The 113210-nt window shown below is 68.7% G+C and carries 108 protein-coding genes, 1 tRNA gene, 2 pseudogenes and 1 riboswitch (1 of these 112 only partly in view); of the genes and pseudogenes, 55 read left to right on the top strand and 56 right to left on the bottom strand.

The genetic code is table 11. The annotated features are described in order from the left end of the window. From AB0H42_RS20220 to AB0H42_RS20170, 11 genes are all read left to right on the top strand, one after another. A protein-coding gene (locus AB0H42_RS20220; RefSeq protein ID WP_357057845.1) for a helix-turn-helix transcriptional regulator crosses the window boundary here: on the top strand, positions 1 to 973 show its 3' portion. It extends 407 nt beyond the left edge of the window; only the last 973 of its 1380 coding nucleotides appear in the window; its start codon lies beyond the left edge, outside the window; its stop codon occupies positions 971 to 973. Between the two features lie 15 nt (positions 974 to 988). Continuing rightward, on the top strand, positions 989 to 1900 hold the full coding sequence (locus AB0H42_RS20215; protein ID WP_357057843.1) for an NAD-dependent epimerase/dehydratase family protein: 912 nt from the start codon (positions 989 to 991) through the stop codon (positions 1898 to 1900). Between the two features lie 370 nt (positions 1901 to 2270). Next, positions 2271 to 2729, top strand: a complete 459-nt coding sequence (locus AB0H42_RS20210) for a hypothetical protein (RefSeq protein WP_357057841.1) — start codon at positions 2271 to 2273, stop codon at positions 2727 to 2729. Then, positions 2729 to 3364 (top strand): DUF2637 domain-containing protein, encoded by a 636-nt coding sequence (locus AB0H42_RS20205; protein ID WP_357057839.1) that lies wholly within the window; start codon positions 2729 to 2731, stop codon positions 3362 to 3364. Before AB0H42_RS20210 ends, AB0H42_RS20205 begins: the two co-directional genes overlap by 1 nt. Then, positions 3364 to 4665 (top strand): FtsK/SpoIIIE domain-containing protein, encoded by a 1302-nt coding sequence (locus AB0H42_RS20200; protein WP_357057837.1) that lies wholly within the window; start codon positions 3364 to 3366, stop codon positions 4663 to 4665. Before AB0H42_RS20205 ends, AB0H42_RS20200 begins: the two co-directional genes overlap by 1 nt. A gap of 38 nt (positions 4666 to 4703) precedes the next feature. After that, positions 4704 to 4886: a hypothetical protein gene (locus AB0H42_RS20195; protein WP_357057836.1), complete on the top strand. Its 183-nt coding sequence runs from the start codon at positions 4704 to 4706 to the stop codon at positions 4884 to 4886. Then, complete coding sequence (locus AB0H42_RS20190; protein ID WP_357057834.1) at positions 4883 to 5044, top strand: hypothetical protein; 162 nt, start codon at positions 4883 to 4885, stop codon at positions 5042 to 5044. Before AB0H42_RS20195 ends, AB0H42_RS20190 begins: the two co-directional genes overlap by 4 nt. Then, a complete protein-coding gene (locus tag AB0H42_RS20185; RefSeq protein ID WP_357057832.1) occupies positions 5041 to 5715 on the top strand; it encodes a hypothetical protein in 675 nt (224 codons plus the stop codon). The genes AB0H42_RS20190 and AB0H42_RS20185 overlap by 4 nt, the downstream gene beginning before the upstream one ends. After that, on the top strand, positions 5715 to 7421 hold the full coding sequence (locus tag AB0H42_RS20180) for a replication initiator (protein ID WP_357057830.1): 1707 nt from the start codon (positions 5715 to 5717) through the stop codon (positions 7419 to 7421). The genes AB0H42_RS20185 and AB0H42_RS20180 overlap by 1 nt, the downstream gene beginning before the upstream one ends. 8 nt (positions 7422 to 7429) lie before the next feature. Then, positions 7430 to 7648, top strand: coding sequence for a helix-turn-helix domain-containing protein (locus AB0H42_RS20175; protein ID WP_357057828.1), 219 nt, complete (start codon positions 7430 to 7432; stop codon positions 7646 to 7648). Beyond that, positions 7603 to 8856 (top strand): site-specific integrase, encoded by a 1254-nt coding sequence (locus AB0H42_RS20170; protein ID WP_357057826.1) that lies wholly within the window; start codon positions 7603 to 7605, stop codon positions 8854 to 8856. Before AB0H42_RS20175 ends, AB0H42_RS20170 begins: the two co-directional genes overlap by 46 nt. 45 nt (positions 8857 to 8901) lie before the next feature. On the opposite strand, the gene AB0H42_RS20165 is transcribed toward AB0H42_RS20170, so the two are convergent. Then, positions 8902 to 8975 (bottom strand) — tRNA-Pro (locus tag AB0H42_RS20165). Positions 8976 to 9588: 613 nt separating this feature from the next. Beyond that, positions 9589 to 9819: riboswitch (cobalamin riboswitch) on the top strand. Between the two features lie 288 nt (positions 9820 to 10107). Between AB0H42_RS20165 and AB0H42_RS20160 the strand changes: the two genes are divergently transcribed. The 4 genes from AB0H42_RS20160 to AB0H42_RS20145 all read left to right on the top strand — a co-directional run bounded on the left by AB0H42_RS20160 (position 10108) and on the right by AB0H42_RS20145 (position 15882). Continuing rightward, positions 10108 to 11535: a short-chain fatty acyl-CoA regulator family protein gene (locus AB0H42_RS20160; RefSeq protein WP_357057825.1), complete on the top strand. Its 1428-nt coding sequence runs from the start codon at positions 10108 to 10110 to the stop codon at positions 11533 to 11535. 770 nt (positions 11536 to 12305) lie between these two features. Then, positions 12306 to 13808, top strand: a complete 1503-nt coding sequence (gene prpD, locus AB0H42_RS20155) for a 2-methylcitrate dehydratase PrpD (protein ID WP_357057823.1) — start codon at positions 12306 to 12308, stop codon at positions 13806 to 13808. Continuing rightward, the gene (prpB, locus tag AB0H42_RS20150) at positions 13808 to 14722 is read left to right on the top strand and encodes a methylisocitrate lyase (RefSeq protein WP_357057821.1); all 915 of its coding nucleotides are present in this window, start codon (positions 13808 to 13810) and stop codon (positions 14720 to 14722) included. The genes prpD and prpB overlap by 1 nt, the downstream gene beginning before the upstream one ends. Beyond that, positions 14722 to 15882 carry a bifunctional 2-methylcitrate synthase/citrate synthase gene (locus tag AB0H42_RS20145; RefSeq protein WP_357057819.1) on the top strand — a complete coding sequence of 387 codons (1161 nt, stop codon included), beginning with the start codon at positions 14722 to 14724 and terminating at the stop codon, positions 15880 to 15882. Before prpB ends, AB0H42_RS20145 begins: the two co-directional genes overlap by 1 nt. A 22-nt stretch (positions 15883 to 15904) precedes the next feature. Here AB0H42_RS20145 and AB0H42_RS20140 read toward each other — a convergent pair whose 3' ends face one another. Next, complete coding sequence (locus AB0H42_RS20140; RefSeq protein ID WP_357057817.1) at positions 15905 to 16375, bottom strand: DUF6194 family protein; 471 nt, start codon at positions 16373 to 16375, stop codon at positions 15905 to 15907. Positions 16376 to 16402: 27 nt separating this feature from the next. Between AB0H42_RS20140 and AB0H42_RS20135 the strand changes: the two genes are divergently transcribed. Next, entirely contained in the window at positions 16403 to 17179 is a 777-nt protein-coding gene (locus AB0H42_RS20135) for a MerR family transcriptional regulator (protein WP_357057815.1), read from the top strand. On the opposite strand, the gene AB0H42_RS20130 is transcribed toward AB0H42_RS20135, so the two are convergent. Next, positions 17166 to 18386, bottom strand: a complete 1221-nt coding sequence (locus AB0H42_RS20130; protein WP_357057813.1) for a globin domain-containing protein — start codon at positions 18384 to 18386, stop codon at positions 17166 to 17168. The two genes, AB0H42_RS20135 and AB0H42_RS20130, sit on opposite strands and share 14 nt — an antisense overlap. A 209-nt stretch (positions 18387 to 18595) precedes the next feature. Here AB0H42_RS20130 and AB0H42_RS20125 point away from each other — a divergent pair, with 209 nt between their 5' ends. The 6 genes from AB0H42_RS20125 to AB0H42_RS20100 all read left to right on the top strand — a co-directional run bounded on the left by AB0H42_RS20125 (position 18596) and on the right by AB0H42_RS20100 (position 26823). Further along, positions 18596 to 19204 (top strand): LysE family translocator, encoded by a 609-nt coding sequence (locus tag AB0H42_RS20125; RefSeq protein ID WP_357057811.1) that lies wholly within the window; start codon positions 18596 to 18598, stop codon positions 19202 to 19204. A gap of 216 nt (positions 19205 to 19420) precedes the next feature. Then, entirely contained in the window at positions 19421 to 21571 is a 2151-nt protein-coding gene (locus AB0H42_RS20120; protein ID WP_357057809.1) for a catalase, read from the top strand. A gap of 218 nt (positions 21572 to 21789) precedes the next feature. Beyond that, positions 21790 to 23814 (top strand): CocE/NonD family hydrolase, encoded by a 2025-nt coding sequence (locus tag AB0H42_RS20115; RefSeq protein ID WP_357057808.1) that lies wholly within the window; start codon positions 21790 to 21792, stop codon positions 23812 to 23814. 70 nt (positions 23815 to 23884) lie between these two features. After that, positions 23885 to 24100 (top strand): hypothetical protein, encoded by a 216-nt coding sequence (locus tag AB0H42_RS20110; protein WP_357057806.1) that lies wholly within the window; start codon positions 23885 to 23887, stop codon positions 24098 to 24100. Positions 24101 to 24169: 69 nt separating this feature from the next. Beyond that, positions 24170 to 25396 (top strand): hypothetical protein, encoded by a 1227-nt coding sequence (locus AB0H42_RS20105; protein ID WP_357057804.1) that lies wholly within the window; start codon positions 24170 to 24172, stop codon positions 25394 to 25396. An 89-nt stretch (positions 25397 to 25485) separates the two neighbouring features. Next, entirely contained in the window at positions 25486 to 26823 is a 1338-nt protein-coding gene (locus AB0H42_RS20100) for an NAD(P)/FAD-dependent oxidoreductase (RefSeq protein WP_357057802.1), read from the top strand. 209 nt (positions 26824 to 27032) lie between these two features. Here the strand turns inward: AB0H42_RS20100 and AB0H42_RS20095 are convergent, their stop codons facing one another. The 4 genes from AB0H42_RS20095 to AB0H42_RS20080 all read right to left on the bottom strand — a co-directional run bounded on the left by AB0H42_RS20095 (position 27033) and on the right by AB0H42_RS20080 (position 30633). Beyond that, the gene (locus AB0H42_RS20095) at positions 27033 to 28226 is read right to left on the bottom strand and encodes a lipid-transfer protein (protein ID WP_357057800.1); all 1194 of its coding nucleotides are present in this window, start codon (positions 28224 to 28226) and stop codon (positions 27033 to 27035) included. Between the two features lie 209 nt (positions 28227 to 28435). After that, positions 28436 to 28687, bottom strand: coding sequence for a hypothetical protein (locus AB0H42_RS20090; protein WP_357057798.1), 252 nt, complete (start codon positions 28685 to 28687; stop codon positions 28436 to 28438). Beyond that, a complete protein-coding gene (locus AB0H42_RS20085) occupies positions 28660 to 29601 on the bottom strand; it encodes an alpha/beta hydrolase (RefSeq protein WP_357057796.1) in 942 nt (313 codons plus the stop codon). The genes AB0H42_RS20090 and AB0H42_RS20085 overlap by 28 nt, the downstream gene beginning before the upstream one ends. Before the next feature lie 84 nt (positions 29602 to 29685). Beyond that, positions 29686 to 30633, bottom strand: a complete 948-nt coding sequence (locus AB0H42_RS20080) for a TIGR03564 family F420-dependent LLM class oxidoreductase (protein WP_357057794.1) — start codon at positions 30631 to 30633, stop codon at positions 29686 to 29688. A 62-nt stretch (positions 30634 to 30695) separates the two neighbouring features. On the opposite strand from AB0H42_RS20080, the gene AB0H42_RS20075 reads away from it, so the two are divergent. From AB0H42_RS20075 to AB0H42_RS20065, 3 genes are all read left to right on the top strand, one after another. Further along, positions 30696 to 31331, top strand: coding sequence for a TetR family transcriptional regulator (locus AB0H42_RS20075; RefSeq protein ID WP_357057792.1), 636 nt, complete (start codon positions 30696 to 30698; stop codon positions 31329 to 31331). Positions 31332 to 31596: 265 nt separating this feature from the next. Further along, positions 31597 to 32340, top strand: a complete 744-nt coding sequence (locus AB0H42_RS20070; protein ID WP_357057790.1) for a hypothetical protein — start codon at positions 31597 to 31599, stop codon at positions 32338 to 32340. Positions 32341 to 32392: 52 nt separating this feature from the next. Beyond that, positions 32393 to 33214 carry an SDR family oxidoreductase gene (locus tag AB0H42_RS20065; RefSeq protein WP_357057788.1) on the top strand — a complete coding sequence of 274 codons (822 nt, stop codon included), beginning with the start codon at positions 32393 to 32395 and terminating at the stop codon, positions 33212 to 33214. An 86-nt stretch (positions 33215 to 33300) separates the two neighbouring features. On the opposite strand, the gene AB0H42_RS20060 is transcribed toward AB0H42_RS20065, so the two are convergent. Then, complete coding sequence (locus tag AB0H42_RS20060) at positions 33301 to 34143, bottom strand: mycofactocin-coupled SDR family oxidoreductase (protein WP_357057786.1); 843 nt, start codon at positions 34141 to 34143, stop codon at positions 33301 to 33303. A gap of 271 nt (positions 34144 to 34414) precedes the next feature. Between AB0H42_RS20060 and AB0H42_RS20055 the strand changes: the two genes are divergently transcribed. Further along, the gene (locus AB0H42_RS20055; protein WP_357057784.1) at positions 34415 to 35035 is read left to right on the top strand and encodes a TetR family transcriptional regulator; all 621 of its coding nucleotides are present in this window, start codon (positions 34415 to 34417) and stop codon (positions 35033 to 35035) included. Here the strand turns inward: AB0H42_RS20055 and AB0H42_RS20050 are convergent. Further along, positions 35025 to 36689: a class I adenylate-forming enzyme family protein gene (locus tag AB0H42_RS20050; protein WP_357057782.1), complete on the bottom strand. Its 1665-nt coding sequence runs from the start codon at positions 36687 to 36689 to the stop codon at positions 35025 to 35027. The genes AB0H42_RS20055 and AB0H42_RS20050 overlap by 11 nt on opposite strands. Positions 36690 to 36829: 140 nt before the next feature. Between AB0H42_RS20050 and AB0H42_RS20045 the strand changes: the two are divergent. The 4 genes and pseudogenes from AB0H42_RS20045 to AB0H42_RS20030 all read left to right on the top strand — a co-directional run. Further along, positions 36830 to 37084, top strand: a pseudogene (locus AB0H42_RS20045) (SDR family oxidoreductase); the annotation flags it as partial. A gap of 192 nt (positions 37085 to 37276) precedes the next feature. Beyond that, positions 37277 to 38119 (top strand): IclR family transcriptional regulator, encoded by an 843-nt coding sequence (locus AB0H42_RS20040; RefSeq protein ID WP_357057780.1) that lies wholly within the window; start codon positions 37277 to 37279, stop codon positions 38117 to 38119. A gap of 165 nt (positions 38120 to 38284) precedes the next feature. Further along, entirely contained in the window at positions 38285 to 39463 is a 1179-nt protein-coding gene (locus AB0H42_RS20035) for a hydroxylase (RefSeq protein WP_357057778.1), read from the top strand. A 296-nt stretch (positions 39464 to 39759) separates the two neighbouring features. Further along, positions 39760 to 40347, top strand: coding sequence for a helix-turn-helix domain-containing protein (locus tag AB0H42_RS20030; RefSeq protein WP_357057776.1), 588 nt, complete (start codon positions 39760 to 39762; stop codon positions 40345 to 40347). 104 nt (positions 40348 to 40451) lie between these two features. Here AB0H42_RS20030 and AB0H42_RS20025 read toward each other — a convergent pair whose 3' ends face one another. Next, positions 40452 to 41273 (bottom strand): SigB/SigF/SigG family RNA polymerase sigma factor, encoded by an 822-nt coding sequence (locus AB0H42_RS20025; protein ID WP_357057774.1) that lies wholly within the window; start codon positions 41271 to 41273, stop codon positions 40452 to 40454. 464 nt (positions 41274 to 41737) lie between these two features. Between AB0H42_RS20025 and AB0H42_RS20020 the strand changes: the two genes are divergently transcribed. Together AB0H42_RS20020 and AB0H42_RS20015 are read left to right on the top strand one after the other, a co-directional pair. After that, a complete protein-coding gene (locus tag AB0H42_RS20020; protein ID WP_357057772.1) occupies positions 41738 to 42685 on the top strand; it encodes an AraC family transcriptional regulator in 948 nt (315 codons plus the stop codon). A gap of 117 nt (positions 42686 to 42802) precedes the next feature. Then, on the top strand, positions 42803 to 43210 hold the full coding sequence (locus AB0H42_RS20015; RefSeq protein ID WP_357057872.1) for a four-helix bundle copper-binding protein: 408 nt from the start codon (positions 42803 to 42805) through the stop codon (positions 43208 to 43210). 50 nt (positions 43211 to 43260) lie between these two features. On the opposite strand, the gene AB0H42_RS20010 is transcribed toward AB0H42_RS20015, so the two are convergent. Further along, positions 43261 to 44634 (bottom strand): cytochrome P450, encoded by a 1374-nt coding sequence (locus tag AB0H42_RS20010; protein ID WP_357057770.1) that lies wholly within the window; start codon positions 44632 to 44634, stop codon positions 43261 to 43263. A gap of 431 nt (positions 44635 to 45065) precedes the next feature. Between AB0H42_RS20010 and AB0H42_RS20005 the strand changes: the two genes are divergently transcribed. Continuing rightward, on the top strand, positions 45066 to 45419 hold the full coding sequence (locus AB0H42_RS20005; protein WP_357057869.1) for a UBP-type zinc finger domain-containing protein: 354 nt from the start codon (positions 45066 to 45068) through the stop codon (positions 45417 to 45419). A gap of 83 nt (positions 45420 to 45502) precedes the next feature. On the opposite strand, the gene AB0H42_RS20000 is transcribed toward AB0H42_RS20005, so the two are convergent. After that, positions 45503 to 46090, bottom strand: coding sequence for an ADP-ribosylglycohydrolase family protein (locus tag AB0H42_RS20000; RefSeq protein WP_357057868.1), 588 nt, complete (start codon positions 46088 to 46090; stop codon positions 45503 to 45505). Between the two features lie 113 nt (positions 46091 to 46203). Further along, a pseudogene (locus AB0H42_RS19995) lies at positions 46204 to 46377 on the bottom strand (ADP-ribosylglycohydrolase family protein); the annotation flags it as partial. A 142-nt stretch (positions 46378 to 46519) separates the two neighbouring features. Between AB0H42_RS19995 and AB0H42_RS19990 the strand changes: the two are divergent. Then, positions 46520 to 46894, top strand: coding sequence for a hypothetical protein (locus AB0H42_RS19990; RefSeq protein ID WP_357057768.1), 375 nt, complete (start codon positions 46520 to 46522; stop codon positions 46892 to 46894). Positions 46895 to 47184: 290 nt separating this feature from the next. Further along, entirely contained in the window at positions 47185 to 47511 is a 327-nt protein-coding gene (locus tag AB0H42_RS19985) for an Lsr2 family protein (RefSeq protein ID WP_357057766.1), read from the top strand. Positions 47512 to 47554: 43 nt separating this feature from the next. On the opposite strand, the gene AB0H42_RS19980 is transcribed toward AB0H42_RS19985, so the two are convergent. After that, positions 47555 to 48211, bottom strand: a complete 657-nt coding sequence (locus AB0H42_RS19980) for a hypothetical protein (protein ID WP_357057764.1) — start codon at positions 48209 to 48211, stop codon at positions 47555 to 47557. Positions 48212 to 48229: 18 nt separating this feature from the next. On the opposite strand from AB0H42_RS19980, the gene AB0H42_RS19975 reads away from it, so the two are divergent. Continuing rightward, positions 48230 to 48463, top strand: a complete 234-nt coding sequence (locus AB0H42_RS19975; protein WP_357057762.1) for a hypothetical protein — start codon at positions 48230 to 48232, stop codon at positions 48461 to 48463. Positions 48464 to 48482: 19 nt separating this feature from the next. Here AB0H42_RS19975 and AB0H42_RS19970 read toward each other — a convergent pair whose 3' ends face one another. From AB0H42_RS19970 to AB0H42_RS19890, 17 genes are all read right to left on the bottom strand, one after another. Next, positions 48483 to 49151, bottom strand: coding sequence for a hypothetical protein (locus tag AB0H42_RS19970; protein WP_357057760.1), 669 nt, complete (start codon positions 49149 to 49151; stop codon positions 48483 to 48485). 159 nt (positions 49152 to 49310) lie between these two features. Next, complete coding sequence (locus AB0H42_RS19965; RefSeq protein ID WP_357057759.1) at positions 49311 to 50714, bottom strand: MATE family efflux transporter; 1404 nt, start codon at positions 50712 to 50714, stop codon at positions 49311 to 49313. 7 nt (positions 50715 to 50721) lie between these two features. Continuing rightward, complete coding sequence (locus AB0H42_RS19960; protein WP_357057757.1) at positions 50722 to 51792, bottom strand: cysteine synthase family protein; 1071 nt, start codon at positions 51790 to 51792, stop codon at positions 50722 to 50724. Continuing rightward, a complete protein-coding gene (locus AB0H42_RS19955; protein ID WP_357057755.1) occupies positions 51789 to 53135 on the bottom strand; it encodes an alanine racemase in 1347 nt (448 codons plus the stop codon). Before AB0H42_RS19955 ends, AB0H42_RS19960 begins: the two co-directional genes overlap by 4 nt. Next, on the bottom strand, positions 53126 to 54103 hold the full coding sequence (locus tag AB0H42_RS19950; RefSeq protein WP_357057753.1) for an ornithine cyclodeaminase: 978 nt from the start codon (positions 54101 to 54103) through the stop codon (positions 53126 to 53128). Before AB0H42_RS19950 ends, AB0H42_RS19955 begins: the two co-directional genes overlap by 10 nt. Positions 54104 to 54932: 829 nt before the next feature. Continuing rightward, complete coding sequence (locus tag AB0H42_RS19945) at positions 54933 to 56060, bottom strand: glycosyltransferase (RefSeq protein ID WP_357057866.1); 1128 nt, start codon at positions 56058 to 56060, stop codon at positions 54933 to 54935. 86 nt (positions 56061 to 56146) lie between these two features. Then, positions 56147 to 57481, bottom strand: coding sequence for a glutamate-1-semialdehyde 2,1-aminomutase (locus AB0H42_RS19940; protein WP_357057751.1), 1335 nt, complete (start codon positions 57479 to 57481; stop codon positions 56147 to 56149). Positions 57482 to 57498: 17 nt separating this feature from the next. Then, on the bottom strand, positions 57499 to 58059 hold the full coding sequence (locus AB0H42_RS19935; RefSeq protein WP_357057749.1) for a YdcF family protein: 561 nt from the start codon (positions 58057 to 58059) through the stop codon (positions 57499 to 57501). Between the two features lies 1 nt (position 58060). Further along, a complete protein-coding gene (locus AB0H42_RS19930) occupies positions 58061 to 59440 on the bottom strand; it encodes a glycosyl hydrolase family 28-related protein (protein WP_357057747.1) in 1380 nt (459 codons plus the stop codon). Then, positions 59437 to 60906, bottom strand: coding sequence for a hypothetical protein (locus AB0H42_RS19925; protein ID WP_357057745.1), 1470 nt, complete (start codon positions 60904 to 60906; stop codon positions 59437 to 59439). Before AB0H42_RS19925 ends, AB0H42_RS19930 begins: the two co-directional genes overlap by 4 nt. After that, positions 60903 to 62324 carry a hypothetical protein gene (locus AB0H42_RS19920; protein WP_357057743.1) on the bottom strand — a complete coding sequence of 474 codons (1422 nt, stop codon included), beginning with the start codon at positions 62322 to 62324 and terminating at the stop codon, positions 60903 to 60905. Before AB0H42_RS19920 ends, AB0H42_RS19925 begins: the two co-directional genes overlap by 4 nt. Positions 62325 to 62348: 24 nt before the next feature. Beyond that, complete coding sequence (locus AB0H42_RS19915) at positions 62349 to 63353, bottom strand: glycosyltransferase (RefSeq protein WP_357057741.1); 1005 nt, start codon at positions 63351 to 63353, stop codon at positions 62349 to 62351. Further along, a complete protein-coding gene (locus AB0H42_RS19910) occupies positions 63350 to 64822 on the bottom strand; it encodes a lipopolysaccharide biosynthesis protein (RefSeq protein ID WP_357057739.1) in 1473 nt (490 codons plus the stop codon). Before AB0H42_RS19910 ends, AB0H42_RS19915 begins: the two co-directional genes overlap by 4 nt. Then, the gene (locus AB0H42_RS19905; protein ID WP_357057737.1) at positions 64819 to 65973 is read right to left on the bottom strand and encodes a glycosyltransferase family 4 protein; all 1155 of its coding nucleotides are present in this window, start codon (positions 65971 to 65973) and stop codon (positions 64819 to 64821) included. The genes AB0H42_RS19910 and AB0H42_RS19905 overlap by 4 nt, the downstream gene beginning before the upstream one ends. Then, on the bottom strand, positions 65970 to 67025 hold the full coding sequence (locus AB0H42_RS19900; RefSeq protein ID WP_357057864.1) for a glycosyltransferase family 4 protein: 1056 nt from the start codon (positions 67023 to 67025) through the stop codon (positions 65970 to 65972). Before AB0H42_RS19900 ends, AB0H42_RS19905 begins: the two co-directional genes overlap by 4 nt. A gap of 23 nt (positions 67026 to 67048) precedes the next feature. Continuing rightward, on the bottom strand, positions 67049 to 67885 hold the full coding sequence (locus AB0H42_RS19895) for a glycosyltransferase (protein ID WP_357057735.1): 837 nt from the start codon (positions 67883 to 67885) through the stop codon (positions 67049 to 67051). A 166-nt stretch (positions 67886 to 68051) separates the two neighbouring features. Then, positions 68052 to 69215, bottom strand: coding sequence for a class I SAM-dependent methyltransferase (locus tag AB0H42_RS19890; RefSeq protein ID WP_357057733.1), 1164 nt, complete (start codon positions 69213 to 69215; stop codon positions 68052 to 68054). A 14-nt stretch (positions 69216 to 69229) separates the two neighbouring features. Between AB0H42_RS19890 and rfbC the strand changes: the two genes are divergently transcribed. Beyond that, a complete protein-coding gene (gene rfbC, locus AB0H42_RS19885) occupies positions 69230 to 69793 on the top strand; it encodes a dTDP-4-dehydrorhamnose 3,5-epimerase (RefSeq protein WP_357057731.1) in 564 nt (187 codons plus the stop codon). On the opposite strand, the gene AB0H42_RS19880 is transcribed toward rfbC, so the two are convergent. From AB0H42_RS19880 to AB0H42_RS19865, 4 genes are read right to left on the bottom strand one after another with little or no spacing between them, the layout of a single operon-like run. Continuing rightward, positions 69777 to 70805 carry an SDR family oxidoreductase gene (locus AB0H42_RS19880; protein WP_357057729.1) on the bottom strand — a complete coding sequence of 343 codons (1029 nt, stop codon included), beginning with the start codon at positions 70803 to 70805 and terminating at the stop codon, positions 69777 to 69779. The genes rfbC and AB0H42_RS19880 overlap by 17 nt on opposite strands. A gap of 2 nt (positions 70806 to 70807) precedes the next feature. Continuing rightward, complete coding sequence (locus AB0H42_RS19875; RefSeq protein WP_357057727.1) at positions 70808 to 71458, bottom strand: PIG-L family deacetylase; 651 nt, start codon at positions 71456 to 71458, stop codon at positions 70808 to 70810. After that, positions 71455 to 72237: a glucose-1-phosphate cytidylyltransferase gene (locus AB0H42_RS19870; RefSeq protein WP_357057725.1), complete on the bottom strand. Its 783-nt coding sequence runs from the start codon at positions 72235 to 72237 to the stop codon at positions 71455 to 71457. Before AB0H42_RS19870 ends, AB0H42_RS19875 begins: the two co-directional genes overlap by 4 nt. Continuing rightward, positions 72234 to 73481: a class I SAM-dependent methyltransferase gene (locus tag AB0H42_RS19865; RefSeq protein WP_357057723.1), complete on the bottom strand. Its 1248-nt coding sequence runs from the start codon at positions 73479 to 73481 to the stop codon at positions 72234 to 72236. The genes AB0H42_RS19870 and AB0H42_RS19865 overlap by 4 nt, the downstream gene beginning before the upstream one ends. A 427-nt stretch (positions 73482 to 73908) precedes the next feature. Between AB0H42_RS19865 and AB0H42_RS19860 the strand changes: the two genes are divergently transcribed. Next, positions 73909 to 75399, top strand: a complete 1491-nt coding sequence (locus AB0H42_RS19860; RefSeq protein WP_357057721.1) for a sugar transferase — start codon at positions 73909 to 73911, stop codon at positions 75397 to 75399. 25 nt (positions 75400 to 75424) lie between these two features. On the opposite strand, the gene AB0H42_RS19855 is transcribed toward AB0H42_RS19860, so the two are convergent. Continuing rightward, positions 75425 to 75571, bottom strand: a complete 147-nt coding sequence (locus AB0H42_RS19855) for a hypothetical protein (protein ID WP_357057719.1) — start codon at positions 75569 to 75571, stop codon at positions 75425 to 75427. Positions 75572 to 75782: 211 nt separating this feature from the next. On the opposite strand from AB0H42_RS19855, the gene AB0H42_RS19850 reads away from it, so the two are divergent. The 4 genes from AB0H42_RS19850 (at position 75783) to AB0H42_RS19835 (ending at position 79447) form a co-directional block, all read left to right on the top strand. Beyond that, positions 75783 to 76244 (top strand): SRPBCC family protein, encoded by a 462-nt coding sequence (locus AB0H42_RS19850; RefSeq protein WP_357057717.1) that lies wholly within the window; start codon positions 75783 to 75785, stop codon positions 76242 to 76244. 474 nt (positions 76245 to 76718) lie between these two features. Further along, positions 76719 to 77039 (top strand): hypothetical protein, encoded by a 321-nt coding sequence (locus AB0H42_RS19845; RefSeq protein ID WP_357057715.1) that lies wholly within the window; start codon positions 76719 to 76721, stop codon positions 77037 to 77039. 134 nt (positions 77040 to 77173) lie between these two features. Next, positions 77174 to 78718 carry a long-chain-fatty-acid--CoA ligase gene (locus tag AB0H42_RS19840; RefSeq protein WP_357057713.1) on the top strand — a complete coding sequence of 515 codons (1545 nt, stop codon included), beginning with the start codon at positions 77174 to 77176 and terminating at the stop codon, positions 78716 to 78718. Between the two features lie 222 nt (positions 78719 to 78940). Next, positions 78941 to 79447: a GNAT family N-acetyltransferase gene (locus AB0H42_RS19835; protein WP_357057711.1), complete on the top strand. Its 507-nt coding sequence runs from the start codon at positions 78941 to 78943 to the stop codon at positions 79445 to 79447. A gap of 45 nt (positions 79448 to 79492) precedes the next feature. Here the strand turns inward: AB0H42_RS19835 and AB0H42_RS19830 are convergent, their stop codons facing one another. Continuing rightward, positions 79493 to 80044 carry a TetR/AcrR family transcriptional regulator gene (locus AB0H42_RS19830; protein ID WP_357057710.1) on the bottom strand — a complete coding sequence of 184 codons (552 nt, stop codon included), beginning with the start codon at positions 80042 to 80044 and terminating at the stop codon, positions 79493 to 79495. 36 nt (positions 80045 to 80080) lie between these two features. Here AB0H42_RS19830 and AB0H42_RS19825 point away from each other — a divergent pair, with 36 nt between their 5' ends. Then, the gene (locus AB0H42_RS19825) at positions 80081 to 80767 is read left to right on the top strand and encodes a lysophospholipid acyltransferase family protein (protein WP_357057708.1); all 687 of its coding nucleotides are present in this window, start codon (positions 80081 to 80083) and stop codon (positions 80765 to 80767) included. A gap of 37 nt (positions 80768 to 80804) precedes the next feature. On the opposite strand, the gene AB0H42_RS19820 is transcribed toward AB0H42_RS19825, so the two are convergent. After that, positions 80805 to 82475, bottom strand: coding sequence for an acyl-CoA synthetase (locus AB0H42_RS19820; RefSeq protein ID WP_357057706.1), 1671 nt, complete (start codon positions 82473 to 82475; stop codon positions 80805 to 80807). 222 nt (positions 82476 to 82697) lie between these two features. On the opposite strand from AB0H42_RS19820, the gene AB0H42_RS19815 reads away from it, so the two are divergent. Then, a complete protein-coding gene (locus tag AB0H42_RS19815; protein ID WP_357057704.1) occupies positions 82698 to 83552 on the top strand; it encodes an oxygenase MpaB family protein in 855 nt (284 codons plus the stop codon). 57 nt (positions 83553 to 83609) lie between these two features. Here the strand turns inward: AB0H42_RS19815 and AB0H42_RS19810 are convergent, their stop codons facing one another. From AB0H42_RS19810 to AB0H42_RS19800, 3 genes are all read right to left on the bottom strand, one after another. Continuing rightward, on the bottom strand, positions 83610 to 84281 hold the full coding sequence (locus AB0H42_RS19810) for an MspA family porin (protein WP_357057702.1): 672 nt from the start codon (positions 84279 to 84281) through the stop codon (positions 83610 to 83612). A gap of 151 nt (positions 84282 to 84432) precedes the next feature. Next, a complete protein-coding gene (locus tag AB0H42_RS19805) occupies positions 84433 to 85326 on the bottom strand; it encodes an SAM-dependent methyltransferase (protein ID WP_357057700.1) in 894 nt (297 codons plus the stop codon). 116 nt (positions 85327 to 85442) lie between these two features. Next, complete coding sequence (locus AB0H42_RS19800) at positions 85443 to 86939, bottom strand: aldehyde dehydrogenase family protein (RefSeq protein ID WP_357057698.1); 1497 nt, start codon at positions 86937 to 86939, stop codon at positions 85443 to 85445. Positions 86940 to 87206: 267 nt separating this feature from the next. On the opposite strand from AB0H42_RS19800, the gene AB0H42_RS19795 reads away from it, so the two are divergent. From AB0H42_RS19795 to AB0H42_RS19770, 6 genes are all read left to right on the top strand, one after another. Continuing rightward, positions 87207 to 88142 carry a TauD/TfdA family dioxygenase gene (locus AB0H42_RS19795; protein ID WP_357057696.1) on the top strand — a complete coding sequence of 312 codons (936 nt, stop codon included), beginning with the start codon at positions 87207 to 87209 and terminating at the stop codon, positions 88140 to 88142. Positions 88143 to 88535: 393 nt separating this feature from the next. Beyond that, positions 88536 to 89180 carry an ABC transporter permease subunit gene (locus AB0H42_RS19790; protein ID WP_357057694.1) on the top strand — a complete coding sequence of 215 codons (645 nt, stop codon included), beginning with the start codon at positions 88536 to 88538 and terminating at the stop codon, positions 89178 to 89180. 268 nt (positions 89181 to 89448) lie between these two features. Next, positions 89449 to 90735 (top strand): ATP-binding cassette domain-containing protein, encoded by a 1287-nt coding sequence (locus AB0H42_RS19785; RefSeq protein WP_357057692.1) that lies wholly within the window; start codon positions 89449 to 89451, stop codon positions 90733 to 90735. Beyond that, positions 90732 to 91469: an ABC transporter permease gene (locus AB0H42_RS19780; protein WP_357057690.1), complete on the top strand. Its 738-nt coding sequence runs from the start codon at positions 90732 to 90734 to the stop codon at positions 91467 to 91469. Before AB0H42_RS19785 ends, AB0H42_RS19780 begins: the two co-directional genes overlap by 4 nt. After that, on the top strand, positions 91466 to 92452 hold the full coding sequence (locus AB0H42_RS19775; RefSeq protein WP_357057688.1) for a glycine betaine ABC transporter substrate-binding protein: 987 nt from the start codon (positions 91466 to 91468) through the stop codon (positions 92450 to 92452). Before AB0H42_RS19780 ends, AB0H42_RS19775 begins: the two co-directional genes overlap by 4 nt. Positions 92453 to 92626: 174 nt before the next feature. Then, the gene (locus AB0H42_RS19770; RefSeq protein WP_357057686.1) at positions 92627 to 93670 is read left to right on the top strand and encodes an FAD-dependent monooxygenase; all 1044 of its coding nucleotides are present in this window, start codon (positions 92627 to 92629) and stop codon (positions 93668 to 93670) included. 53 nt (positions 93671 to 93723) lie between these two features. Here the strand turns inward: AB0H42_RS19770 and AB0H42_RS19765 are convergent, their stop codons facing one another. Continuing rightward, positions 93724 to 94203, bottom strand: coding sequence for an STAS domain-containing protein (locus tag AB0H42_RS19765; RefSeq protein ID WP_357057684.1), 480 nt, complete (start codon positions 94201 to 94203; stop codon positions 93724 to 93726). A gap of 287 nt (positions 94204 to 94490) precedes the next feature. Then, positions 94491 to 95705: a phospholipase D-like domain-containing protein gene (locus AB0H42_RS19760; RefSeq protein ID WP_357057682.1), complete on the bottom strand. Its 1215-nt coding sequence runs from the start codon at positions 95703 to 95705 to the stop codon at positions 94491 to 94493. Between the two features lie 284 nt (positions 95706 to 95989). Between AB0H42_RS19760 and AB0H42_RS19755 the strand changes: the two genes are divergently transcribed. Together AB0H42_RS19755 and AB0H42_RS19750 are read left to right on the top strand one after the other, a co-directional pair. Beyond that, positions 95990 to 96895: a phosphotransferase gene (locus AB0H42_RS19755; protein ID WP_357057680.1), complete on the top strand. Its 906-nt coding sequence runs from the start codon at positions 95990 to 95992 to the stop codon at positions 96893 to 96895. A 104-nt stretch (positions 96896 to 96999) separates the two neighbouring features. Continuing rightward, a complete protein-coding gene (locus AB0H42_RS19750; RefSeq protein ID WP_357057678.1) occupies positions 97000 to 97587 on the top strand; it encodes a DUF308 domain-containing protein in 588 nt (195 codons plus the stop codon). Positions 97588 to 97670: 83 nt separating this feature from the next. Here the strand turns inward: AB0H42_RS19750 and AB0H42_RS19745 are convergent, their stop codons facing one another. Together AB0H42_RS19745 and AB0H42_RS19740 are read right to left on the bottom strand one after the other, a co-directional pair. Beyond that, on the bottom strand, positions 97671 to 98147 hold the full coding sequence (locus tag AB0H42_RS19745; RefSeq protein WP_357057676.1) for a DUF5994 family protein: 477 nt from the start codon (positions 98145 to 98147) through the stop codon (positions 97671 to 97673). Beyond that, entirely contained in the window at positions 98144 to 98740 is a 597-nt protein-coding gene (locus AB0H42_RS19740) for a DUF5994 family protein (RefSeq protein ID WP_357057674.1), read from the bottom strand. Before AB0H42_RS19740 ends, AB0H42_RS19745 begins: the two co-directional genes overlap by 4 nt. Before the next feature lie 92 nt (positions 98741 to 98832). On the opposite strand from AB0H42_RS19740, the gene AB0H42_RS19735 reads away from it, so the two are divergent. Then, positions 98833 to 99378 (top strand): DUF5994 family protein, encoded by a 546-nt coding sequence (locus AB0H42_RS19735; protein ID WP_357057862.1) that lies wholly within the window; start codon positions 98833 to 98835, stop codon positions 99376 to 99378. Here the strand turns inward: AB0H42_RS19735 and AB0H42_RS19730 are convergent. From AB0H42_RS19730 to AB0H42_RS19715, 4 genes are all read right to left on the bottom strand, one after another. Beyond that, positions 99302 to 100762, bottom strand: a complete 1461-nt coding sequence (locus AB0H42_RS19730) for a DHA2 family efflux MFS transporter permease subunit (protein WP_357057672.1) — start codon at positions 100760 to 100762, stop codon at positions 99302 to 99304. The two genes, AB0H42_RS19735 and AB0H42_RS19730, sit on opposite strands and share 77 nt — an antisense overlap. A gap of 203 nt (positions 100763 to 100965) precedes the next feature. After that, a complete protein-coding gene (locus AB0H42_RS19725) occupies positions 100966 to 101847 on the bottom strand; it encodes an alpha/beta hydrolase (RefSeq protein WP_357057670.1) in 882 nt (293 codons plus the stop codon). Continuing rightward, the gene (locus tag AB0H42_RS19720; RefSeq protein ID WP_357057668.1) at positions 101844 to 102527 is read right to left on the bottom strand and encodes a TetR/AcrR family transcriptional regulator; all 684 of its coding nucleotides are present in this window, start codon (positions 102525 to 102527) and stop codon (positions 101844 to 101846) included. Before AB0H42_RS19720 ends, AB0H42_RS19725 begins: the two co-directional genes overlap by 4 nt. A gap of 354 nt (positions 102528 to 102881) precedes the next feature. Continuing rightward, the gene (locus tag AB0H42_RS19715; RefSeq protein ID WP_357057666.1) at positions 102882 to 103433 is read right to left on the bottom strand and encodes a helix-turn-helix domain-containing protein; all 552 of its coding nucleotides are present in this window, start codon (positions 103431 to 103433) and stop codon (positions 102882 to 102884) included. Positions 103434 to 103517: 84 nt separating this feature from the next. On the opposite strand from AB0H42_RS19715, the gene AB0H42_RS19710 reads away from it, so the two are divergent. Further along, positions 103518 to 104330 (top strand): SDR family NAD(P)-dependent oxidoreductase, encoded by an 813-nt coding sequence (locus AB0H42_RS19710; RefSeq protein ID WP_357057664.1) that lies wholly within the window; start codon positions 103518 to 103520, stop codon positions 104328 to 104330. A 76-nt stretch (positions 104331 to 104406) separates the two neighbouring features. Here the strand turns inward: AB0H42_RS19710 and AB0H42_RS19705 are convergent, their stop codons facing one another. Both AB0H42_RS19705 and AB0H42_RS19700 read right to left on the bottom strand, forming a co-directional pair. Next, positions 104407 to 105003 (bottom strand): TetR family transcriptional regulator, encoded by a 597-nt coding sequence (locus AB0H42_RS19705; RefSeq protein ID WP_357057662.1) that lies wholly within the window; start codon positions 105001 to 105003, stop codon positions 104407 to 104409. Next, positions 105000 to 106541 (bottom strand): MFS transporter, encoded by a 1542-nt coding sequence (locus AB0H42_RS19700; protein WP_357057660.1) that lies wholly within the window; start codon positions 106539 to 106541, stop codon positions 105000 to 105002. The genes AB0H42_RS19705 and AB0H42_RS19700 overlap by 4 nt, the downstream gene beginning before the upstream one ends. A 108-nt stretch (positions 106542 to 106649) precedes the next feature. On the opposite strand from AB0H42_RS19700, the gene AB0H42_RS19695 reads away from it, so the two are divergent. Next, on the top strand, positions 106650 to 107513 hold the full coding sequence (locus AB0H42_RS19695; RefSeq protein WP_357057658.1) for a MerR family transcriptional regulator: 864 nt from the start codon (positions 106650 to 106652) through the stop codon (positions 107511 to 107513). Positions 107514 to 107584: 71 nt separating this feature from the next. Here the strand turns inward: AB0H42_RS19695 and AB0H42_RS19690 are convergent, their stop codons facing one another. From AB0H42_RS19690 to AB0H42_RS19670, 5 genes are all read right to left on the bottom strand, one after another. Further along, a complete protein-coding gene (locus tag AB0H42_RS19690) occupies positions 107585 to 108115 on the bottom strand; it encodes a 2'-5' RNA ligase family protein (protein WP_357057656.1) in 531 nt (176 codons plus the stop codon). 98 nt (positions 108116 to 108213) lie between these two features. Beyond that, complete coding sequence (locus AB0H42_RS19685; protein WP_357057654.1) at positions 108214 to 108696, bottom strand: LOG family protein; 483 nt, start codon at positions 108694 to 108696, stop codon at positions 108214 to 108216. Between the two features lie 152 nt (positions 108697 to 108848). Further along, on the bottom strand, positions 108849 to 109286 hold the full coding sequence (locus tag AB0H42_RS19680; RefSeq protein WP_357057652.1) for a VOC family protein: 438 nt from the start codon (positions 109284 to 109286) through the stop codon (positions 108849 to 108851). A gap of 49 nt (positions 109287 to 109335) precedes the next feature. Next, the gene (locus AB0H42_RS19675; protein WP_357057650.1) at positions 109336 to 109833 is read right to left on the bottom strand and encodes a pyridoxamine 5'-phosphate oxidase family protein; all 498 of its coding nucleotides are present in this window, start codon (positions 109831 to 109833) and stop codon (positions 109336 to 109338) included. 368 nt (positions 109834 to 110201) lie between these two features. After that, positions 110202 to 113210, bottom strand: a 3009-nt coding sequence (locus AB0H42_RS19670; RefSeq protein ID WP_357057648.1) for an IPT/TIG domain-containing protein, incomplete at its 5' end; no start/stop codon positions are given.

Here is a 113210-nt window from a genome sequence, read left to right as displayed (position 1 = left end):
CTTGGACTCGATTGTTCTCGATTTTGATGGCGAGGCTGATCCGCCTGAAATCAACGGCGGTGAGGCCGAGTCGGATCCGTATCGCCCCATGCGGCCCAACGGTGAGAGGTTCGGCCGGTACAGTCAGGCGATTCGGGCCATCGCACAGCCGACGCTGTTCGAGAATCGAACGTCATATCGTCTGCTCGACGCGTCGTTCAGCGACACCACGCCTCGGATGTCGTTTGGGTTGACCACATACTTCGACATGGTGGACGTGTGCGAGGTCGTCGCGCACGAGACGGCGTCCGCCTGGGTTGCAGGACAAAGGGAACGCCTAGATCTTCAGGAGTTGCCGTTTCGTAGGCGGATCGGAGACTTGTTCGATCCTCGTCGTCGGCCGATCCTGCCCAGCATTAACACCCTGACGATTCGACGGGCGCCTGAAGGTGACACCTTCTTTCTCCACCGGCGTGGATCGACGATGGTGACACTCGCTGCCGGTCTCGCGCACATCATCCCGGCCGGGGTGTTCCAACCTGCGGCCATCGGACAGGCCAACATCGCGCGAGATTTCGATCTGTGGCGCAACATGCTGCGCGAATTCTCGGAGGAGTTCTTGGACTCTCCGGAGCACGACGGTAGTAGCGGAACGCCGGTCGACTACGACGATGAGCCGTTCCGTACGCTGACCGAGGGTCGACGTGCAGGAAAGTTGAAGGCTTGGTGCTTCGGAATGGGCATCGACCCTCTTGCACCGGCAGGCGAGATTCTGACCACGGTGGTCATAGATTCCGACGTATTCGACGCTGCTTTTCCGCGCCTGGCCCCGCGCAACGCCGAGGGCGAACTCTACCCCTCGGACATGGGCACAGTCGGGATTGGGTGGACCGATGTGAACGTGCGCCAAGCGCTTTTCCGCGAACCTCTGGCAGCAGCGGCGGCAGCATGCATCGCCCTGACGTGGCGGCACCGTGACCTCTTGTTGGAGTAATGACAAGATGGCGGTGTGCGGGTATTGGTGACGGGAGCGAACGGGTACGTCGGTCGCGCGGTGGTGGCATCATTGGCGCACCGTGGTCATGAACCGATCGCGATGGTACGCACACGGGGGAAAGAGATCGCGGGTGCCGAGAGGGTTCGAGTCGCGGATCTGCTCGATCACGAATCGTTGTGCCGGGCCGTTCAAGATGTGGATGCGGTGTGCCACCTCGCCGGGTTGACCAGGGCCCGCGAGTCGGTCGAGCATCCATTGCGCTACTTCCGCGTCAATACCGCGGGCACTCTCGGGTTGCTCGATGCAATGGCGCGCGGCGGAGTGCATCGGCTGGTTTTTGCATCAACCGGATCCATCTATGGAACGCCGGATCGGCAGCCGATGACGGAGGACCTTCCCGCCGCACCACCTCATCCGTATGCAGGTAGCAAACTGGCTGCGGAACTTGCAATCGAGGCGCAGTGTGGTGCGGGCGAACTGTCCGCACTCATTATTCGGATGCTGAACGTCGCCGGTGGAGACGACCCCGATCCAACTCGTCTCATACCTCGCGCCATCAGCGCGACTACGGGTGAGTCCGTCCTGGCGGTCAACGGGGATGGCTCGGCGGTTCGTGACTATCTGCATATCGCCGACGCGGCGGACGCTTTCGCTGCCGGTATCGACCATCTCCCAGCGCTGGGGCATTCGGCAACGTACAACGTCGGCAGCGGTGCGGGCAGCAGCGTCAACGATGTAATCGTGGCAGTGGAACGTGCTACAGGACAACGTGTCTCGGTGGAAAGCCGTCCGCCTGCCGCAGAGCCGGGCATCTTGATCAGCGACCCATCCAGGGCGATAGCGGAGCTCGAATGGTCGCCCGGTCGCTCAAGCATCGATGCCATCGTTCAGGACGCATGGTCGACGGTCAGCGCGTCACACTGAACCTCACTTTGAGGGCGGGTCTCGTCTAGTCGCGTCGGCGGTTTCCGAAGGCGACGGGCGCGCGGGGAGCGCATCCGTATCGCCAGCGAGCCAGTGTAAGAACTCGATCACGTGGGAGTTCATGTTCGACCCCACCTGTTGCACAGCGTCCTGAGCCCGCTTGTACAGCTCTGGGTCCGGCCGATAAACGCGTGCTGGGTGCTGATGCTTGCTCGGCATAGATACCAGCATGTCACGGTGGCTAGCCATTGGTCGACTAATGCTGTACCGTTCGAGGTGGCTAGCCACCCTGATCTGCTGTGACGCATCGTCACATTCCAGGGTTCGGAAGTCGCTCAAGCTGAAATCAGTCAACCAAGAGGAGTTCACGATGGCTATGAAGAATCTGTGGTTCACCCCGGCGTTCACCGACGCGTTCCCGATGGGTTTGTTCCTGCTCGGCGAGGTCGAGCCCATGACGGAGTTCAACTCCGACCGCAACGCCCCGAAGCGTCAGCGTCTGGACCTGGATGCGGAGGGCAACGGCTCCGGTAAGCGGCTGTGGAAGGCCACGGTCACCGATCCGGCCGCCCCGAACGCGAAGCAGGCGAGTTTCGATCTGGTGTTCGTGGCCGATCAGATGCCGGTTCCCTCGACTCCGGAACTTGCGCCGGGTATGCGGCCGATCGTGTTGGAGGGGTTGCAGGTCAAGCCGAAGATCGCTGGTCAGGGCGAGTTCAAGTCGATCGGCTGGAACATCCGGGCGACCGGGTTCGCCGGGGACAACTCCGGTGCCAAGCAGGCTCCGGCTGACCCGGGTGCTGCTCGGTCCAGCAATAAGGCGGCGTGATGCGGGCGGCGGATCAGTCGGTGGGCATGCGTCTTGCGCACGGGTCCGCCGCACTCATCATCCTCGGGGTAGGGGCGGCGGCGTTCCGGCTGTCGTTCTCCACCCTGGAAGACCTCGCCCGCCTGGCCCGGATGCCTGCCGATGATGCGTGGTTGTTCCCGCTGATCGTGGACGGAACCATCCTGCTGGCCACCTTCGGGCTGCTGGTCTGCGCCCGCCACAAGTCCGAACGCAATTTCTTCCTCGGTGTGCTGGTGGTCGGCTCCCTGGTGTCGGTCGCCGGGAACTCGGTCCACGCTGTCGCGGCCGGTCAACCGCTCCCGGGCTGGGCGGCGGCACTGGTGGCGGCGGTGGCTCCGATATCGCTGTTGGTCGATACCCACGGGCTGGCCCTGCTGTTCCGTGTCGCTGCCCGCCAGCGCGCCGAAGCCCATGCCGAACCCGTGGCCGAACCCGAATCTGCCTCGGTGACTTTGCCGGCCGAATCTGCTCCCGATCCCGAACCGGTTGCAGTGCCTGCGCCTGTTCTCACCCCGGTCCCGGCTCCGGCCCCGATTGCTTCGACTCCTCCTGTCCGTTCTCCGCGGCCGGTGCAAACGATGCTGCCGCTCGCTGTCCCTGTTGGGAGTGCCTGATGCTTTCCCCTGACCTATTCATCTTGGGCGGTTCCGCTGCTGCGACCGCCTACACCCTGTGGCGCTGGCGTCGCCTCGACGGTGTCACCGATCCCGCTTCGGCCGACGAAACCGCTGGTGTTCCGGTGGAACTGGGCCCTGCTGCCTCGATCGTCACCGATTCCGCACAGCTGGCCCTGATGTGGCCTGCCCTCGGCCTCGGCTCGTGGGAGAACGGCTACCCGACCATCACCGCGGCCACGTTGACCGATGCCGGGATGCTGGTGGAAGTCCAGATGCTGGGCGGTCAGTCATTGCAGCACTGGGCAAACGATGCCACCCGCGAGGCCCTGGCCGCCTACTTCGCCGTTCCCGAAGTCCGCGTGACCAGTCCGCATCCGGGGTTCGTGCACCTGGAACTGCGCACCGTGGACACCCTCGCCGACTCGGTACCGGTCACGAGCCTGCTGGCCTATGGGGTGGATCTGGAAGCTGTGCCGGTCGGGGTGACCGAAGAGCATGACGTGTGGCGGTTGCGGGTCATGTACTCCCACATCCTGATTGCTGGCGCGACCGGTTCGGGTAAAGGCAGCGTGTTGTGGTCGATCGTGAACGGCCTCGGCCCCGCGATCAAAGCCGGACTCGTCGACGTCCTGCTGGGTGACCCGAAAGGCGGCATGGAGTTCGGGGCCGGTGAGGACCGGTTGTTTACCGATTTCCAGTGGACCGCTGACGGCATCATCACCATGTTGACCACGGCCGTGGCCGACTTGGAGGAACGCAAGGCCCGGTTCAAAGCAGCCGGTATCCGCAAGTACACACCGAGTATCGACGAACCGCTGCAGGTCATCGTCATCGACGAATACGCGGCGTTGTCGGCGTTCGCGACCCGCGAGCAGGTCACCGAAGGGCTGCGGCTGCTCGGGCTGCTCCTCACTCAGGGCCGGGCGGTCGGTTACAGCGTGATCGTGGCGTTGCAGGACCCGTCCAAGGAGAACATGCCCAACCGGCAACTGTTCTCGACCCGGATCGGCCTGCGCTTCGACGAACCGTCCCAAACCAGCATGGTCCACGGCCAGGGCGCCAAGGACCGCGGTGCCCGCTGCCACGAGATCGCGGCCACCACACCCGGTGTCGCCTACGTCGGCCAGGACGGCAGCAACGAGTTCCGGCGGGTCCGCGCCTTCTGGGTCTCCGATACCGATATCGACCGCATCGTCGACACCTACTCCCCGGCCCCGCCCGACCTCACTCCGCAGGCCGATTACAGCGGATTCGACCCCGACGACCTCGGCGACGAACCGACCCCGATCGCGGCATAACCCGCGACCAGTCCACCACCGCGAACGGAGAAAACCTCATGACCCGCAACACGATCCCCGCCGACGTGATCGACCTGTCCGCCCACCGCCGCTGCGCCCTCGAACGCGCCGGACACGACCCCGTCTCGGTCGCCGTGGGCATGCTCGCCGACACCGGACAGCTGCCCGGCTGGGACTTCACCACCTATCACGACGACGACGGTTCCGGATGGGCGGCATGACCAGCACCCCGGCCACCGACCAGCCCAACGAACGCCCCCACCTCGTCGTGCAGGCCACCGACCACACACCCCGCGAACAGTCCCGCCGGGTTCATAAGAACCTGCACGAACCCTGCCCTGACCAACTCGCTTTGTTCGATCCGGAGAACCCGTCATGAACACCACGACCACGCTCACCACCGGGACCACTACGGCCACTGTCACCACCGGCCCTCAGAAGCGGCGTGATCTGTTCGACCTGCTCGGCCTCGCGGTCCTGAACACCGGCTGGTACCTGATCATCGGTGCCGGGGTCGCGGTCCACTGGGCGATCCTGTTCCCGGTCATCTCCGTCCCGTTCCTGCTCGCCGGTATCAGCGGGTATCTGTTCGGGTGGCCTGTCGGAGTCGCGGAAGCCGCGTACGCGGTGGTCGTGATCTTCGGGTTCCGGCGCCGCTTTCCCGACCTGTTCGCCCGCTGGGTCACCGACCGTGCCCGGACCCGGTTCCTGACCTGGTGGCGCTACCGCCGCAACTGGACGCGTCTGATGAAAGCCTGCCGCCTCACCACCACCACCGAAACCGGCACCGCCACACCGAAACTGCTCGCGGTCGGCATCGGTGACGGCACCGACCGGGTGCAGCTGCGGATGCTGGAAGGCCAGTCCCCGGCCGATTTCGAGATGCGCGCCGAGACCATCGCCCACGCCTTCAAAGCCGAGCAGTGCCACGCCAGCATCGTCGGCCCCGCCACCGTCGAACTGCGATTCCGCCACGGTGACGCCCTCGCCGACACCGTGCTGGCCCCGCGGGTGGATCAGTGGACCAAACCGGAAGGAGTCACCGCCTGATGGACATCACTACGGCCTCGACCGATAGCGGGGTCGTCCCGGTCCGGCAGACAGCGGCCCAGCGTCGTAGCCTGCCGGACTTCCGGGATGTCGCCCAGGAACTGGCGGAGAAGGAACACATCTGTGTGCGTCCGATTCCGATGCTGTCCTACGACTCCAAGACTCTGACCGAGCAGTACATCGGCGCCCCGTGCAAGTCCACGATCGCCTCGGTGTGCCCGGCCTGCGCCGACAAGGCCCGGTTCCTGCGCATCACCCAGTCCCGCGAAGGCTGGCACGTCGACTCCGAGCCGGAGAACGAGAAAATCCGCCCGACCGAGCAGCAGACGGCGTTGCTGGCGGCTCGTTCGGACCTGTTCGAGACCTTCCAGCAGGCCAAGGCCGAGGGTGACGCGGACATGATGTCCGGTATCCGGGAAGTCGTCGCCGACCTCGACACCGAGATGAAAGAGTCCGGGTTCCGGGGACGGCTGCCCGCCCTGGATCGGGAGCCGAAACCGCGTCGTGCTCGCTCCACTCGTCGACGGCAGGATGCCCCGAACCTGCCCCGGCTCAAGGTCGAAAAGACCACGGTCGGCCGCGAATACGCCGGGGGACACCGGCCCTCGATGTTCATCACCCTGACCATGCCCTCCTACGGGGCCATCAACCGCGACGGCGCGATCAACGACAAGGGCGAGGTTGTCGGTGACGGTTCACCCCGGCACCCGGACTCCTACGACTACGCACGCGCGGCCCGCGACATCGTGCACTTCTCCGCATTGTTCGACCGGTGGATTCAGAACCTGCGCCGGGCGGTGGGCTGGAACATCCAGTACTTCGCCACTGTCGAACCCCAGAAACGCGGCGCCCCGCACCTGCACATCCTGATCCGGGGCACCGTGTCCCGCGACCTCATCCGCCAGGTCACCGCCGCGACCTACCATCAGGTGTGGTGGCCCCCGCACGACCGGGGCAGCGAGGTCTACACCGGCGATATCGTCCCGGTCTGGGACCCGGCCCGGCTGACCTTCGTCGACCCGGCCACCGGTTCGCCGCTGCTGGCCTTCGATGACGTGCAAGATCTCCTCGACGATGTGGAGGATCTGGACCCGGCGCATGTGGTGCGGTTCGGGGATCAGATGGACCGCTCCGATATCCGGGGCTACGTTGCCGGCCGAAAAGCCGATCGCGCTGTCGGCTACGTAACCAAGTACCTGACCAAGTCGATCGCCGAAGTCCTGGACACCGACTCCGACCGGACCCGCCACCACTACAACCGGTTGCACGCCGAGCTCCAGCACACCCCGTGCTCGAAACGGTGCCCTGTCTGGCTGCGCTACGGCATCGTCCCCGAAGGCGCGTCCGAGAAGACCATCCCGGGGCGCTGCAAGGGCAAAGCGCATCGTCGGGACACTCTCGGCCTGCCCGGTCGCCGGGTCCTGGTCTCCCGGCAGTGGTCGAACAAGACCCTCCCGGATCACAAGGCCGACCGCGTCGAGTTCGTCCGGCAACTCCTCGCGTCGGTGGGGATCGTCAAACCCGACACCTCGCATTTGAAGCTGTCGATAGTGCGGCCCGGTGACCGTTCGGCCCCGCCCCGCGATCACCTGATCATGGCGTCGGTCGCTCAGCGCAAGGTCTGGCGGGCCGAGTACACCCGGGCACTGCTCGCGGCCGGTCCACCAGCACAGCAAGACGCTTCGGCATTCTCGGTAGCGGCATAGGAGGCAGGATGGAAACTCAACTGGTTGATGGTCGCTGGTACTCGACCGCGGAATTGGCTGTACTGCTGGGTATCGATCCGTCGAGCTTGCGGCGGTGGCGCACGGCCCGCCCTCCCTATGGGCCCGCCTTCGTCCGGGTCTCTGCTCGCGTCGTGAAGTATGCGGCTGAAGATATCGAGATGTGGCTTCGCGCGAAGCGAACCGACCCCGCCGAGCTGGTTGCGTGATGTCTGATCGCGTGAATATTCCTGTCGGCGTGCGTCTTTCGTCGGACATCGAGGAGCGCTCGGACTACGGTCGTCGGCCGTTCAAGGCTCGGGTTCGCTGGACCGATCCCGCGACCAAGAAACGGCCCTCACTTTCGGAACCGTTCGAATCCCGGGAAGAGGCAGAGGAGTGGATTGCTCGTCTCGTCCGGCTCGCTTCCCAGGGCGTAGACCCGAAGACGGCGACGATGACGCTGGCCGAATACGGTGCGGCGAATATGGATCTGGCGCTGCGGGGCTTGGAGAAGAAGAGCACTGATCCATATAGCGCGGGTTGGCGCAAGCGGGTGGTTCCGAGTTTGGGGCATTTGTCGGTCGCGATGCTGACCAACGGTGCGGTGGACCGTGCGGTCGTGAGCTGGATCGGCGACGGTGTCGGGAAATCGTCGGTGAAGAACAGCCTTGCTGTGCTGGTGCGCGTGATGGAACAAGCAGTACGGGACGGGCTTCGGGAGACCAATCCGGCTCGGGTACGTGGCTGGCAGAAGCTGTACCAGCAGATCGAGGACGAACTCGACGACCCGCGGGCCCTCGCGCTCCCGAACTGGACAGCCCTGACAACCCTTGCCGATGCTCTCGTTCAGCGCTCGGCAGATCGGTACCGCGGATGGGGTGACGTGGTGATCTTCGCCGCGTGCACGGCGTCCAGGATCGGCGAGGTCTCCGGCTGCCGTGTCGGCGATATCGACACCGATACATGGACATGGCGAGTGCGCCGTCAGACAACCCCCTCGCCGGGCGGCATGGAGGACAAAGGCACCAAGGGCAACCGTGCCCGGCCTGTCCCGCTGATCGAAGAAGTTCGGCAACTCGTCTCGGACCGGCTCGATGCGGTCGGACGGGACAAACCCGATGCGCGCCTGTTCTGCGGACCTCGGGGCGGGCGGATCGCTACCGGTGTTCTGCGGGATGCCACGCATTGGGATGAGGTCGTCACATCGCTGGGGTATGAGCATCTGCGCCGGCACGATCTCCGGCACACCGGTCTGACGTGGATGGCCGATGCCGGGGTGAGCTTGCACGTGCTTCAGAAGATTGCCGGCCACGCCGACAGCCGGACGACCGAGCGATATCTACACCCGGATCAACAGGAGATCACCGGCGCCGGAGACAAGCTCTCCAAGCACCTGCGGTCCCGTTCTGGTCCCGCTCTCCGGGTGGTCGGATGACAAAGAAAACCCCTCCTGAGCTGGTCAGGAGGGGTTTTCTAACTGTCGGGCTGACAGGATTTGAACCTGCGACCACTTGACCCCCAGTCAAGTGCGCTACCAAACTGCGCCACAGCCCGTTGCGCCGTGTGTTCCGGCGCCCGATGAGATTACCTCAGAGGTGTTCGAGACCGGAAATCGGCAGGTTGAGCGGGGTGTTGTCGGATTTCCGCGCGGTCTCTGCTCGTCCTCGGAACGTGTAAGGCGCGTGGGCGGCTCGGGGTAGTTCCGCACGGAGATCCGGGGCCTCGTCCTGTGCGCCGGAACCCGGGATGCTGTCCGGACCGGACGGCTGCCGCCTCCGGCGGTCGACAACCGCCGCATCCGGCCGGGGAGATCGGTTCCCCGTGCGATGGGATGCCTGGTGGCAGGCGTCACGTGCCCTGTGGAACAGCCTCCCGGTCGTCTCTGTTGAAACCCCTGTCGGCGTCCGGACAGTCGCGGGCCGCACCCTTTGTCGCTACGCGCGACCACTCGCCGAGAGGCGCTTGTTGGACGGCTTCCCGACCGGACGCCGCTGGGCTCATCGCCCGGCGGCGTTTCGCTGTCCCGTGTCCCATCTCGTCCGATCGCTGGATCAGTGCGCACCCCATGGCCGGTTGCGCCCACCGCCCCACTGGAGTGTGAGCTCGAGCTGGGCATATTCTGGCGGGCGCAGCTGGTTCATCCCGCGCTGTTTCGCTGTGCGTGGGATGTCGAAGCCTGTCGTCCGGTGTCGGTGACACCGTGGGACGGGTGAGAGGGAACCAGGTGGGAATCCGGGTCTGTCCCGCAGCGGTGAGCGGGAGCGACCGCCGTCACACGCACTGGGCCGGGGTCCGGGAAGCGACGGCGCGGTAGTAGCAGCCCGGGTGCGGACCCGGGTCGGCCGAGTGAGGTCGGTGCCCGCGAGTCCGAAGACCTGCCGGTTGTGCCGGGCGCGCCGTGTCCGGTGGCTGTCGCCTCGCGGATCGGGCGTTACGCCGGCGTCTACGCACCGGGCCGGGCCCGGGTGCGTCGGTCGCGCGCGTTCGCGGGTGGTGGTCGTTGGTGCTACCGATGGAGCGTGCGACGTGCCGGCCTCTTCGAAGCCGTCCAGCGCGAACATGAATGCGCCGCCGCGGCTCTCGCGCGGGCCGGTGCCGGCGGCCCGGTTCGCTGTCGTTTTCGTGCGGACCGCTGTATTGGGCGGTTCGATGTCTGTCAGTCGTCCTGCGAGGAAAGGTGCCGACGGTGGAGAAGATGTACGGCGGGGGCCGGTTGCGTGCGTTGCGGGAGCAGCGGGGGCTGTCCCAGTCGGGGCTGGCCAAGGCGCTCGGGTTGTCGGTGAGCTATGTGAACCAGCTGGAGAACGATCAGCGGCCGCTGACGGTGCCGGTCCTGATGCGCCTGACCTCCACCTTCGATCTGGAGGTGGGGTTCTTCGCGCCGGAGACCGATGCCCGGCTGCTCGCGGACCTGCAGCAGGTGTTCGCCGAGGATCCGGAGACGGCGGCGGTGACCGGTAGCGAACTCGACGATCTGCTGTCCCGGGCGCCGACGGCGGCGCGACTGCTGATCAGCCAGCATCGGCGGCTGCGCACGGCCGAGGGACAGCTGGACCAACTCACCGCCGGAATCGACGGTCCGGCGGCGGCCCCGCGAGCCGCGATGCCCTACGAGGACGTGCGGGATTACTTCTACGATCGGCGCAATCACATCGCGGCCCTGGACACCGCCGCGGAGGAACTGTTCACCCGGAGCGGGTTCGCGCTGGGCGGGTTGGATCTGCAGCTGGCGCGGCTGCTGCGCGACGAGTTCGGTGTGGTGGTGCGGATCCGTTCGGAGGATCCCGGCAGGCCGGGGCCCAAGCGGGTGTTCGATCCGCAGGCCCGCGTGCTCACTCTCGCGCGGCGCCTGACCGCGGGTCAGCGGGCGTTCCAGCTGGCCACGCAGCTGGCGTTTCTCACGCAGTCCGAGGTGCTCGACGAGCTGCTCGAAGAGACCGGGGTGCTACCGGCGGAGTCGCTGCGGCTGCTGCGTATCGGGTTGGCGAACTACTTTGCCGGCGCGCTGATCCTGCCCTACGGGCGGTTTCTGGATGCGGCCGAGCGGTTGCGCTACGACATCGACCTGCTCTCCGCGCAATTCGAGGTCGGGTTCGAGACGGTCTGCCATCGCCTGTCGACTCTGCAGCGGCGGGGGCAACGCGGTGTGCCGTTCTTCTTCGTCCGCACCGACCGGGCGGGAAATATCTCGAAACGGCAGTCCGCTACCGCTTTTCACTTTTCCCGGGTCGGGGGGAGTTGTCCGCTGTGGGTGGTGCACGACGCTTTCGCGACCCCGGGGCGGATCCGCACGCAGATCGCCGAGATGCCCGACGGACGCACCTATCTCTGGCTGGCCCGCACCACCGGGGAGAGCAACCCCGGATATTTGGCACCGGCACGTCATTTCGCTGTCGGTCTCGGGTGCGACCTCGCCTTCGCGGAGAAGCTCGTCTACTCGCGTGGGCTCCCCGTGCGCGATTCGGCGGTCGCTGTCCCGATCGGTGCCGGCTGCCGGGTCTGTGAACGCACCGCGTGCGCGCAGCGGGCGTTTCCGCAGATCGGCCGTCCGCTCGCGGCCGACGAGAACCGTCCGGCGAATACTCCCTACGCACCGGCGAGCAGGACTCGCTGACGCAACCCGTACCGGCTTCGGTCGAGGATTGATAGGGGAGTGCCAACTGTGCGGCGGTGGGCTCCAACGGCGATTCCGGGCGCTGAGACGCTTGCTTGCCGCTCCCGCCGCCCACTCCACGGTGCCGGCGCTGTGGCCGCGTGGCGGTGTCGGGGATTCGCCGTAGCGCGGCCATTGGCCGGGCGCCTCCGGCGGCGCGTTCGGCAGCAGCCGGCCGTGCGCGACACACATCGGCTCGCTGGCCGAGGCAAGACCGGAGACGATCCGGATGCGGCGGCAGGTCGGGGGAGGGCCCTGGCGGTGTGTGACTCCGGGTGGCGTGCCGTGGCCGGGCGGATCGCCGCCGGGTCCGGCCCGGCGACGTGCGTCTTTCGAGCCCACAATGCGTTCGCTGCCAGATTATCGGTGAAAATTCGGGGATTATTCCTTCCGATTTTGGATCACTACCGGTACCGATTCCGATGCATGCCGAAATCGGACACTCGAAATTCCGTGAACTGGTAATACCCATTATTTTCTGTTAACGGCCCGGTGCGCACCATTTATCGCGATGTGCGCGCGGGCGCCCCGCTGCGAGACCGGATCGTGTGCCCGGTTCGCCGCGGCCGGTGTCAGTGCAGGTCGGGGTGTTTGTCGTCCTTCCGCAACTTCCGCAAATTCGCAGAATTGACTCTGCAGAATTCGCCTTCTGCAACCCGTTTCCGCGGGCCTGGACTCTCGGTAGCGTGCGAATCGAGTGAATCCCACCGATCGCCTGGAGGTCCTGGACCGTGAAGAATCATCTCGTCCGCACCCACCGTTCGGCGCAATATTTCCCCCGTGAGGAGCACCTGGCGTGGCAGATCGCCGAGGTGGCGACCGATCCGGTGGAGGTCGCTCCGGAGACCGCGGAGATGATCGTCAACCGGATCATCGACAACGCGGCCGTCGCCGCGGCCGCATCGGGCCGGTGCCCGGTCGTCAATGCCCGGGCCCAGGCGCTGGCCCACCCCTATCGGCCGGGGGCGACGGTGTTCGGTGTCGAGGGCCGGTACTCGCCGGAGTGGGCGGCCTGGGCCAATGGTGTGGCGGTGCGCGAGCTCGATTTCCACGACACCTTCCTGGCCGCCGAATACTCCCACCCGGGCGACAACATCCCCTCGATTCTGGCGGTCGCCCAGCACGCCGGCCGCACCGGGCGTGACCTGCTCCGTGGCCTGGCGACCGGCTACGAGATCCAGATCGATCTGGTGCGGTCGATCTGCCTGCACGAGCACAAGATCGATCATGTGGCCCATCTCGGCTCGTCGGCCGCGGCCGGTATCGGCACGTTGCTCGGCCTCGACACCGAGACCGTCTATCAGGCCATCGGCCAGGCTCTGCACACCACCACCGCGACCCGCCAATCGCGCAAGGGCGAGATCTCGAGCTGGAAGGCCTACGCCCCGGCATTCGCCGGGAAGATGGCGGTGGAGGCCGTCGATCGCGCGCTGCGCGGGGAGGGGGCGCCCGCGCCGATCTGGGAGGGCGAGGACGGGGTGATCGCCTGGTTGCTCGGGGGCCCGGAGGCCGAGTACTCGGTGCCGCTTCCGGGGCCCGGGGAACCCAAGCGGGCGATCCTGGAGTCCTACACCAAGGAGCATTCCGCGGAGTATCAGAGTCAGGCACCGATCGACCTCGCCCGCCGGATGCGTGAGCAGATCGGGAACCTGGACCAGATCGCCTCCATCGTGCTGCACACCAGCCACCACACCCATGTGGTGATCGGCACCGGATCGAACGATCCGCAGAAATTCGACCCGCGGGCCTCGCGGGAAACGCTCGACCATTCGGTGCCCTATATCTTCGCCGTCGCCCTGCAGGACGGTACCTGGCACCACGAGCGGTCCTATGCGCCCGAGCGCGCGCAGCGCCCCGACACCGTGGAGCTGTGGCGCAAGATCTCCACCGCGGAGGATCCGGAGTGGACCCGGCGCTACCACTCCACCGATCCGCGCGAGCAAGCGTTCGGCGCCCGCGCCGAGGTCACCCTGAAGAGTGGGGAGGTGATCGTCGACGAACTCGCCGTCGCCGACGCCCACCCGCTCGGCGCGCGGCCCTTCGCCCGCGACCAGTACATCGCCAAATTCCGCGCACTCGCCGAGGGCGTGGTCGATCCGGCCGAGCAGGACCGCTTCCTCGAGGTGGCCCAGCGTGTGGGGGAGCTGTCCGCGGAGGAGCTGTCGCAGCTGAGTTTTATCGTCTCGCCGGATGTGCTCGCCCGCGCACCGCGCTCTCCGAAGGGACTGTTCTGATGACCGGGCTGCTCGCGGCGCCGACGCCCGCGGCGGACAAGCGTGCCGCGTTCCGTGCCGGCCTGGCCTCCGGGCGGATCCAGCGCTTCCCCGGTGCCTTCAACCCCCTGGTGGCGTCCCTGATCCAGGAGATCGGCTTCGACGGCGTGTACGTCTCGGGCGCGGTGCTCTCCGCCGAACTGGGACTGCCGGATATCGGCCTGACCACGCTCACCGAGGTATCGGGACGCGGGCAGCAGATCGCCCGGGTCACCGATCTGCCGGTGCTCATCGACGCCGATACCGGTTTCGGCGAGCCGATGAACGCCGCCCGGACGGTCACCGTCCTCGAAGACGCCGGCATCGCCGGCTGCCACCTCGAGGACCAGGTCAACCCGAAGCGCTGCGGACATCTCGACGGCAAGGCGGTCGTACCCACCGCGGAAATGGTTCGTCGGCTGCGGGCCGCCGTCTCCGCCCGCCGCGATCCGGACTTCGTGATCTGCGCGCGTACCGATGCCGCGGGAATCGAGGGAATCGACGCGGCGATCGAGCGGGCACAGGCCTATGCCGAGGCCGGCGCGGACCTGATCTTCACCGAGGCACTGCGCACGCCCGCGGCATTCGAGAAGTTCCGCGACGCGGTGAGCACGCCGCTGCTGGCGAATATGACCGAATTCGGTAGGTCGGAGCTGATCCCGGCCGCCACCCTCGAATCGATCGGATACAACGTGGTGATCTATCCGGTCTCCACCCTGCGGCTGGCGATGTACGCCGCGGAGGCGGGCCTGCGCGAGATCTACGCCGCGGGAACGCAATCCGGCCTGCTGGACCGTATGCAGTCCCGCAGCCGCCTGTACGAACTGCTGCGGTACGAGCGCTACAACGAATTCGATTCGGCCATATTCGATTTCACTCTGGGAAGGGACCAGTGATGAGCACAGCGTCGCTCGGCGAGCCGGTGCGGGGTAGGGCCGCGGCCGCGACACCGACCATCTGCAAAGGGCTGGCGGGTGTGGTCGTCGATACCACCGCGATCTCGAAGGTGGTGCCGGAAACCAATTCGCTCACCTACCGCGGGTACGCGGTGCAGGATCTGGCCGCCCACTGCTCCTTCGAGCAGGTGGCATATCTGCTCTGGTACGGCGAACTCCCGTCCCACGCCGAACTGGAGCGGTTCCAGCAGCGGGAACGGGCCTCGCGCCGCGCCGGCCGGTCGTTGCTGTCGCTGGTGGCGAAATTGCCGGAGAGCTGCCACCCCATGGACGTCGTCCGGACCGCCATCAGTTACCTCGGTGCCGAGGACCCCGCCGAGGAGGACAACTCGGCGCCGGCCAATCGCGCCAAGGCGCTGCGGATGTTCGCGGTGCTGCCGACGATCGTCGCGGCCGATCACCGCCGTCGCCACGACCTCGATCCCATCGCACCGCATTCCCACCTCGGCTACGCCGAGAACTTCCTGCACATGTGTTTCGGGACCATCCCCGCGCGGGATCTGGTGCAGGCGTTCGAGGTCTCGCTGATCCTCTACGCCGAGCACAGCTTCAACGCCTCCACCTTCGCCGCCCGCGTGGTCACCTCGACGCTGTCGGATATCTACAGCGCCGTCACCGCCGCCATCGGCGCGCTCAAGGGCCCGTTGCACGGCGGCGCCAACGAGGCCGTCATGCAGCACATGATCGAGATCGGTGACCCGGCGCTGGCCGGCCAGTGGCTGCGCGACAGGCTGGCCAGGAAGGAGAAGGTGATGGGCTTCGGCCACCGGGTCTACAAGAACGGTGACTCCCGGGTGCCCACCATGAAACAGGCCTTCCTGGATATCGCCGCGGCCACCGACGGACAGCGGTGGGTGCGAATGTACGAGGCCCTCGAGCGCGCCATGGACGAGGCCACCGGGATCGAGCCGAATCTCGATTTCCCGACGGGTCCCGCCTACCACCTGCTCGGCTTCGATATCGAGGTCTTCACGCCGATATTCGTCATGAGCCGGATCACCGGATGGACCGCCCACATCATCGAACAGGGTGAATCCAATGCGCTGATCCGGCCGCTGAGCGAATACGTGGGCGTCGCACAACGCCCGGTCGTGGCCTGAGGCCGGAGCCGGGCCGGGCAGGTCACCGCTTCCCGGACCGCCGGTGGCTACGTGTCCGGGCCCGGTCGTGGGCGACCGCCAGAAGTTCCCGCACGGTTTCGGCGGTGTTCGGGCCCGGCGCCACCACGGCCAGCCATCCGAGCTCGCCGTACACCGGGTGGGCGATCACGGTGTCGGTCACGGCGGGGTCCGTGCAGGCGGGTTCCGGGTCGCGGGGAGCGCGGCCGGTCCAGGTGGTGAACAGCTCCCTGCCGGCGTGAATGTTCACCCGGAAGACGCCGGGCCGGTCGAGCCGGGACCGCTCGTCGCCGGGGTAGTTCTTGGTGACGAGGGTGGCGAAGGGCTGGGTGTTGGCCGGGACCGCGCCGTCGGGCGCGTAGAAGAAGAACGCGTCACCCCACGCGATCTCGGGGGTGCCGTCGCCGGGGCGGGGTTGCTGGATCAGTACGCCGTCGCGGGCACCGAGGTATTCGATGATCTCGTCGAAAGTCATGTCTTCGAGCGTTACATTGAAGTGCTTATGGAGAGTTGTAGCGCGAACTGGCCGGAAACTGCGACCCGAAGTCGCAACTCCGCAGGTCTGCGGACCGCCGATATCGCCCGTGCAACCGGCTATTCGGTCCAGCAGATCCGCAACCTCGAACGTGACGGTGTGCTCCCGCCCGTGGCGCGTACACCCAGTGGGTACCGGGTGTACGGGGAAGCTCATCTGTGGGCGGTCCGGGCCTATCGCGCGCTGGCGGCCGGCGTCGGCCCGGTCGAAGCCAAGCGGATTCTGCGCGAGGCGCGGGAGCGGGGCCCGTCCCGGCTGTTCGCGCTGCTGGATCACGCACACGCCGAGCTGGACCGGGAACGCCGGGACCTCGCGTTCGCGCGGGAGGCGGCCCGGGCCATCGCCGGCGAGCCGCTCGACGATATCCGGCCGGCCGACGACATGAGTATCTCCGAACTGTCCCGTGCGCTCGGGATCCGGCCCTCGACGTTGCGGCACTGGGACGCCGAGGGGCTGGTCGTGCCGCAGCGTGCCGAGGGCGCGACCCGCCGGTACCTGCCCGGTGATGTCCGGATCGCGCGGCTGGTCCACCAACTCCGCCTCGCCGGGTACGGTATCTCCGCGCTGCGGGAACTGATTCCCTCGTTGCGGGGCGCCCACGGCTGGGACGAGATCGGCCGGGCCCTGGCGGCGCGGGACGCCGGGCTCGACGCCCGGTCCGCGGCCCTGTTCGAGGCCGGTGCCGCGCTGTACATGCTGCTGCGTACGGAGCGCGGCCGACGCCTCCGGGTCAGGCGGTGCTGACCCGCCAATCGGTGGGGCCGAACTGCTCGGTGCGGATCCGTCCGGCCGGGATACTTTGCTCCAGCAGCGTGCCGCGGACGGTGTGCAGAAAGGTGGTGGGGCCGCAGAGGAGGAACTCGGCGTCGCCGGGGAAGGCGGAGACATCGAGGTCGAACTTGTCGTGCGCGAGATCATCGGTGTGGTCTCTGTAGCGCCAGCGCAGGCCCAGCGCGGGGAGCCGGGTGGCCAGGGTGGACAGCCGGTTGGCCAGCGGCCGGGTGCCGGGGGCGCGGTCGGTGTGGTCCAGGTGCACCTGCCGGTCCGGGGCATGGGCGGCCAGGTATTCGAGAATGCCGATCATCGGCGTGATTCCGATACCGGCCGAGATCAGGATGAGCGGTGTCGTGGCGCCGGGGTCCACGGTGGCCTCGCCGAACGGCAGCGTAATCGTCAGGGTGTCACCGAGCCCGATCCGGTCGTACAACCGGGTCGAAACCTCTCCGGCGGGCCGCCCGGCCGCGCGATCGACGCGTTTCACCGCGAACACGAGACGTCCGTCCCCGGGCAGGCCGAGCAGGCTGTACTGCCGCAGCTGCCGGGCGCCGTCCGCCAGCGAGATGCCCACCGAGATGTACTGGCCCGGAGCGTATCCGGGGAAGGGCCGGACCGGATCGGCGGATTCGACGGTGAACACCGCGACGCCGGCGGGATCGTCTTCCCGGGCCGTCACCAGCGCCTCCCGGAAGACCGCGCCGGGTGCGACCCCGGACTCCGCATAGAGCCGGTTCTCCAGGGCGATGAGCGCGTCGGCCATCAGCCAGTACACGCGATCCCAGGCGGCGGCGATCGGCTCGGTGACCACCTCGGCACCGAGGACGGCGACGATGGCGGCGAAGAGGTGTTCGTGGACCACGTTGTACTGCTCGGCGGTGATCCCGAGGGAGGCGTGTTTGTGGCCGATCCGGGAGAGCATCGAATCCGGCTGCGGGGCAGTGGGATCGACGAGCCGGGCGGCGAAGCGGGCGATGGATGCCGCCAGCGCGCGCGGCTGGCTGCCCTGGGCCTGGTCGCCGCGGTTGAACAGGTCTCGGCCGAGCCGCGGATGCCGATCGAACAGGTCGCGGTAGAAGGTGGCGGTGATCGCGTCGAGATGCGCCTCGACCAATGGCAGCGTGGCACGGACGATTTCGGCGTGCCGGGTATCGAGACCGGGTGGCGTGGTGGTCATATCGGTGTCCTTCACTCCACCGCAGCGCTTGCCCGCGGCCTGCACCCGCAGTGGTTGTACTCAACGGATTATTCATTTACATAGTGACCTATACAACCAGCTAACTTGATTTAATTGGACAGAATTAACAGTTACTTGTTTGATTTGTTCGCGGTCGAGGGACCCCTGATGCACCGATTCGGCGTCCACCTACCGGGTAGTCGGGCGAGGTGACAGGGCACGAATATGTCGGCTACCTCGTGGTCGTGGTCCTCGTCGTGCTGGCGCCCGGGCCGGATACGGTGATCACCCTCCAGCACTCGGTACTGGGTGGACTCCGCGGCGGCGCCCGGGCGGTGGCGGGTATCTGCGCCGCCAGTCTCGTCCAGGGCAGTGCGGCGGCACTGGGTGTGGGAGCGCTGATCACCGGATCGCAACCGGTGTTCACGGCGTTGCGGTGGCTCGGCGCGGCCTATCTGTGCTTCCTCGGGGCGCGGGCGCTGTGGTCCGCCTGCCGCGGTGACGGTCCCGGCTGGACAGCCGACGGCGGCGGTGACCGCGCGTTCCGCGCCGGATTCCTCAGCAATATCACCAATCCGAAGATCCTGGCCCTGTATCTGTCGGTCCTCCCGCAGTTCCTGCACGCGGATTCCGGTGTCGCCCACGCATTGCTGCTGGCCTATACCGTGGCCGTGCTCGGTTCGCTGTGGTTGCTGTGCCTCGCGGCATTCGTCCATCGGGTCCGGCCCTGGTTGGCCCGCCGGGTGGTGCGACGGCTGCTGGACGCCGTGGCAGGGGCGGCGCTGGTGACCTTCGGCGCGCGCCTGGCGAGCGACTGACCCCGGCTCCCGGCCGGTGTGTGGCGTGCTGTCCGCACTCCTCCGGTACGGGACCCGGTCCCGGGCTCCGCCGCCGGGCCCTGGACCGGAGAACCGCGGGATTCGGGCGCTCACCGGGCACTGTTTAGCCCCGCGCCTGCGGGGAAGCCGCCCGACCAGGGCGAGTTGCGCCCGGATCGGGGACACCAGGTCATCCCGCCAGCGAGGAGGACACTTATGGACCGAACATCACAGCCGTCCGCCGACCCTGCCGCGTCCGATGGGCAGGAGCAGGTGCTCGGCGAAGGGCGCGGGGGCGAGGACCCGAAACAGCGGCAGCTCGATCCGTTACGGCAGGATCGGGAGAGCGGGTACCTCACCACCCAGCAGGGGGTGCGCGTCGACCACACCGACGACGCGCTGACCGTCGGCGAGCGCGGACCGACCCTCGTCGACGATTTCCACGCCCGGGAGAAGATCACCCATTTCGATCACGAACGCATTCCGGAGCGGGTGGTCCATGCCCGCGGCGCGGGCGCGTACGGATACTTCCGTCCGTACGACGATTCGCTGGCCGAGTACACGGTCGCGAAATTCCTGACCGACCCGCAGTTGCGCACGCCGGTGTTCGTCCGGTTCTCCACGGTCGCCGGGTCCCGGGGTTCCTCCGATACGGTCCGTGACGTGCGCGGCTTCGCCACCAAGTTCTATACCCCGCAGGGGAACTACGACCTGGTCGGCAATAACTTTCCGGTGTTCTTCATCCAGGACGGCATCAAATTCCCCGATTTCGTGCACGCGGTGAAGCCCGAACCGCACAACGAGATCCCGCAGGCCCAGTCGGCCCACGACACGCTCTGGGATTTCGTGGCCGCCCAGCCGGAAACCCTGCACGCCATCATGTGGCTCATGTCCGACCGGGCGCTGCCGCGGAGCTACCGGATGATGCAGGGTTTCGGTGTGCACACCTTCCGGCTGGTGAACGCCGAGGGGCGGGGAACTTTCGTGAAGTTCCACTGGAAGCCGAGTCTGGGCGTGCACTCACTGCTGTGGGACGAATGCCAGCAGGTGGCGGGCCGCGACCCCGATTACAACCGGCGCGATCTCTGGGACAATATCGAGGCCGGTAACTTCCCGCGCTGGGAGCTGGGCGTGCAGCTCGTTCCCGAGGAGCAGGAATTCGACTTCGATTTCGACCTGCTCGATGCCACCAAGATCATTCCGGAGGAGCAGGTGCCGGTGCGCCCGGTCGGCGAGCTGGTATTGGACCGCAACCCGGACAACTTCTTCGCCGAAACCGAGCAGATCGCCTTCCATACGGCCAATATCGTGCCCGGTATCGATTTCACCAACGACCCACTGCTGCAGCTGCGCAACTTCTCCTACCTGGACACCCAGCTGATCCGGTTGGGTGGGCCGAATTTCGCGCACCTGCCGGTGAACCGGCCGCTGGCCGATGTCCGTACCCATCAGCAGGACGGATACAGCCGCCACGATATCCCGCGCGGCCGGGCGTTCTACACCAAGAACACGCTCGGGGGCGGCTGCCCCGCGCTGGCCGACGAGGACGTCTATCACCACTACACCCGCCGGGTGGAGGGCGAGACGATCCGGGCCCGCAGCGAGAGTTTCAAGGAGTACTACCGGCAGCCGCGGATGTTCTGGCGCAGTATGACCGAGCCGGAGGCCACCCATATCGTCGAAGCGTTCGCCTTCGAACTCGGTAAATGCCGGGAGGTCGAGATCAGGACCCGGGTGCTGGACGAGCTGGTGCGCGTCGACCCGGATCTGTCCGACAGGGTGGCGCGGGAACTGGGCCTGCCGGCCCCGGCCGCGCAGGAGGTATCCGAGGTCGCGCCGTCACCCGCGCTGTCCCAGCTGAAGGATCCCCCGCAGACCATCGCCACCCGTCAGATCGCGATCCTGGCCACCGACGGCGTGGATACCGCGAGTGTGGAACAGTTGCGCAGCGCCCTCGCCGATCGCGGTGCCGTCACCGAGGTCCTCGCACCGCACGGCGGCGAGCTGCGCGGAACCGGCGGGAATGCCCTGGCAGTGGACCGAGCCCTGGCGACCATGGCCTCGGTCCTCTACGACGCCGTGGTGGTCGCCGGGGGCGACGAGTGCGCGCGCGCCCTCGCCGCGGCGGGCCCGGCGGTCCACTTCGTCACCGAGGCGTACAAACACGCGAAGCCGGTCGCCGCGCTGGGCGCGGGCACCGAGGTCCTGCGGGCGGGCGGTATCGCGGAGCCTCCGCAACCGAACACCCCCGCCGACGGGGTACTGCGCAGCGGTGACACGGTGTCCGACGGTTTCGCCGAAGCGTTCGCCACGCTGCTCGCGGGGCACCGGATCTGGGGACGGGACACCCACAGCATTCCGGCCTGAGGCCGTCGTACCGGTGCCGTCTCGTCCGGGACGACACCGGTACAGCGCACACCGCGCCGGCGCCTCGGTGTAGCCGCGGCGTGAGCGGGTAGGCGGTGTGCGGGTTCGACGAGAAGTGAAGATCCGCGCCGGCCACCGCACGGGACGTTGTCCGCGTGTGGTGGGTCGCCGTGCCCACGGCGCGGCCGGGCGGATCGTGAGCACGACGAGGAGGATCGATGCGGACAGTGACATCGCTGCCCCAGCAGATCACCGTGGACGAACACCTGTGGATCCCGATGTCGGACGGAACCAGATTGGCGGCCAAGGTGTGGCGGCCGGTCGCCGCCGACGACCGGCCGGTCCCCGGCATCCTGGAATACATCCCCTACCGGAAACGGGATCTGTCCGCGGTCCGGGATTCCATTCACCACCCCTACATGGCGGGCCACGGATATGCCTGCGTCCGAGTCGATCTGCGCGGCACCGGGGAGTCCGAGGGCGTACTCGTGGACGAATACCTCGACCAAGAGCACCGCGATGCCGAGGACGTCATGGCATGGATGGCCGCGCAGCCCTGGTGCGACGGCCGGATCGGGATGATGGGCATCTCCTGGGGTGGGTTCAACTCGCTGCAGATCGCGGCGCGCAAACCGCCGCACCTGCAGGCGATCGTCATCTCCTCGTTCACCGACGATCGCTATTCCGACGATATGCACTACATGGGCGGCGCATTGCTGTCGGACAATATCGCCGAATCCGCCACCATGTTCGCCTACAGCACCTTGCCGCCCGATCCGGCACTGGTCGGCGACCGATGGCGCGATATGTGGTTCGAGCGGCTGGAGAACTGCAGTCTGTGGGCGGCCAACTGGCTCGAGCACCAGCGGCGCGACGACTATTGGCGCCGGGCCTCGGTGTGTGAGGACTATGCCGCCGTCCAGGTGCCGGTCCTGGCCTCGAGCGGGTGGGCCGACGGCTATTCGAACGCGGTCGGCCGGCTGCTCGCCAACCTGGATGTCCCGCGGAAGGGACTGATCGGTCCCTGGTCGCACAAGTATCCGCATCTGGGCGAGCCCGGACCCGCCATCGGGTATCTCCAGGAAGTGGTGCGCTGGTGGGATCACTGGCTCAAGGATGTCGACAACGGCGTGCTGGACGGACCGGTTTTGCAGACCTGGATGCAGGAGAGCGTGCCACCGTCGACCGCCTACGAGGACCGGCCCGGCCGGTGGGTGGGGGAGCCGGAATGGCCCTCGCCGAATATCTCGTTCACCGAATACCCGCTGGGGCGGTACCGGATCGCCGAACCCGGCGAGGAGGTGGCGCAGGTGGCATTGCCGGTCGAATCGCCGCTGTCGGTGGGGCAGTTCGCCGGAAAGTGGGCGTCCTACAACGCCCCGCCCGATCTGCCCTACGACCAGCGCGAGGAGGACGGCGGCTCACTGGTGTTCGAGACCGGCGCGCTCGCCGAACGGTGCGAGATCCTGGGCGCGCCGACGGTGACTCTCGAGGTGTCGGCGGACAAACCGGTCGCCATGGTCGCGGCCAGGTTGTCCGATGTGGCGCCGGACGGCCGTGCGACACGAGTGACCTACGGCCTGCTCAATCTGACCCACCGGGACGGCCACGATGATCCCCGGCCCCTGGACCCCGGCGAGCGCTACCGCGTCAGCGTGCAGCTCAATGCCGTGGCGCAGGCGTTTCCGGCGGGCCACCGGATCCGGCTGTCGCTGTCGACGTCGTACTGGCCGCTGGCCTGGCCGCCACCGGAGCCTGCGCAGGTCACCGTGCACACGGCGGGGAGCAGTCTGCGGCTGCCGATCCGGCCGATGGCCGGGGCCGAGGAAGGATCGGTGCAGCCGTTCGGTGAGCCCGAGGGCGCGCAACCGATGGCGGTGACCCACATCAGTCCCGGTGATCAGAAATGGACGGTGTCCCGTGACCTGGTCGACTACCGGGCCGCCCTGGAGATCGTCAAGGACGCCGGCCTGGTCCGCTATGACGAACACGAGCTGGAAGTGGACCGGAAGGTCTGGGAACGCTACGGCTGGCAGGCCGACGACTTCTGCTCGGCCACTGCGGAGACCGCGTGGTCGATGAGTTTCGCCCGGGGCGAGTGGCGCACCAGGACCGAGACCCGTACCCGGGTCACCTGTACGCCCACCCATTTCCTGGTGCACGCCGAACTCGACGGTTTCGAGGGCGAGCAGCGCACCTTCTCGCGGAACTGGGACAAGAGGATCCCGCGTGACCACGTCTGAGGTGCGGCCGGCCGTTTCCCGGGAGTCCGCCGCGACCTCGCCCCGGAGAACCACCCCCGACACCCTCTCCATGGTGCTTGCCGCGCACGACACGGCCTTCGCCGGCACCGCGTCGCACGACACGGTGCTGATGGGGGATTCGGCCCGCCGATTCCGCGCGCGGTGTGCCGCTGAAGGCGTCGCACTCGAATATTTCGTGCCCCCGGCCGCTTCGTTTCCCGAACGGTTGCGGGGGCGCGATTTTCGTTCACCGGCCGAAGTGTTTGAGCCCGGCACATATGGCTAGCCGGTCTGCGTGAGGAAAAATATTTTTGTACCTGCTCTGACCGATTCCCAGCGCGATGAAATCTCGACCGTGGATGTTCCGGGTGGATTTTCTTCGTACGGCCTGCTCGATTACGACACCTTGATCACGGCCGACGAATTCGACTTCGACGAGCTGCTCGACCGGGCTCGGGCGGAGCTGCGTGCCTTCGACGGCCGGGTGGATGCGATCATCGCGCACTGGGATTTCCCGACCAGTGTGCTCGTGCCGATTCTGGCGGATGAATTCGGATTGCCTTCGCCCAGTTTGGAGAGCGTGCTGAAGAACGAGCACAAATACTGGAGCCGGGTATTGCAGCGGGAGTCCGTGCCGGAATGTGTACCGGATTTCTGTGCCTTCGATCCGTTCGACCCCGATGCGCTGGACAAGATCGATATTCCATTTCCCTTCTGGGTGAAACCGATCAAATCCCATTCCTCGCAATTGGGATTCGAGGTGACCGACGCCGAAATGTTCGCCACCGCCATCGCGCAGATCCGCGCCGAGATCGGCCGGATCGCCGATCCCTTCGACCGCGCGCTCGAGCGGGTGGACCTACCGGAGCACATCCGCGTGGCGGGGGGACGCACCTGCCTCGCCGAACAGGTGGTCACCGGCACCCAGGCCGCGCCGGAGGGCACGATGTTCCGCGGTGAATTCCATGTGCACGGCCTGTTCGATATGCGCAAGGACGCGGCCGGGCACAGTTTCGACCACCTGGACTATCCGGCGCGCACCGTCCCCGAGGACGTCCAGCAGCGGATGATCGATGTCACCGAGCGCTATCTGCGGCACACCGGATACGACAACGGGTGCTTCAACTCGGAGTTCATGTGGGATGCCGAGACCGGCAAACTGTGGTTGATCGAGGTCAATACGCGTATCTCGCAGTCGCACAGCGACCTGTTCGCGAAGGTCGACGGTAGCTCCAACCACGGTGTCGCCATCGATATCGCCCTGGGCGACCGGCCCCGCATGCCACATCGCAAGGGTGAATTCGCGGTCGCGGCGCAGTGCATGGTCCCCCGGTACGAGGACGGGATCGTGCGCGCGGTGCCCGGCGAGGCCGATATCGCGGCATTGCAACGCCGTTTCCCGGGCACACTGGTGCATATCGAGGTCCAGCCCGGAGACCGTCTCTCCGACCTGCCCAACCAGGACGCCTACCGGTACAAGCTCGCGACCCTCTATATCGGGGCGCCCGACGCGGACGAGCTGGAGCGGCGGTACCGCGACGCGATCGACGCCCTGCCGTTCGACTTCGCCGAGACCGACTGACGAGCGCTACCGCCCGGATCGCCGCCGCATGTTTCGGCGGCGATCTCGCGGGAACCGCCGAGGGAACCGAGACGAAGGAGGAGGTGGCCGTGCCGGACGTCGAGAGTTCTGTCGACCGCAGCGCCGGACCGCGGCGGGTGGTGATCGTGGGCAGCGGTTTCGCCGGGTTCACCTGTGCCCGTAACCTGTGCCGCCTGCTGGCGAAGCAGGAACGCGATACCGAGGTCGTGCTGGTCACACCCCACGACTACATGCTGTACACCCCGCTGCTGCCGGATGTGGCCGGCGGGCTCGTCGACCCGCGGTTCGTGGCGGTGTCGCTGGCCGACGCGCTGCCCCGGGTCCGGTTGGTCGTCGCCACGGCCGAATCCATCGATCTGGACAACAAGACGGTCACCGTGACCAGCGAGTACCACGCTCCGCGGGAATTGCCCTGGGATCGGCTCGTGCTGACCCCGGGGTCGGTGACCCGGCTCTTCGACATTCCCGGCCTCTCCGAGCACGGGCGCGGCCTCAAAACGGTCGCCGAAGCGCTGTACCTGCGAGAACAGTTGCTGCGGCAACTGGAATTGGCCGACCACGAGGAAGACCCGGAGCTGCGCCGGGCGCGCCGGACCGTGGTCGTGGTCGGTGCCTCCTACGCCGGCACCGAGCTCGTCGCACAGCTGCGGGCCCTCGCCGACACCTATGCGAAGCGCCGCGGATTCGACCCCGCCGCGGTCCGTTTCGTGCTGCTCGATATGGCGGACCGGGTGATGCCGGAGGTCGGCGAGAAGCTCAGCGACAAGGTGCTGACCGTGCTGCGCAACCGCGGTATCGATATCCGGCTCGGCATGTCGCTGAAGGAGCTCGCCGAGGACCATGTCGTGCTCACCGACGGCACCCGGATCGCGACCCACACCGTTGCCTGGGTGACGGGCGTGACCGGCGCGCCCCTGCTCGGCACCCTGGGGCTGCCGATGGAACGTGGGCGGCTGAGCGTCGACGCCGATCTGCGAGTGCCCGGCCACCCGGACGTTTTCGCCGGCGGGGATGCGGCCGCCGTCCCGGACCTGACGAAACCGGGCAAGGTCACCCCGCCGACCGCGCAGCACGCCACCCGGCAGGGCAAGATCCTCGCCCGCAATGTGGCCGCCAGTATGGGGATCGGCACGCAGGCTGTGTACAAACACCGCGATATGGGTCTGGTAGTGGATCTGGGACCCGGCTTCGCCGTCGCGAATCCGGTGGGTATCCAGCTCTCCGGCCTGCCGGCCAAGGTGGTGACCCGCGCCTATCACACCTACGCCCTACCCCGCGCGATCAACCGCTGGGCGATCACGCTGACCTACCTGACCAACGCGTTCGCCTCGCGCCCGCTCACCCTGCTCGGCCTGGTCGGCCCGGAGGAGGCGAGCTTCGTCGGCAGCGAGGGGATCCGCCACTGAACACACACCGCATTACCGAGCGGCACACAGGTTGTTGCCAGGTTCGGCGGGAAAGGTGGACCGGGAAACCGTACGAGGAGGTTCCCCATGATGGTTTACGCGACGGCTGCCGCCGGGTTCGCAGTGCTCACGCTGATGGTGTTGTCCAGCCATATGGCCGCCGTGGCGCCGCGCACACTGGTCCGGGTGCGCAGTCGTTGACCTGCGGTTCAGTGCTGGATGGATCCGGTGTTCGCGTACAGCGTCACCACCGTCGCGCCGCCGAGCCCGACGTTGTGCTGGAGGGCCAGGTTCGCGTAGTCGACCTGGCGGGCACCGGCCTGCCCGCGCAGTTGCCAGACCAGTTCCGCGCACTGTGCCACTCCCGTCGCACCCAGCGGATGGCCTTTGGCCAGCATACCGCCGGAGGGATTGGTCACAATTTGCCCGCCATAGGTGTTGGCCGCGTCGGCGACAAATCTTTCCGCCGTCCCCTCCGGAGTGAGGCCGAGCGCTTCGTAGGCCAAGATCTCGCCGGTGGTGAAACTGTCGTGCAGCTCCACCACCGGTAGTTCGGCCGGGCCGATACCGGCCTGCTCGTAGACCTGGTGCGCGGCGACCTTCGATATGTCGTATCCGACGATCTTCGTCGGATCCGAGCCCAGGAAGGTGGCGGCGGCATCGCTGCCCATCGACTGCGCGGTGATCGCCGGTCCGGCGCAGCCGTACCGGCGGGCGAACCGCTCACTGACCAGTACCGCCGCGGCCGCCCCGCAGGTGGGTGGACTGCACTGCAACCGGGTCAGCGGTCCGTGCACGGGCCCGGAGGCCAGAACCTGCTGCACGGTGACCGGCTCGGTGGACAAGGCGTTCGGATTCCCCGCGGCGTGCGCACGCGCTTTGACCGCGATTCGGGCGAAGGTCTGCGGGTCGGCGCCGTAGCGGCGGATGTACTCCTCTCCCGCCTCGCCGTACATCTGTGCGGCGATCGGTGCCTCGTCGAGTGCCGGCACCCGCTGCATGATCTGGAAGTAGCGGTCGTAAGGCGTCGGGCGGTCGGTGTAGAGCGTCTCCGGCGCGCCGGGCCGCATCTGTTCCACCCCCAGCACCAGCACCACGTCGGCGGCCCCGAACTCCACCGCCTGCCGCCCCAGGAACAGGGCCGTGGAACCCGACGCGCAATGATTGTTCACATTGAAAACCGGAAGCCCCGTAGGTCCCAGTTCGTGCAGAACCGCTTGCCCCACAGTCGAATCACCGTAGACGTAGCCGACGTAGGCCTGCTGCACCGCGGGGTAGTCGATCCCGGCATCCGCGAGCGCCGCCCGCGCCGCGGTGGCGCCCATGACCGTATAGGGCCGGGAGCGGCCCGGTGCCGTGAACGGCACGATACCGACACCCGCGACCACGGCGCGCACACGCATTTCCGGCCTCCCTGCCGCGGCGAACCCGAACCCCGATACCAACGATAAATCGTGTTCCGGGCGCGTATCGGCTCTTCGGCCGAACCGGCTCGAGGTAGCCGATCCGCTCACCACACCGCAGCGGACGCCGCTGCCGCGCGAGGTACCGGTGGGAAGCCGTTATCCGGCGATGACATGGAACTATCGGCTGCTGCGGTGAGTTCGGGCCATCAGGCTCGGGCGAGCTCGTCGCGCCAGACCGGGCTGTCGACGTAGTGGTTGTCGTAGCGCTGCGAGCTCGCGCGGATCTCCTCGACGCTCGCCTCGCCGCGATGAACCCGCTCCAACAGCCGGTAGTAGTCGAACCGGTGCAGGCCCGGGGTGAAGACCACGAGCAGTTCCGCCTCGGCCCCGGCAGTCGAGGCGAACGCATGGGGGACCGTGGGCGGCACCGTCAGGAAATCACCCCGCTTGAGGCGCACGGTCTCCTCGCGGTCTCCGCCGTGGGACCGGTCGACGGTGGACACCCCGTGGTCTCGGGCGATTGCGCGATAAGTTGTCCGAGGATTTCGTAGGCGTGTGTCCACAGCAGTGCGGCGCCGCTGTCGGGCAGGTAGTGCCGGGTTGCGTACGGGATCCGGCGCGCGAGAGTGGCGCCGTGATCCGGGGAATGGGTGGGGTTACCGTCTTGCCCGCCATACCAGAGATGGACGCGGCCGGTGAGCTCCTCGACTCGGAATGGCCAGCGCGCGAAGTGCAGGACCGTATCGCGGGCATAGCCCGCCGAACCGTGCGCGAAGCCGGCATCCAGCGCGCGACGGATGGCTCGGGTGAAAGCCGGTCGCAGGTAGACCTCACGGTCGCCCTCGGAGCTACCCTCGATACTCAGCTTCCACAGGGTCTCAGCGCTCCCGAAACGCGCAAACTCGCGCTCGGCGCCGACGGGATCGGCGGCCACCAGCTCGACCAGCCGCCGGACCTCCGCCGGCAGAGCTGTTCCCGGATAGGCGAGTTCGTCACCACCGGATACGATCGCCACCGAAGAAGTGAGCCCTCGCGCAGCCAGGGCGAGGGCGAACGGAGCGCCCTGCGAAAAGCCCACGACCGCAAGGTCGGCGAAACCCAACTGTCCGATATCGTCGGCCCAATCCAGCAGTGTGCGCCCCGGCATCCCGGTGGATTCCCCCGAGCCCGGACGCTCCACCGAGACCAGCCGGACGCCCAATTCGGCCAGCGCTCCGGAGCCGAACCCTAGCCAACGCCCCCACCCTGCCCCGGGACAGAAGAGAACCGGGCGGCCCTCCACCGGGCCCCACTCGGCCCACGCCGATCGGCGCCCATCTCGCAACGTCGTTTCCCCTGTCCGGGCGGGATCTTCCACATTCGGCACGTCCATGCCGACCATGATCGCCGGTACCTCGGCGGTCGGCGCCAATAGTTTTTCGAAGCCGCAAACCGAGCCGGGGTCTGAAGTGGGTGTTCAGTGGCCGCCGGACCTGCTCAGCTCGCCGAGCAACGCCCAGGTTCGCTCCTCGTCCCGTGCCGAACCGAGGGCGGTGAGGGCGAAGATCAGCTCGTCGGCGCCGGCTTCGGCGTAGCGGGCCACCGCGTCGGCCATGGCCTGCTCGTCGCCGATCACAGCCAGTTCGGCAGGGTCGGTGATGTTCTCGCGATCCAGAAGCGCCCGGTATGCGGGTATCTTGCCGTATCTGTCCATCTGCTGCGCCGCTCGCTCGCGTGCGCCTGCTACATCGGCTGTCATCACGCCACCCACCATGCCGAGTACCCGGGGCATCGTCCGGCCGGCTGCCGCGGCTCGTCGGGCGAGTGTGGGAATGGTGAAGTCCGCCAGTGTCTTCGGCCCGGTGAGGAGCGGGAGGGCTCCGTCGGCGAGTTCGGCCGCGACCCGCAGCGTCAGCGGGCCGGAGGCGGCCAGCAGTATGGGCACCGGGGAGTGGAGGGCCGGCATGGTGCTGCGGGTCGGCGACCTGGCCACCAGCGTCTCGCCGGTGTGGTCGACCGCACCGGTGTACAGCAGTTCGCGGAGGGCGGTGAGGTATTCGCGCAGGTATCGGATGCGCGGGTGGGTATTGCCGTAGCCGGCGGCGATCTCCGGCAGGGATAGGCCCAGGCCGAGTTCGAATCGGCCGCCACCGGCCGCCTGCGCTGTCTGCGCCTGCATGGCCAGCGCGCTGGGGTGGCGCGGGTGGATGGGCACGATCGCGGTACCGACCGTGGTACCGGGAAGTTCCCGGCCGATCAGCGCGGCGACCGCCAATGCGTCGTAGTCGAAACGTTGGGTCAGCCACACCGCGGAGACGCCGAGTTCGGCGAGCTTGCGGGCCTGATCGAGCAGGTATTCGACAGGATTCACGCCGGGAGTGAGTTGTTTGTAGTAGTCGGTGGGCAGGGCAACGCCGATTCGCATATCGCAAATGTATACCAAGTTTACTTATTTACCAGGTCTACCTTTCGGCTAGGCTGTCCGGTATGAACCCCGAGCCGGGCCTCCGCGAGCGCAAGAAGCGTCGAACGCGCGCGGCCATCTCCGATGCCGCCCTCCGGTTGTTCCTGGCCGACGGGTTCGATGCGGTATCGGTGGTGGACATCGCGACGGCCGCAGAGGTGTCCAAACGCACCCTCTTCCAGTACTTCCCGTCCAAAGAGGACCTCGTCGTACACCGATTCGCCGATCACATCGACGATGCGGCGCGAGTGGTACGGGATCGGGCGAGGGGGCAGACACCACTGGACGCGCTCCACGCGGCGTTTCGCACCGGCCTGGACAACCACGAACCCGCCACGGGCCTGTGTGACACACCCGAAGTGGTGGGCTGCTACCGATTGGTGCTGGACACTCCGGCGCTCACCGCGCGGCTCGCCCACTTCCTCGGCGGCGGCGAGATCGCACTCGCCGTAACCCTCGGCCCGCCCGATGATCTGGATGCGCGATTGGCCGCGAGCGCGATCACCGCGGTGCGCCGCAACCTGTGCGAGGCCAACTGGCGCGAGATGGCTGCCGGGCGCAGCGCGGCACAGCGGCATCCGGTCGCGATCGCCGAGGCCGACCGCGCCTTCGAACTGCTCGCCGAAGGGTGCGCGCGGATGGTTCCGACCGCGGATTGAGGCGCGAACCTTGCCTTTCCGCCCCTGCCCCGGCCCGATGAACAGCATCCGAGCGAACATGGTCCCGAGCGGCCTCGGCGGCCCGCGCATCCACCGCAGTGTCGCCGACGGCCCGGTTCGGGCGTGAGCCGGTCCCGAGTGCGGCCGTCGCCGGGACCTCGTCGCGCCGGCCCCGCAGGTCTGCACTCTGGCCACGGCCCAAGGGAACCAACCGTTAACGGTGGGTCCTCCGGGGTGCGATGATTCCGGGCGGGAGGAGGATTCGATGTCTTCGACAGATCCACGGGAACCCCGGCCACGGGTGTCGATCGGCGAATGGGTCGCGCGGGCCCTGGCGATGGTGCTGCTGGTACCGGTGCGGTTGCTCTGGGAAGCGGTGAAGCTGTGCGGGCGGGCGGTCGTCGCGGCGGGCGTCTACGTACTGGAACGACTGCTGGTGCCGGTGGGCCGGTTCCTCTGGTACTGGGTGGTGCGGCCGCTGTGGCTGTTCGTCAAGGATGTGGTGTGGGGGTGGGCGCTCCAGCATGTGCTGTGGGGCATGGTGCTCACGCCGTTGGGGGCGCTGCTGATGGACTGGCTGCTGCGGCCGCTGCGGCACGCGATCGAACGCTGGCTCTGGCGGCGGCTGCTGCTACCCGGGCTCGAACTGCTGTGGCGCTGGGTCCTGCGACCGGTGCTGGCCGTAATCGCGTTGACCGCGGAGTGGCTGTGGAGGTGGTGTGTGGTGTGGCCGCTGCGGCAGCTGTGGCGCCGGGTGTTGCGGCCGTGCGCGTTACTCCTCGCGACGATCGTGTCCTACGGTTGGCGTGGGGCAACTGCGGTGGTGCGGGTGCTGGTCGTGGTGCCGTGTGTCTTCGTCTATCGGATGGTGCTGCGCCCGATGCTGCGCGCGCTCGCGGCGGTATGGGACTTCGTCGTCGTGCGCCCGCTCGGATTCCTGAACCGGCGGGTACTGGCGCCGCTGAACCGGGCCGCGGCGGAGGTACTGAACACGGTGTTCGGCCGCTGAATCACCGGAAATCAGTTGTGTCGACGGCCGGTGGATAGTGCAATGGCCGGTGATGCACGCCGAACGAGATCTCACCGGACGAGTAGCCGTGGTGACCGGAGTGGGACGCCGGGCCGGGATCGGCTACGCGATCGCCCGGCGGCCGGCCGACCGGGGCGCAGCGCTCTACCTGACCCATTGGCGGCCCCACGACGAGGAACAGCCCTGGGGCGCCGACGATATCGACGCGATCCGCCGGGGATTGTCCGCCGCGCCACAGGTAGTGGACCACAGTGTCGATTTCGCCGACCCCGCCGCGCCGGCGGAGGTCGTGGACGCCGCGGTCGCCGAATTCGGGCACGTGGACATCCTGATCGCCAATCACGCCCGCAGCGGCGGAGACGGGACCCTGCTCGATACCGACGCCGCGATGCTGGACGCGCACTGGGCCGTGGACGCCCGCTCGGTGCTGCTGCTCACCCAGGCATTCGCGCGGCGGTTCCGGCCCGATGGTGGCGAGGTCGCCGATCGCGGCCGGGTGATCTGGATGACCTCCGGCCAGCACCTGGCGCCGATGCGCGCCGAAATCGCTTACGGCTCGGCGAAATCGGTGCTGGCGGGCATGACGGCGACGGTCGCCGACGAATTGATCGACCGCGGCATCGTGCTCAACACCGTCAACCCCGGCCCGGTCGATACGGGCTTCCTCGCCCCGGATACCACGGACCTGCCCGCGGAATTCGTCGAACAGGTGCACTCCGCCTTCCCGCGCGGCCGGGCCGGCCGGCCCGACGACCCGGCCCGGCTGATCGAATGGCTGGTCTCCGATGCGGGCCGCTGGGTGGTCGGGCAGGTGCTCGACTCCGAGGGCGGTTTCCGGCGGTCCCGCTTCTGACCGTGCATCCCCGTGGCCGGCCCGGTCGGGGCGCGCCTCCGCGGGGAGTCGGTTCGGCTATCTGGCGGCCGCGCGGTCCGAGCGGCTCAGGCGTTGCCCTTCGCGCCGGCTCCGGCGTCCACCGGGAAGACCATGCCGGTGAGGTGGGCACTCGCCTCGGCGGCGAGGAAGAGCACGACCCGGGAGACCTCTTCCGGTTCCAGGGCCGCGACGGGCAGCAGGTGGGTCAGCCCGGCGAGGACCGGCGCTACGTCCGCCCAGGCGGGATCGGCGAGGTCGGGCCGGAACCGGCGGTACATGGCGTCGTTCTGCACCATGGGGGTGGCGATATTGCCCGGGGCCACGGAATTCACCGTGATGCCGTGCGGGGCGAGTTCCATCGCCAGCGATTTGGTCAGGCCGATCACACCCCATTTGGAGGCCACATAGGAGGCCATGGCGGGGCTCGCGCCGCGTCCCATCATCGACGAGGTGGTGATGATGCGGCCGTACTTGCGGGCGATCATGCCCGGGGTGACCGCGGCCAGCGTATTGAACACCCCGGTGAGGTTGCTGCCGATCACTTCGTGCCAGAGCTCGGTGCTGTGTTCACCGATCGGCGCGACCCCGGTCACCCCCGCGTTGGCGACCGCGATATCCACCGATCCGAGCTCGACTTCGGCGTGCCGCACCAGCTCGTCCATCGCGGCCCGGTCGGTGGTATCGGCCCGCACGCTCACACACCGCCGGCCCAGCGCGGTGACCAGTTCCGCGGTATGCGCGAGGTCGGCGCGGGTGCCGAGCGGATAGTCCAGGGCGGCACTGTCCTCGCAACGATCACACAGAACGATATCGGCACCGCGCTCGGCGAACGCGAGTGCGTGCGCGCGCCCCTGACCGCGGGCGGCGCCGGTCACCAGCGCGACCCTGCCCTGGAATTCCTGTGCCATCGATGTCCTCCTCGGGTGCGTGCGCGACCCGCGCACAGCAGTGGGTTCGGCCACGACCTGCGCGCGGTCCGCGGCGCTCACGGTAGGGGTGCGCGGCCGGCGCCGCGGCCGGCGCTCTCACTGGCCGAGACCTCGCCCGCCGGGCGGCGGTGCCGGGTCGGTAGCGTCGATTCCGCGGCGGCGGTCCCACCCGAGAAAGAAGTCCGCTGCCGGTCTCGGGCGGCCGGTGCCGCGGGACGGATACCGGGCGGTAGGACGAGGAAGGGGAGTTATGCCGAGGATCGCCGAGACGCGCGATGCCGCGGCACCGAGTTCCACCGAGCAGCGTGCCCGGGTGGGCCGGATTCTCGACGCCGCCGCGACGCTGGCCACCGACAAGGAACTCGACCGCGTCCAGATGCACGAGGTGGCCAAACTCGCGGGTGTCGCGGTCGCCACCCTGTACCGGTACTTCCCGTCCAAAACTCATCTGTTCGTGGCGGTCATGCTCGATCAGATCGACCGGATGCGCGCGAAATACGTCCGGCGGCCCGACCCGGAACAGAGCGCCCGGGACGCGGTCCACGACAGGTTGCTCCAGGTGGTTCGGGTACTGCTGGGCCGACCGCTGCTGGCCACCGCGATGATCCAGTCCAACAGCGCGGCCCGGGCGTCCGCGGTGCCGGATACGGCCGGGGTGGACCGCAATTTCCGGCACCTGCTGTACGACGCCGCCGGGATCGAGCAGGTGACCGAACGGGATGCCCGGCTGCTGCGGGTACTGATCCATTCGGTCTTCGGCATCATCCAGTCGTGTCTCAACGGCCGGATCACCATCGCCGACGCCGAAGCGGACCTGCGGATGGCGTGTGATCTGCTGCTCGCGGAGTGGCCGGAGTCGTTCAGGCGGTGAGACCGCGCCGGATCACCTTCCCGGTCGCGTTACGCGGCAGCGGGTCGGTGGTGATCCGCCAGCGGCTGGGCACTTTGTAATACGACAGCCGCGCGGCGGCGTATTCGTGCAGTTGCGCCTCGTCGACGGTCGCACCCGGGCGTACCACGACGATCGCTGCCACCTCCTGCCCCAGATCCTCGTGCGGGACACCCACGACGGCGCACTCCGCGACGGCGGGATGTTCGTCCAGGCACTGCTCGATCTCGGTGGGGTAGACGTTCTCGCCGCCACGCAGGATCAGATCCGAGCGGCGGCCGGTCAACCGCAGCCGGCCCTCCTCGAGGACGCCGAAATCGCCGGTGCGTAACCAGCGGTCCGGGGTGATCGCGGCGGCGGTGGCCGCCTCGTCCGCCCAGTAGCCGAGCATGACGAAGGGGCTGCGCACGCACACCTCGCCCTCGGTGCCGTCGGGGACACGCTCTCCGAACGGGTCACGGATCTCCACCGATACCGTGAGAATCGGCCGGCCGAGCGTACCGGGGTACTGCTCGAGCTCGGCGGTCGTGGCGACCGCTACGGCGGTACTGCATTCGGTGAGCCCGTAGCTGTCGACCAGGGCGTCGCGGGCGAACGGGAACCGCTGCCGCAGCCGGTCCTTGAGTGCGATCGACGACGGGGCCGAGGCGAGCGCGAATGCCGTCAGCGACGAGAGATCGTAGTTGTCGATATCGCCGTGCTCGCGCAGACGTGCGGCCATGGTCGGCACCGCGCCCCAGTTCGTGACCCGTTCCCGTTCGATCAGTCCCAGCACCGTATCCGCGGCGAACGCACCCTGGTACATCACCACGGTGCTCCCGGTCGCCAGCCGTGGCACCACCAGGTTGTGCAGGCTGGCGATATGGAACAGCGGTGAGGTCAGCAGATAGCGCAGCGGGCTCGGCTCGGTGTCGGAGTAGGCGCGTCCGGTGAACGCCGCCGTCATGGCATCGGAGAAGCGGTGGTAGTCGACGACCGCGAGCAGGTTGCGCTGGGAATGCAGCGCGCCTTTGGGCCGGCCGCTGGTTCCGCTGGTGTAGAGGATGACCGCCGGATCGTCCTCGTCGACCTCGGGCCGGGGCAGTTCGGCGCCGGAGTGGGCCGCGACGAGCCGGGGGACGTCGTCCTCGACAGTGAGTACGGAGATCTCCGCGGTATCGGTATCGGCCAGGAGAGCGGCACGTTTGGCATCGACGATCAGCACCCGTGGGCGGCTGTGCCGGAGTCCGTACTCGATCTCCCGAGGCATCCACCAGCTGTTCATTCCGACGGCGACGGCGCCCAGGCACTGCGTTGCCCAGAACGCCGTCACCCATTCGGGACAGTTGGCGCCCAGCAGTGCGACCCGGTCGCCCCGGCCTACGCCGTACTCGTCGCGCAACGCGGTGGCCAGCGCGGCGACGGCATCCGCGTGCTGCGCATAGGAGATACGGCGATCGGCGGTCACCAGGTAGTCGCGGTCCTGCCAGGCCCGGGACGCGGCCACCAGGTCGCCGACCGCGCGCCCGCGCTGCCGCAGCACGGGCATGGTGGCGCCGAGCACCTTTTCCGCGGTGATCTCGAACCGGCCACCCGGCCCGGTCAGCCGCGTGATGACTTCGTTGAGGCGCTGCTGTGCGTCTGCCGGTGTCGTCATGGTGGCGACCCTCTCGTTCACGGTGCGTAGCGGCTGACAACCTCTCACGGCGCGCCGGAAAGACCGCCGGTCGTTGCCACTGAGCGAGACCACCGTCCGCGGTCGAAACCGCGGCGCGGCCAGCGTCCGCGGCACCGTGCGCCGCCAGCGAATGGGGCCGGGACGGCATCCGGGTGAACGCGGTCGCCCCGCACGCGCTGTCACCGGGCTCGAAATGGTGGACCGAACACAATCCCGAGGAGGCGGCCGAATTCGTCGCCACCATCACGCTGGGCCGGATCGGTGACTGTGAGAACGATATCGGCCGCGCGGTCGCGTTCCTGGTGGGACCGGACGCGGGCTACCTGACCGGGGCGACGATTCCGCTGGACGAAGGGCAGGCGCGCTGGTCCTGAGGACGCGGGCAGATGCACGGGGAGAGGTACGCGCGGTGGCCGCCGGGACTCGTCCGGGCCAAGTCATGAGCTGTGCTCGCGGGGAACTCGTCGTTTCCGCTCCGCGGGAGCCGACGAGTGTTACTGTGATGCGAGAATCAATTTCAGTTTTTGCCTATGAAAGGCTTCTGAACAGCTCTTTTGGAGAAGTCGATGACCATCATTGATTCGGGGAACGGCACTGCCGAGCAGATCGGCAAGCCGGATCTGCCGCTGTCCATGGTCGAGCGGATGACCCGGATCCTGGATGCGTTCGACAATCGGAGCTCGCGGCTGTCCCTCGAGGAGGTCGCGCGGCGAGCGCGGTTGCCGCGCTCCACCGTCTACCGCATCCTGCACCAGCTCACCGAGGCCGGTTGGGTCGAGCACACCTCCCTCGGTTACGCGCTCGGCCGTCGCGCACGCGGTCTCGGCGGTGACGGGCACGACCGGATCCGGGCGGCGGCGGCCCCGCTGCTGCACGAACTGCACCTGCGGACCGGTCTGGTGGTGCACCTGACGGTGCTCGACGGTGGCGACACCGTCTACCTCGACAAGGTCGGCGGGCGGTTCGCCGCCCGGCTGCCCTCCCGGGTGGGCGGATCCGCCCCGGCCTATTCGACGGCCGGTGGAAAAGCGATCCTGGCGGCTTTGGAACCGGAGTCGGTCGACCGCCTCTACCGCCCGGCGCTGCCCCGCCGCACCGGCAAGACGATCGCCGCGCGCGCGACCCTGCACCACGAGCTCAGCCGCATCCGGCTGCGCGGCGGGCTGGCCTTCGACGACTGCGAATCGGCGCCCGGGGTGGTCTGTGTCGGTGCCGTGGTACGCGGTGATGCCGGTCCGGTCGCCGCGGTCTCACTGTGCGGCGACGCGCGCACCGCGCGGCTCGACCGGGCCGCGCCACTGGTGATGAACCTGTCCCGCGAGATTTCGCGCACCCTGTTCCCCGGCCCGGGTGACCGGACGGAGCCGACCACAGGCGTTCGACCGCTGCAGGCGCTGGGCTCGCACTGAGCCACCGGACTCCGGTGATCGTCTCGCTCATCGGAAAGCGCTGCGACAGAACAGCGAAACGGCTGGCAGCCTCGGCGACGGGAAGACGTGGGTGTACGGCGTCTCCGCGGCACCGCGGCCGCCCGCACCGCACGGCCGCGGGATATCGAACAGGAAGTTGGAATCATGGGTCAGGTAACGGACCGGATCGAGCAGTACGCGGAAGAAATCCGCGCCGCGGGAACCGAAGGCGACAGACTCATGCGCCTCGCCGACACCTCGGCGCGCCGACTCCGCGAATCCGGTGCGATACGGATGCTGCAGCCGAAAACGTACGGCGGACTCGAATGCCATCCCCGGGAATTCGCGGAGACCACCATGGCCATCGCCGCGATGGACGGGGCGGCGGGCTGGGTCACGGGGATCGTCGGCGTGCACCCGTGGGAGCTCGCCTTCGCCGATCCCCGGGTGCAGGAGGAGATCTGGGGCGCCGATCCGGACACCTGGGTCGCGTCACCGTACGCGCCGATGGGCGTGGCGACCCCGGTCGACGGCGGCTACCTGCTCAACGGACGCTGGTCGTTCTCCTCCGGGACCGACCACTGCCAGTGGGCGTTCCTGGGTGCGCTGGTCGGCGCTGCCGCCGGGAAGCCGGCGCTGCCGCCGGATTCGTTGCACGTGATTCTGCCCCGGTCCGACTACGAGATCGTCGCGGATTCCTGGGATGTGATCTGGTTGCGCGGTACGGGATCCAAGGACCTGATCGTGCGGAACGCATTCGTTCCCGCCTATCGCACACTGTCGGCCGCGGCGGTGATGGACGGTACCGCGGTGCGCCGTGCGGGCCGCACCGAAACTCTGTACCGGATGCCCTTCTCCTGCATGTTCCCGCTGGGTATCACCTCCGCCGTGATCGGTATCGCCGAGGGCGCGCTGGCCTGCCATATCGCCGCCCAGCGAGAGCGGGTCGCGGTGACCGGTATCCCGATCAAGGAAGACCCGTACGTCCTGTTCGCGATCGAGGAGGCGGCCGCCGAAATCGCCGCCTCCCGGGCGGCGCTGCTCGAGAACGTCGACCGGTGCTGGGACAGTACGGAGCAGGGCCGGGAGATCGGCTTCGAGGAACGCGCGATCGGACGGCGCACCCAGACCGCGGCGGCATGGCGCGCGGTCCGCGCGGTGGACGAGATCTTCGCCAGGTCCGGGGGCGGGGCGCTGCACTACCGGTTCCCCATGCAGCGGTTCTTCCGGGACGCGCACGCCGGACTGGCGCACGCGATCCATGTGCCCGGCTCCATCTTCCACGCCTCGGCGTTGACGCAGCTGGGTGGGGAACCGCAGGGCATGCACCGCTCGATGATCTGAAAACGATCGATCGATTTCGGCCGAGCGACGACGCTGCTCACCGAGGGCATGTGCCTGATCACCGACATGCCCCGGCGAACAGTCCTGTTGCTCGGGCGAGCTGCCGGCCGCCGGTGGGGCGGGTGTCGATACCGGAAGATATCGGTGCGGGACCGGTGATCCGGAAGCGCCGAATTTGATCGAGCGATCAAATGTTAAGGTGCGCCATGCCTACCATGTGCCGTTTCGGCCGGTCGAGGAATGTGGCGGCGCGCGCGAACACGCTTCTCGGGAACGCGTCCGGGTGGTGTCGCTGAATGGCCACGAAACGTTCGACCAGGACCGATGAGGCCGGAACGCGGCTCCGGCTCATGGAGGCGACCGCTCAGATCATCCGTGAAGAGGGGTACGCCGCGGCCACATCGCGCCGGGTCGCGGCCCGGGCCGGAGTGAGATCCGCGCTGGTCTACTACTACTTTCCCACGATGGACGAGCTGTTCGTCGCCGTGATGCGGGCAGGCGCCGAGCGTGCGCTGGAGCGGATGCGGCAGGCGCTCACCGCCGCCGACCCGCTCCAGGCGCTGTGGGAGATCAATACCGACGACCGGTTCACCCAGTTGAACACCGAGTTCATGGCGCTGGCCAACCATCGCAAGGCGGTCGGTGTCGAACTCAAGGCGTATGCCGAGCGGGTCCGGGATATCGAGACCGCGGCCGTGACCCTCGTACTGCGTGCGCACGGTGTCGATCTGGAGCGATTCCCGCCCGTCGTGGTCTCGATGCTGCTCACCGGCGCGGCGCGCATCCTCGGCAACGAAGGGGCGGTGGGGGTTCGGCAGGGGCATGCCGAGTTGCGGGCGTTCGTCGAGGGTCTCATGGGGCAGTACGCGTTGCCCGCGAAGTGAGAACTGTTCGTCGTCACCGATGACCGATGCTCCGGCCGGGCATCGCGAGTCGATTCGCCCCGCAAGGCTCGGCCGGAGCAGTGCCGTCCGCGACCGCCGGGCGGTCAGTCACGCAGGGCGCGGTCGCGCAGGAGCGCCAGCGTCCGCGACAGGATGCGCGAAATCTGCATCTGGGAGACGTTCAGTTCGTCCGCGATCTGGGCCTGGGTGCGGTTCTCGAAGAATCGCATATGCAGCACCCGCTGGTCGCGGGCCGGTAGGTCCCGCAGCAGGGGCGCGATGGTCAGCGCGTTCTCGGTGAGCTCGTAGGACGGATCCTCGTCGCCGAGTGTGTCGGCGCTCTTCGCCGCCGTCCCGCTGTTGTCGCTCTGCTCCACCGAGGCGTCCAGCGAATCGGTGCGATAGGCATTACCGGCCAACAGCGCCTGGGTGACCTCGTTGAGGTCGAGATTCATCGCCACGGCGATATCGAGCGCGGTCGGTGTGCGGCCGAGCTCCTGGCTGAGGCGTTCGATGGTGGGACCGAGGGCGAGCTGGGTTTCCTTCAGCCGCCGCGGCACGCGGACCGCCCAGGTGTGGTCGCGGAAATGGCGGCGGACCTCGCCCATGATGGTGGGTACCGCGAAAGCCAGGAAGTTGGCGCCCCGGGTGGCGTCGTAACGGTCCACCGCCAGCACCAGGCCCAAGGAGGCGATCTGGTGCAGATCGTCATAGGTCTCGCCGCGGCCGGTGAACCGGCGCGCGATGTGATCGGCGAGCGGCAGGCAGCGGCGCATGATCTCCTCACGCAACTCCGGGCGCCCGGGGTCGTCGATGTCCATCGCCGCGAGCTGCTCCAAGAGCGGCTCGATCCCGTCGTAGCTGTCGGTACCGCGGCTGGCCCGCCGCGCGGTGGTGGGGGAGTCGTATGCGGCCACTGTCGTCATCGAGAACCTCGCTTTCCGTTGCCTCCGCCTCGATCGGCGCCGTCGGAGGGCGATACGATCCCCGGCTACCGCCTCGCGGGGTAAGCAATCAAGATCGGCCCGTCTTCTTCGTTTTCTGAATCTCAGAGGTCGATGTGCTTCGTTTTCCGGATAGCACAGGCGGTCGGCCGGTCGCTCCGATCATGCGGGCGGCTCCGGTCGCGGATACTGGACCTCTTCGGGCGTCCCGTCCGGGGGCGACAGCACGACCGGCACCGCGTCAGCCGTTCGGCTCGGTGTGTGGCGGTCCTGCGTGGTGCGGGCTTCTCCCCGGAGCCGCCCGTCGAGAATCGGCGGGTCGTCGGGGCCACGGCGTTCGTCGACCGGTTTGATCCGGGCGAGTACACATGGTGTCGTAGAAGAGAACGGCCATCGTTCCACTTGTGCGACCACGATGGTGCGTTCGACCCGACGAGAGGCTGTACATGCAGAGTCTGGCGTTCGACAGCGAGGACCTCGGTGCGACCGAGGCATTCCTCAACGACGCCTACACCCAGATGCAGATCGGCAACGACAGCCCGCGCGGGGTGCGCACCCGCATCCGACGCGACGTGCTCGGCACGGTCAGTCTCGACCGGCTGGACCTGGGATTCGATATGGCCTACGACGCCGAGCCGCTGAACAAGGTCTGTCTGGTGACGGTGCATTCCGGGGCGATCGAGGAGGATTATTCCGGTGCGGGCCGCGACACCTTCACCCCCGGCGACTCCGGCCTGCTCACCCCGCACGATCTGCCGTTTTCCGGGGTGGTCCGCTCCGCGCGCTACGACATCACCATGTTCGACCCGGAGCTGCTGGACCGTCTCGCGACCACCGCCGATCCGGCGGACCCCGTCCGGCTCAGTGGCCACCGGGCGGTGAGCCAGGCGGCGAACCGGCAGCTGACGGCGGTGATCACCCACCTGCAACGGGTCGCCACCGACCCCGCCACCGCGGACAGTCCACTGCTCGCCGCGACCGGTGCCGACTATCTCGCCGCGACCGTGCTCGCCACCATGCCGACCACGGCGGTGACCGATGCCGCGGCCGCCGACCGCCGCGACGCCCACCCGGAGACGGTGCGCCGTGCGGTGGCCTACCTCGAATCGCATCTGCACGAGGATGTGACGATCACGGAGGTGGCGGCCGCGGCGTTCGTGACGCCGCGCGCCTTGCAGCTGGCCTTCCGGCGTCATCTCGGCACGACACCGCTGCGGTACCTGCGCAGGCTGCGGCTGGCCGGCGCGCACGACGACTTGCGCGCCGCCGTGGCCGGGGACGGCCGGACCGTCGCGACCATCGCCCACCGGTGGGGTTTCGCCCACCCGGGCCGCTTCGCGATCGCCTACCGCCATCACTACGGACGCCCGCCCTCGGAGGTTCTGTACGCCTGAGCCCGGCGCCGCAATCTGCGGTACTTCGCCGGGGGCCGGCTGGCCGGCGGAGGTGTGCCCGCCCGGTCGCTGGGTAGCACGCCGGGGAAATCCGACGACCGGACCGAGGAGCGCACCATGACCCATGCGGCCGAAATGCTGGACCTGTACCCCCACGACCTGGACGGGATCGACCGCACCGCCCTGACCCGGTGTATCGAGGAATGTTCTTCGTGCGCGCAGGTGTGCACGGCGTGCGCGGACTCCTGCCTCAGTGAAGCCCCGGTCGCCGACCTGGTCGCCTGTATCCGCACCGACCTGGACTGTGCCGAGATCTGCGACACCACCGGTCGCGTGCTCACCCGGCACACCGGCGGCCGCACCGCATCGACACGGCCACTGCTCGAGGCCTGCGCCGCCGCCTGCGCGGCGTGCCGGGAGGAATGCCTGCGGCATGCCGGCATGCACGAGCACTGTGCGGTGTGCGCCGAGGCCTGCCGTCGCTGCGAACAGGCCTGCCGGAACCTGCTCGCGACGCTCGGCTGACCGGGCGGGGCGACCGCCCGGGACGAGCCGGAGGGCCGCTGTGGCCGTGCTCATCGCGGCGCGGCGTCCGCGACTCTCGGGGCTTCGGCGCCGGGCACGACCGTGAACTCGAGCCCATAGTTGTTCAGGGTGGCGGGCAGCGGTGCGGCAGGGCTGAGCGGCGGATGCGACCGCACGCGTAGTTCGGGCCCGGACACCAGATGCGCCAGCAGTGCGCTGGTGACGAACAGAACCAGATTCCGTCCCGGGCATTCGGCGGGGCCGGCGCTGAACGGCACCAGTTGCGGATACTCCTGTGCGCGCCCGTCCAGCCAGATCTCGGGTACGAACCGGTCGGCGAACGGTAGCGTGTCGCGATCGCGATGGAAGGCCGGAGCCACGATCACCAGTGCCGCCCCGGGCTCCAGCGCGAACTCCGCCGAGCCGGACCGCCACCGGGTCCACTCGGTGGTATCGCGCAGGATGACCGGAGTGGTGGGCCACAACCGGATCGACTCGAGCACACAGGCGCGAAGGTAGGGCCGCAGTCCGGCGGTGCCGGGGTCCGCGGCTTCGGCGCGGGCCCGCGCCCGCTGGTCCGGATGGTCGGCCAGCAGGGCCAGGGTCCGCGAGAGCGCTATCCCGGCGGCGTCGAAAGCGAACAACCACTGCGGCATCTGGCCCACCGGGTCGATCGCTCCGGCAGCGGGTACCGCGGCCAGCGCGCCCGCCAGGCTGTCCGGTTCCGCCGACTCCACGTAGTCGTACAACCGGGTGAGGAACCGGTCGCGGCGTTTGCGGTGCGGAGGTGCCAGGAATGACCAGTTGGCGGCCGAGCGCAGCCGCCACAACTCGTCGGTGATCGCGTCGTCGTGCCGGGCCCGCTCACCGAGCGTGATCCGCCGTACCAGCCGCCACCACGCCGCCGTGAACGTTCCGGCGTCCAGCACCCCGCGCCCGCGGGCGCGGGTGAGCAGATCCTGTGCCTCATCGGCAACCTTTGCCGCGAACGGTGTCGCGAGCCGGTGCAGGGGTGCGCCGGTGTCGAGTGCCGCCTCGTTCACCGCGCGCCGCCGTTCGCGGACCGGTCCCTGCGACACCAGCACGCCGTGCGGCTGGAACTGTCCCAGCGCGGCTCGTTTCTCCCGATTCGCCGGGTCGAACGGGGTGGGCGCTTCGTCGAGTACGCGGCCGACATCCTCGGGGTCGAGAACCACGACGATCCGGCGGCCGGGCACCACCAATTCGACCGGTCCGCCGCCGAACTCCGCGCGCAGGGCGCGGATCCGCTCGATCGCGCGTTCGTCGGCACGGAGACGTTCCAGCAGTCCGAGCATCGGCCGGCGGCGCGCGATCACCCCCGCGGCGATCGCCGGGAAGCCCAGATCCACCAGGGTGGTGGCCGCCCGGATTCCGGTGAGCCGGTGTCCGTGCACATCCGCCATGCCGCTCTCCTCCCGTTGCCGTGGCCGGTGACTGCCGGCGTCGGGCGCGTACCCGGGTGCGGGCCGGTGAAACGGAACAGGGCCGCGCCTATGCCGGGGCAAAATCCGGTGCGTATTTGTGTGACCGGTGCCCGGCGGTCCACTACGGCCGGCGCGGCCGCGGGCCGCTCTCGGCCATCGGTTCCTGGGACGGATATGTGCCGGGTGGGTGGGCGCGTCCCCGGCGCGGCAAGATCGCGTGGGTCGATACGGTCGCCACCCTCGCTCTGGCGTCCGCTTCCCTCGACCTCGGATGATCTGTCCGCGTGTGCGGCGATCGGGCCCCGCGGACGCGGTAGGGTTCCGGTCGTGGCGGGGCGGCGTCCGAGTTCCCGCTACCGGTCCGCGTGCGGCGCGACAACCGTCCCCATCGGCATTTGCGGAGGTACATGATGTCTCAGGCCATCGAGGGCATCGACCCGGCCGTGCCGCCCAGCGGCCCGGGGTGTGTCGAATGCGAACAGGCGCAGGGCTGGTGGGTGCATCTGCGGCGCTGTGCCCAGTGCGGTCATATCGGCTGCTGCGATTCGTCTCCCGCCCGGCACGCCACCGCGCACTTCACCGCGACCGGGCACCCGTTCGTGCAGAGTTACGAACCGGGCGAGGACTGGTTCTGGGACTACCGGTCCGGGGAGATGTACGGGGCCGGCCCGGAACTTGCGCCGCCGCGGGATCATCCGAGCTCGCAGACCGTGCCCGGGCCGCGAGATCGAGTACCGGCGGACTGGCAGGACCATATCCACTGAGATCGCCGGTCGGCCCCGCCTGTGCTGACGAGCCGCGAAATTCGATCGGCGACAGTCGATGAACATGTGCGCTCGCCGGTCCGTCACGAGCCGCCGGGCAACCAGCGGCGCACGCGGGCGAGCCCCATCGGCCGGCGTTCCGGGTCGAACCAGCGGGGCAGCGGTTCCCGCGTGGTGAGCCACTGCCGTGGCACCGCACCGGCCCGGCCGGTGCCGGTGCCGGTGTGGGCGGCGACGATACCGCCGGTGATGGAGCTGGTGGTGTCGATATCGCCGTCCGCCGCGATACAGGTGGTGATCGCGGCCGGGTAGTCGTCGAGGGTGGTCGCCGCCACCCATACCGTGAACGGCACCGTATTCTGCGCGGTGACCAGCGAGCCGTTGCCGAGTTCGGGCGCGGCCTCCGCCGCGGAGACACCCAGCATCGACCGGGCCCGGTGGATCAGCCGGGTCTCGCTCTCGGCCGGCCGGTCGAGAACGGCGGTGACGAACTCCGCCGGGGTGGGCCGGACACCGGTCCGCCGCGTGTGGGCGGCCAGGCCGGCGGCCAGCGCCACCGCGACGGCGATACCCTCCGGGTGGGTATGCGTGACCTCCGCCGATCGGGCGGCCTCGGTGACGATCCGTTGCGGATCGCCCGCGAAGCAGGCGCCCAGCGGAGCGACCGGCATGGCCGCCCCAATACCGCGAGATCCCTGGTGCTCGAACAACTCTCCGGCCGCGTCCCGCCAGGGTTACCGGCGCCGATCCGGCGCAGCACCCCGACCGTGTTGAACCCGTAGTCGCGGTGCGGCCGGAACCGGCGCGCGAAAGCGGTGGCGAGCCGATCCTGGTCGATCGCGCCGTTGCGCAGGAGTTCGGCGACCACGCTGTAGGCCATTTCGGTGTCGTCGGTCCACGCACAGGGCCGCTCGGTGGGCAGCTCACCAGCCCGGAGGTCGTCGATGGACCGGCGCATGACCGGGAACTGCCGGCCCAGCGCATCCCCCACGGACAAGCCGTCCAGCGAATCGAGCATCGAGTCGATGTGCATCGCGTCGAATGGTAGCCGGATCGGGTACTCGTCCGATCACCACCACAGTGAGCGACCTGGAGGCGGCGTGCACGGCAAGGCGGACGAGAACACCAGCGACGGCGTCCACACGTTCGCCGAGCTGTATCACTATCGGATGTTGTACAACGCGCTCGTATTCAACGAATGGGCGCGCGGTGGCCGATACGACGTGCACAAGAGCATCCGGCACAGCGACGGTGAACTCTGTTTCGGCGGTGGCTGGTTCGTCGTGTACGCGACCTTGCCGACCGGGCAGATCGCCAACCACTACCGGATGCGGCACTGGGGACTGTTCCGGATCCCGGAACGGCGGGTTCCCGCTGTATGGGACGGGCACAGCGCGCGCGAGGCCGCCGAGCGGATGCTCCGATTCCTGCGGGAATCACCGCCGCCGGGATGCGGCCGGACGCAGGTGACCTGATCGGTGCCGCGCGCAGCGCCGTCGGCACACCCCTGACGGCGCTGTATGCCGAGGTGGAGGCTTCGCCGCCGGAGTCGGGGCACTCCCGGACACGGCAGCGCCGAAGCCTTTCCGGGGCCGCAGGGCCACCCTGACGGAGTCGCTCCCGCGCTCCGGCGATGTCGGACGAGAGTCCAAGTGCCTCTTTCTCATTGGTTTCTCAGCGTTTCTGAGGCGAGATCCGAGGTTGGTGCCAGTACGGTGTCGCGTGCCGGGTCGGCCGGTGGTGTAGTGAGTGAAGGGATGTGGGTGTGGCGCGCAGGGTAATTGTCACAATTGTCGATGATCTGGATGGCGAATCCGTCGCGGCGGAAACGGTGTCGTTCGGAGTCGACGGACTGCTGTACGAAATCGACCTCTCCGAGGAGAACGCGCGGGAATTCCGCGCGGCACTGGACAAATGGGTGCCGTTCGCCCGCAGAGTCGGCAAACAGCGCCGGGCGAAAGGTCAGATTCCGGACCGTCCGCAACCGGCGAAGGCGGTGCGGGAGTGGGCTCGGCGCAACGGGCACGAGGTACCCGATCGCGGCCGTATCCCCGGTGTCGTGCTGGAGGCGTATCAGCGCGCCGCCGGCTGACGCCCGGGCGCCACGGTAAACCGTGGCAGCCTCCGGCCGGCGATCAGTTCGCCGGCTCGGGCGGGGCGTGGACGGCGATCTCGCCGCTGAGCGTACGGCCGCCACTGAGCCGCAGGCGGTCCCCGCTCCAGAATCGGCCGGGGTCGTACCAGTCGGGGCTGCGGGTATCCGGGAGCAGCCCCATCGCCTGATAGGTGGCCGCCACGATCTCCGCGCAATAGGCGTTCTCCACTTCGCGGGCGGCCGGCGGGCGGGAGCGGCGGCGCGGCAGCCGGACCCGGCCGCGGAACCAGCGCCCGGCCAGGGCGGCGGTGGACGGGAACGGGGTGCCGTCGAGTCGCGCCACCGTGCGCAGCACGCCGTCCTCCATCTCCCGGGTCGCGGGTGGTTCGAGCTGGCGCAGCCATGCCTGCTGACCGTAGCGGTTGGCCCAGGTCAGCACCGCGTCGCGCAGATTGTGCAATTGAGCGCCGCGGTGCGCGGTGCCCGACCACATATCGGGTAGCGACCGGCCGAGTTCGGCGTGCCAGATCAGCGCGGGAAGATCGTCGATCACCACCGACATGCCCACATGGTTGACCGGACTGTTCGTCGTCATCCTGATCATCCGATCGGCCGTGGAATGTCCACGGAACAACCAGATATCGCCTGTCCTGGTGACCTCGACAGCCCGGTCGAGATCGAGATCCACACCCGCCATGGACGTAGCCTATGCGTTATGAGGTGGTGGAAGGTATTGGGTTTGGCGGGAGCGGCCGGTGTGGTGGCCACCGGTGTGGTGGTGGTGCGCGCCGAACGCCGCCGTCGCGCCTACACTCCGGACGAGGTCCGCGAGCAGTTGCATGCCCGGTTCGCGCAGGCGGTGGCCGCCGAGCAGGCGGTCGAGATCCCGGAACCGGAATCACGCGCCGCCCGGGCCCGCGCCCGGGTACGCCGGCTCTTCCGCCGCTGACGTCCGCGCGCGGCCACCTTCAGACGACGGTGGCGGCCCGGGTCTGCGCGTAGGTGATGACCTCCTCCGCGAACTCCGACGCCGTGCGATCGGCGAAGCAGGACCGCAGGCGGTGGATCGCCATGTCGAGGTCCGGACCGGGGCCGCGGTCGGCGAGCAGGACGACGATCGCCTCCCGGGTGCCGATCCGGTCACCGGGTTGCGCCAGGAGTTCGGTCAGGTAGCGGTCGGGGTCGGCGAGCTGGATCGCCCGGCGCGCGTAGGCGTGGACCCGGCGGGGAAGTTCGGCGCGGATGGTGTCGAGATCGGTCTGTAGTGCGTGGCCGCCCGGTTGCTCCGGATCGACCCGCAGCGACCACGGCCGGGTGAGTTCCGCGGGCAGGCCGTGGTCGTCGATCAGGTCGGGGCCGGTGGCCTCCTCCAGCGGGACCGGGGCCAGACCCAGCCGTTCGTTGCGCCAGTTGCCGAATTCCCACCAGGCCCGCGGCGTGGCGTCCAGATGCAGGCCGAAGCGCAGGACCTGCTGACCGTCGGCCCAGGTCCGCGACACCCGGGTGCGGCCGACGGACGCGACGCCCTCCGGCTCGACCCGCACCCAGGGGGCATCGGTGCCGTGAAAACCATACGGCTGTAGCAACTTTCCTGTTTCGCGCAGCAGGCGCCGCAGTGCCGGATCGGGTCTGACCATTCCGGCAGACTATCGATTCGCCCCGACACCTCGTCGCCCGCGGTTTGACCGGTGGGGCCGCATCGGTTCGGCCGGACGGTGCCGGGCGCCGCGGGGAGGTTCAGGCGGTGGCCCGTTCGAGGCCGAGCCGCCGCCGGTCTCGAGTCGGTGGGGGCAAGGTCAGGTCCGGGCGGCCAGGTGTCCGCCCTGCGCACTGTCCCGGAGCCCGCGCCGGAACTTCCGCTGGACCAGGACGGCCGTCGTTCCGAAACCCAGGCACAGGCCGAGCCAGATACCGGGCCCGTGCCAGCCGAGCGCGATACCGAACACCGCCATCGCGGGTACGCCGAGCGCGAAGTATCCGATGAGGGTGCTCTGCATACCGGCCTTCGTGTTCCCGATACCGCGGAGCAGGCCGATACACAGATTCTGCGAACCCTTGCAGTACTGCTGGATGATGGCGAACCACAGCAGGGTGGAGGCGGCGGCGATCACCGCGGTGTCGTCGCGGTGCGAGCCGAGGAACGGCGCGAGCACGAGATGCGGCGCCAGCACGTAGAGCAGGCCGACCGCCGTCATGAAGGTGAAGCCGATGGTGAACGTGCGGCGCGCGATGGCGGCCACCGCGTCCCGGTCGCCCTGGCCCACGGTGCGGCTCACCAGAATCGACGAGCCCTGCGACAAGCCGATATTGACCTGGTAGACGATATAGGCGAGCTGGTTCACGATATTGCTCGCGGCCAGCGCGACCGCGCCGAATCCGCCCATCAGGACGGTGGCGATCGAGGTGATCGCCGCTTCCGCGCCGTAGGTCAGCGCGATCGGTGTCCCCATGCGCACGATACGCACCACGGTGGCCCGGTCGGCCTGCCAGGCGCGCAGCGACAGCAGGGCGCCGAGCACCGGATCACGCCGGACACTGCGCAGATAGGCGGCGAAGGTCCAGCACTGGACCAGGGTGGTGGCCAGCCCGATCCCCGCGAGTCCCAGTGTGGGTACGCCGAACCAGCCGAAGACGAACAGCGCGTCCAGCAGGGCGTTCACCCCGACCGACCACAGCGTGACCCGCAGCAGCGACCCCGCCCGGCGCATTCCCACCGCGAACTGCCGTAGGACGTTCAGCCACAGCATCGGCACCAGACCGGGCGCCAGCGTCCAGATGATCGGGCGGGCCAGCTCGAGCACTGCGGCGTCCTGCCCCATCCAGCGCAGGGCGTAGCCGAGGGCGACCAGCGCGAGCGTACCGGCCGCGGAGGTCACGGTGGCGACGAACAGCGCGGCGCGCAGATACCCGTGAATCTCGGTCCGCGCCGCGTCGTCGAGTTCCGCGCTGCCGGTGCGCTTCTCACCTCGTCCGGCCGCCGCCGCGATGAGATTCCCGACGCCGGTGACCATACCCACGCACATGGTGCGCAACTGGTTGTACAGCAGCAGCGCGAGCCCACCCGCCGCGACGGCCGCGACGCCGAGAAATCCCATCATGGCCAGATCGACCGTGGTGAGCGCTACCTGGGCGAGCTGGATTCCGGCGATCGGGGCGGCGAGCGCCAGGATCGCCCGATAGGGCTGCCATCGAAACGTCATCGGTTCCTCACGCTCCCTGTCGCCGGAGATCGAGGGCCGCCAGCCGCACCGATTCGTCGTAGGCGCGGCAGAGCCGCACGATGCGCTGCTGAGCGGCCCGGTCGTAGAGGCCGCGCGCGGTGAGCCAGTCCTCGTCGTACACGGTGTCGAGATACTTCTCGCCCGCATCGCACACCAGTACCACCACGGTGCTGCCCGGTGGCAGCCGGACCAGCCGGCGCAGTGCCACGTGGACGGCCGCGCCCGCGGTGCCGCCGATCAGGACGCCGGTGCGCCGCGCGACCACCCGGGCCGTGGCGAAGGCGTCGATATCGCCGACGCGGCAGTCCTCGTCGATCAGGTCGTAGCGCACATTGCCGCCCACCGGGAAGTCGGCCGGGCTGCCCGCACCGGTCTGCCAGTAGGCGCCCGGTTCGCCGCCGAAGATGATGGAGCCCACCGGCTCCACACCGATGGCGTACACCCGCGAACCCAGCCGGCGCAGCTCCTCCACGGTGCCGCACAGCGATCCGCCGGTGCCTACGGCGCCGATCAGGTAGTCGATATCGGTCGCCAGGTCCTTGCGCAGTTCGCCGGCGAGCTCGCGGTAGCCGGCGTTGTTGTACGGATTGTTGTGCTGGTCGGGCCGGTAGGCCCCGGTGGCGGCGGCGATCTCGGCGGCGATCTGCCGTCGCTGCACGCTGCTGGGCCGGTCGTTGCCGTCGCCGTCGACGGTTACCAGCTGCGCTCCCAGAGCCCGCATGGCACGGAGTTTGTCCGTCGCGGCGTGGCCGTCGACGACCGCGGTGAAGGCGTAGCCGCGTTCGAGGGCGATGAGTGCCAGACCGGTGCCGGTGTTACCGGAGGTGGGTTCCACGATATGGCCGCCGGGGGCGAGATCGCCGTTGCGTTCGGCCGCCAACACCATCTCCCGGGCCATCCGCACCTTCGCCGAACCGGTCGGGTTGAACTGTTCGAGTTTGAGCAGCAGCCTGCTGCCGGACCCGGTACGCACGAGTTCGAGCAGGGGAGTGGCACCGATCAGGTCGGAGGCGCGGCGCACGACGTTCTCGCCCCCGACCGGCAGTGTGGCGGTCACCGGTCGAGTCTCCACTGCCATCGCTCCTCCGCGCCGGTCACCACGATCTTCGGCGGAAGCGGAAGCTGGTGGAACTCGCTCTCGTTCTTGTCCATCTGATAGCCGGCGGTGTTCGGGTACAGCAGCAGATCGCCGGGCCGCGGTCGTTGGGTGAGGACCACCTTGCGCCAGGTGAGCACGTCGTACTCCATACAGCTGGCCCCGCCCACACAGGAGGCCACCGGCCGGGCTTCCGGATCGGCGGTACGCGGGATCAGGACCGGATCGGGCAGGAACTCACTTCCCTTCCACTGCTCCGAAACGCTCATGCTCAGCCCGTGCGCGGTCGTGATGCCGTAGTCGGCGTTCTGTTTGAATCCGAGGACCGGGAATACGGTGAAGCCCGCGTCGATGAGCAGCGCGCGCCCGGGTTCCAGCAGCAGCGCGATATCGGCGGCACGCAACCGTTCGGCCAGGGTCCGGCCCCGGAACTGCTCGGACAGTACGGCGTCGAGCATGGCCGCACCGGTCGGGTGCTGCGCGTAGGGATAGAACTTCTCGAACTGTCGGCCCGCATGGAACCAGTCGTCGCGCCGGTCGCGGGTGAAGGCGGCCCAATCCTCGTCCCGCAGGTAGCGGCAGGCGAAACCACCACCGATCGAGATCGCGGTGGCCGGAAGCCCCCGCGCCCGCGCCCGGGCACACCACTCGATCGTGTCGTGGGCCAGTTCGGCGCGCGGCGCGACCGCGTAACCGTCGAGGTGGAACGAGAACCCGGTGAGTTCGAGGTGGTCACGCAGTTCCGCGCACCGGTCGAGGGCGCGCTCGAGGTCGGCATCCGATGAACCGAAGCGGCTGTGCGGCGCGCCCGGCGGCAACCGGCGCAACAGGATCCGCAACCGGCCCGCCGTGCGGGCGATCTCCGCGGCGCGTTCGAGTTCGTCCAGCGCGTCGATGGCGACCAGACAGCCGTGACGGGCCGCCAGCCGCAGCAGCGCATCGCTTTTCGCCGCGCCCGTCACACCGATATCGCGCCCGCGCACACCGTGGGCCAACGCGTGGACGAGTTCTGGTTCGGAGGCGACGTCGACCCCGGCGTCGAGGTCGGCCGCGACCGTGAGCCAGCATCCGGCCTTGTTGGCCTTCTTGCCGTAATACACCTGACCGCGCACTTCGTGCCGGGCCAGCACGTCCTGGAAAGCGCGCAGATTGGCCGCGAATCGCGGGGGATGGACCACATGGAACGGTCCACCGATCGCGTGGTGGATATCGAAGAGCAGGTCCCGGTCGGCCCGCAGCGCGCGCTGCCAGCCGGGTTCGATCGCGGGCAGGGCCGGGAGCGCGGCCGTCACGGTCAGGTCCACAACCGCACCTGCTGCCCGCGACCGGCCGCCACGGCCCGGGTCGCCAGGGCGTGCGCCACCGGGATATCGGTAATGATCATCCCGCTGGAGAAGGCGAACACCCGGTCGTCCGCGCCCCGCCGGCCCCGGGTCCGGCCCGCCACGATCTCGGGGAGTTCGGCGTCGATGACCAGTTGGCCGTCCGCGCCCGCCAGCCGGGTGCCGGTGACGCCCAGCTGGCCGGCGCTGGTCGCGATCGTGTAATCCGCGGCCCGCAGGGCGCCGCTCTCGACTCCCTTACTGGCCACCGAGATCAGCAGGCCACCCGGCCGCAGCCATTCGGTGCGTACCTTCGGGTGCGCGGCGCGCCCGGAGGCCACCACCACGATGTCGGATTCGGCGACCGCCGCGGGCACATCGTCGACCAGTTCGAGTTCCCGGTCCGGGAACCAGCGCCGCAGCGCCGCGCGGCTCTCGGCGATGCCGTCGGGGTGGGTGCCGTACAGGCGCAGTCGTTCCAGCCCCGGCAACGCGGTGAGCAGGTAGGGGAGCGTATTGCGGCCCTGGATCCCGGTGCCGATCATGAGGGCGCTCGTCGCGCCGTCGCGTGCGGCGTGTTTCGCGGTGATCGCGGTGGTGGCCGGTGTGCGCGCGGCACCGACCCGCTGGCAGTCCATCAGCGCGAACGGCAGGCCGGTGGTGTCGTCGTAGAGGCTGATGGTCGTGTAGTACTTCTCCGCGCTGGTGCTGCCCTGACGGTAGGAGGTCTTGAAGCCGAGATGCTCGAGTGAACCGTCATAGCCGAGCATGGAATAGGAGACCGCGTCGCGCTCGGTATCCGGTAGCGACATCATGAGTTTGACCGGACAGCGTGATTCACCGCGGGCGAAGGCCGAATATCCCTCCTCGACGAGTTCGATCACCTCGTCCGGGGTGATATCGATATCGGCGAGATCGGTACGGGTCAGAATGTGCAGGGCGTTGCTCATGGAACTCCGATGTCGTGTGATTCGACGAGACAGGAACCGGCGCGCGGGGCGGGTCGTCCGAACGCTGTACAGCGACGGCGTACCCGAGTTCGGGAGCCGGGCGGTACGACGGAGACGCGCTCGCAGGGCTGGCGCCGGGCGGGCACTCGGTGGCGCGCGCTCGACGGCTCGGGTGGTATCCGGGACCGCTGGATCCGTGGTAGCCGAGTGTCCGACAGCGGCCCGGGTGGGCCACGGAGATGGGCGGAGTCTCCTTGAAGGGTCGAGAAGCATTGCGGCCGAACGTATGCGGGTCCGCAAGATCATCATGACCAGCATCGTACGCTAACGATAATGGTTTTCGTTAGCGTTTGGGAGTGGTGATGTGGAACACGTATCGAGGGGCGGAGCCCGTCACGGCCGGGCCCGCGACCGAACCGTGGCGGCCGCGGGTCTTCTGACGGTCGGCCGACCGGGTAACCCCCGCTCGGGTCGGTGTATCGGAGCCCCCTCGGGCGCGTGTAATACGGCCGCCATGTCGGTGACTACGCGGTACATGGCGTCGATCGCCTGTGTCTCGTCGGTGTTCGTGGTTCAGGCGCCGTCGGGGTCGGGGCTCCTCGGAGTTCTCCTTCGGAAGCGGCGGCCGGGCGTGTGGTGAGATGCGCCGTGGTCGGCAGCGGGCGGCGGATCTGTTCCCCGAGGACCGGACCGGCCGACCCCGCTGCGTCACCACCTTTTCGAGCACCCGCACCGGCAACGCTGATAGTTGTCGATACTAAGATATGCGCATTTGAACATGTTGTTTACCGGGTCGACCGCCGGCTGTTCGGCCACGAGATCGAAAGATCTACGGAGTGGACGAGGTCGAGCCTGTGAGCACCCGGGTCACGGTTTCCGCCATGCGAGCCCGGAACACCGGGGGAGCGAAGGTTTCCGCGTGAGCACGGATCCGGGCCGGGTCCAGATCGGTGGTGGACGGGTCGCGCAGGGCGGCCGCGAAACCGTCGATCACCTCCTCGTCGGTTCCGCCCGCGATATGTCCGCCGGTGTGCCCGGGGATCACGGTGTCCAGTGCGCCACCTGCCCCGACCGCCAGGACGGGTGCCCCGCAGGCCATTGCCTCCACCGGCACGATTCCGAAATCCTCCACCCCGGGCATGAGCAGGGCGCGGCAGCGGCGGTACATATCGGCCAGGACGGCGTCCGGTGCGGCGCCCAGGAAGGTGGTCTCCGGACCGGCGATCGCCTCGAGCCGGCGGCGGTAGCGGCCGTCGCCGACCACCACCAGGCGCAGGCCGGCCCGCTGGGCGGCACGGATGGCCAGGTCGGGACGTTTGTATGGGACCAGGCGGCCGGCGAACAGCAGGAAATCCTCACGCGGGACCGCCGGATCCGCGGCGAAGCGGTCCAGGTGCACCGGGGGATAGACGACCGTGGCGGACAGCCCCCACCAGTCCCGGACCCGGTCGGCCACCGCGCGGGAATTGGCGACCACCGCCGCCAGCCGGGGAGCCGCGGCGGTTTCGGTGCGCCGGGCCAGCACGCCGAGCGCGACGAGCGCGGCGCGCCCCGCGGGGCCGTCGGCTTCCCGGGCCCGGAACGCGGGATCCCATGCCCAGCGCGCGGGGCTGTGTACGTAGGCGATCACGGGTGCGTCGGTGGCGAAGACCGCCTGGGTCGCGAAGGCATGATGGCTGACCACCACCGCGTCGTACTCCGCGCGCAGGGGGAGCCGGCGCAGCGCGCGGGGGACCAGCGGCAGCAGGGGCGCGTGTGACCGTTTGCCGGTGAGCGCGTAGAGGCGGGACAGCCGGGTGCCGGAGACGGTGTCCCACGGTGGATGCGCGATCGCCGGGGCGGCGGCGGCATCGACGATCGGCGCGAACACCCGGGCGTCGGGCCAGGTCCGGCACAGTTCACCGACGACCGCTTCCGATCCGCCGTATTCGGTGAACCGTTCGTGCACGATCGCCAGCCGGGGGCCGCCCGGCCGGTCGGTCGCCGTGGGCCGTTCGCTGGAGCCGGAGTGGGTGGCCGGGCCGGGGGTGGCAGCGTTCGCGGTCACCGGGCGACCTCGGTGAGCAGCCGGCGGGGTGCGGCGTGGGCGCGCAGCGCGGGGGCCACCGGGCGGCCTTCGAGCAGGCCGGTGACCGTGCCCTGGTCGAGGGCCCGCCGGTAGATCGCGGCGGCGTGCCGGCAGGCCTCGATGGTGTGGTCGATATCGCGGTCGGTATGCGCGGCCGACGTGACGAACGATTGCCCGAGTACGCCCTGTCGCAGCAGTTCCTGCAGGAAGAGTGTGCGGAACTCCTGGGACGGGTTGCCGTCCGGATCGAGTGTGCGGAACAGCAGGCACGACGGGCGTCCGGCGAGACACAACCGGTCGCCGATACCCAGTTCGGCGGTGATCTCCTCGACCCCCGCCCGCAGCCGCCGGCCGGCGGCCTCCATCCGGCCCACCGGATCGGTGGTGGCGTAGGCGTGGACGACGGCCCGGAAGGCAGCCAGTCCACCGGTTTCCGGGCCGTGCGTGGTCGACAGCAGGAACACCCGGTCCGCGTCGGTCCGCAAACCGCCCAGTTCGAGATATTCCCGGCGCCCGGCGAGGGCGGCGATCGGGAAACCGTTACCCATCGCCTTGCCCCAGCACGACAGATCCGGCACCACGCCGTACACCTGCTGCGCCCCGCCGGCCGCCCACCGGAACCCGGTGATCATCTCGTCGAACACCAGCAGCGTTCCGTAACGGTCGCACAGCTTCCGCACGCCGATCAGATAGCCGGCCGGCGGTTCCCGCAGCGCGGTCGCGGCTTCCATGACCACGCAAGCGATCTCGCCCCCGGCCAGCACCTGTTCCAGGGCGGGCAGGTCGCCGTAGGGGAAGGAGACGGTCGGCTGGGGTGGAATTCCGGCCGACATGGCGGTGGTCCCGATGAACCAGTCGTCCACGGAGAAGAAGGGCTGCGCGCAGACGGCGACGGTGATCCGGCCGGTCACCGCGCGCGCCAGCCGCACCGCGGCGGTGGTGGCATCGGAGCCGTTCTTGGCGAATTTCACCATGTCCGCGCCGGGGACCAGCGCCAGGAAATCCTCGGCGGCGGCCAGTTCGGTGAGCGTGGGCCGGGAGAAGCTGACGCCGTCGGCGACGGCGGCGGTCACCGCGTCGACGACCGGGCGGTAGCCGTGCCCGAGCGTCACCGACCGCAGGCCCATCCCGTACTCCACGAATTCGTTGCCGTCGCAATCGGTGACGCGGCAACCCTGTCCGCGCACCAGTACCGGCGCCATATGCTCGGGGTACTGGTCGGCGCCGCGGGCATAGGTGTGCGCGCCGCCGGGCACCAGGTCGTGCAGCCGCGCCTGGACGCCGGCGCTGCGGCCGAAATCGGTGATCACACTCGCTCCTTCGCGGCTCAGCAGCCGGATTCGGTGAAGGCCTTCAGGTATCCGGCGGTCTGCCGTACATACATCCAGGCCTGGAATACGGGGTCGGTACGGCTCGGGCTGGCGATCATGGTGAGTTCACCGTCGAAGCAGCGGCCGACGATATAGCGGGCCCGGGAGACGTGCGGGGTGAAGGTGACGACGATGATGTGCCGCCAGCCGCCCGCCTCCGCCCGGCGGCGGATCTCCTGCGCTTCCCCGCGGGTGGTCCACGGGTGGGGTTCGAAACAGGTCACCCGGAACGGGTATCCGGTGCGGCAGTATCGGTCCATCCGCGGATCGTCGAGACCGGTGGACGCCGCGATAAGCAACTCCGGCGCCCACTGTTGCCGGGCCAGCTCGAGTCCGACATCGAATCGTTCGTACGGGGTCCCGCCGAGCACCACGATGGCGTCGGCGCGGCGGAGCGGATCCACCTGCGGTCGCACGAACACCGGCCATCCGGCGACCGCCGCCAGGGTCGCCAGGACGAGGAGGGCGACCGGCACCCGCCACCGTCGCCGGCGGGTTCCCGGAACAGGTGCGGTCATCTCAGCGCACCGGGCGATCACGGCCCAGCGGCGCGGTGCGCAGGGCGCCGTCGGGGGCGACCACGAGGCGCCAGTACCCACCCTCCGGATCCCGTAGGACGACACCGGCGTCGGCGTGGTCGGACAACCACGCCCCACTGGCCAGCACCGAGGCCAGGCCCGCACCGTCGGGGGCGACGGCACGCAGGATCTCCTCCGCGCCCTCGGCGCGGGCTGTGACCGGACCGGTGAACGTCGGCCGGTGGGTCTGGCCGCGGCCCAGCACCTGCCAGTTGCTGGGAAACACCCGCGGGCCGATCTCGGTGCCCGCGCCGGAGATCAGGTTCACCGCGATCCCCTCCGGGCACCCGGCCTCGGCGATCCGCAGTTCGGCCGGGCTGCCGCCGGGGTCGGCGTCGAAGGCGATATTCGCCAGATAAGGCTGCCGGCAATAGATCAGGTCGATATCGCATGAGCGTGCCGCGACCTTGCAGTTCACCATGCCGAACTGGGACGGGCCGCCCTTGCCCGCGGCGCCGACCTGCACCGCGATATCGGCGCCCTCGAACCACACATTGGTGAGCCACCAGTTGTTGGCCGCGCCGTCGACGAACAGGTGGCGGTCGGTGGTCGCCGGGTCGTTGTCGGAGACGAATTCGACATTGGTGAGCGACAATCCGGCGTTGTGGTCGTTGCCGGTGCCGAGCACCCCGATGCGATTACCGGAGAACTTCGAGGAAGTGACGTAGTTCTGGATACAGGAGGTGGCCAGGCCGACACCGAAATTGTTGATATCGCAGTCGATGAACGAGGTGCCGCCGGTGTTCGCCTCCAGCACCACACCTGTCTGCGCGGCGTAGCGGGGATAGTTGTCGGCGAGATGGTTGCCGCGGATGAGGACGGTATCGAAACTGCAGCGGAAGCATTCGGTGAGCCGGACCGCGGTGGCCTGCGGCCCGGACAGATAGAACCCCATGCGCGCGAACCGGACCCGCTGTTTGCCCTGCAGATCGACCAGAGTGGTGTCCTGGTCGCAGAACACCGTGGTCACATCGGCGCCGTCGCCGTAGACGACGGAATGGTCGGGCAGGTCGGGCCAGGCGGTGACCCGGTAGTCACCGGCGGGTAGATACACCACCGGTGGGGCCCCGTCGGTGCGGCACGCGGCGGCCAGTGCCTCGGTGTCGTCGGCTTTCCCGTCGCCGACCGCCCCGAACGCGCGGATATCGCGCACGGTCGGCGAGGCGGTGCCGGTCGCCAGTACGATAGGCGCGGGCGGGCCCGACGCGGCCAACGGGACCGTGACGGCGCCGATTCCGGCGGCGCCCAGGCTCGCCGCGAGCAGATCGCGTCGCTGGATCCGCCGCTTTCCGTCATCGCGGCGCGCTCGATGTTCGCTCACGAGCGCCGCCACCAGGTCCGGCGGGGCGCCACCGCGACCACCCCGGAGACGGTGGCACCGGCCGCGGTCAGCGCGGTGAGCGCCGACTCGATCCGGTCGCGCCGGCCACTACCGAGCCGCACCACCGCGACGGTGCCCGCCGCCTTGGGCGCGACGGCCGGGGCGTCGGCGGAGGCGACATCGACGATGACGCGGTCGAAGCGTTTCGTGACCTCGCCGAGAATCGTCTCGAAGCGCGCGGATGCCAGCAGATCCGGTGTCCGTGCGTCGGGGCTGCCCAGGGCCAGCACGACCACCGATCGCTGCGGCCAGGCCACGAAGGCCTCATCGAGATGGACGTCCTCACGCAGGACGCCGGCCAGCCCGTCCGCCGCCCGGGCACCGGTCTCGGTGGGGACCGCCGGCGCGGGCGCGGGCAGCTCGTCGAGCGCCGGGGCCGGCTTGCCTCGCAGATCGAGTTTGACCGTCGGCGGGTCGAAGATCTCCCCGCGGATCGCCGCGGAGGTGCGGCCGGACGCGGCGGCCACCAGCTCGCGGGCCTGCTTCCCGTCCCGGACCGGCCAGTCGCCGGTCGCCGCGGGCGACTGGAGTGCGGATTCGGGCAGCAGGGCCGAGACACCGTGGCCGGTCGTGTTCGCATCGATCACCAGGACCTGTGCGCCGGTGGCGCCGAGTACCGAGGCCGAGCCGAGGACGAGGGCGGGTTCGGGATTCGCGTCCAGTGCCGTGAAGATCAGCGGTGTGGCCTCGGGCAGGCGGGCCCGCAGCGCCCGCAGCTCGGCCGGCTCCCGGTCGGTGCCCGGCGCGACCCTGCCCAGCACCGGCTGTCCCAGCGCCGCGAGTTCCGCGCTGTCGCGGACCCGGGTGTGCAGCCGATCCAGCAGGTAGGCGAGGCCCGCGCCGAGCAGCAGGCCGGCGAGTGCGCCGACCGCGTACAGCCGGGACCCGCCCGGGCCACTCGCCTCGACGGGTGCCTGCGCCGCGTCGACGACCGCGACGCGTGCGGCGGGGGCGGCCGTGACCTCGATGGTCTCCAGTTCGTCGACCAGCGCGCGGAATTGGGCGACCACCTGGTCGGTGAGCACCCGGCTGGTCTCGGGATCCTCGTCGGTCACCGAGACCCGCAGCAGCGACGTGGCCGGCGGGGTGTCGGCGGTGATCGCGGCGCGTAGTTCGTCACGGTCCAGGTTCAGCCCGAGCTGGCCGATGACCCGGTCCACCACATGGTCGCTGGTGACGAGCTCGAGATAGGACCGCACCCGCTGCTGGGCGGCCAGTCCGCCCTGGTAGGAATCGGCCACCGAGGTACCGGTGGCCATTGATACGTACAGGGTGCTGGTGGCCGTATAGGTGGTCGGCGTCGATTGGACCTGATACGCCGCCAGCCCCACGCCCAGCGCCACACCCGCCAGCAGCACCGCCCAGTAGCGGCGCAGCAGGCGCAGGTAGTCGGGCAGTTCCATCATTGTCTTCCTTCACTTCCCACGCTTGCGCCGACCGGAACCGCGACGGGTCCGGCCGGTGGTTGTCCATCGGGTGCACCGGGCGGCCCGGGCGGTCCGTGTATGCGCCGCCACTGGCCCACGGCCAGCCGGACCAGCCAGGCCAGCACCACGACCTGCAGATATTTTCCGAGAGTTTCGGCGCTGCCGAGCATGCCGCGTTCGAAGACGACCGGCACCTCGATCAGCGCGACACCGAACAGCACCGGCACCGGATGCCGCGCGTACAGCGACCGCGCCCAGCCGACCAGGACGACCGCGGTGAACGCGACCCCGACGACGACCCCCGGCAGGCCGCCGATCACAAAGCCTTCGCTGATATTGCCCTCCGCCAGCGATACCGACACCTGGCTCATATCCACCGAGGCGCCGCGTACCTCGCTCGCCCAGGCGGTTCCGGCGTGCAGCTTCTCCTCGGCGAGTAGTTGCGTCGGCACCATACTGCGCGCCAGATGCCCGACCACCTCGCCGGGGCTCAGCCAGGAGTTCGGTCCCACGTAGTAGGCGTCGGTGGCGGCTTCGAGCAGGTCGAACCGGCGCAGCAGACTCAGGAACGGGCGCACCCCCTCGGGGTAGGCCCCGTCCACGGCGGCCGCTTCGGCGCGCAGATACGGTGAGGTCTTCAGCGATTGCAGCCAGTCGAAGCCGGCGATACCGGTCACCGATACCGCCCCGATACCGAGTACTTTGCCCCGGGTCCAGCCGGTGAGCGCGAAACGTACCGCGACCGCCAGCGCGGCCCCCAGAATCGGCGTTTTCGATTCCGTGGCCATGGTCCACCACAGTTCGCCGGCCATCAGCACGCCCAGTACCGCGATGGTGCCGGACTGCCGCGGCGGGCGGGCGAAGACGATCAGTCCGATCGCGCCCAGGATGGCGGGCATGGTGAGCAGGCTCAGCACCGGTGAGGCGCTCTGCACATCGCCGGCCTGCCCGGCGGCGCCGGTGGCCACGCTGAGCAGCCGGGCGACGGTGCCCAGGACGTAGAGGACCCACAGGGTCGCGATCAGATCCGGATCGCCGGCCAGCGGCGCCCGCTCCGGCTGAGGCCGGCTCCGGGTCCACAGCGCGAAAACCAGCACGATCGACGCGTAGACGGTGAGACCGAACGCCACCGGACGCAACGCGGCCTCGATCCCCACGTCATACCCGATCTCGGCCAGCCGCGGGTCGGCGACATTGTCACCGAAATGCGGATCGGGTCGTACGGTCAGCAGCACCACCGGGCGGGCGACATAGGACATCGCCCAGTACATCGCCTGCGCGATCAGCAGCACCCGCAGAACGCCGTGGGTGAGCAGGGCTGCGCACACCATGGTCGCCAGCGCCGCGACGACGACCAGCAGCGGCCCGTTCGAGGTGATCAGGTCCGGGATCACCATCGGCACCGTCGCGCGGTCGGCGGTTCAGTCCAGCGCACGCAGGATCTCCTTCGCCCGGTCGGTATAGGTGTGACCGCCCTCGACGATCCGGCGGTACCCGGCCTCGGCGGTCTTGGCCGCCTGATCCGGGTACAGCGCGCAGCGTTCCAGGATCTCGTCGAGTTCGTCGCGGCTGGAGAACAGGAAGGCCTCGGTGCCGTCGTCGAGCAGTTCGGCGTGTTCGTCGGTGCGTTCACCGACGAACAACCCACCCGACGCCGGTACCTCGAACGTGCGGCAGGTGTGGGTGTCGCGGTTGGCGGAGTTGAGCAGCACCAGGTTCGCCGTCACCGATGCCACCGCGATCGCGAAATCCTCTCCGTACACCGGACCCGCCACCGCGGCGCGGGTGGTCTGCAACTGGCGTACCCGCCGCCAGCCCGGCCCGCGCACCAGCAGCTGGGACCCGTAGGTGCGGGCCAGCGACACCATGCCGGGCCGCCGGTCCGGGCGGCAGGCGCCGATGAAACCGACCAGGAACTGCCGGGTCCCACGCCGGGCCGCGGGATGATGCCAGGCCGGATCGTAGGCGCTGCGCACGAACAGGCTCCGGGAAACGCCGCGGCCGGCGAGTTCGGGCAGGTTGTGACGTTTGGTGGTGACCACCATGTCCCATTCGGTCTCGTGCGCGAGATAGTCCGCGGAGGTGTTGGCCGGATTCGAGACATCGTCGGGGCTGTAGTGCACGTGATGCGCGGCCGGGATCTCCAGCAGCCGGGCCTGGTCGAGATACACCGATTTGAAACCGAACACCAGGTCCGGATGCAGTTCGGCGGCGGCCCGCTCCAGCCGGGTGTGCACCCGGTCCACCGTCCATGGTGCCCGGCGCTCACCGGTTTTCGCGTACAGCCACGACGGCGACAGCCGCGGCGGCAGGGTCACCGGTGTGGAGTCGACCACGATCACCTCGTGGCCGAGCCGGCGGAACCCCTCGGCGAGCGAGCGGGCGTTGCTGCCCAGCCAGTCGTCGCCGACGAACAGAATCCTCATCGCGTCCCTCTCCTCTGCGCACCGGCGGGCTGCGCAGCGCCCGCGGTGCGTTCCCGCACGATCAGTGCGCGCATCCGCGCGAGATACCAGATCGCCACCGCGAATTCCGCGGCCACGATCCCGGCCGCCAGCGTCCACACCGAATGGGTGCGCAGGGTGAGCAGCAGCGCGCACCCCGCCACGACGGTGCCGGTGGCCGAACCGATCAGCACTCCGACGGTGTCCTGCCGGACCGGCAGGATCGCGGTGGTGACGAACGAGGTGACGGTGGTGGCCGGCAGGATCAGTGCCTCCAGCCGCAGCACACCGGCCGCGCCGCCGAACTCGTCGCCGAACACCAGCCCGATGACCAGCGGCGCCGCCGCCCACAGCGCCGCGGTCGCGACGCACGCCGCCGCCACACAGATGCCGAGCGCGCGCAGCGCGTCCGGCCAGAACCGTTCCTCACCACTGCGTTTGGCCATCCGCGGCAGCAGCGCGAAACCGATCGGGTCCAGCAGCGACTGCACCGCCCGCACCAACCGGTCCGCGGCGGAGTACAGCCCGAGCGACGCCGCGTTCAGCACCGCGCCGTAGACGGCGGCCGCGCCCTGCCCGTAGCTGGTGGTCAGCAGCCGTCCCGTCACGACGGGCAGTGCCGCGCGGATCAGTTTCCACGCCCCGCGCGGACGACCGGGCGGGCCGAACGCACGCCAGGTGTCCCACCAGGTCAGGGCGAGGCTGATCACCGAGGAGGCGAGCAGGCACAGCATCGCCATGGCGGCGGTCGGGAACCGGGGCAGCAGGGTCAGCAGCGCGACGAGATAACCCACGCGGGCGATCGATTGGTAGAGCGTGGACGCACCGAAGCGGCCCTGGCCGATCAACACCCAGTCCTCCGACATCGACCAGAAGCCGCCGACGAACAACCCCAGCAGCACCATGCCCAGGTAGTCCGGTGCGCCCGCGGGCACCGCCGTCACCAGTGCCACCGCGAGCACGCCGAGGATGCCACCGCGGATCGCCAGGTAGGTGCCGCGGGTGTGGTTCACCACCTCCCGGTCCGTACCCGACTCCTGGATGCGCGCGGCCAGATAGGAGGTGATACCCAGGTCGACGATCAGCGAGCCGAGGAAGTACGCCGACATCCCGATGGCCAGCAGTCCCATCCCGGAGGCGCCGAGCAACCGCGCGATCAGCGGCAGGGTCGCGACCGTGACCAGGTACTGGCCGTATTTGCCGAAGCTGACGTAGGCGATATCGCGCAGGACCGTCGCCAGTTCCCGCAGTCGTGCCGCCCTGGTCCGCGGCGCCGTCTCCGCCGGCGGGACCGTCGTGATCAGCGGAAGTTTCTCGGTCGGCCAGTCGGTGAAGGCCGGGATGATCTCGGTCGGCAGGTCGTAGTCGGGAACGCGCAGGCCGTCCACCGACACCGGATAGTGGCGGTGGACGATACGGATCGGAATGGTGTGCGGGTCGGCAGGATTCATCGTGCGCGTACCGCCCGCCGGCCGGTGACCTGTTCCAGTACCCCGGTGACCGCCCGGGCGGTGGCCGCGATCCCGAACTCGGCGCTGCGTTCCCGTGCTGCCGCACCCAGCCGGGTGCGCAGGGCCGGGTCGGCGATGAGCCGGTCCAGCGCGGCCGCGAGCGCGGCGGGGTCGCCCGGTGGGGTCAGCAGACCGTCGACCTCGGGCCGCAGGATTTCGGCCGGGCCGCCCGCGTCCGCCGCCACGACCGCACACCCGGCGGCCATGGCCTCCACCACCACCTGTCCGAAGGGTTCGGCGAGCACCGAACAGTGCACCGCGATATCGGCCCGGGCGAAGTAGGGTCCCGGATCGTCGACGTGACCGGTGAATTCGACCGGCAGTCCGAGCGCGGCGGCCGTGTGTTCCAGTTGCGCGCGGTAGTCCTGTTCGCCGAAGAACGTGCCGCCCACCAGCTGGACGGCGGCCGGCCGGTGGCGCAGCAGGGGAAGTGCCCGCAGCAGGACCTCCTGCCCCTTCCACGGGGTGAGGCGGCCGACCATGGCGATCCGTACCGCGTCCGGATCGCGCGGGGCCGCCCGGTGCGGGGCCGCGAGGGGCTCGACGCCCGGATGGGCGATCACCGCGACCCGGCCCCGGGTGTAGAGGGTACGCAGGGTGGACCGGCTGTTGGCGACGATGCCGCGCGCGACCGTCCAGCCCAGCACCCGCAGCGCGAACGCCAGGACGCGGCCGAAATATTCGCCGCTGACCCGGTCGTGGACCTGCCAGACCAGCGGCACTCCGGCGCGCCGGGCGGCCACGGCGCCCATCAGCAGGGCCTTCGTGCTCTGAGCGACCACCACATCGGCGCCCTCGGCCCGGACGATCGTCCCGAGGCGGGCGCCGAGCCGCACCAGGCCGGTCGCCCCGGTGAGCAACCGCAGCGGTCCGGAGCCGTCGACGGTCAGCGAGCGGCTGTCGAACGCGTTGCCGCATACGGTGACCGGTATCCGGTGGGCGCGAAACCGGTCGACCAGCGGTCCGGGGGCGGTGAGCAGCATCGAAGGGTCCACCGTGCCGCCGGCGCGTAACGCGGTCAGTAGCCGCAGGGTCGCGAGTTCGGCACCGGAGGGCTCGGCGGTATGGGAGAGGAATACGGCGCGGATCATCCGGTCAGCTCCCGGTAGAGGGCGATATGCCGGTCGGCGGCCGCCGACCACGAGAAGGTCTCGGCATGCGCCCGGCAGCGGCCGGGGTCGGGGACCGCGCCGTCGAGCGCGGCGGCGAGGCGGGCGGCCAGTGCGCCGGCCTCGCCCGGGGCGACGATCAGCGAGGGGTCCAGGCCGCGGACCGAATCCGGCAGGCCACCGCACGCGGTGACGACCGGCGCGCGGCCCGCCGCGAGCGATTCCAGCGCGATGAGCCCGAAACCCTCCAGCGCCACCGACGGCACCACGGTGACCGTGGCCCGCGCGTACCAGCCGGTGAGTTCGGCGTCGGTGACCCGGCCGGTGAAGGTGATGCCCGAGCCGAGACCGCGGGCCTGGTCCCGCAGCGATGCTTCGGCCGTACCGGTGCCGACCAGTACCAACCGGGCCTCCGGGTGGGTGGCCCGTACCGCGGGCCACGCCCGCAGCAGTACATCGATACCCATCCGGTGCTCCAGCCGGCGCACGCACAGCACCAGCGGCGCGGCGTCGCCGGGCAGCGGGGTGGGGCGGAACCGGTCCAGGTCGACACCCGGCGCGATCACGGCCACGCTGTCGGGTCGGACCCGGTAGTCGTGCACCAGCAGGTCCCGGAAGTGTTCGGACAGGACGACGAACCGGTCGGCCGGCCGGGCGCGCAACCTTTCCAGTGCGTATTTCGCGCCGGCGGCGACCGCGCTGCCGCCGGCCGCCCGGCTCTCCGCCGCCCACGGCCCGTGGAAATGCACCACCAGGTGCCGGGTGCGGGCATCGGGTGGTCCGTACAGCGCGAAATGCCGGTCCAGTACGGTCGCTCGGCCGGACGCGGCGGGCCGGGCGTCTCGGAACGCGGTGCGCGCGCGGCGCCACGTGGAGCCTCCGACCGGTCCCCACGACAGCCCGCCCGCCGGCGCGTCGCCGAACGCGGCGGCCGAGACCTCGACCTCCGGCCGGCCGGCCAGCGCCGCGAAGAGATCGGTGAAATAGCGGTTCAGCCCGCCCGCCGCGGCCCCGAACCACTCCGATCCGGTCATATGGACCCGCGGCGGCGCGGCGCTCATCGGCGCGACCCGATCCGGGCCCGGGCGAACTGCCCCGCCCGCACCCGCAACCGTTCCAGTGCCGTCCGCGCCAGCCGCAGATCGCCGAGGGTCACATCCAGCGGCGAGACCAGCGGCGGGCAGTCGCGGGCCAGGCGGTGGTGGAAACGCAGTGTTTCGCTGAGTTTGCTCACCGTCGAGGTGCGCGCGCAGAGATTGAACGACGAGGCCCGCCAGGCCGCGGCCACCTCGGTCAGGCCGAAGAACAACCCGAACTGCCCGACCCGCGCGAACAGGTCGACATCCATCGGGAACACCAGGTCCCCGCGCAATCCGCCGACCCGGTCGAAGTGCTCGCGCCGGAACATCGCGGCGGCGGTGGGACCGAATTCGGCGGGTCCGCGGCGCACAATGGTGCGGGCCAGTGCCCGGGAGGTGCGGACCCCGTCCAGACCCGGCAGGCCGAGATCGGTCTCCACCAGCTCGCCCTGTTCGTCGATCACCTGGAAACGGCTCGAGCTGATGGCGAATGCCGGGTCGGCCATCACCTCGAGCTGCGCCGCGAGCGAACCGGGCAGCAGGATATCGTCGGCGCACACGACTTTCACCAGCGCTCCGGTGGACAGTGCGATCGCGCGATTCCAGTTGTCGCCGATGGCCAGCGTGGTGGCGTTGCGTTCCACCCGGATCCGCGGATCGTCGAAGGACGCGGCGATCTCGCCGGTGGCGTCGGTGCTCGCGTTGTCGAGCACCACCAGTTCGAAGTCGACGTCCTGACTCAGAATCGAACGCAGCGTCTGTTCGAGTGTCCGCGCGGCCTCGTAGGCCGGGACACAGATCGACACGCTGACCACTGGTGATCCTTTCGGTGGAATGGAAGGGGATACGCCGGGGGTGGCGGCGTATCCGGGGCAACGGCTTCTGTCCGGATCGGTTGGTTTGATCGCCGGAACGTGTGGTTTCGCGGAATCGTCGGGGGTGCGAAGGAGCAGTGGTCCGCACGCCCGCGGGCTGGGGGTACTACCGGATGGGCCGCTCCCGCGCCGGGTCGGCCGGATCGTCGGTGAACCAGCGTCCGGCCAATTCGGGGAAGCGCTCGGATACCTCGGGGAGCAGGTCGGGCACCGTCAGCAGCACCCGATCCGGCCGGGCGGCGACGAGGTCGGCCGGGGCGATGATCGGCACATCCGTCCCCGGCATCCGTCGCCCCTGTTTGGCCGGTGCCGCGTCGGCGACCCCGGTCAGCAGTTCACGCCGTATTCCCGCCCGGCAGAACAACGCCACCGCGCGCGAGGCCGCTCCGTAGGCGTACACGCGCTCGCCGCGCGCCGCCGCGGATTCCAACGTGGCGCGCAGGCTCTTGGTGTGCCGGTCGGCCGCTCGTTGCAGACCGCCCAGCACATCCGGGTCGGCCGCGCCGGCCTCTCTGTGCAGGATCCGCCGCACCGCCGCACCGGGTTCGGCGGTGCCGTGCACCGCCGCCAGCAGCACCGTGCCCCCGTACAGGTCGAAATCCCACGCGTCCACCACCGACATCCCGGCGCCGCGCAGCAGCTCACGCAGTGCGGACAGGGAGTAGTACGCGAAATGGCCGTGCCGCAGCGCGTTCCACTGACCCTGCGTCACGATCGTGTGCAGCGGGTGGTACTGCAGCAGCAGCACCCCGGCGGGCGCGGTGGCCGCCGCCCGGCCGGCCACGGCCGCCGCCTGATCGCGGTCGTGCATGAGACCGAATGAATCCAGCACCACATCGGCCGGCCCGTCGGAGACGGCGAACCCGCGCTCGGCCAGCAACTCCAGCCAGCTGCCTCCGTGCGGGCTGGCGAACTCGCGCACGGTACGGCCGCGCAGCAGACCGGCGCCGGCGACCCGCCGCACCGCGTCGGCGGCCTGTTCGCGCAGTGCACGCGGCTCCACGCCGCGCGGTTCGGCGGTGACGGTGTCGTCGTGCGCCAGTTGCGCCAGCCCGCAGCCACGGCAGACCACCATTGCCAGCGGGTGCGCGGCCTCGTCCGGCCGCGGGGCGGTGTCGGCCGGCGGAAAGTGGTCCGCCGCCGGCATCGCCCCGAGATCGAGTACCGTCACCAGCTCCGCGCCGCGGCAGGCCCGGCAGCCCAGGGGGTCGGCCGGAGGCGGTTCGAGCAGGGCCGCGCGGCCGCCGCGCGCCGAATCGGATCCGCTCATGGCACCATCACCCGGTGCGAATCGAACAGGCGGACCTCGCCGATGTGCTGATCCTGGTGCCCGAACCCTTCCGCGATGCCCGCGGCCTGTTCACCCGTACCTTCGACACCGAGATTTTCGACTCCCACCTCGGTCCCGGCGCGTCCGCGGCGTTCGTGCAGGATTCGCAGTCGCGGTCGGCGCGCGGGGTGGTGCGCGGTATGCACGGACGCGGCGGACGCGGTGAGGCCAAACTGGTGCGCTGCGCGCACGGCGCGGTGCACGACATCCTCGTCGATATCCGGCCCGATTCGCCCACCTTCGGTCGCAGCCAGGCGTTCCTGCTCGACGACGCGGAGTTCCGGCATCTTTACGTGCCGGCGGGTTTCCTGCACGGTTTCCAGGCGCTCACCGACACCGCGGACGTGTGCTACCGCATCGACCGACCGCACGATCCGGCCGAGGACCTCGCCGTCGCCTACGACGATCCCGATCTCGCGCTGACCTGGCCGCAGGAGGTCACGCTGGTCTCCGCCCGCGACCGGGCCGGGGGCAGCTGGCGGGAACTGCTGACAACACACCTCACACACCGGTCCTGACCCGCCGCAGCGTCTCGTCCACCGCGCCCGACTCACCCAGTTGCCGCAACCGCGCCAGGCGTACGAACCGGCCCGAGAAATCGGCCGCGGTCAGTCCGCCGGCGGTGTACTCGGCGTACAGCTGCGCGGCCCCCTCGGGGATGGTCCAGCGCGCCTCGAACCCCAGTTCCCGGCGCGCCGCGCCGAAATCGACCCGGTAGGACCGCGGATCGGCCCCCGACTCCCCGGTGATCAGCACCTCGGCGCCGGGCACCACCTCCGCGACCGCCTGCGCGATCTCGGCGACCGTACGGTTGTTGGCCTCGGTGCCGATGTTGTAGGCCCGGGCGTAGATCGCCCCGACCGGCGCCTCCAGGCAGACCGCGAACGCTTCGGCGATATCCGCGGCATGCACCAGCGGCCGCCACGGCGTGCCGTCGGAGAGCACCTTCACCACGCCGTCGAGCACGGCGTGGCCGACCAGATTGTTGAGCACGATATCGGCGCGCAGTCGCGGCGAGAAGCCGAACGCCGTCGCATTGCGCAGGAACACCGGTGCGAAACGGTCGTCCGCCATCGCCACCAGGTCGTCCTCCACCCGCACTTTGCTCTCCGCGTACGGGGTGAGCGGGCGCAGCGGTGCGCTCTCGTCGACCAGTCCGTCGCCGGCCGCGCCGTAGACCGAGCAGGTGGAGGCGTACAGGAAGCGGCGCACCCCGGCCTCCTTGGCCAGTCGGGCCAGCCGCACCGACGCGTGATGGTTGATGTCGTGGGTGATCTCGGGGATCAGCGAGCCCAGCGGATCGTTGGACAGCGCCGCGAGGTGCACGACGGCGTCGAACCCGTCGAGCTGCTCGATCGTCACATCCCGCAGGTCCACGGCCAGCCGGGGCGGGTCCTGCGGTGCGGGACCCAGGACGCAGTCGGCGAACCAGCCGGCGTCCAGTCCGATCACTTCATGCCCCCGGGCCCGCAGCACCGGAACCATGACGGTGCCGAGATAACCCTGATGACCGGTGACGAGAACGCGCACTTCTACACACCTCCCAGATCGAGGACGGCTTTACTCAGTTCGAACCCCTCCGCGTACTCGCTGTGGCACTGCACGCCACGGACCCGCGCCAGACCGAGGAACGCGGCCTCGTCGAACCAGTCGCGGTGTGCCTGCGAGGGATAGCATTCGGCCAGCAGCCGGGCCTTCTCCGCGGCGATCTCCGGTGCCACCGGATGCAGGACGACCGGCCGGGGCGTATCGGTCTCCCATTTGAGGATTTCGTAGCCGAGTACCAGATGATCACGGAATTCCGTGGTCACCAGTTCGGCCAGCAGGCGGTGGTCCTGATGGGCGTCGCCGCGCTGCGGGGCGAAGACGAGCTCCGGGTCGGTGTCGCGCCGGAACTCGGCGAGCGCGCTCTTGACCCGGTCCCAGTGCGCCGGAGCCCGCCCGTCCGGCACGTCGAGCACCGTCAGGTCCAGCTCGGCGTCCGCGCAGAAACGTTCGAGGGCGGCGCTCTCTTCCGCCGCGCGGGCGGTACCACCGCCGGACAGGACGAGCGCCCGCACACGTAGTCCCGGATTTCCGCGGGTCAGGGTCAGCAGGGTCGCGCCCATTCCGATGGCGATATCGTCGCAGTGCGCGCCGAGCAGCGCGACCTCACCGAGTCGCGCGGGAGCGAGAGTGATCACGAAGCGGCCCGCTCCCAGACCATCCACGGGCGGTCGCCCCGGTGATATCCGGCGTCGAGTTCGGCGCGTTCCTTGAACGTATCGGCCGGTTTCCAGAAACCGTCGTGCCGGTAACCGTAGAGCCGGCCGAGCGTGGCCAGCGCCCCACAGCTGTCCTCCACCAGGTCCCCGCCTTCCGGCAGATGATCGAAAATCTCCTGGGTGAGTACGAAATAGCCGCCGTTCTCCCAGATCGGCAGCTTGCCGACCGCGGTGATCTGCTTGACCTCACCGCTGGGCAGCACGTCCACACAGTGGAACGACGACTGCGGCGGCACGATCATCATCGATGCGGCGGCGCCGGACGCGGTGAACCGGTCGATCATCAGATCGAGCGGGGCGTCGGTGAGCACATCGGAGTAGTTGGCCAGGAACATATCGTCGCCCTCGAGGTAGGGACGCACCCGGCGCAGCCTTTCCCCGATAGCCGATTCCAGGCCGGTATCGACGAAAGTGATCGTCCAGTCGGCGATATCGGAGTGCAGTAATTCGACCCGGCCATCGCGGATGACGAAATCGTTGGACATCGTCTCCTGATAGGTCAGGAAGAAATTCTTGATGTGGTGGGCGCCGTAGCCCAGGCAGAGAATGAATTCGGTATGCCCGAAATGCGCGTAGTAGCGCATGACATGCCAGATCAGCGGCCGCGGGCCTACCATCTGCATCGGTTTGGGCGGGCTGTCGTTCTCCCCGCTGCGCATCCGCATTCCGTACCCACCGCAGAACAACACGACCTTCATCGCGCGGCGACCTCCGCCGGGCTCGGCGCGACCACCCGGACGGTGGGCAGCGGGAACACCAGCTGTCCACCCCATTCCCCGATATGACGCAGCTGCGCGGTGAGTTCGGTTTCCAGGTTCCACGGCAGCACCAGCACGAAATCAGGGCGGTCGGTGTCGATCCGCTCCGGGGGATGGATCGGTATGCGGGTGCCCGGGGTGTATCGGCCGTGCTTGTAGGGGTTGCGATCCACCGTGTACTCGAGCAGGTCGGGGCGGATACCGCAGTAGTTGAGCAGGGTGTTGCCCTTACCGGGCGCGCCGTAGCCGACCACCCGCCGTCCGGCCGCCTTCTGGTCGAGCAGGAAGCGCAGCAGATCCTGGCGTACCCGCTCGGCCTGTTCGCGCAGGAACCGATATCCCTCGACCGCGTGCAGACCGGTGTCCGCCTCGATCGCCAGCAGTTCCGCCACCCGCGGCGATGGTTCGGCGACCGCCTCGGGACGCGCCCAGATGCGTAGCGATCCGCCGTGGGTCGGCAGTGTTTCGACATCCGCGACCGCCAGCCCGGCCGTGGCCAGCGCCCGCTGCGCCGAGTCGAGGGTGTAGTACTGGAAGTGCTCGTGGTAGATGGTGTCGAACTGGCCGTGCCGCACGAGGTTCAGCGCATGGTGCACCTCGATCGAGATCCAGCCGTCCTCGGCGACCAGCGTGCGCAGCGCGCGGGTGAAACCGCGCAGATCGGGGATGTGGGCGTACACATTGTTCGCGACCACCAGGTTCGCGGCACCGTATTCGGCGCGCACCCGCCGGGCCGAGTCCTCGGTCAGGAACTCGGTCAGCGTCGGCACACCGGCCGTCCGCGCGGCCGCGCCGACGTTCGCCGAGGGTTCGATGCCCAGGCAGGGGATGCCGGCCGCCACCATATTGCGCAGCAGGTAGCCGTCGTTGCTCGCGACCTCCACCACGAACGAGTCCGGGCCGAGACCCAGCCGGGTGACCGCCGCGCCGGTGAACTCGCGCGCGTGCCGCATCCAGGACTCGGAGTACGAGGAGAAGTAGGCGTATTCGGTGAACGTCTCCTCGGGCGTGATGAGCGCCGGGATCTGCAGCAGCAGACAGTCCGCGCACACCCGGAGATGTAGCGGATAGGTGGATTCCGGCAGGTTTAGCTGATCCTCGGAGAGGAAACTCTCGCAAGGAGGTGTCGCCCCCAGGTCGACGACACTGGCCAGCCGGGACGACTCACACAAACGACAATGCACTCGGGCTCCACTCGAACGGTCACGTACATCGGCGGCGCCCCGCAGCCCCGAGAAGCATCTTCTCTCTGCCGATCGACGGAAAAAATAGCACCAATCCGGCGCATCTGCGACACGGTCCGAGCGGACTTTTGCGCAGAAGTGACCTACGGCATATGTTCAGCAAACCCTGTAACGATCGGCGCCCGGATAACGATGGTGGACAATCGAAATGGGCCCTTTCCCGGTATTCGGCACCGGTGCGGAACCGTCTTCGGTGGGAATTCCGATTCCAGCACTTGTGCCCGGCGTCGATGGGGGCAATACTTCTGCAACAAGATCGGCCCGGCCTTCGTGATATGAAGGTCGGGCTTCCTGGAAAAAGCGTGTGATCTGCTGTCGCGCACGACAGCCGAGGCACGGTCGTTCGAAGTTCAAGCGGGTACGTTTCATGGTTCTGGATCTCCGTGTGGTCGGTGGCGCGGTCGATTTGCACCTGCCGAATCCCGGTGACCGGGACTCCTGGCGGGCTGGATATGTCCGCCGGCTGGCCCGGACCGATATCGCGGTGGTCACCGCGGCGGCCCTGTGCGCGCAACTGTTCAGCATCGCGCCCGGGCACTCCCTGGGCTGGGAATTCGAGCCGCGTACCACCGCGCTCACGCTCGGCATCGTGGCCGGATGGTCGATTCTGCTGGGTTGGAACGGCTCCCGTTCCCCGCATACCGTGGGCGCCGGCGCCGACGAATACCGCCGGCTGCTCTCGGCCACTCTCCAGCTGTTCGGCACGATCGCGATCGTCTCGCTGATCCTGCGCGTGGATATCGCGCACGCCCACCTGGTGATCGCGCTCCCGCTCGGTCTGCTCGGCCTGATGTCGACCCGGGCGCTGTGGCGCGCGCACGCGGTGCGGCGCCGGGCGCTGGGCCGCTATCGCCGCTCGGTCCTGGTCGTCGGCAGTCCGGACGCCGCCCGTGCCGTCGCGACCGCGCTGTCCGCGCAGGAGATGCACGGCTATCACGTCGTCGGGGTCTGCACCCCCACCGGGGACGCGCTCGACGAACCCGCCGCCCTGCGCGTGGGGCAGCGCGATATCCCGATCATCGGCAACGACCGGTCGGTGCGCAGCGCGGTCCGCCGCAGCGGCGCCGATACCGTGGTCGTCATGGCCACCGACCGGCTGGGCCCGCGCGATATCCGTCGGCTGGCCTGGGATCTCGACGCGTTCGGCACCGAGCTCATCGTCGCGCCCGGCATCCTGGACATCTCCGGTACCCGGATGTCGAGCCAGGTGCTGGCCGGTATCCCGATGCTGCACATCGAACGGCCCCAGTACGATCGGGCGCTCTCGTTCGGTAAGGCGGTGTTCGATCTGTGTTTCTCCGCCCTGGTCCTCACCGCGATCGCGCCGGTACTGCTGGTGCTGGCCGCCGCCGTCAAGTTCACCAGTGCCGGGCCGGTCTTCTATCTGTCGGAGCGGATCGGGATGGACGGTAAACCGTTCCGGATGATCAAGTTCCGCAGTATGTACATGCGGGCCGACCGGGAAGCCGCCTCACTGATCAGCGCCCACGGCGGCAACCCGCTCTTCTTCAAACTCAAGGACGATCCACGGGTGACCCCGGTGGGTCGGTTCCTGCGCCGGTACAGCCTCGACGAGCTGCCGCAGTTCTTCAATGTGCTGTTCCGCGATATGAGCGTCGTCGGACCGCGGCCGCAGGTCCGCCGCGAGGTCCATTCCTACGACGGCGTGATGCGCCGGCGGTTGCTGGTACGGCCCGGGATCACCGGACTGTGGCAGGTCAGCGGCCGCTCGGACCTGTCCCCCGAGGAATCGGTGGAACTGGATATCTCCTATGTGGAGAACTGGTCCATGCTGCTGGACCTGCGGATCATCGCCCGCACCCTGCGGGCGGTCGCCAGGGGCGACGGCGCCTACTGACGCCGCCGCGGGTGCCGGCGACCGGTCAGAGCAGGGCCAGCGCCAGGCTGACGAAGGCCATGAGGGCCATCCAGGCGATCAGCAGTGAGCGCGCGGACCCCGGGCGTCCGAACCGGGTTGTCATCATGGCGGCCGGTCGGCGGTTCCGGTGTGTCGTGGCGACGGTGCTCACGGTCCACCTCCTCGAAAGAGTTTGTGTACCTGTCCAACCCTGGCTTCCCGAATCCGTCCGATCAATCCGCCGAGTCGATCTTCGATAGCGGGGTTTGTGCCGCCGGAGCCGGGGTAGCCGCTCGACGTACCGAAGCCGACTGTCCGGCCGGCCGGTGCCGCAGAACCACGGCGGCAGCGGTCACACCGGACCCGAGGGAGGTTGTTGTCCCATGAGTACTGTCACCGCGTCCACCGAGGTCAAGGTACCGATCCGCACCGCGTACAACCAGTGGACGCAGTTCGAGTCGTTCCCGAAATTCATGGAAGGTGTCGAACGGGTCGACCAGATCGACGACACACATACGCATTGGAAGATCAAGATCGGCCCCGCCGATCGTGAATTCGATGCCACCATCACCGAGCAGCATCCGGAGGAGCGGGTCGCCTGGCGCTCGGACAACGGTCCGGAGCACGCCGGTGTGGTGACCTTCCACCGGATCGATGATTCGACCACCCGGGTGATCACCCAGATGGATATCGATCCGGAGGGGCTCGCCGAGAACATTGCCGACAAGGCGGGCCTGCTGGATCGCCGGGTCAAGGGCGATCTGGAGCGGTTCAAGAATTTCATCGAATCCCGCCCCCAGGAGAGCGGGGGCTGGCGCGGGGACGTCCCGCGTCCGGGTAACTGACGCCCGTCCGCTCCGCATATCCTGCGCCGCACGAACCACGTGGTTCGTGCGGCGCAGTGCTGTCGGCGCCGCGCCCATAACGGAACCACCGCACCTTTACGGTGCCGGCGGTGGCGGCTCCGCTCACCTGCCGCGCGGCTCCAGCGACCGGTCGAGAGCGGTGCGCAGCCACTCCTGGGTGGTGCCGGTGGTATGCGGGGTGCCGAGCGCCCGGGCGGTCGGTACCCAGTACCGGATAACCGAGGGATGACCGGTCGCACCGGCCGCCGGCCGGCGACGGAAGGCCAAGGTGTCCCGGCTGCCCGAGCCGCGGCGTGCGCGGCGACGAACAGGTCCGGTTCCGGTCCGGGCCCCGGGTCGGCACCGGCGAGTACGCGCTGCGCGGCGCCGGTGTGCGCGGGCGCCGGTTCGGCGATCAGGGCCCGCTCGTCGCGGACCGACTCGCGGTCGGACAGCCAGAGCCGACTGCGCGCCGTGATCGAACTGCGCCACACCCCAGTGGGTACGACAGCCCTCGATCGGCTGATGGATCTGCTGGTACACGGACAGGACATCGCGGTACCGCTCGGTATGCGGCGCGAGATGCCGGTGGACGCGGCGCGGTGGTCGGTCGAGCGGGTGTGGCGGATGGGACGGCCGTTCCGTGCGCAGCGCGTCCTGGCCGGGCACCGCCTGATCGCGACGGATACGGAGTGGTCGGGCGGAACAGGCGCTCCGCTGGCCGCGCCGATCGCCGAAATACTGCTGCTGGTCACCGGCCGGATATCGGTGGGGGATCGGGCAGGGTCGGCCTGATCGAGGATTCGGTGGGTCCGGGCGGCGATGGCGAATGCGGTCCATGTGCGACGTGACCAGCGTACGCTTCGCATCGATCGACCCGAGATGTGGAGCCCGCCATGGCCAGTAGTTCACACCCGATATCTCGAGGAATGACCGCCGGCGAACAGCTGGCGCGGCATGCCCGCAAGATCCCGGACATCCCGGCGCTGCGGTTCGCCGGAGTCTCCCGAAGCTACCGAGAACTGGACGAGCGCGTCTCCCGGCTGGCCGACGCCTTGCGGGCCCGCGGTATCGGCCCGGGGGACCGGGTCGCCGTTCTCGGCCTCAACTCGATGGAGATCGTGGAAGCGTTCCTGGCCACAAACCGGCTCGGCGCGATCGGCGTGCCCATCAATTTCCGGCTGGTGGCCGGGGAAATCGCCTATCTACTGACGGATTCCGGCGCGACAGCCGCCGTGGTCGACGCGCGGTTCGCCACTCAACTGGCCGAGGCCCGCCAGGAGGCGCCGCAACTGCGGTCCTGCCTGGTGATCGGGGGCAGCGGTGGCGAGGGCGGTGAGGACTACGAGGCGGCGCTGCGCGACGCGGACCCCGAGTCCGCCGCACCGGTCGTCGACGAGCGCGACCCGGCGTACATCATGTACACCTCGGGTACCACCGGACGCCCCAAGGGCGCGGTGCTGACCCACGACAACCTGCTGCTGCACGCCTTCAGTGTCGCCCTGCACCAGGGCGTATCCGGTGACGACCGGGTCGCGTTGAACGGTGCGCCGTTGTTCCATATCGCGGGTCTGTCGAGTTATCTGATGTGCCTGCTGCCCGGGGGGACGTTCGTGATCACGCCCTCGGGTGGCTTCGACCCGGCCGCATCGGTCGAGCTGCTCGCGCGCGAACGGGTCTCGAGCTGCTTCTTCGTCCCCGCGCAATGGCAGGCGATCTGCGCGCTCCCGGGGATCGCCGAGTACGATCTGTCCGCGCTGCGGCAGATCTCCTGGGGTGCGGCCCCGGCCTCGACAACTCTGCTGCGCACCATGATCGAAACCTTCCCGCAGGCCTCGGTGTCCACCGCGTTCGGGCAGACCGAATGCAGTCCGGTCACCTGCACGCTGCGCGGGGAAGACGCCCTCCGTAAGATCGGCTCGGTCGGCACGCCCATCCTGAACGTCGAGGTCCGGATCGTCGACGACGAGATGAACGATATCGCGCCCGGCGAGGTCGGCGAGATCGTCTATCGCGGCCCGACGGTGATGCGGGAGTACTGGAACAAACCGGAGGCGACGGCGGAGGCCTTCACGGGCGGCTGGTTCCACTCCGGTGATCTGGTGCGCCAGGACGAGGACGGCTACCTGTACGTCGTCGACCGGAAGAAGGACATGATCATCTCCGGCGGCGAGAACATCTACTGTGCCGAGGTGGAGAACGTGCTGGCCGGGCATCCCGGGGTCGCCGATATCGCGTTGATCGGTGTCCCGGATCCCCAATGGGGCGAGGCACCGCTGGCTGTCATCGTGCCGGTCGACCCCGCCGCCCCGCCCACCGCCGCGGATATCGAGGCTTTCGCCCGGACGCAACTGGCGGGCTACAAATGTCCTCGGGAGATCGCGGTGGTCGCCGAACTACCGCGTAACGCCAGCGGGAAGGTACTCAAAACCGAACTGCGCGCGAAATATTCGGCACCCACCGCGCCGATCTGACAGTTCGCGGCGGCCGTCACCACGTGGCCGCGGCCGCCGCGCTGCCTCGTGCCCGGGCTTGCCGTCACGCGGGCGCCCGGCTAGTGTCGGCAACCGATTCGTGCTCGGCGAATGAGGAGGTTGATGAATATGGCCCGCCCAGGCCTGTTTCAGCATGCCCTCATCCGGTTCGCGCACCACTGACTCGCGCGACCGGATCGCTACCCACGATCTGGAGTTGTCGTGTCCATTTCTTCTCACACCGACCCCACCGATATCGGTACCACGCGCCTGGTTCTCCGTCTCTGGACGCCGGACGACCTCGCCGCCGTACGAACCGGTGTCCGGCGGCCGTCCTGGGCCGCGGATTTTCCGGCCGACGGTGACCGGGAAATAGTGGAGGCCCTCGCCGTCCGGCCGGAATGGCTGGATCGCTTCGGCCACCGGATGGTGTCCGAACGCGCCAGCGGTCTGGTGGTCGGATCCATCGGATTGTTCTGGCCCCCGGCCGACGGTGTCCTCGAACTCGGCTACGGCATTGTGCCGTCGCGCCGGGGACGCGGGTACGCGACCGAGGCCACCCGGGCGCTGGCGGCGTACGCCTTCACCGCACCACGGGTGCATACCGTGTCGGCGTCGGTGGAACTCGCCAATCCCGCCTCGGTGCGGGTACTGGAGAAGGCGGGCTTCGCTCGTGTTCACACGGCCGGGGAGCGCGCGGAGTTCCGGCAGACCCGTTCCGGCCGATGACGATCGCCGCGGCGGGATCTCACCGGATCCCGCCGCGGCGGTGGGTCATCCGAGCGAGTCCCGCACCACCCGCTGGATCAGTGCGTCGATTTCCACGCCGGGCGCGGCCAGGGTGAGCGCACCGGTGCTGGACAGGACGGCGATACCGTGGACGCCCACCCACAGCGCGGTGGCGGTGGTGAGCGGGTCGGGGACCGGGTGGGTGGCACGCACCCGGTTCAGCAGCCGGTCGAACAGGGGTTTGGACACCGACCGCAGACCGGCGCCGGAGCCCTCGAGGAGATCGTGCCGGAAGATCAGGGTGAACATCGCCGGCCGGGTCCCGGCGAATTCAATGTAGGCCCGCGCCCATCCGGCGATATCGGCGGTGGCGTCGGTATCGCCGGCCTCGGTGAGGGTCCGCGCCAGATCGCGCAATCCGACCTCGGCGATGGCCCCGAGCAGCGCCTTGTGGGTCGGGAACCAGCGCCGGGGCGCACCGTGCGACACGCCGGCCCGTCGCGCGATCTCCCGTAGGCCGATCTCGGTCGAACCGGTTTCTTCCAGCAGGTCGACACCGGCCTGGACCAGTGCGTCCCGGGTTCCGCTCGCAGTCATGTAGACATTGTCTACTCACTCGGGTAGACAATGTCTATGTCCCTGTGGAGCGCCTTCTGCTATCGCCTGTGCCGGTATCTCCTCATCGGTCCCGCGCTCTGGCTGCTCGGCCGACCGGAAGTAAGAGGGCGCGAGCACCTTCCGCGTCGCGGGCCCTATATCGTCGCCGCCAACCACCTGGCGGTGCTGGACTCCTTCTACCTCACCCGGGCTCTGCGCCGGCAGGTGTTCTTCCTGGCCAAATCCGATTACTTCGACCGCCCCGGCCCCTGGGGGCGGGTCCAGCGATGGTTCTTCCGGGGTGTCGGCCAGATCCGGGTGGATCGCCGGGGCGGGCCCGGCGCCGCCCCCGCGCTCACCGCCGCGATCGGCATCATCGAACGCGGCGGTGTCTGGGGTATTCATCCCGAAGGGACCCGATCGCCGGACGGCCGGCTCTACCGCGGGCACACCGGCGCGGTCCGGGTCGCGATGACCACCGGTGTGCCGCTGCTTCCGGTGGCGATCACCGGCACCGGCCCCGACCCGGGGCGTCCGTGGTGGCGGCGCCGGGTGACGCTGGAGATCCTGCCCCCGCTCGATCTGACCGGGTACCGGACCGCCGGTGCGCACGGGACCCGACGGGCGACCGACGCGCTGATGCGGACCCTCGCCGCCCGGACCGGCCAGCAGTACGTCGACGAGTACGCCCGCCGCCGTCCGGACCACGACCTGGCGGCCTGAGCCCGCCGCGCCCGCAACGCCTCCCGCGGCGCAGCTTTCAGTCCGGTTTCGCCGCGGTGGACTGTGCCGTCCCGGACTCGTCGGCCGGCACCAACCGGCGCCGCATCAGCTTGCCCGTCGCATTGCGGGGGAGTTCGTCGAGAAAGATCACATCGCGCGGTACTTTGTGGCGCGCCAGGTTCGCCTTGACGTACTCCCGGATATCCGCCTCGCTCACCGTCACGCCCGCGGCGGGAACGACGAAAGCCCGCAGCCGGGTACCGAAATCACGGTCGGGTACCCCCACCACCGCCGCTTCCAGGATGTCGGGTCGCTCGACGAGCAGGTTTTCCACCTCCAGCGGGAAGACGTTCTCGCCCCCGGAGACGATCATGTCGTCGTCACGGCCGTCGATGAACAGCCGGCCCTCGGCGTCGAAATGCCCGACATCGCCGCTGGACAGCAGTCCGTCGACGATCTCCTTGTGCCGCCCGTCGGTGTACCCGCCGAAACTCAATCCGCTGGACACGAAGATGGTGCCCACGGCCCCGGGCGCGGTGATCCGGTGGCGCTGTTCGTCGTAGAGGGCGACGTGGCAGCCGACGGGCGGCTTGCCGACCGTGCCGGGCGCGTCCCGCATATCCTGTGGCGTCGCCACCGCCGCCACAGCGACTTCAGTGGACGCGTACAGGTTGTAGAGCACGTCGCCGAACGCTTCCGCGGTGCGGCGGCTCAGATCCGGGGAGACCGGGGAGCCGGCGGAGAAGACGACCCGCAGCGAGGAGGTGTCGTACTCGGCGAGTACCTCGGGCCCGAGGTCGATGATGCGCTGGAGCATCGTCGGCACCACGACCAGGCTCGCGGCGTGATGCGCGGCGACGGCGGCGAGTGTCGCGCGTGGATCGAATCGGCCCTGCCGGAACACGATTTTGTTGCCGAGGGCCCAGCCGAGGGCGAACTGGGAGAGCCCGGTGCCGTGGAAGATCGGCGCGGCCATCACCATCGTGTCGTCGCGGGGGATCGGGATGCGATCGAGGAACTGGGCGGACTGCAGGGGCGAAACCCTGTCCCGGGGAGCGCCTTTGGGTGTCCCGGTGGTGCCGCTGGTCAGGATCACGGTGCTGCCCGGATGCGGCGGCGGCGCCGTCGCCGTAGCGGAATGCGCCGCGATCAACGCGTCGATCGTGGGGGTGTCGCCGGATTCGCCCCAGGTGAGGAAGCGTGGAGTGGCCGCCGGGATCGCGTCGAGCAGACCGGTGAACTCGGCGTCGAGCAGTAGCGCGCCGACCTTTTCGCGCGTGGCGACATCCGCGAGCTGCGGCCCGGCGAACCCGGTGTTCATCAGGACGACGCGGGCGCCCAGTTTGCCCGCGCCCAGCAGGGCCAGCACCATGCCGCGGTGGTCACGGCACAGGGCCGCCACCACGGATTCGGCACCGATACCGTGCACGGCGAGGCCGCGGGCGAGGGCATTGGACTGTGCGTCGAGCTGGTCGAAGGTGAGCGTGCCGCGGTCGTCGACGATGGCCTCGGCCGCGCCGTCGCGCCGGGCGGCGGCCCGCAGCACCGTCACGAACGGCCCGTGGATCCGCGCGTCGCGGACCGTGCGGAGCAGTTCGCCGGGGCGCTTCGGGTCGAGCATTCCGCGCCGGCGCAGCACACTCACCGCGGCCAGCGATTCGGTCACCGAACGCAGCGCCGCGCGGGGTGCGGGCAGGTTCGTCGGCATGGTCACCTCCAGGGAATGGAACAGTCCGACCGGGCGCGGGACTACGCGGCGCCGGGCGGCCGATTGGTCCGGCCAGGGTAGCTCAGGTGCAGAATTTGCGTTCACTTATTGGGCAATGTCCGTGCGTATGCGTTATGGCGATCTCGTACCACGGATTCACATCGCTGCCCCTCGGTGTGAGAGAATGGAATAGAATATCTATCAGTCTTGCATGGAGGTCCTATGTCGCGCCCAGCGTCACCGGCAGCGAGCGCCGATCTGCCCGGCGAGGTCGCCCGTCGCAAATACCTGGCCGGTCCCGCCGCGCTACTCGGCGGCCCGGCCAACGTCGTGATGCAGCTGAGCCAGGCGCCGGTCGGCCGCGGTGTCGTCGAGAGCACTGTGGACAGCGGCCGGTTCGATCTGCATCCGCGCAAACGCGGCCGCACGACGCTGACCTATCTCGCGGTGGCCATGCTGGGCACCGACGAGGAACGCGCCGCCTACCGCGAGGCGACCAACAGCTCGCATCGCCAGGTCCGGTCCCGGCCGGGCAGCGCGGTGAAGTACAACGCGTTCGACCCGGAACTGCAGCTGTGGGTCGCCGCGTGCATCTATCGCGGCGTCGTCGATTCACTGGAATACCTGTACGGTCCACTCGACGCCGACTACGCCGACGAGTTGTACCGGGAGTCGAGCAGATTCGGGACCACGCTGCAGATGCGCCCGGAGATGTGGCCGGCCGATCGGGCCGCGTTCGCCGAATACTGGGAGCGCAAGTCCGCGGAGATATCGATCGACGACGAGGTGAAACGGTATCTGCGGGAACAGGTCGTAGAGCTCGGGCCGTACGGGCGCGTCGAACGGGTGCTGTTCCGGCGCGTCAACCGGTTCTTCACCACCGGCTTCCTGCCCCAGCGGTACCGGGACGAACTGGGGCTGGCCTGGAGCCCGCGGCGGCAACGCACCTTCGAGCTGATCATGCGCGCGATCGGTATCGTGATGCGGCTCGGGCCCGAACGCTGGCGGATGTACCCGCTGGACAAGCATCTGGCCGATATGCGGCGGCGCCGGGCGCTGGGTGAACCGCTGGTCTGAGTGCCGCGTATCAGGGTGGGTCGAGAACTCGAAATCTCAGGCGACTGCGGTGGCGGGTCAGAACCAGAAGGGGTCGCCGTATCCGGTGGTCTGCACTGTGGTGTCGACACCGTCGACGCGGGCGGTGACGAAGGGTATGGCCGAGGCCGGTGACAAGCATCCGCTGACATGCAACGGCGTATCGGTGTGAGCGAACGTGTAGGGAAAGTCCGTATCGCTCTCGAGTTCCGTGGCGCCGATCACCGCCGCGGTGGCCGTGCCGGGAGCCAGATTCACCCCGAGCGATCCGGCCAGGCCTGCGCCGACGCCGATGCCGGGTGCGATGGATGCCGCGGTGGTGATGGTGATGCCGGGCGGAGCGTCCATGGCCAGGGTCATGCCGGCACCGACACCGACACCGACACCCTGTGCGATCCCTGCGCCCACATTGACGCCGGGGGAGATCCCGATCGAGATGCCGTTGGAGATGTCGACCGCGCACCCGACCAGATACCCCACGACGATCTCCCCCGCACGCACCGCGACCGAGTCCAGGCCGACCGAATAGTTGCCGGATACCTTGACCGCGTGCGCGAAGGGAACATCAGGCGCGGTATCGGCACCGACCGGCACGACGGCGCCGGAATCGACCGCCGCGACCATCCGCAACCCATCGGCCACGACTTCCCCTGGTGCGGCACCCGTGGCGGGAGGGACAGCAACACACCCGCCGATCGTGGTCACTGCCATCGCAATGACCATCGTCCACGACCGCCGGCATCGGCGCTTCATCGCACTCCCGTCGCGTAGCCATTCGAACAGAACCTCGTCATACGACTCGCCCACCAGCGACCGCAGGCCGATCCGCGAAGCGATCCCGCGCCGGTTTCGGGTGGGATCGTCAGTGTCGCCGGGCGGTGACCAGGCCGTTGCGGGCCGCTTCGGCGAAACGTTCCATGAGGGTGTCGCCGAGCGTCGGTAGGTCCCGGTGGTAGGCGGTGGCGCGTTCGTAGGTATCGGATGCCTCGGCGTCCCAGCCGTGCCGGGCAAGCCAGGGCTGTGCGGGCTCGTCCACACCGCCGCCCTGCCACATCGCGGTGATCTCCGAGCCACCTTCGCCTGCCACGGCGGCGGCCATCAGTGCGACCGCGTCCACGTGCAGATACTCGATCGACAACCAGCTCCCGGCGGCGGACCGGTCACTGATCCCGGCCAGCAACCGATCGTTGTGCTCGGGGCTCAAATAGCTGAGCAATCCCTCGACGAGCCAGGCCGCGGAAGCGGACGGGTCGAACCCGGCCGCGACCAGCCGGCCACCCCAGTCCTCGCGGAGGTCGGCCGGCACCGTTACCCGGCGGCCGGCCGGTTGCGCGCCCTGCGCGTCGAGGACCCGCTGTTTGAAGGTGAGCATCTCCGGGGTGTCCAGCTCGTACACGACGACCTCCGGCGGTAGCGGAAGCCGGAAGGCCCGGGTGTCCAGTCCGGCCGCGACGATCACCACCTGCCGGACGGTGCGGGTGGCGTCGAGGATGTAGTCGTCGAAGAAACGGGTGCGGATGGGCAGGTAGCTGCTGAACGAATCCCACATCCGGGCGGCGTCGGCGTCGCCGGCGAACTCCTCACCCCCGGCGGCGGCCAGGAAATCAGCGGCGTAGGGGTCGACGAACAGGGCGTCCGCCCGCGCCGACTCGGCGGCCCGCGCGGCGGCGACCATCAGTGCGGTGCGGCCGACGCCCGTGGGGGCCACCGGTCCGGAGTCGCCGGGCCTGCTGGAGGAGGAACCGGAAGTGGTCACGGCTTCAGCTTAGGACGCTCCCGCGGGCTGTCGCGGGACCGGCGTGAGTGTCGCGGCGCCGGGCTCGACCTGCCACGATCCGCGTAGCGCAGCCCTACCGTGCGCCGGCCCGGGATTCACGCGAACCAGCCGCCCACGGCCGGCGCGGTGTTGTGCCAGATGTGCTTGATCTCCTGGTACTCGGCCAGCCCGCTCGGACCGAGTTCGCGGCCGATACCCGAACGTCCGAACCCACCCCATTCGGCGGCGGGGGTGTAGGGCCCGAAATCGTTGAGCCACACCGTGCCGTGCCGGAGCGCGCGGACCACCCGTTCGCCGCGGGCCGCGTCGCCGGTGCGCACGCCGGCCGCGAGTCCATAGGATGTGTCGTTGCCCAGTTCGACGGCTTCGGCCTCGGTAGCGAACCGCTCCACGGTGAGTACGGGGCCGAAGGTCTCCTCCTGGACGATCCGCATATCGCGGTGGCAGCGGTCCAGCACGGTCGGCAGGTAGTAGCTGCCGGCGGCCAACCGGGGGTCTTCCGGCCGCTTCCCCCCGGTGACCAGAACCGCGCCTTCGGCGAGACCGCGGGCCACCTGGGTCTCCACCGCGGCGCGATGCTCCGGGGAGACCAGGGGCCCGGTCTGTGACACGGGATCCGTCCCGGGGCCGACCCGGATCCCGCCGGCACGCCGGGCGAGTTCCGCGACGAACCCGTCGGCGATCGACTCCTCCACGATGAGCCGGGTACCGGCCGAGCACACCTGGCCCGAGTGCAGGAAGGCGCCGGTCAGCACCGCATCGATCGCGCTCGCACGGTCCACGTCGGCGAACACGATATGTGGATTCTTACCGCCCAGTTCGAGAGCCACCCGGGTGATGTGCGGGGCGGCCCGCGCGGCGATGGCCGCCCCAGTGGTGGCGCCACCGGTGAACGAGATCAGATCGACCTCGGGCGTACCGGTGAGCGCCGGCCCCACCACCGGACCCTCGCCCGGTACGAGGTTCACCACGCCCGGCGGCACCCCCGCCTGCTCCAGCACCCGGACCAACGCGATCGTGCTCAGCGGAGTGACCTCGCTCGGTTTGGCGACCACCGTGCAGCCGGCCGCCAGCGCGGGGGCGAGCTTCCACGACATCTGCAACAGGGGGTAGTTCCACGGCGCGATCAGCGCGCATACGCCCACCGGTTCGCGGACGATACGGCTGATCACCGCCGGGTCGCCGGTATCGACGACCCGGTCGCCGATGGTGCCGACAAGCTGCGCGTAGTACCGGAATACCGCGATGACATCGTCGATATCGATATGGCTCTCGCGCAGCGTCTTGCCGGTGTCCAGGGTCTCGATCCGGGCGATCGGGTCGCGATATTCGGCGAGAAGTTCGGCGGTGCGCAGCAGGAGCGCGGCCCGCGCCGCGACCGGAGCGCCCGGCCACTCACCGGTGGCGAACGCGGTACGGGCCGCGCCGACCGCACGCCGCGCATCCGCCGCACCGGCCTCGCCGACGGCGGCGATCACCGTGCCGTGCGCCGGGTCGCGGATCTCCCGGATCCCGCCGGCAGCCGGTTCGACCCATGCGCCGTCGATATACAGGTGGGGCGCGCGCAGCAGCGGCTCCTCGGCGAGGATCATCTCGATATCTCCCTCTCGTTCCGGTTCGCCGGTGGCGGCTGCCTCGGCCCGCGGCCCGGATTCTATGGGGCACCGGCCCGTCTCCGGCGGCGCGGTCGGTGCGGCACGAGGCGCTCCGACCGGGTGCGCGAGGGTGCTGAGCAGGGCCGGTGACCGGTTCGCCGAGTGGCTGCCCATTACGATCCCGGTGACCGAAACCCTGGTCGCGGCGGTCCCGCGCTGGTTTCATCCGAGTCGATCGTCGGATACGAGCGAAAGGCCCCGGATATGCCCGTCGACATTGTTGACACCGCGACCACCGTGCAGGTGAACAAGCTCGGTACCCATATCGGCGCGCGGATCGACGGGGTCCGGCTCGGTGGCGATCTGCCCCCGGCGACCGTCACCCGGATCCGCGCGGCGCTCGCCGAGCACAAGGTGATCTTCTTCCGCGGCCAGGACCATCTCACCGAGGACGGACAGTACGAGTTCGCGGAACTGCTCGGTACCCCGACGACGCCGCATCCGACCGTCCGATCGGCCGGGGTGAAGAGCCTGGCCATCGATTCGCGCCTCGGCCGCTCGAACAGCTGGCACACCGATGTCACCTTCGTCGACCGGGTACCGAAGGCATCCATTCTGCGCGCGGTCGTCCTGCCGAGTTACGGCGGCTCCACCACCTGGGCCTCTACCGTCGCCGCGTACAACTCGCTGCCCGAACCGCTGCGACTGCTGGCCGAGAACCTTCGCGCGCGGCATACGAACCTGTACGACTACGCCGCCACCGCCGAGGACAACCCCGACGAGGGCGCCACCGCCTATCGGCGCGAATTCGAGTCGAGCTATTTCGAGACCGAGCATCCGGTGGTGGAGGTGCATCCGGAGACCGGTGAACGGGCCCTGTTGCTCGGCGGATTCGTGAAGCAGTTCGTGGGTCTGTCCGGCACCGAATCGCAGGCGCTGTTCCGGCTGTTCCAGGACCGGATCACGCGGCTGGAGAACACCACCCGCTGGAACTGGTCGCTGGGCGATGTCGCCATCTGGGACAACCGCGCCACCCAGCACTACGCGATCGACGACTACGACGGCACCGAGCACCGCCGGCTGACCCGGATCACGCTGGCCGGCGGAATCCCGGTCGGGGTCGACGGTAGGCCGAGCACCGTCATCTCCGGCGACGCCGAATACTATTCTGCGGTCGACTCGCCGGCCCGCGCCGCGTAACCGCGCTCACCCGCCGGAACGGTTGTCGAATGCCACTACCGCACAACGGACCGGGGATCGACCGCGGAGCCCGCGCGATACCCGGCCCGTGGCCGTCGGTCGTCCCGGGGGACATCGACGGAACATATGCTCGCCGAATATCCGCACGCTCGGCCGCGCACCGCCGCAATTATTATGGATTCCCGGTGAGCGAAACCCTCGACAGCAATGCGCCGTATCGTATTGCCGCCGGTACCGGTCGCGGACGCGCACGAATGTGGCGGCGCAGTGCCGTATCCGCCGCGCGCCTTCCCGGGCCGACCGGGTGATATCGATTAATCTTTTACAGCTTGCGCGTCCGATGACTCCGCACGGACGGGCGCCGAACGATTTCCGGCCGACGATGGGAAGCCCGTGAATTTGTGGAGCTATATCCGAGGTCGGGGGGAGCTGCTGACATTCTTGACATACCAGCATGCCTCCCTGGCGTTCCAGACGGTTCTGGTCGGTACCGTCGTCGCGGTCCTCATCGCCGTCGCGGTCTACCGGCTGCCGCTGCTGTCGGCCCTGTCGCTGACCTCCAGCCGGGTCGCGCTGACGATACCGTCGCTGGCACTGCTGGCCTTGCTGCTGGTGCCTTTCGGACTCGGCGTCGTCCCGTCGTTCATCATGCTGGCGTTCTTCGCGGCCCTGCCGGTGATCGGCAACGCCATCGTCGGTTTGCGGTCGGTACCGGCCTCGGTCGTCGAATCCGCGCGGGGTATCGGCTTTTCGCGGCTGCGGATTCTGCTCACCGTGGAACTGCCCATCGCCTGGCCGGTGATCCTCACCGGGATCAGAGTGTCCACCCAGATGATCGTCGGTGTCGCGGCCATCGTCGCCTATGTACTCGGCCCGGGGCTCGGCTCGCTGATCTTCAACGGGCTGTCCCGGCTCGGCGGCGCCAACGCCCTCGAAATGGCGCTCACCGGAACAGTTCTCATTGTCATCATCGCGTTGGTCTTCGACGCGCTCCTCGTCCTGCTCGGACGCCTCACGATCGCGAAGGGACTGTCATGAGGCGATTCCTTCGCCTTCGCTGCGGCCTTCGCCGACGGTGTGGAACTGCTTCGGGGGAGGTTTCATGAGGCGATTCCTTCGCCTTCGCTACGGCCTTCGCCGACGGTGTGGAACTGCTTCGGGGGAGGTTTCATGAGGCGATTCCTTCGCCTTCGCTGGGGCCTTCGCCGACAAAGAGAAACCGCTTCGAGGGAGGTCCTATGAGGCGCTACTTTCGCCTTCGATCCGGTCTCTGCGGATCACGTCAACTCGCTTCGAAGGAGGCCCTATGACCGGCGATGTGACGAGCAGCGGCACGGCCACGGCGACGGCCGAGCGTACGGTTACCGGCGCATCGATCACCCTGGACTCGGTCGTCAAACGGTTCAAGGGTCAGCGCAAGCCCGCGGTCGAACGGCTGGACCTCGAGATTCCCGCCGGCGAGATCGTCGCCTTCGTGGGCCCTTCGGGCTGTGGGAAGACGACCACCCTCAAGATGATCAACCGGTTGATCGAACCCACCGAGGGCCGGATCTTCATCGACGGTCGCGATGTCACCCGTGAGGACGCGGACAAGCTGCGGCAGTCGATCGGCTACGTCATCCAGTCCGGCGGGTTGTTCCCGCACTGGTCGGTCGCCAAAAACGTGGGTGCCATCCCGCGTGTGCTCGGCTGGGACAAGAAGCGGATCGCCGAACGCACCGAATACCTGCTCGATCTGGTCGGCCTCGACCCCGCGACCTTCGCCGACCGGCTTCCCAAGGATATGTCGGGCGGCCAGCAGCAGCGCGTCGGTGTGGCCCGCGCGCTGGCGGCCGATCCACCGGTGCTGCTGATGGACGAGCCGTTCGGTGCGGTCGACCCGATCACCCGGGCGCGCCTGCAGGACAGTCTCATCGCGATCCAGCACGAACTCGGCAAGACCATCGTGATCGTCACCCACGATTTCGAAGAGGCCACCAAACTCGGTGACAAGGTGCTCATCCTCTCCGAGGGCGGGCATATCGAGCAGTACGCGAGCCCGGAGGCCATCCTCACCGATCCGGCCACCCCCTTCGTCGAGGAGTTCGTCGGCTCCGGTGCGAAATTGGCGTATCTGACTGTCTCCCGCGTCCGTGATGTCCCGTCCGACACGGTGGTCATCGCCCGGATCGGCGAATCCGCACCGGCGGTGATCGAACGCGCGAAAGCCGCCGGGCACAGCTGGGTGGTGGTCGTGGACGCCGCCGGTCGGCCGCGGTCCTGGCCGACTCTCACCGAACTGGCCACCAAACCCGAGATTTCCGATTTCCTCGACCGGCGGCTGCCGGTGGTCGCGCGGTCCTCGACGCTCAACGATGCCTTGGACGCGATGCTCGCGACCAGCCAGGGCGCCGCGCTGGTCACCGACGGCCGGGGCGCGGTGGTCGGCTCGCTGAGCATCGACTCGGTGACCGAGCTGATCCGGGACAAACTGGCCGAGGCCCGCGCCGACGAGCCGGACGCGTCCTATGTGACCTACGTCGACGGCACCGATGCGGCGCCGACCCCGGTGGTCGCCGCCGACGACGAACCCGGATCGGTCGAGCAGTCATGAGCCGGCTACGCCGTTTCCCGCTCGATGTGTGGTTCGAACCGCTCATCATCGCGGTGATCGGTATCGGCTACCTGCTGTGGTATCGCTCGACGACGTTCACCGCGACCGAGCAGGCCTCGCTGGCCTGGGAGAACCTGCGCAACACCATCGTCGCGCATATCGAACTCACCGTGGTGGCCACGGTGATCGTGGTGGTGATCGCCATTCCACTGGGTATCGCGCTGACCCGGCCCGGGCTGAAGCGGTTCGAGCCGATCGCGGTCAATATCGCCAATGTCGGTCAGGCCGCGCCCGCCGTCGGCCTGCTCGTCCTGTTCACGTTCTGGCTGGGCACCGGATTCCGCACGGCGATAGTCGGTCTCGTCGTCTACGCCGTCCTGCCGATTCTGCAGAACACCATCGTCGGGCTGCGGCAGGTGGATCAGCGCACCATCGAGGCCTCGCGGGGGATCGGCTACTCGGGCACCCGGACGCTGCTGCAGGTGGAACTGCCGCTGGCGGTGCCGGTGATCCTCAACGGTGTCCGCACCGCACTGGTCATCCTGGTCGGTACCGCCACACTGAGCACGTTCATCGGCGCCACCAGCCTCGGCACGCTGATCACCACCGGCGTCACGCTGTTCCTGCCGAAACTGCTCATCTCCGGCGCGATCCTGGTCGGGCTCCTGGCATTGACCATCGACTGGCTGGGCCGACTCGTCGAGCTGGCCGCGACCCCGCGAGGTGTGGCATGAGTCCGGCACCGGCACGACTGGCCACCACGGTTTCCGTTCTCCTCGCGGCGATCTCGCTGCTCGCGGGATGCGGCCTGGTGAGCTCGTCGGGTACTTTCCACGACGCACGCCTGCCGGACGGGCAGCTACCGCTGGACGGCGCGAAGCTGGTGGTGACCTCGAAGAGCTTCACCGAGGGTGTGCTGCTCGGCAAGATCACCGCGACCTATCTCGCCGCCGCCGGCGCGCAGGTCACCGATCTCACCGGGGCGCCGGGTTCGGCCTCCTCCCGGCAGGCCCAGCTCAACGGCGACGCCGATATCCTCTGGGAGTACACCGGCACCGGATGGGTCAACTATCACAACCAGACCGAGACCATCTCCGATCCCCAGGAACTGTGGCAGCGCGTCCACGATATCGAGAAGCGCGACTACGACCTGGAGTGGATGCCGCCGGCCAATTTCAACGACACCTACGCGTTCGGCGCGTCGACTCCCACCGCCGAACGATTGGGCGTGAAATCGCTGTCCGAGGTCGCGGCGCTTCCCGTCGGCGATCGGACCTTCTGCGTCGATGACGAATTCTTCAGTCGCTCCGACGGTTTCATTCCGATGCTGCAGAAGTACGGGATTCCCTACAACGATCCCAACGGCGTGCCGGCGGGCAATGTCACGCGGATGGACGCCGGGGTCGTCTATACGGCGACGGCGAAGAGCGCACCCTGCAATTTCGGCATGATCTACACCACCGATGGCCGGGTGAAGAACCTGAACCTGGTCGTGCTCGACGATGACCGGAAATTCTTCCTGCCCTACAGCGGCACAGCGGTCGTGCGCGGTGAGATCGTCGACCGTTACCCGCAGCTGGCACCGTTGCTCGCCACGATCTCCGAGCTGCTCACCGATGACCTGATGCAGGAGCTCAACGGCCGGGTCGATATCGACGGTGAGGATCCCGCCGATGTGGCCTACGACTGGCTGAAGAGCGAGAACCTCGTCGAGTAGACCGGATGCGTTGCCGGTCTTGTATGTTGGGCACCGGGGACCGCAGTGCCCGCCCGGCCGTATGCGAGCGGGTGCATCATCGGACCCTGAGCACCGCCCCGGGCGGAGAGCGGCTGTGGTCGCTTGCCGCCCACCGATCGGTTACGTGCGCGCCCACTCGCCGAAGGAGATCCGATGATCACCATCCTGGGAAGCGGTATCGCCGGAACCGCGCTGGCCGGCGCGCTGTCGCGGGCCGGGCGGCCGGTGACGGTCTACGAGCAGCGCAACGGCGGGGGTGGCGGAGCGTTCCTGATCCTCGACGGCCGGGGCCACCGCAGTCTCATCTCGCTGGGTGTGCCGGAGGAAGAACTGCACGCGGCTTCGTACCCGCTGAGCGAACTGCGGTACACCCCCGACGACGGCGTGATGCGGCGGCGGCCCGGTGAAGGGCACCGGTTCTGGTTGCGCGGTGATCTGATCGCGGTGCTGAAACGGTTCGCGGTGCGCGCGGGCGCCGAGATCAGTTACGGCAGCCCGGTCGCCGAGGTCGCGGTCGACGCCACGACCGGGCACACCACCCTGCGTATCGGCGACCGCACGGTCACCGCGCGGGATCTGGTGATCGGTGCCGACGGTATCGACTCGGTGGCGCGCGCGGGCACCGAACCCGGCCGGACCCCGGAGTACGCGGGAGATGTGGTGGTCTACGGAATGACCGCGACCCCTGTCGAATGCCCCACCGACCCGTTCGTCCTGCACTTCGACGCCGAGTCGGCCTCCGGCACCCGCGCGGCGGCCACCTTCGGCCATATCTGGCGGCCCGGCGCCGATTCGGCGCTGTGGTTCCTGCGCATCGAACGGGAACCGCTGCCGGTCTCCGAGACCGGGATCGTGCCGGTGCGGAGCTGGGCCGCCGCGGTGGTGGAGGCGGCACCCCGCTCCGTGCGGGAACTGGCCGCGGCACTGGTGGCGACCACCGAACAGGTCCATGTTTCCAATGCGCGCAATGTCGTTTTCGCGACCGCGGCGGCGCCGGCGGCCCCGGTGATCCTGGTCGGCGACGCGGATCACGCCATCACGCCTGCGGCGGGGGTGGGCGCGCGAGAAGGTATCGAGGACATCGAAGCGGTGCACCACGCGATCGTCGGCGGTGGCTCTCCGGCCGAGGCCATGGTCGCCCGCCGCCGCGCGATCGCCGAGGAGCGTGACCGGGTGGCCCGCAGAATGCGCGGGTGATCGATGCCGATCCCGAGCGGGTGCCGCGCCGCCGGCCACTACGGCACCGTGGATCATCGGCTCGGCGCACGATGCCCGGGCGTGGTCGAGAGGCTTCTCACCTCCGGTGTCCGGTCCCGGAGATGAACGGCTGTCAGCGCGCTCACCACTGTCGAGCGCACCGGTAGCAGCGCGGTGCGGGTGTCGGCCCGGGCGATCCGGACGATGGACGGGTCGGCGGTGACCAGGACGATCTCGATGCCTGCACGCCGGTACTCCTGCGCCTCGTCGGACAGCGCCGCGAGGCTGCGCACCGACAGGAAATCGAGTCGGGTGGCGTCGACGACGAGCGCGCCCCGGGGCCCGGCGACCGTATCCGCGGCGGCACGCACCTGCTGCCGCCACAGCGCCAGCGTAAAGGCATCCGCCTGCCCACGTACTGTCAGCAGGACTATCTCGCCACGGCGGCGGATCCGGAAACTCAGCTGATCACGGGGCGACCGCCACGGCGCGGAGGCGAAAGGCGGTGGGCGACGGGCATGGGAACGGTTCATACTGCACTCGAATCGCTCGAGACGCGTTGCGCATCCTGGTAGGAGTGGCCCTGTGCTTTCAACGCCGACTCGGGAACCCCCGTTCGGAGCCTAGACGTCCCGGCCGGTAACGGCGTGGTCCGCGCCGAACCCTTCGTTTCGTGGACCAATCCGCGGTGCGATACCGTCCGTGCTCTCGGTGGGCGCGCCCGCACACCGGTCCGGAGTCCGCCACCACGGATCCGGTCCGGAAGCGAAGCCGGTGTTTTCGTTTTCCGGCTGTGCCTGCGAGCCGCCTGTGGCGCCTGTCATAGATATCGGCGGATCGGCCACATCGCGGCCTCCCGGACGCGCTGCGCGAGCGATCGGCGCTGCCAGCGTTTTTCCTCGATCGGTTCGCTGACGGTCGCGTCGGCGTCGAAATGCTCGTCGAGCGTCGCGGTGAACTGTTCGTCCAAGACCACGAGCATGATCTCCTCGTCGTGGTCCAGAGAGCGCCGGTTGAAATTCGTGGATCCCACCAGGGCCGCGATCCCGTCCACCGTGATGACCTTGGCGTGCATCATCGTCGGCTGGTATTGCAGGATTTTCACCCCGCAGGCGAGCAGGTCGCCGTAGAAATGCTGACCGGCCAGCTGGCATACGCGTTTATCGGTGTGCGGGCCGGGCAGCAGGATCTCGACTTCCACCCCCCGTCGCGCGGCGGCGCAGAGCAGTTCGATGAAGTAGGCGTCCGGCGAGAAGTAGGCCGTGGCCAGCCGTAACCGTTGTTCGGCCGATTCGATGGCCACCCGTAGCAGGGTCTGCATATCCTGCCAGCCGAGGCTCGCCGACCCGCGAACCACCTGGACGATCGCCGAACCGTGATGCTGCTGCGGTGCGAAGCGGTCCCGCTCGTCGAAGAGCGCATCGTGGCATTCCGCCCAGTTCTGCGCGAAGGCGGCTGCGACGCCGTCCACCGCCGGCCCCTCGATCCGCACATGGGTATCGCGCCACTCGTGCTCGTTGCGCGCGTCGCCGCACCATTCCTCGGCAATGCCCACCCCGCCGGTGAACGCGGTCTGTTCATCGACGACCAGCACTTTGCGGTGACACCGGTGATTCTGCTTGAGCGGAGACAGGGACATCGGTTTCCGGAACCAGGCGACCTGGACACCCGCGCGTTCCATGAGCGTCAGCAGGTCTTTCTCGATCGACCGGCTGCCGAAACCGTCCAGCAGCAGCCGCACCCGGAGGCCGGCCTCGGCGCGCTCGGCGAGCGCGTAGGCGAACTGCCGAGCGATATCGCCCTGCCAGTACACGAAGGTCATCATGTCGACGGTGTGCTCGGCGTCACGGATGGCATCCAGCATCGCCGGGAAGATTTCGTCGCCGTTGCGGAGCGCGACCAGCGCGTTCCCCTCGGTGGCGGCGACCCCGAGAAGTCGTTCCAGTCGCCTGCGCATCCGGACCGCCGCGGTGGGAGACTCCTCGAATCGAGGCGCCGACTCGGCGGGCTCGCGTAGGTCTCGGGTACTGGTCACGATAACTCCTCTGCCTGCACACCGAGCGCCACACCGGCATGGGCGCTTCCTCGGTGTGCTCCGACCTTAACCGGTGGTGCCGCCTCCGCTACGCGGTGCCCTGAGGTGATCACAGGTGCGCGGTCCACCTAGCGGGCGATACCCGATCACTTCGGCAACGTATCGCCGCCGACGGAGATCACACCGGTGCGAGCCGAGTGGGTGCCCGGCCGTGGGTGCTCCCGGACCGATACGGTCAGGGGCCGAGCCGAGAGCTGAACCGTCCACCCGGTAGTAGTGAGAGCGTGGTTTATATCGATCTTCCGCTCACCGAGGACATGCGGGCCGCGGTCGCCGCGTCCTGGGGATACGAAGGCGACAGCGAACGACTCCACGGCGGTGAGGAATCGGCCGCATACCGTGTGGGTGAGGTGGTCGTGCGGATCGGATCGCCGCGGCGTGACCCGCAGGAGATGGAGTGGTGCCACGGGATCGCCGCCGCCGCGCGCGCCGTACCGGAGGTCGTGGCGCCGCTGCCCCGCGCGGACGGATCGACGGTGGAGATGGTGGCCGGGCACCCGGTCACCGTGTGGCCGCTGGTCGACGGCCGATGGGCCGATAGCACGGACCGGGTCCAGTTCACCGAGGCGGCCGGTCTGCTGGCCCGGGTCCATCGTGCCCTCGCCGAGCACCGGCCACCGCCGCGGCCCCGGCCCTCGTTTCTCGAGGTCGGTCTGGCCGGCACACCCTCGGCCGAGCTACCGGACCCGGACCTCGACCGCTGGCTGGCCGCCTTCACCGCGACGGCGCGTGCGCAGCCCCTGCACGGCGACTACTACGAAGGCAATCTGCTGTCGCGCGACGGCCATGTGGTGGCCTTGATCGATTGGGACGAGGCCGCGATCGGCCCGCCGGAACTCGAACTGGCCTCGGCCGCGCTCGAGTTCGCCGACGAGTTCGGCCGTGACCTGTCCGGCGCCCGGGCGTTCGTCGATACCTATGTCGCCGCGGGTGGTACCGCGGGAGAACTCGACGACATCGCGCTTGCCCAGCTCATGCGCCACCGGTTGCGCCGGGAAGCGGTCTACTTCGGCATCGCCGTCGCCCGCGGGGTGCGGCATGACGAGGACGATCTCGAATACCACCGGCAACGGCTGGCGGCCTTCCATCGGCTCCGGCCGGCTCCGGGACGCCGGCCGCCCGGCCGGTAGGACTCGCAGGTGAGTGGACGGCCTGCGCCGGCCATGTCGTCACCGGCGCGTTTCGAACCCGGCGAATCATCAGCAATTGCCGGGTGGCGTCATATCATGCCTGCATGACATCCAGCGATACGCAGTACGAGGGGCCGTTGCATCGACTGGCCCGCAGCGCGTGGCAGGCGATGTTGGTCATCGGCCTGGTGTCGGTGGTCGTCGGTGTGATGGTGCTGGTCTGGCCCGGTCCGACGATTGTGGTCCTGGCCGTTCTGTTCGGTATCTACCTGCTGGTTTCGGGCGTCTTCCAATTGGTCGCGGCGTTCGGCGGTCATGTGTCGGGCGGCTGGCGGGCCATGTTGATCGTCAGCGCGGTGCTGTCGTTCATCCTGGGTTTCTTCGCGCTACGCCATCTCGGCGATGCGATCCTGCTGATGGCCCTGTGGATCGGTATCGGCTGGATGTTCCGCGGCGTCACGGTGCTGGTCGCCGCTGCCGACGCGCCCTCGGGCGCCTCCGGGCGCGGTTGGAACGTCTTCTTCGGCATCGTGCTGCTGATCGGCGGCGGGATGTTGATCATCTGGCCGTTCAACTCCGTCGCGGTCCTGACCCTGGTGGCCGGTTGGTGGTTGATCTTCATGGGCATCGTGGAGGTCATCGGCGCGTTTCAGGTGCGTGGCCGGGCGAAGACCACCCCGAATGCCCTCTGATCTCACACCGCGGCAATCATTCGGCAATCGCCGCGGGTTTCCGCTGCGTACCGAGGCAGACCTTGTCGACACGGCGGAATGGTTCAGAATTGCGGCTGGTCCGTAGTGGCGCTCACGGCCTTGCGGATCCGCGCTTCGGCGTGGGACGGGTCGGTGGTGGGGTTGACCACCAACAAGCGAAGGCGCCGATCGTGCGGGCCGTAGACGTACATCACGTCGGTCGGTTGGTCCGGGAGCGGTCCGGTGACCTCGATCCCGTCGGGAGGGTCGATGCGACGTTGGGACCGGCTCAGCGAATTCCAGTCGAAGGTGATGCGTGTGGTCGTGCCCAGTCGCGTGGTGAGCGCGGTGACCAGGCTGTGTAGTTCGGTGGTGAGGTTACCGGTTCGGGGCCACCAGGCGCCGTCGACACCGGTGGATTCATCGCCACGGTCGCGCAGCAACAGCCGCGGCGTGCGCGTCGGCGTATCGAAGGGTTGTCCGCCATCGGCTGTGGCCCGGAAGAGTCCCAGACCACGGTCGGCGGCGGCGCCGCTGCCCTGCGGCGGGTGCTGTGTCATGTCGGTCCACCCGCGGCCGCGGTCCCTGCGAAGGCGATGGGTCGATCGTGCTGGTCTGCCTTCCCGCGGTTACCTCCTTCGTCGTCCCAGCGGGACAACGCGTCCTCGTTCCGGTCGCGACCGAGGCTGTGCCGGGTGTCGGCCGCCACGAGTTCGTCGGCAGTGAGTTCATTGCCCGGGCGAGACGCGGCGGACAGCAGCGCCTGAGCGGTAGCGGTGGCGGTGGCCGCAGGAATCACCAGCAGCACGAGGCGTGTGCGGTCCAGGTCCAGGACACAGAGTGTGTGGGCGGGCAGATGCCGGTATCCGTCCAGGCGAACCGAACGCTCGCCGATCACCATGCGCTTCGGGGCCGGCCGCCAGGTGCCCAGGTCGTACATGATGCGGTCGACGCTGACTGCCCGACCGGCCAGTAGCTTCTCCAGATCTGTCATTTCGGCGGCCAAATCGGTCGAGTGGGGCCACCAGGCCCCGCCGACCACCCCGGGGTGGGGTGCTCGTGGTGTCGGTAACCGGTGTGACGCCGACGGTCGGCTGCGGAGGGAAAAGCGTGGAGAGCGGTCCAGCAGGATCGGCTCGTGTTGTAGCGTCATCGCGACGCTCCTCCGGGCCCGCGTAGCGAGCCCTCTCTATTTGCCGGGCGACGACGAAACCACGGGTGGTTCCATACGAATAGCCTTCCGGCATTTTCACTCTACCCGCCGGGCACACCGGATCACCGTGCACACCTATACACAGTGACCTGCGCTCTTGGAGTGCCGACGACCGAGAGGTCATTGTCGGTGTCGGCGGTGTTGTTGTTGTCGTCGGTGCCGCTGTTCACGGTGGGTCAGGAAGACACTCGGGAAGCGGATCGGCACACCGACCGTCGTCGCCGAGCGGTTATTTCGATGCGGCCTGGTGGTCACGATCGAGCAACCTTGCTACCGAACTGCGCGAGCTGATTTGTGAACTCCGGCAGCCGGCCGGGCCGATAGGGCGCGTCGTCTACGACCCGGGCACCTGGTCACCGGCCGATCGGCATCTGATCATCGACCGCACCACCCGACTGGACCCGTATCCGTTCGCATTGTTCGGCACCATGTACCTGTGCGGCACCGACGGCACGGTGATCGTGCGGCGAACCAATTCCGGTCATGAACCACGAACTCTGATCACCGGCCGGGTGCTCGGCGCCCGGGCAGCAGCAGCGCGGGGATCAGGGCCAGTGCGATCATGGCCGGGGCGATGAGGTAGGTGTGCTGGAAGGCTTCCGCCAAGGCGGGAGTGAGCGCGGCCCGCTGTGCCGGGTCCATACCGTGCACGGCCTGCAGCCCGCCGTCCGCCGGCAGTAACGCGGCCAGGGTCACCGAGGTCGCCGCGGTGCCGAGCGCGAGCGCGGTGGTGCTGATCATGTTCAGCACCGTCGATCCCGCGGGTTGCTGGTCCCGGTGCAATGGCCGGGTCGCGGTCGTCAGCACCGGCATCACGGTGCCGCCACCGCCCGCGCCCATCAGCAGCATGGTGGCGGCGAGAGCCCAGTACGGCGCGTCCGCGTCGAGCTGGATCACGAACAGCACGAAACCAATGAGCGCCACCGTGATCGAGCCCGGCAGGTAGCGACCGGGCGGAATCCGATCGATCAACCTGCCCGCCACCTGCATGGTCGCGCCCGACGCCAGCGCGAACGGAATAGCGAGCGCGCCGGCGACCAGGGCCGATTCGCCGCGCACCACCTGGAAGTACAGGGGCAGTAGCAGCATCGACCCGAAGTAGCCACTCGCGAACAGCGCCAGTAGCGCGGCCGACGTGCCGGTGATCCGATTGCCGAGCACCCGCAGATCCAGCAGCGGCACCGGGGTGGTCAGCGAGCGGCGCACGAACGCGGCCACCAGGCCGCCGCCCAATAGGATGGGCACCCATACCGCCGGTGTGGCGAAACCGGCGTGCTCACCCGCGGCGGTCACTCCGTAGATCAGCAGCGCCAGCCCCGGCGACATCAGCAGCAGGCCGACGATATCCAGCACGCGCGGCGGCTCCGGCGCATCGCCGGGCAGCATTTTCGCCGCCAGGAGCAGAACCAGTGCGCCCAGTGGCAAATTGATGAAGAACATCCACCGCCACGACACCTCGTCGATGAGGTAGCCACCGATCACCGGGCCCAGCAGCGGGCCGACCAGCACGGCCAATCCCAGCGTGCTCATCGCGCGGCCCAGCCGCTCCGGCCCGGCCGCGCGCAACAGGATCGTCATCGCCACCGGCATCAGCAACCCGCCGCTCGCGCCCTGCACGACACGGAACGCGATCAGAGTCTCGATATTCCAGGCCAGCCCCGCCAGCACCGAGCCGCCCGCGAACACGGCGACCGCGGCCAGATACAGCCGCTTCGCCCCGAAACGACCGACCAGCCACGCCGAGGCCGGCATCACCGCGCCGAGCGCGAGCGAATACCCGGTGGCCACCCACTGGATCGTGCTCAGACCGGCGTGGAACTGCACGGACAGTTTGTTGATGGCGACGTTGACGATGGTCTGATCGAGCGTCGCCATGATCGCTCCGACCACGAGAACGAGCGCGATGGTCAGTGGATTACGGGCGTCGGCCGGTGGTGCCGGCGTCGTCTCGGTGGTGATCATGGCCCTGGCTTTCGGTGCGGGTGGGATGGCGAACCGGTATCGCCTGGTCGGGAGACCCTGCGGAAAGCCTGTTACCTCGAGCAATATTGAGGTCAATGGGGTGTGAGAATGGCGACAGCCGAAAGAGGCGAGTGCCCGTGGCGCAGTTCGGGCCCGGATTTCTGTCTGCGGGTTCCGGTTCGGAATTGCTGCCGGGGGTCGGTTCAGCGGTGCTCGACGCGACCGAGGAATTCTGCGGCCACGCGCACGAATTCGGCCGGCTGGTCATAGGTGACGATATGACCGGCTCCGGGTATCGTGATCAGCTCTCCGCCGGGTGCTGTCGTTGCGGCGGCGGCGAGTTCGGTATGGCCGACCAGTGTGTCGTGTTCGCCGCGGATCCAGAGGCTGGGCACCTCGAGCCCGGGCAGTTCGGTGAGGTAGTTCAGCCGCATGCTCCAGGGTCCGTACGCGTCGACCATCCAATCGTCGAGCGCCGGTTCACCGTACTCGGCCTTGGCGTGCGCTTCGGATCGGACGAGGTCGAGGATCCTGTCGAAGCCGGGGGTATCGACTCCGGCGGTGAGGCTGCCGATCATCGACTTCCGGAGTGTTTTCGGGCTGCGGGCAAGGTATTTGCTAGTGAGTTCCAGGAGTCCCGGTGTATTGATCATCGCCCAGGTGCTGAACTGGGCGCGCCGTTTCGCGCCGATACCACCCGGTCCGATCGCGAGTAATGCCGAGACTCGTTCGGGGTGGCGCAGGGCGTATCCGATACCGAGTCCGCCCCCGAGAGACAATCCGATGAGCGCTGTTCGGGGGAGTGCCAGTTGTTCGAGCAGGTCGTCGAAGAAGTCGTCGAAGAACCTGCGGTCCAGGCGGCCGTGCCATGGTCTGCTGGCCCCGTGCCGGGGCAGGTCGATCGCATGAACCTGGTATCTCGTCGCCAGGCGGTGCGCGACATCGCGCCAGACGCCTTCGGCGGTGTCGAGCATGCCGCCGTGCAGGAGCAGCACGGGAGTTCCGTGGTCGCCGGATCGGTAGTGGCGGACCGGGCCGCCGCGAACGACGAGGTCGGTATGAGAGGCGAAAGCGGTGAGGGTCATAGGGAGTCCCCCGGCCGAGCGAGTTGATCCGACAGTTGATCGAGCAAGGTGAGCTGGGCGCGGCGGGCGGCCGCGGCGTCCACCGGCCCGGGGCCGGCCAGTCCGCGACCCGTCAGATCCGCGAACAGTGTGACGACATCGCCGAACTCCGCCGGGCTCCCCGCGCCGAGAATGCCCGGGGCGTTGATCAGGCCCACGGTGAAGAAGCCGAGCATCCGGGTGATGGTCTCGCTCGGCACGGTGTCCACGACCACTCCGGCACGTTGCAGTCGTTCGATGTAATCGGCGAGCCAGCCGAAACGCATCGCGTAACGCTGGTCGGTGACCCCGCGGACGTGTTCGCCCAGGACCGCGTCATCGCCCAGATACAGCGCGCGCATGAGCGGTTCGGACAGCAGTGCCGCCACGCCGAACCGGTACACGGCGGGTAGATCGACCACGCCGTCGGCGTCGAGCACCTGCTGGTGAACCCGCGCGGTCATCCGGCGCATGCTGCGGCCGAGGACGGCGTCCAGGATGGCCGCTTTGTCGGCGAACTCGCGGTAGACGGCGCCTTTGCCGATACCGGCGCGTTCGGCGATATCCGCGACCGTGGTGTGCGGCCAGCCGGTTTCGAGGATCAGATCGGCGGCCGCGGTCAGGATCCTGCCGCGCCGGTCGGGGACGAGGGGGCGGGGCATAAGGCTCCAGTCGTTGTAGTGACCAAAATATGAATATTAGTCACTACGATAACAGCTGGATGTGCGCATCGAGATGCGGACTGTTCGGGGTTGAAATAGCCGACGGGGTGCTGCTCGATTCGAATCGGATGGTCGGGGATGACCGTCAAGCGGTGTCGAGGCACGTCCGATCACTCCTGCGAGCGATCTCAGGGCGGTAGCCTATGTGTGCCAGGTGGCGGGGAATTCGATGAATACAGCGACGAGAGCGATGTCTGAGGCCGAGCGCGAGAGGGGGCGCCGATGGTGACGACAGCGGAACCGGCGCCTTCGCGTATCCGGCGAGGGTGGGCAGATCGCCGTGCCCGGGTTCTGTCAGGCGGCCAACCCACGCAGCGCGAGTTCGACCTGGTGCTCGATCGTGCTCGGCTCCGGGACGATCTGTGCGATACGGATGAGGCCGAGCAACTGGTAGGCGATATCGTCTGCCGTGACATCGGGGGCAAGTGTCCGGTCGATGGCGGATCGGTCCACGGCGTCGCGGCCGACGGATCTCAGATGGTCGAGGCAGCGCTCGAGATCCGCGTCGGCGGGGGACCCGCCGGCCAGTAGGTCGATCATGGCCTGGTTGGCGCGGAGCCGAGCCAGTGCGCCGGTGAAGAATTCGCGTAATCCGTCGATCGCCGAAGCCCCGTCGCGGAGCCGGGCTACGGCGAGGTCGGCCAGATCGGTCCCGGTGATGGCCTGCACGAGGTCTTCCCGGGTGGGGAAATGCCGGTACAGCGTGCCGATGCCGACTCCCGCCGCGGCCGCGACAGTACGCATGTCGACGGAGAGGCCGTGTTGACGGAACGCGTCCTCGGCCGCGGTGAGAATCCTTTCCCTGTTCGCCACAGCGTCACGTCGCTGTTTCCGGCCTTCTGTCATATCGCCATCCTAGCAATGTGGAACATGCGTTCCGGTTGATGTAGCCTGTTCCGGAACACGGGTTCCGGTAAGAGTGGGAGTGGCATGCGGACGATCGTGATCACGGGAGGTACGGACGGGATGGGCGCGGCCCTGGCGCGCCACTATCTCGCCGCCGGGCATCGAGTTGTGGTGATCGGGCGCAGCAGTGCCAAGTTCGCCGCGCTGGTGGCGCGCCGGCACCCGGCCGCGCCGGACCGGGCCGAGTTCATCGCGGCCGATCTCTCCCTCGTCGCGGACAACCGCCGCGTGGTCGAGCATCTGCGGGAGAACTACAAACGAATCGACGCGCTGGTGCTCGCCGCGTCGTTCATCCGGCAGCGCCGGCACATGACACCCGAAGGGCACGAGGCGTCCTGGTCGCTGTTCTTCCTCGGCAAGTACCTGTTCGTGACGCGACTCGCCGGCCTCCTGCGTGCCAGCGACAGCCCGGTCGTCGTGAACTTCGCCGTCCCGGGCACCCGCCCGGACGCCATCGACTTAGACGACCTCGAGATGCTGGACGGGTTCACCTTCAAACGCTCCAACGCCCAGCAGCGCCGAGCCAACGAACTGCTGGGAATCCTCGCCACCGAGCAGAACCCTGACCTCGGCTACATCACCTGGGGGCCGGACCGGCTGGTCCGCTCCAGCTTCGCCGGCGAGGTGGGGCTGGGCATGAAGGCCGCCGCCGCGGTTCTGGCGCCTCTGCTCGGCCGAAGCCCCGACGACGCGGTCCGGCCGATCGTCGACATCATCGACACCCCGACCCCGGGCCGCGCCTCCTACCGCGGTGCCGCGGCGCGCCCGCTCACCGCCGGGACCCATGACGAGGAGGACGCGGTACGCCTCGCCTCGGCCGTCGAGAAGATCCTTTGACCCGAATCGGTGCCGGCCGAACGGCCCTCGCCCCCTGTACGCCCGCGGTACCCCCTGGTCGGCCTGTCCGATGCGGCTACCGACTGCTTCGAAGTACTGCCTTGCGGAGTACTGCCCGGATGTGACCCGGGTCGGCTTCGCGGTCGTCGAGGAGGATGGCAGTGCACAGGCCGTCGGACAAGGCCACGAAGGCCTCGATCGTATCGGTGTCGTCGGTTTGTGTTCGGGCGAGTTCGGCGACGCTGTCGCGCCAGTGGCGCGCGATCGGCCGTAGGGCGGGCCGGCGGGCGGCGAGGGTCGACAGTTCGCGTTCGGCGAGTGCTCGCTCACGTCCGGGTCCGCCGGATTCGGCGATGAGCTCCGCCAGGCCGGTGAGTGGGTCGTCCGCGGTATCGATGAGGTGACGGATGCGGCGGGTGTATTCGTCTGTAACGCTGGTCAGGGCGGCTATCAGCAGATCGTCCAGGGTGGCGAAGTAGTAGAGCGTGAGGCTGGTGGTGATTCCGGCTTCCTTGGCGACGGTGCGGTGGGAGACGCCGGTCGCACCGTCGCGGCGGACGATTTCGAGCGTTGCCTCGATGATCTGGGCGCGCCGAAGCCGGCCACGCAGTGTGCGTCCATCGACCGTTTCGTGCCCACCGTCGTGTGCGGCCGTCATTGTTTCATCCGTCATCGATTGCTCCCGGGTGTCGAGGCTATCGGCTCTGCTGCACGGCCGGCCTCGTCGGGGGCCCGGATATGCCGGAGCATCACGAAGCAGGCCGAGGAAGCGACGGCGATGGCGATGCCCGCGACGAGGGCGGCCGTGTTGAGACCGGCGGTGAACACGCTTCGCGCATGGTCGAAAGCGTCGGCCGGGATCCGGTCCGCGACCGATGAGGCGCCGGAGAGGCTGTCGCCGTAGGTCTCGGCCACGGATGCCGATAGCCCGGAGGGTGTTTCGACGTTGCGCCGGTAGATGGCGGTGGTGAGGCTGCCCAGGAGTGCGACGCCTGCGGCGATCCCGAACTCCTGAACGGTTTCGGACAGTGCCGCCGCCGAACCGGACCTGTCCGGTGGCGCGGCACCCATGACGATGTCGGTCCCCAGTGCGGCGATAACCCCGAGTCCCAGGTAGACGAGTGCGAATCCGGCGACGACGGCCGGCCTGCTGTCCGTCCCGGCCGAGGCCAGCAGCCCGTATCCGGCCAGCGACAGCGCCAGGGTGCCCGCCATGATGACGCCGGGCGGGACGCGGCCGGCCAACAGCGGGGCGCCGATCGCGCCGATGAGCATGGCCAGTGCGGGCGGGCCCATCCACAAGCCGGTGGCGGTCGGTGACAGGCCGGTGACGAGCTGCAGGTATTGGGTCACCAGGAACATCACGCCACCGAACCCGGCCAAACCGATCAGCAACACCGAGAGCGCCGCGGAGAAGGCCGGGTTCGTGAACAGCTTCATATCGAGCAGCGGCTCCACGAGGCGCAGCTGACGACGGACGAACGCGACTGTAGCGCCACCACCGAGGAGGACGGCGGCCACGGCCTGGAAATCGAATCCGTGGGCGGCAGCATGTTTGATCGCATAGATGATCGGCAGCATCGCCCCCAAGGACAAACCGACGCTGAGCGCGTCGAGCCCGCCGGTGCGCGTCCGGTACTCCGGTAGCAGTAACGGTGCGCCGGCCAGAACCAGTAATGCGACCGGTACCGCGATGAGGAAGACCGCACCCCACCAGAAGGTGGCGACCAAGATCCCGCCGACGACCGGACCCGCGGCCATCCCCGCAGCGAACATTGTGGCCCACACCCCGATGGCCAGCGCGCGTTGCCGGGCGTCGGTGAACATGGTGCTGATCAGGGACAGGGTCGAGGGCATCAGCGTAGCTCCGGCGACGCCGAGAAGTGCGCGTGCCACGATCAGCCACAGGGTGCCGGGAGCGAACGCTGCGAAGACGGAGGCTGCGGCGAATGCCGCCGCTCCGATCATCAGCAACCGGCGCCGTCCGATCCGATCGCCCACAGTCCCCATCGTGACCATGAATCCAGCGATGAAGAAGCCGTAGGCGTCCATGATCCACAGCATCTCGGTCGCGCTCGGGTCCAGGTCCACGGCCAGACTCGGCACGACCAGGTAGAGCGCGGTCACATCCAGCCCCAACAGCATGGTCGGCAAGGCCAGCACCGCAAGGCCACCCCATTCGCGCCATCCGGCCGGTTGTCCCGTGCGCATCCCGCCTCCTCGATCTAGTTGAACACTCGTACTATTTGTACCATCGTTCAACTATTGGAGGAAGAGAGACCGGAGCTGTCCCCGGGGGAACGCTCCTTCCGGCGCGGCGTGGCTGCCGGATTCGGTGGGGTGTCGCGGCTTGAACCTGACGTAAGGTCAGGTTCTACCGTCGGCGACACCGGCGCACGGTGCGCCTATGGAAGTGGGATCACACGGATGGACCAGCACGGAACCGAGCGCGTATGGAAGGTCGGTGAACTCGCGGCCGAGGCCGGACTGACGGTGCGGACGCTGCATCACTACGACCGCATCGGGTTGGTACAGCCTGCGGGGCGGACAAGCACCGGCCACCGGCTCTACACCGCCGGCGACGTCGAGCGTCTTTACCAGGTACTGGCCCTTCGTCAGCTGGGCCTGGGGCTGGACCAGATCACGGACCTGCTCGCGGGCACTGTGGCGATGACGCAGGTGCTGTCTGCTCATCGCGACTTTCTGGCTGCGCAACTGGCCGCGACCCAGGAACTTCACGCCCTGGTCGCGGCACTGGCCGCTACGGCGGAGAACAGGCCGGACGCATCCGCGGATCGCTTCCTGGAAGTGATCAGGAGGACCGTGATGGTCGACGACACCTTCAAGGAATATTTCACCGAGGGGCAGTTGACGCAGCTCGCGCAGCGTCGGGAGGATCTCGGTGAACAGCACATCCGGAAAGTCGAAGCGGAATGGGCCGAGCTCATCCCGAAGGTCGACGCGGCGATCGCCGCCGGTATGGACCCGACCGCACCCGAGGCGCAGCAGATGGCGGCGCTGTGGATGGAACTCTTGGAAGGGTTCCACGGTGGCGACCCGGGCTTGCGCGACAGCCTGTACCGGATGCAGGCCGGCGAATCCGATCGGATCGAGAGCGAGTTCTGCGGGCCGTCACCGGCCCAGATCGAGTTCATCACGGCCGCGAACGCCGCACGCGGGTAGCGGGTTCGGGAAGGGCCGGCGTAGCCGAGTCGAGGGTGGCACCGCTATCCGGTGCCACCCTCGACACAGATTCAGCTCGTCGTGGCGGCACAGCAGGCTGTTCCGACGGGCTCCCAGTCCCATTGCCTTTCCGGGCCCCATTGAACAACCAGCGTGACAGTATCGATCAACGCCTCACGTCGCGGCATCACCACCCCCAGAGCCGAAATCAGCGGGCCCGCCGGTTGGTCGGCGGTGCTGTACGCGACGGTGACGTGCGGAATCCACGACGAAGGGGTGCGATCCCTCGCTACTGCGGGTCCGATGATCGTCCGGGTGGCGGACCGTACCGCCTCGAGGATGGGGGTCAGTGCTTTCGCGGGTTCCACGCGGAGCGAAATGGCTTCGGCGTGGTAGATGACTTTCTCGATGAATACCGGAATGGGCGGGATCTCGCGCAGTCGAGCTCGTGCAGCCGACACCATCGCGGACATCTGTTCGCGAGTGATGGCCTCTGTCGGCCCGGCCATGAGCGTGGTTATATGAAGCCACTCGCTCGGCGTCATATGCAGTCCGGGAAAAGAACGCAAAGCTGTTTGCGCCTCGATGGCAGCGTCGCACACCTGCGGGTATCGCCTCATCAGCAGGTGCCAGGAGACGATCCCGTGGCCCGGTGGGGGTTCGGCGCGATTCGCCCATCGGTTTTCCATTTCGGGAGCTCCTAGCCCCTGCTCTGCGCCAAAGCTGTCCGCACGGCGACCAGCGGGCTGGTTGCCGTGCTGGCCGCGTCGATGGGGTTGTCTTCGGCGTCGCGGATCTTCCAGCCGCCGAGCGTGATCACCGGGGTGTTTCCGCGATGATTGGCAAGTGCGAGTTCGGACAGTGTTCCCCAGGAACCGCCTACGACGATGACCGCGTCGGCGGACCGGACCAGGATGGCGTTACGCGCCTCTCCCATGTTCGTGTAGAGGACAGCCGAAAGGCCCTCGCAGATCCCGGCCGGGTCGGCATCGGGGCGGATGCCGATGACCAAACCGTTTTCGGCGGATGCTCCTTCCGCTACTGCGGCCATGACCCCGCGACCGCCACCGCACAGCACGGTGGCTCCGGCTCGGGCCAGCAGTCTGCCGACTTCGCGAGCATTGGCGGCGTCGGTGTCGGTGCAATTGCTGGGCCCGCAGACGGCGACCTGGATCGGTGGCATCCTCGACTCCTGGGTAGTGGCGACGGCTGAGCGACTCGGCTTTCGTAGTCTCGGCGAACGGGTCTTCGAGGCACATGGCTGCGCGTTCTCGGTGCGGCCGATACGGGGATTGTGGGACCGGCCGGCGGTGTACTTACGGCGAGGAACACCGATCAGTGGAGTTCCTCGACCAGTCCGATGATGATGCCCTCGGGGCCGCGGACGTAGCAGTAGCGGTAGATGTCTTCGTATCGGGCTACCGTGCCCACGAGTTCGGCGCCGTGGCCGCGCAGCCGGTCGAGGACGTCCTCGACATCGTCGACGACGAACGTCAGGCGCGGGATGCCCGGGGTGGTCACCGCCGCGCGCGGCGCAGTATCGGTGGTGACCGGCGAGCGGAACGTCGAGAGCTCGACCCGGCTGTGGCCGTCCGGAGTCCGGACGACGGCGATGTCTGCCCGGACACCGTCCAGCCCGAGGAGGTCGTCGGCCCACGGGCCCCCGACTGTTGCTTCGCCCTCCGGTTCCAGACCCAGTTCGACGAAGAACGCGACAGCAGCCGCGAGATCCTCGACCACGATGCCGGCGTGATCCATCCGGTGGACCGTCATGACATTTTCCTCTGGTTCATTACGGCCCCTTCCGGCCGGGCTGATCGGCTCAGGCGCGCTGACGATCGGCCCGCTGCTGGATCAGCTCCTCGACAGCGCTGGGCAGGGTGGTCTCGAAGTCGATGAGTTTCGCCCAGGTCGGGGTGATGACGATCCGGACCATACCGTCGTAGAGCGAGCGGACCTCGGCCTCCCACTCGACGCGCTGTTCGGGCGTCATCTCGTAGCTGCCGTTCATCTGCAGGTACTCCTCCGGGATGCCGTCGACCACGTCCAGCTCTGCCCGGCCGCGGATGAGCAGGATCTTCGGCGGATGCACCTCGGTGTCGATCGTCAGCGCGACCTCGGGGTGGCGGCGCAGCGAGGGCAACTTCGGGGCGTTCTTCGAGGTGCAGACGACGATCTGCGAGCCGTTCCAGGTGAATCCGATGGGGATGTTACGGGGCGTACCGTCCTTGGCGACGTAGGCCATCCGGAGCAGGTCACGGGCGAGGAGCTCCTGGCTGAGCGGGCGGTTCAGGATCGCGGTGATCTCGTTCGGTTGCATGCTGGTCGCTCCTCTGTCGGTATCGCCGATCGTGCGGCTGCTCGTACCGCCGGGACGGAGCCGCCCGGGCGTTCTCGACATCCACGGCACACGAACTTCATATCCGGACGGGATGCCGGCGATCGGTCCACCGGCAGAGTTATCCTGCCCTATCGCCGATACTCGTGAACAACTGTCCCGTCCGATGTCCGGGTGGGCCGGCGAATTACGAAATCTGTGGCGGTGACGGTGCCGATCGCGCCGTCGTAGCCGAGGTGGTCGAGCATGCCGGCAACGGTCGTCCATAATGACGGCTCCGCACTCTGGACCGAAACGCGATCGGGCCGTCGACAGGCAATTGCCCGCCGACGGCCCGGCCGCACCAGCTGTCAGAGGTAGGTGTAGGAAACCCCGTTGCTGGTACCGCCCGGGGTGGTGACGGTGACCAGTATCGTCCCGACCGCGCCGGCGGGGGCGATGGCGGTGATCTGGGTGTCGGAGTCCACGACGAACGAGGTCGCCGGGGTAGCACCGAAGTTCACCGCGGTCGCACCTGTCAATGCCGTCCCGGTGATGGTGACCGTGGTCCCGCCGGCCGCCGTGCCCGAAGCCGGGCTGACCGCGCTCAGGGTGGGCACCGCCGCATAGGTGAAGGAGACGCCGTCGACGGTTCCCCCCGCAGTGGTGACGGTGACCAGTACCGTCCCAGCCGTCCCGGCAGGAGTGACCGCCGTGATCTGGGTGTCGGAGTCCACGACGAACGACGTTGCCGGATTAGCACCGAAATTCAGCGCCGTGGCACCGGTCAGACCTGTTCCGGTGAGCACGACCGTGGTCCCGCCGGCCACCGGACCGGCGTTCGGTGCGATGGTCGTCAGTGTCGGCACCGCGACGTAGGTGTAGGAGACCCCGTTGCTGGTGCCGCCGGCTGTGGTGACGGTGACCAGTATCGTCCCGACCGACCCAGCCGGGGCGATGGCAGTGATCTGAGTACTGGAGTCGACACTGAACGAAGCCGCCGGGTTGCCACCGAAACTCACCGCAGTCGCACCCGTCAGATTCGTCCCGGTGAGTACGACCGTGGTGCCGCCGGTCACCGGAGCGGCGTTGGGCACCGCCGTGGTCAGTGTCGGCACCGCCGCGTAGGTGTAGGCGACCCCGTTGCTGGTACCGCCTACGGTGGTGGCGGTGACCAGTATCGTTCCGGCCGCTCCTGCGGGGGCGACGGCGGTGATCTGGGTGGCGGAGTCCACGACGAACGAGGTTGCCGGGTTACCGCCGAAATTCACCGCGGTCGCTCCCGTCAGATTCGTGCCGGTGAGCACGACCGTCGTCCCGCCGGCCACCGGACCGGCGTTGGGTGCCGCCGTGGTGAGGGTGGGCACTGCGACGTAGGTGTAGGAGACGCCGTTACTGGTTCCACCTACGGTGGTGACGGTGACCAGTACCGTCCCGGCGGTGCCTGCGGGGGCGACCGCCGTGATCTGGGTGGCGGAGTCGATCGTGAACGATGTCGCCGGGGTGGCACCGAAGCTCACTGCGGTCGCACCCGTCAGATTCGTCCCGGTGATGGTGACCGTGGTTCCGCCTGCTACCGGACCGGCGTTGGGTGCCACCGTGGTCAGCGTGGGCACCGCGACGTAGGTGTAGGAGACCCCGTTGGTGGTTCCGCCCGCGGTGGTGACCGTGACCGACACTGTTCCGGCCGCTCCTGCGGGGGCGACGGCGGTGATCTGGGTGTCGGAGTCCACGACGAACGAGGTTGCCGGGGTAGCACCGAAACTCACCGCGGTCGCACCGGTCAGGTTCGTGCCGGTGAGGACAACCGTCGTCCCGCCGGCCACCGAACCCACGTTGGGCACCGCCGTGGTCAGTGTCGGCACTACGACGTAGGTGTAGGAGACGCCGTTACTCGTTCCACCCACGGTGGTGACGGTGACCGACACTGTTCCGGCCGCTCCTGCGGGGGCGACGGCGGTGATCTGCGTCGCCGAGTCCACGACGAACGAGGTCGCCGGGGTAGCACCGAAACTCACCGCGGTGGCTCCGGTCAGACCTGTTCCGGTGAGCACGACCGTCGTCCCGCCGGCCACCGGACCGGCATTCGGGGCGATGGTGGTCAGTGTCGGCACTACGACGTAGGTGTAGGAGACGGCATTGCTTGTTCCACCCACGGTGGTGACGGTGACCGACACTGTTCCGGCCGCTCCTGCGGGGGCGACGGCGGTGATCTGGGTGTCGGAGTCCACCACGAACGAGGTCGCCGGGGTAGCACCGAAGTTCACCGCGGTCGCACCGGTCAGTCCTGTTCCGGTGAGGACAACCGTGGTTCCGCCGGTCACCGGACCGGCGTTGGGTGCCGCCGTGGTGAGGGTGGGTACCGCGACGTAGGTGTAGGAGACCCCGTTGCTTGTTCCACCCACGGTGGTGACGGTGACCGGCACTGTTCCGGCCGCTCCTGCGGGAGCGACGGCGGTGATCTGGGTGTCGGAGTCCACGACGAACGAGGTCGCCGGGGTAGCACCGAAATTCACCGCGGTCGCACCGGTCAGGTCCGTGCCGGTGAGCACGACCGTCGTCCCGCCGGCCACCGGACCGGCATTCGGGGCGATGGCGGTCAGTGTCGGCACAACGACGTAGGTGTAGGAGACCCCGTTACTCGTTCCACCCACGGTGGTAGCGGTGACCGACACTGTTCCGGCCGCTCCTGCGGGAGCGACGGCGGTGATCTGGGTGTCGGAGTCCACGACGAACGAGGTCGCCGGGTTACCGCCGAAATTCACCGCGGTCGCACCGGTCAGGTCCGTGCCGGTGAGCACGACCGTCGTCCCGCCGGCCACCGGACCGGCGTTCGGTGCCGCCGTGGTGAGGGTGGGTACCGCGACGTAGGTGTAGGAGACCCCGTTACTCGTTCCACCCACGGTGGTGACGGTGACCGGCACTGTTCCGGCCGCTCCTGCGGGAGCGACGGCGGTGATCTGGGTGTCGGAGTCCACGACGAACGAGGTCGCCGGGGTGGCACCGAAATTCACCGCGGTCGCACCGGTCAGGTCCGTGCCGGTGAGCACGACCGTCGTCCCGCCGGTCACCGGACCGGCGTTCGGTGCCGCCGTGGTGAGGGTGGGTACCGCGACGTAGGTGTAGGAGACCCCGTTACTGGTTCCACCCACGGTGGTGACGGTGACCGACACTGTTCCGGCTGCTCCTGCGGGAGCGACGGCGGTGATCTGGGTGTCGGAGTCCACCACGAACGAGGTCGCCGGTGTGGCACCGAAATTCACCGCGGTCGCACCGGTCAAACCTGTGCCGGTGAGCACGACCGTCGTCCCGCCGGTCACCGGACCGGCGTTCGGTGCCGCCGTGGTGAGGGTGGGTACCGCGACGTAGGTGTAGGAGAC

Source organism: Nocardia sp. NPDC050799, assembly GCF_040654015.1.
Classification (GTDB): Bacteria; Actinomycetota; Actinomycetes; order Mycobacteriales; family Mycobacteriaceae; genus Nocardia.
Note: the sequence above shows the minus strand (reverse complement) of the source record. Positions and strands in the feature narration are given on the sequence as shown.

What these genes read in the sequence shown, in the direction of transcription:
- AB0H42_RS19850 (WP_357057717.1), top strand. Translation starts at nt 75,783, where the DNA reads ATGAGTACTGTCACCGCGTCCACCGAGGTCAAGGTACCGATCCGCACC.
- AB0H42_RS20065 (WP_357057788.1), top strand. Translation starts at nt 32,393, where the DNA reads ATGCACGCCGAACGAGATCTCACCGGACGAGTAGCCGTGGTGACCGGA.
- AB0H42_RS19780 (WP_357057690.1), top strand. Translation starts at nt 90,732, where the DNA reads ATGAGCCGGCTACGCCGTTTCCCGCTCGATGTGTGGTTCGAACCGCTC.
- AB0H42_RS20115 (WP_357057808.1), top strand. Translation starts at nt 21,790, where the DNA reads ATGCGGACAGTGACATCGCTGCCCCAGCAGATCACCGTGGACGAACAC.
- AB0H42_RS19675 (WP_357057650.1), bottom strand. Translation starts at nt 109,833, where the DNA reads ATGCAACCGAACGAGATCACCGCGATCCTGAACCGCCCGCTCAGCCAG.
- AB0H42_RS20120 (WP_357057809.1), top strand. Translation starts at nt 19,421, where the DNA reads ATGGACCGAACATCACAGCCGTCCGCCGACCCTGCCGCGTCCGATGGG.
- AB0H42_RS19925 (WP_357057745.1), bottom strand. Translation starts at nt 60,906, where the DNA reads ATGATGGAACTGCCCGACTACCTGCGCCTGCTGCGCCGCTACTGGGCG.
- AB0H42_RS19975 (WP_357057762.1), top strand. Translation starts at nt 48,230, where the DNA reads ATGAGGTGGTGGAAGGTATTGGGTTTGGCGGGAGCGGCCGGTGTGGTG.
- AB0H42_RS20000 (WP_357057868.1), bottom strand. Translation starts at nt 46,090, where the DNA reads ATGCCGGTCGCTCCGCTGGGCGCCTGCTTCGCGGGCGATCCGCAACGG.
- AB0H42_RS19935 (WP_357057749.1), bottom strand. Translation starts at nt 58,059, where the DNA reads ATGACCGCACCTGTTCCGGGAACCCGCCGGCGACGGTGGCGGGTGCCG.
- AB0H42_RS20195 (WP_357057836.1), top strand. Translation starts at nt 4,704, where the DNA reads ATGACCCGCAACACGATCCCCGCCGACGTGATCGACCTGTCCGCCCAC.
- AB0H42_RS20025 (WP_357057774.1), bottom strand. Translation starts at nt 41,273, where the DNA reads ATGACGACAGTGGCCGCATACGACTCCCCCACCACCGCGCGGCGGGCC.
- AB0H42_RS19870 (WP_357057725.1), bottom strand. Translation starts at nt 72,237, where the DNA reads ATGAAGGTCGTGTTGTTCTGCGGTGGGTACGGAATGCGGATGCGCAGC.
- AB0H42_RS19750 (WP_357057678.1), top strand. Translation starts at nt 97,000, where the DNA reads ATGACATCCAGCGATACGCAGTACGAGGGGCCGTTGCATCGACTGGCC.
- AB0H42_RS20205 (WP_357057839.1), top strand. Translation starts at nt 2,729, where the DNA reads ATGCGGGCGGCGGATCAGTCGGTGGGCATGCGTCTTGCGCACGGGTCC.
- AB0H42_RS20085 (WP_357057796.1), bottom strand. Translation starts at nt 29,601, where the DNA reads ATGGACGTGCCGAATGTGGAAGATCCCGCCCGGACAGGGGAAACGACG.
- AB0H42_RS19720 (WP_357057668.1), bottom strand. Translation starts at nt 102,527, where the DNA reads ATGCCCCGCCCCCTCGTCCCCGACCGGCGCGGCAGGATCCTGACCGCG.
- AB0H42_RS20080 (WP_357057794.1), bottom strand. Translation starts at nt 30,633, where the DNA reads ATGCGAATCGGCGTTGCCCTGCCCACCGACTACTACAAACAACTCACT.
- AB0H42_RS20035 (WP_357057778.1), top strand. Translation starts at nt 38,285, where the DNA reads ATGGGTCAGGTAACGGACCGGATCGAGCAGTACGCGGAAGAAATCCGC.
- AB0H42_RS19905 (WP_357057737.1), bottom strand. Translation starts at nt 65,973, where the DNA reads ATGATCCGCGCCGTATTCCTCTCCCATACCGCCGAGCCCTCCGGTGCC.
- AB0H42_RS20140 (WP_357057817.1), bottom strand. Translation starts at nt 16,375, where the DNA reads ATGACTTTCGACGAGATCATCGAATACCTCGGTGCCCGCGACGGCGTA.
- AB0H42_RS20180 (WP_357057830.1), top strand. Translation starts at nt 5,715, where the DNA reads ATGGACATCACTACGGCCTCGACCGATAGCGGGGTCGTCCCGGTCCGG.
- AB0H42_RS20185 (WP_357057832.1), top strand. Translation starts at nt 5,041, where the DNA reads ATGAACACCACGACCACGCTCACCACCGGGACCACTACGGCCACTGTC.
- AB0H42_RS20020 (WP_357057772.1), top strand. Translation starts at nt 41,738, where the DNA reads ATGCAGAGTCTGGCGTTCGACAGCGAGGACCTCGGTGCGACCGAGGCA.
- AB0H42_RS19710 (WP_357057664.1), top strand. Translation starts at nt 103,518, where the DNA reads ATGCGGACGATCGTGATCACGGGAGGTACGGACGGGATGGGCGCGGCC.
- AB0H42_RS20075 (WP_357057792.1), top strand. Translation starts at nt 30,696, where the DNA reads ATGAACCCCGAGCCGGGCCTCCGCGAGCGCAAGAAGCGTCGAACGCGC.
- AB0H42_RS19785 (WP_357057692.1), top strand. Translation starts at nt 89,449, where the DNA reads ATGACCGGCGATGTGACGAGCAGCGGCACGGCCACGGCGACGGCCGAG.
- AB0H42_RS20060 (WP_357057786.1), bottom strand. Translation starts at nt 34,143, where the DNA reads ATGGCACAGGAATTCCAGGGCAGGGTCGCGCTGGTGACCGGCGCCGCC.
- AB0H42_RS20030 (WP_357057776.1), top strand. Translation starts at nt 39,760, where the DNA reads ATGGCCACGAAACGTTCGACCAGGACCGATGAGGCCGGAACGCGGCTC.
- AB0H42_RS20210 (WP_357057841.1), top strand. Translation starts at nt 2,271, where the DNA reads ATGGCTATGAAGAATCTGTGGTTCACCCCGGCGTTCACCGACGCGTTC.
- AB0H42_RS19725 (WP_357057670.1), bottom strand. Translation starts at nt 101,847, where the DNA reads ATGACCCTCACCGCTTTCGCCTCTCATACCGACCTCGTCGTTCGCGGC.
- AB0H42_RS19910 (WP_357057739.1), bottom strand. Translation starts at nt 64,822, where the DNA reads ATGAATCCTGCCGACCCGCACACCATTCCGATCCGTATCGTCCACCGC.
- AB0H42_RS19815 (WP_357057704.1), top strand. Translation starts at nt 82,698, where the DNA reads ATGTCGCGCCCAGCGTCACCGGCAGCGAGCGCCGATCTGCCCGGCGAG.
- AB0H42_RS19825 (WP_357057708.1), top strand. Translation starts at nt 80,081, where the DNA reads ATGTCCCTGTGGAGCGCCTTCTGCTATCGCCTGTGCCGGTATCTCCTC.
- AB0H42_RS19680 (WP_357057652.1), bottom strand. Translation starts at nt 109,286, where the DNA reads ATGACGGTCCACCGGATGGATCACGCCGGCATCGTGGTCGAGGATCTC.
- AB0H42_RS19745 (WP_357057676.1), bottom strand. Translation starts at nt 98,147, where the DNA reads ATGACACAGCACCCGCCGCAGGGCAGCGGCGCCGCCGCCGACCGTGGT.
- AB0H42_RS20145 (WP_357057819.1), top strand. Translation starts at nt 14,722, where the DNA reads ATGAGCACAGCGTCGCTCGGCGAGCCGGTGCGGGGTAGGGCCGCGGCC.
- AB0H42_RS19715 (WP_357057666.1), bottom strand. Translation starts at nt 103,433, where the DNA reads ATGACAGAAGGCCGGAAACAGCGACGTGACGCTGTGGCGAACAGGGAA.
- AB0H42_RS19890 (WP_357057733.1), bottom strand. Translation starts at nt 69,215, where the DNA reads ATGAGCGGATCCGATTCGGCGCGCGGCGGCCGCGCGGCCCTGCTCGAA.
- AB0H42_RS19730 (WP_357057672.1), bottom strand. Translation starts at nt 100,762, where the DNA reads ATGATCACCACCGAGACGACGCCGGCACCACCGGCCGACGCCCGTAAT.
- AB0H42_RS19965 (WP_357057759.1), bottom strand. Translation starts at nt 50,714, where the DNA reads ATGACGTTTCGATGGCAGCCCTATCGGGCGATCCTGGCGCTCGCCGCC.
- AB0H42_RS20015 (WP_357057872.1), top strand. Translation starts at nt 42,803, where the DNA reads ATGACCCATGCGGCCGAAATGCTGGACCTGTACCCCCACGACCTGGAC.
- AB0H42_RS19860 (WP_357057721.1), top strand. Translation starts at nt 73,909, where the DNA reads ATGGTTCTGGATCTCCGTGTGGTCGGTGGCGCGGTCGATTTGCACCTG.
- AB0H42_RS20110 (WP_357057806.1), top strand. Translation starts at nt 23,885, where the DNA reads ATGGTGCTTGCCGCGCACGACACGGCCTTCGCCGGCACCGCGTCGCAC.
- AB0H42_RS19915 (WP_357057741.1), bottom strand. Translation starts at nt 63,353, where the DNA reads ATGAGGATTCTGTTCGTCGGCGACGACTGGCTGGGCAGCAACGCCCGC.
- AB0H42_RS19705 (WP_357057662.1), bottom strand. Translation starts at nt 105,003, where the DNA reads ATGACGGATGAAACAATGACGGCCGCACACGACGGTGGGCACGAAACG.
- AB0H42_RS19740 (WP_357057674.1), bottom strand. Translation starts at nt 98,740, where the DNA reads ATGACGCTACAACACGAGCCGATCCTGCTGGACCGCTCTCCACGCTTT.
- AB0H42_RS20040 (WP_357057780.1), top strand. Translation starts at nt 37,277, where the DNA reads ATGACCATCATTGATTCGGGGAACGGCACTGCCGAGCAGATCGGCAAG.
- AB0H42_RS20055 (WP_357057784.1), top strand. Translation starts at nt 34,415, where the DNA reads ATGCCGAGGATCGCCGAGACGCGCGATGCCGCGGCACCGAGTTCCACC.
- AB0H42_RS19810 (WP_357057702.1), bottom strand. Translation starts at nt 84,281, where the DNA reads ATGGCAGTGACCACGATCGGCGGGTGTGTTGCTGTCCCTCCCGCCACG.
- AB0H42_RS19795 (WP_357057696.1), top strand. Translation starts at nt 87,207, where the DNA reads ATGCCCGTCGACATTGTTGACACCGCGACCACCGTGCAGGTGAACAAG.
- AB0H42_RS19685 (WP_357057654.1), bottom strand. Translation starts at nt 108,696, where the DNA reads ATGCCACCGATCCAGGTCGCCGTCTGCGGGCCCAGCAATTGCACCGAC.
- AB0H42_RS19700 (WP_357057660.1), bottom strand. Translation starts at nt 106,541, where the DNA reads ATGCGCACGGGACAACCGGCCGGATGGCGCGAATGGGGTGGCCTTGCG.
- AB0H42_RS19830 (WP_357057710.1), bottom strand. Translation starts at nt 80,044, where the DNA reads ATGACTGCGAGCGGAACCCGGGACGCACTGGTCCAGGCCGGTGTCGAC.
- prpB (WP_357057821.1), top strand. Translation starts at nt 13,808, where the DNA reads ATGACCGGGCTGCTCGCGGCGCCGACGCCCGCGGCGGACAAGCGTGCC.
- AB0H42_RS19765 (WP_357057684.1), bottom strand. Translation starts at nt 94,203, where the DNA reads ATGAACCGTTCCCATGCCCGTCGCCCACCGCCTTTCGCCTCCGCGCCG.
- AB0H42_RS20135 (WP_357057815.1), top strand. Translation starts at nt 16,403, where the DNA reads ATGGAGAGTTGTAGCGCGAACTGGCCGGAAACTGCGACCCGAAGTCGC.
- AB0H42_RS19770 (WP_357057686.1), top strand. Translation starts at nt 92,627, where the DNA reads ATGATCACCATCCTGGGAAGCGGTATCGCCGGAACCGCGCTGGCCGGC.
- AB0H42_RS20095 (WP_357057800.1), bottom strand. Translation starts at nt 28,226, where the DNA reads ATGCGTGTGCGCGCCGTGGTCGCGGGTGTCGGTATCGTGCCGTTCACG.
- AB0H42_RS19900 (WP_357057864.1), bottom strand. Translation starts at nt 67,025, where the DNA reads ATGACCGGATCGGAGTGGTTCGGGGCCGCGGCGGGCGGGCTGAACCGC.
- AB0H42_RS19840 (WP_357057713.1), top strand. Translation starts at nt 77,174, where the DNA reads ATGACCGCCGGCGAACAGCTGGCGCGGCATGCCCGCAAGATCCCGGAC.
- AB0H42_RS19920 (WP_357057743.1), bottom strand. Translation starts at nt 62,324, where the DNA reads ATGGTGATCCCGGACCTGATCACCTCGAACGGGCCGCTGCTGGTCGTC.
- AB0H42_RS20070 (WP_357057790.1), top strand. Translation starts at nt 31,597, where the DNA reads ATGTCTTCGACAGATCCACGGGAACCCCGGCCACGGGTGTCGATCGGC.
- AB0H42_RS20200 (WP_357057837.1), top strand. Translation starts at nt 3,364, where the DNA reads ATGCTTTCCCCTGACCTATTCATCTTGGGCGGTTCCGCTGCTGCGACC.
- AB0H42_RS19950 (WP_357057753.1), bottom strand. Translation starts at nt 54,103, where the DNA reads ATGAGCAACGCCCTGCACATTCTGACCCGTACCGATCTCGCCGATATC.
- AB0H42_RS19820 (WP_357057706.1), bottom strand. Translation starts at nt 82,475, where the DNA reads ATGCCGACGAACCTGCCCGCACCCCGCGCGGCGCTGCGTTCGGTGACC.
- AB0H42_RS19970 (WP_357057760.1), bottom strand. Translation starts at nt 49,151, where the DNA reads ATGGTCAGACCCGATCCGGCACTGCGGCGCCTGCTGCGCGAAACAGGA.
- AB0H42_RS20050 (WP_357057782.1), bottom strand. Translation starts at nt 36,689, where the DNA reads ATGACGACACCGGCAGACGCACAGCAGCGCCTCAACGAAGTCATCACG.
- AB0H42_RS19800 (WP_357057698.1), bottom strand. Translation starts at nt 86,939, where the DNA reads ATGATCCTCGCCGAGGAGCCGCTGCTGCGCGCGCCCCACCTGTATATC.
- AB0H42_RS20175 (WP_357057828.1), top strand. Translation starts at nt 7,430, where the DNA reads ATGGAAACTCAACTGGTTGATGGTCGCTGGTACTCGACCGCGGAATTG.
- AB0H42_RS19775 (WP_357057688.1), top strand. Translation starts at nt 91,466, where the DNA reads ATGAGTCCGGCACCGGCACGACTGGCCACCACGGTTTCCGTTCTCCTC.
- AB0H42_RS20005 (WP_357057869.1), top strand. Translation starts at nt 45,066, where the DNA reads ATGTCTCAGGCCATCGAGGGCATCGACCCGGCCGTGCCGCCCAGCGGC.
- AB0H42_RS20190 (WP_357057834.1), top strand. Translation starts at nt 4,883, where the DNA reads ATGACCAGCACCCCGGCCACCGACCAGCCCAACGAACGCCCCCACCTC.
- AB0H42_RS20010 (WP_357057770.1), bottom strand. Translation starts at nt 44,634, where the DNA reads ATGGCGGATGTGCACGGACACCGGCTCACCGGAATCCGGGCGGCCACC.
- AB0H42_RS19980 (WP_357057764.1), bottom strand. Translation starts at nt 48,211, where the DNA reads ATGGCGGGTGTGGATCTCGATCTCGACCGGGCTGTCGAGGTCACCAGG.
- AB0H42_RS20130 (WP_357057813.1), bottom strand. Translation starts at nt 18,386, where the DNA reads ATGACCACCACGCCACCCGGTCTCGATACCCGGCACGCCGAAATCGTC.